Genomic DNA, 88,243 nt, shown 5'->3' with positions numbered 1-88,243 from the left:
CCAGACAGCCGCTTCCAACGACCACATACAGGCCGTGCCACGCCTCAAAGCCATCAAAAAATCCGCAGAAGACATCCCAGCAAAATCGATCACCCGACGATCGTAAACGCCGCCGACCCCAGCCACTGCTTCATTATCAGGGCTGGATGGGCTCTGGAACGAAAGGGGTGCCCCGACATCCGCCAGCCCCGGCGGACTCGGGGCCCTGTGCGCGCGAAACGGCGGTCGGCGGCCCTCGCCGCGAGCGACGAGGATTGGAACCCCGCGACGCTGGGGTGGGTGGACTGGCAGCGGCACTACGCCTACCTCACCCAGCTCCTGGACGAAGGCGGCCACCTGGCCGCGGTCGTGCCCCGGGTGACCCAGCACAGGGAGGACACCGGCCGCTGGCTGGCCACCCAGTACCGGGACTGGGCGCGTTGACAGACCGCGGTGAGGGGTCAGGTTGTCAGGCCGCCTGGGAGTGCCGCTTGCTAGGGCCGTCACGGCGTACTCCCATCGGCTCGGCGAGGAGCTTCTCCACGAACGCCTCTCCCCGCCTGATGGCAACCTGGGCCTCACGGTGGCGCAGGTCGGCCATACGGAGAAGGCCCAGGGGGCGGTCCGTGATGTCGGAGGTGTCTGAGGCGTGGCCCCGTGCCGACTGCGGATCGGTCGGTCCGCGCCAGGAGTCGGTGGGGTATGCCGTGACCCGGTAGTAGGTGTCGGCCAAGCGCCGCACCATGCCCGGGACGAGCCCGAGTGCGGTCAGGAACGCGACGCACTGCTGGGCGCTGGCGGGCAACGATCCGCGCGGCCGAGCTGACCGGCAGCAGGTGCACGCCACCCGCCCGTGCCTGAAGCTGGCGCAGCGGGGGCGCACCAGACTTCTCGTAGAAGTACTCCAGCGCTTCGCTGAGCTGCCCGGCCGTGGTGATCAGCTCGGGCGCAGGGGGGGGCGGCGCAGGTCCTTCAGTCGACCGCGTTCAGCGGCTCGGGCGGACCGCCACAGCCCCGCGAGCTCGCCGAACTCGCGCCTCAGCTGGCTCATCACCGCACCGTGCACGTTGCAGCATGCCTCGGTGAAGGCGGTGAACGTCTTCCAGGACGGCACGGTGCGGCCCGACGCCGCCCGCTTGAGTGTCGCCGCCGACACTCCGCTCCGGGAGGCGAGCTCGTCGCAGGTCAGCCCGGCCTCCACCCGCAGCTCAGGCGAGCCGCGGCCAGCTCGCCGCGCGCCCGGACGGTGTAGTCGACGGGCAGTTCACAACGTCCCATGACGCCCGGCTCGCCGATCCGCACCTACACCCTGTTCGGCGCTCGGCCCGCCGGTGCACCTGCTCTCCAGCCGCCCGGCCAGCGCCCGGATCGTCTGGCGCGGTGGGAAAGCGGGAGGAGTTCGAGCTGACCGACTCCGTCCTGACGGACGGCACGTACGCGGCGGAGCGTGTGGGTTGTACAGGGTTCACAGGGCGCGCTGCTTCCTTCTGTATGACTTTTTCAAGGGTGAGCTCCGTGGCCGTGCGGGGGTGTTCAGTTGCGGCATGCCCCCAGTTCGCGTCTGTGCTGAAAGCGATCGACTTCTTGAACCCTTTCGAGGCCCGTCTGCTGTCGAACCGCCGGCGAGTCCTGCGGACGGGCGGAGGGGACTTGTGCGCCTTGGTAGCTGCTCCTCTGGCCTCTCGGCCTCGGTCCGCGCGGGCGAACCGTAGGCCCCTCTGCGATCTGTAGGCCCCCATGTGTGCCTCCCCGGCGCCGCGCGGGCCAGGTTGACTCGCAGGCGTACGCGAGACACACAGCAGGCGCACAGCAGGGCCTCCCCCTTCCCGCCGCTTCCGGGCTTTGATGAACGGGCTAGCGGGCCTAACCCTCTGCTGTCGCACTGTGCCGCCCAGGACGAGACGCAAGCGCTGACGTCCCTTCATGCTCCGCCCACCATCACGACGTAGAAGAAGGACACCGACATGCTCACCACCTTGCTCACCGGCTGGACCGCCGAGACCCTGGGCGGCCTCACCGTGCTGGCGGCCGTCGCACTCGCAGGCTGGTTCCGCCGGCGCCTCACCGCCAGCAGTAGCGCCTCCTCCCCCGCCCCCGCCGTCACCTCGACGGTGCGCACCTACACCCTGCTCGGGGTCCGGGCCGCCGACGGCCAGCCGGTCCACCTGCCCTCCAGCCGGGCCGCCGGCTCCAGGGTGATCTGGAACGGCCCCGCCCGGGAGGAATTCGTCCTGACTGACGCGGTCCTGCCGGATGGCACGTACGCGGCGGAGCGGGTGGGGCTGTACCAGCCGTGACCGGCTCGGGCAGCTGCAGCCCGGATGCGGCGGCGGTGCGCGGCCCTGGCCCTGATGGCATGGCCGTGCACCGTGTGATCGCCTATCCGCCCGACGGCAATGGCACCCTGACCGGCCGGCCACCGAAGTGTTCGGCACGCCCAGTCGTCAGCCGCAGCAACTGCTGCGGTGGTCCGTGTAGGCGGTTCGAGCCGACTTCGCGGGGGCCGCCAGCCCGGCGAGTTCGTTGACGCCTAGGGTGGTGTCGGTGCAGCGGTCCCGGATGAGGGGAGGGGGCTGGTGCAGACGGTGCCGCGTGAGTCAATGACGGCGCAGGCGCGGCTGTCGTTGGGGCCGCCGGCCTCCACCATCTGGGTGTGAGCCGTGCGGCCGGTCTGCTGCCGGTATTCCTCCTGGTGCGGTGGGTTGCCTTCCTTGCCGAAGACCTGGACGCGGTCCCCGGGGGAGCTCCCAGTCAGCTTGCCCCAGGCGGCACGGCAGCCAGGGCTGTAGCGCAGTTCGATGTGGACTCCGAAGTCTCGCCCCTCGGCGGTGGTGACGGCGTCGTTCTGGCAGACGGTGGCCGTCGGCTCGGTGTGGACGCAGGTGCTGCCACTGCAGGATGCAGTCGGCGCAGCAGCCGGCCGGACCGACGCGGCGGAGGAAGCCGAGGACGTGGGCGTGCCCGTGCCGGAGCCCGAGAAGTAGAGGGTGGCGGCGACGGCGCCGCCGACGAGAACGACCGCAGCCGCTACTCCCAGGAGAAGCGTCTTCCTCGTCCTGCCGCGGTCTGGCCGCGCTTCGGGTGTATCGGGCCCAGCGGAGTCGACGGGCGGCTCGTCAGTGCTGCGGGCCCTGAGATCGAGGGCATGCGCGAGATCCTCATCGGTCCGCTGGTAGAACGCCGCGAGGGACCGGATCACCGGTTCGGGAACGTCCTGTTTGGCGTTCTCGTACCGCGACAGGGTGGCCTGGTTGAGGTTGACGTGCCTGGCGACGGTTTCCTGCGTGGGGGCTTTATCGGCCTCCTTGCGCCACTGCTGCAGTAAGCGGGCCAGCTCCACTTGGGCTGGCGACGCCCCGGGCTCGGGTTCTCCAGCTTGCCCGACGGGTCGGTTCTGCCGCATCCGTGCGTTTCCCCCTTCGTTTGACCTCTGCATATCCGCAGCTCACAGCCATGCATGCGCTGCGGATATGCCTGCATGAGCCGACGGCCCGCACAGCGTAGAAGCGCGGCGAGGTGTTGGGCAATCTGGAGATCAGCCGGTGCGGAATGACCCGGCGAAATCCAACAACCCACCCCCGTACGGGCGCTGTTCGCCATGCACGGACGAGGGATCACACCCGAAGGAGCCACACCATGAAGTTCTCTGTGCCCACCACCCGCACGGGCCGCGTGCTCGCCTCCGCCACCCTGGCCGGGCTCGTCCTGGCCGGCGCGGCCATCAGCGCCAACGCCGAGTCGGTTTCCCCCGGCCGCTACCTCACCCCCAGTCCCGAGTGGTCGCTCCCCCCGGTCGTCCCGCTCACTCTGCGTCCGGGCACGAGGGGTGAGGCCGTCAGCCAGCTCCAGGAGCGTCTGGCCCTGCTCGGCAGCCCGGTAAAGAAGACGGGTGTCTTCGACAGTGCCACCGTCACCGCGGTCAAGTACTTCCAGAAGGCCCATGGCCTGGACGCCGACGGCGCCGTCGGCCCGAAGACCCGGGCCTTCCTGGAAGGCGCGCCCGGGACTGCGGTCCGCGGCAACCGCACAGCGCTCGCTCAGCAGATCATGAACCGCCACGGCATCACCCCGCGCAACACACACCCCGACCCCGTGGGTGGCCCTCACCTCGACTCCAGCGCGCTCAGCAACATCCGTGACACGGCGGACGGAAAGAGTGCGCTGACGAGCTCGTACGGCGACGCCCGTGGCAAGCGGGTCGAGATGGACGAGCGCATGCTCCGCGGCGTCCTTCAGCTCAACGTCAACCACGGCTTCTCCATCAACATCACCGAGTTCGTCGGCGGCGATCACAGCGCGACCTCGTGGCACTACGAGGGCGTCGCCTTCGACACGAGCGTCATCAACGGAGTAGAGGTCGCCCCGAGGGGCAAGGGCCGCGAGCTCGCCGAACGCCTCGAAAGCGCCTGCTACTTCCTCGGCGCCACCCAGGTCTTCGGCCCCGGGTACCCCGAGCACGACGGGCACGTGCACTGCGCCTGGAACCCCAAGGGCTGATCCCCGTGGGTGGGGGCCGGCCCACAGGGGCCGGCCCCCACCCACCCCCACTGCTACTTCCCGTTTCAAGACCTGACCCCGTTCATACGACAGGAGCCCGAAATGAACCTCAGCCGCCTCGCAGGAGCCCTCACGGGCCTGAGCCTCAGCACCCTGTTCCTCCTCGGCGCCACCGCCGCGCCGGCATCCGCAGCGGCGCCGGGATGCACGGGGAATTCCTGCACCGGAAAGAACCCCCACACCCAGCGCTGTGACCGGGACGCCAAGACCATCGCCATCGCGCACAACCCTGAGGGCCCCTCCGCCTACCTGCGCTACTCGGCGGCATGCACCGCAGCCTGGGTGATCAGCGACAAGGGCGACGGCGCATGGCGGTTCAAGCTCGACATCAAGCGCGGCAAGCCTTATGTCGAGCAGGCCTCCCCGCACTACAACGCGTACACGGCCATGGTCAGCGCCCACAAGGCCTACCGAGCCTGCTACGAGGCTGCCACCGGCCGCTCGAACGACTGGGAATGCACCGGCTGGCACTGATCAACAGGCCAGCACAAGAGACGCGCGGGATGCACTTCACGCCGCGCGCCCTGTCTATCGGCCGCGACTCCGTTGCCGGCCGCCACCGCGCGGCCCTGAACCCGGCGATGGCCCCCTGCGGGCACCGTAGCCGGACCGAAGACGGGAAGCGGCCCTGCCACCCTGACATCAGGGTGTAGGGCCGCTGTCCATCTCCTTGAATCCAGCTCGCCGCACTGCGCCTCGTGGCACGCTCCTGGACATGATCGAAACCCCCAGCGGCGGCCCTACTGGCAGCCGCAGGTCATGAGCGAGGCCGCGGTCAAGCCCCGGCTCGACCGAACGCTGGAAGCCACCGGCCAGCGCGACCAGGCAGGGCAGCCGCTGACCTACGCGCCGCACGACTTCCGCCGGATGTTCGCCCCCGAGGCCGTCACCGGCGGGCTACCCGTTCACATCGCCGCCCGCTTCCTGGGACACAAGACGCTGACCACCACTCAGGCATACCTTGCGGTCTTCCAGGACGACCTCGCGCGCATCTACCGCGGCTTCCTCGACCGGCGCCGGCTGACCGACCGCAGGACGAGTACCGCGAGCCCACCGAACAAGAGTGGCACGACCTGCATCCGTTGTCCGGTCCTCCAGATGGATCCTCGCCAGCGGCCCCGCCTCCTGGAGATCATCCAGAACCTCCGCGAGCGCATCCGCGAGGCCCGCGCCAACGGCCGGCTCGGCGAGGTCGAAGGACTTCAAGTCAGCTTTGACGCCGCGATGGCCAAACTCCACAGTCTCAAACGGGCTCCGACCGATGGCCGGCCGCAGCTGGTCGTCGACCTTGGCATGCCGGTCTTCACCGACCACGCACAGCTGCTTCAGCCAGGATCGGGAGAGGCCGGGTATCGGCCCTGATCCTGTCACCGAGCGAGTTCGGCTTGGCGAAGACTGCGGAACACCTTCGCGGTCGACGCCCCGGCCGGATGTGGTCCGGGAGTGGCTGTGCGGTGGCTGCTGGTGCGGTGGCTGCTGGTGCGGGGGCGGGTGGGGTGGGGTGGGAGGTTTCGGGGTTCGGGGGGTGGGGGCGGGGGTGGGGGGAGTTGGCATACTTCGTGGGCGTGGAGCAGTTGATCGCAGCAGACCCGGTTCGCATTGGTCCGTATCGTCTGATCGCCCGGTTGGGTGAGGGGGGGATGGGGCTGGTCTATCTGGGGCGTTCCGAGGGCGGGCGGACCGTCGCGGTGAAGGTCGTGCAGGCCGAGCACGCCGGGCATCCCGAGTTCCGGCGGCGTTTCGCGCGCGAGGTGGCCGCCGCCCGGCGGGTGGGCGGGGACTGGACGGCGGCGGTGCTCGACGCCGATCCGGATGCCGCCGTGCCGTGGGTGGCGACGCAGTACATTCCGGGGCCGGATCTGCGCACCGTGGTCGCCGAGGACTTCGGGCCGCTGCCCGACTATTCGGTGCACACGCTCGCCAACCGGCTCGCGGTCGCCTTGCGGGCCGTGCACGAGGCGGGGTTGATCCACCGGGATCTGAAGCCGTCCAACGTGCTCGTGACCGTCGACGGGCCCCGTGTCATCGACTTCGGCATCGCGCGGGCGATGGACAGCCTCGCCGGGGACAGCCTGCACACCCGGACGGGGATGCTCATCGGCTCCCCCGGTTTCATGTCCCCGGAGCAGGTGCGGGGCCGGGAGCTCACTCCCGCCAGCGACGTCTTCTGTCTCGGTGCCGTCCTCGTGTACGCCGCCACCGGCCGGCTCCTGTTCGGCGCCGCCGACTCCGGGCTGAACGCCCATCTGTTCCGGGTCGCCGAGGAGGAAGCGGACCTGAGCGGTGTTCCGCAGTCGCTGGCCGGGCTCGTGCGGGCCTGCCTGGAGAAGGACCCGGCCGACCGGCCGACGCCCCAGGAGGTCGCCGAGCGGACGGCGGTCGAGCAGGCGGGTGAGTGGCTGCCGGGGGCGGTGCTGGCGCAACTGGGCCGTCGTGCCGCCCGGTTGCTGGACTGGGGGCCCGAGTCGCCGGCCGCGCTGCCGGATCCGCGTGTGCCGGCCGTGCCGCGCCAGCACCGGCCGGTGGATGCGCCGCCTCCTCCGCCTGCGTACGCGCCGGCCACGGCCCCGGTGGCGGAGGGGTTCGGGCCGCCGCCGGTGGTGTCGGACCCGAGGCGGTGGTGGGGGCTGGGGGTGATCGCGCTGACGCAGCTGCTGGTGCTGCTCGACGTGATGGGTTTCAGCACCGCCCTGCCGACCGTCCAGGCCGATCTCGGCTTCGCCGACGGCGGGTTGAACGCGGTCACCGCCTACGCGGTCGCCTTCGCCGGGCTGCTGCTGCCCGGCGGGTACGTCTGTGACCGGGTGGGGGCCAAGCGGGGCTTGATCATCGGCCTGGTCGGCTTCGCGCTGGGCTCCGCGCTCTGCGGCGCGGCCGGTGAGCCCGGGCTGCTGACCGGGGCGCGCGCCCTGCAGGGCGCGTTCGCCGCGTTGCTGACGCCGGCCGCGCTGTCCCTGGTGTCCACCGGTTTCACCGACCCGAGGGAGCGGGCCCGGGCCTTCGGGATCTACGGGGCGGTCGCGGCCGGCGGCGGGGCGCTGGGTCTGCTCGCGGGCGGCTGGCTCGCGGAGCTGGCGTCGTGGCGCGTGTCGCAGTTCGCCGCCGTCCCGCTCGCGGCGCTCGCGGTGACCGGCGCGGCCACCCTGCTGCCCGGCCGGCCGCCCGGCGACGGTGGCCGCTTCGACCCGCTCGGCGTGCTGTTCGGATCTGTGGGACTTCCTGCTTTGGTCTATGGCCTGGACGAAGGTGGGCGGCTCGGCTGGGGCACTCCCCTGGTGCTGGGTCTCGTCGCGGTGGGCGTCCTGCTGCTCGCGGCCTGCGTGTGGCGGCTGACCGCGGTGGCCGGGGGGCGTGAGCGACTCGGGTGCGCGTTGGTGATGGTGCTGACCGGTGCCGGGTTCCTGGCGCTGGTGCCGGCGCTGGGCGTCTCCATGGAGTACGTCTTCGGGTCCACACCGGGCATGACCGGGGTGATGGTGCTGCCGCTTGCCCTCGCGGCCGTCGTCGCCGCCACGCAGGTCTCGGCGCGGCTCCAGGACCGCGTCGCGCCCGGTGTGCTGATCGCGGTGGGTCTGGTCACCGCGGCCGCCGGGACGCTGGTCCTGGCCGGGGCCGACTCCGGCAGTGCGTACGGGTCCCATATGGTGCCCGGGATGCTCCTCGCCGGTTTCGGCGGAGGTCTGGCCTTCGGGCCGCTTTTCTCCGCCGCCACCTCCGGAGTCGACCCGCAGCGCTCCGGTGTGGTCTCGGCGGTCGTGGTGACGGCCCAGCAGGTGGGCGAGTCGATCGGGGCGGCCCTGCTCATGACCTTCATCAGCGCTCGCTTGGCCGATGCGGCGGAGGAGAGCCAGGCCGAGGAGCTGCTGCACGGCTACAGCGACAGTCTGTGGGGGGCGGGCGGCTGCCTGCTGCTGGGGGCGCTGGCCGCCGGTGTGCTGGTCAAGGGCCGGGCGCCCTGGGTGGCCGGCGACACCTCCGTGTGAGGGGGGCCTGGCCGAGGGTGTCCGGGCGTCGGCGCGTCGGCGGGGCGCCCGCGTACTGGGCGTACGTGGTGCTACCGCCGACGCGGCGAGGTGCGGGGTAGGTCAGCCGCGCTTGGCGTGGATGGCCCAGTTCTGGCCGTAGACCTTGGCGCTCGACCACTGCTGGGCCTTGGCGCCGTTCTGCTTGGAGGAGTTCTCGATCTCCAGCATCTTGCCGGAGGCGACATTGCGGAGCTTGGTGCCGTCTTCGAAGTCGGAGCGCAGCCACTGCCACTTCTGGTGGTCCAGGCTCAGGTTGCAGCTCCACTGCTGGACCTTGGCGCCGTTGTGGCCGTAGCCGTTCTCCACTTCGAGGCACTTGCCGCTGTTGGCGTTGACCACCGCGTAGGTGGATCCGCCGAGGCTGACGAAGGACCAGTACGAGCCGGCCTGGCCGTTGCAGGACCACTGCTGGACGCGGGCGCCGTTCGCCTTGCCGGAGTTCTCGACCTCCAGGCACTTGTTGGAGGAGTTGACGACCCAGGACTCGGTTCCCGAGGCGTAACTGGCCGTCGACGTGCCGAGCGTGACGGCCGCGGCGGTCGCCGCCACCGCTGCGAGCTTCGCGGTGTTCTTCATGGTGCGTGTCCCTGATGATCGGTCATGCCGCTCGATCGGCGGCAAAGGTGATCATATCGGGTTTTTGATCTTGGTCGGGTCCGGCGCGGGGCGGAGAGGGCAGGATTCGAACCTGCGTGGGTTTCGGAGAACCCGAACGACGCGTGGTCGGTCCCCGATCAGCCGCTCCGGGCACCTCTCCCTGTGATCCGGGCCGTTTCCCGCCCGGTCACAGGAACCAGAGTGCACGACGCGCGCTGACCGGGCGCTGACCGGTCGGCGCAGGGGGCTTCAGCGGTTGTCGTGGAGTTCCTGGTGCATCTGGGGCTGGTCGTCCTGGTCGTGGGTGAGGGCGAACTTCTGGATCTCGTGGAAGCCCTTGGAGGCGATGCCGACGATCTCCTTGTAGGGGTTGACGCCGGTGGCCTTCTGCGCGGTGCCGCCGAGGAGGCCGCCTCCGAGGCCGCTGACCAGGTCGTGGCCGGCGGCCAGGGGCTTCGCGGCGGTGTCCAGGACGTTCTTGGGGAGGCCGGCCATGTCGGCGTACTTGTCCGAGAGGGCGTGGCGGACCATCGCGAGGAACGCGTCGTGGGTGGGGCCGGGGTAGAACCTCTTGTAGAAGTCGGTGGCCTGCCGCGTCATGAAGACGCCGTCGTCCGTCCTGGACCATTCCTTGTCGCGTTCCTGGTTCCAGAGGACCTCGGCCAGGTCGGGGTCCTTGGGCAGGAGCCACTTCTCCGGGGTGCCGAGGTGGTGGGCGACGTAGTGCCAGGCGCACATGAAGCCGCGGGCGTCGTCCTTGGAGACGTCGAGGCCCAGGCGGTCCATGGCCTGGAGGATCTGGGTGGAGAAGACGAAGGCGGCGCCGGTGGTGTACTTCTGCGAGACGGGCTCGCCCCACCGGGCGTAGTCCCATGTGCCGCTCTTCTTGTGGAGCTGGCGGACCGAGGCGTGGACGAGGCGGACCTTGGTGACGTTGGCGGCCAGGGTGCCGTCGCGCAGCGCGTTCTTGTCGCCCATGTCGAGGAAGAGGCGGGAGGACTGCGACAGGCGGCGGCCCGGGCCCTCGACGCCGCCGAGGCGGCCGGTGGAGCGGAGGGTGTGGGCGCCGGTCGGGGAGAGGTAGGTGCCGATCAGGCCGACGGTGCCCTGGAGCATGGACACCTCGCCGTGGTGGTGCGCGAAGAAGGACTCGGCTGCCTTGGTGTCGGCTTCCGACCAGTCCGGCGGTGGGGCGGTCGCCTCCTTCAGGAACTCGGCCAGGCGGGGCGGGAGGGTGGAGAGGTCCCGGCCCGGGGTGAGGGTGCCGACGGTGCGGAACAGGGCGTTGACGCCGTCGATCTCCTGGTTGTCGATCAGGTCGGAGACGAGTGCGTCGGCTTTCGGGTCGCCGACCTTGTTCGCCGCTTCGAGTTCTGCGGCGATCGTCGCGGTCGTCAGGGCCACGGGGAACCAGCTTCCTTCCGGGGGCTTCGGTCGGCGCCATGCTCGCGGCGGCCGGGCCGGGTCCAGAAGTGGCTTCCGACGGCGGATCGTTTGTTCCTCACCCCTGTGGCGTATCCGCCCGTCAGTCCGCCTGGAGGGCCGCCAGGCGCTGGGCGAAGGGGATGAGGGTGGTGTGGGTGGTCGGGGGGAGGGAGGTGATGGCGCCGGTGGTGGAGCGGGGGGCGGATGACGGGGGTGGGGTGGCCGCGTCCTGGACGGGGTGGGCGGGGGTGAGGGTGCGGGCCAGTTCGGTGGCCGCTCGGGTGATGCGGTGGTCCAGGCCCTCCTGGCCCCAGTCCTCCGAGGCGGCGTAGACGGCCGTGGGCACGACGGGGGCGCGGAGGTAGGTGAACAGGGGGCGCAGGGCGTGTTCGGTGACGAGGGAGTGGCGGGTGGTGCCGCCGGTGGCGCCGAGGAGGACGGGGGTGCCGGTGAGGGCGTCCTTGTCGAGGAGGTCGAAGAAGGACTTGAACAGGCCGCTGTAGGAGCCGGCGAAGACGGGGGTGACGGCGATCAGGGCGTCCGCGGCCGCCACCGCGTCGAGGGCGGCGGCCAGGCGGGCGGGCGGGAAGCCGGTGGTGAGGTGCTGGGCGATGTCCGTGGCGAGGTCGCGCAGTTCGATGACCCGGGGGGTGGGAGGAGCGGCCTCCGGGTGGGCCGCGGCGACCGCGGTGAGGGTGGCGGTCGTGAGGCGGTCGGCGAGGAGGCGGGTGGAGGACGGGTTGCTCAGGCCCGCGGAGACGACGACGAGCTTCATGCCTGGGCTCCCTCGGGCCGGGCGGCCGCGGCGGTGCGGGACGCGTGGGTGGGGGCGTCGGGGACGCCGGCGGGGCGGAGGTTCGCGAACTCCTTGCGCAGGACGGGGACGACCTCTTCGCCGAGGAGGTCGAGCTGTTCCAGGACGGTTTTCAGGGGCAGGCCGGCGTGGTCGATGAGGAAGAGCTGGCGCTGGTAGTCGCCCGCGTAGTCGCGGAAGGACAGGGTGCGCTCGATGACCTGCTGCGGGGAGCCGACGGTGAGGGGCGTCTGGGTGGTGAACTCCTCCAGGGAGGGGCCGTGCCCGTAGACGGGGGCGTTGTCGAAGTACGGGCGGAACTCGCGGACGGCGTCCTGGGAGTTGCGGCGCATGAAGACCTGGCCGCCGAGGCCGACGATGGCCTGTTCGGGGGTGCCGTGCCCGTAGTGGGCGTAGCGCTCGCGGTAGAGCTCGACCATCTGCCGGGTGTGGGAGGCGGGCCAGAAGATGTTGTTGTGGAAGAAGCCGTCGCCGTAGTAGGCGGCCTGTTCGGCGATCTCGGGCGAGCGGATGGAGCCGTGCCAGACGAAGGGGGCGACGCCGTCGAGGGGGCGGGGGGTGGAGGTGAAGGACTGGAGCGGGGTGCGGAACTTGCCCTTCCAGGTGACGGTGTCCTCGTCCCACAGGCGGCGCAGCAGGGCGTAGTTCTCGATGGCGAGGTCGATGCCGTCGCGGATGTCCTTGCCGAACCAGGGGTAGACCGGGCCGGTGTTGCCGCGGCCCATCATGAGGTCGACGCGGCCGTCGGCGACGTGCTGGAGCATCGCGAAGTCCTCGGCGATCTTCACCGGGTCGTTGGTGGTGATGAGGGTGGTGGAGGTGGAGAGGATGAGGTTCTCGGTGCGGGCGGCGATGTAGCCGAGCATCGTCGTCGGGGAGGAGGGGACGAACGGCGGGTTGTGGTGCTCGCCGGTGGCGAAGACGTCGAGGCCGACCTCTTCGGCCTTCTGCGCGATGGTGAGCATGGCCTTGATGCGGTCGTGCTCGCCGGGCGCGCGTCCGGTCGTCGGGTCGGTGGTGATGTCGCCGACGGTGAAGATCCCGAACTGCATGGCTCCCCTTCCAGGGTTGTTGAGAATTCAACTATACCCGGGAACCGAGGGGGCGGGCGGGGTATTCCCGCCTGTCGGCGGCGCTCGCGCGGGGTGCGGGGAGTAGGGTGCGGGCCGTGTCCGGGTATGAGCGTGATCTCGTCGGGTACGGCGCCGAACCGCCCCGCGCGGGCTGGCCCGGTGGGGCGCGGGTCGCCGTGAGCCTCGTGCTGAACTACGAGGAGGGCGGCGAGCGCAGCGTCCTGGACGGGGACGACGGCGCCGAGGGGTACCTGCACGAGATCGTGGGGGCGCCGGCCGTCGAGGGCGGGCGGGACCTGAACGTCGAGTCGATGTTCGCCTACGGTGCGCGGGCCGGGTTCTGGCGGGTGCACCGGACGGTCCGGGCGCACGGGGCGCCGCTGACCGTGTTCGCGGTGGGGCAGGCCCTGGAGCGCAACCCCGACGCGGCGCGGGCGATGGGGGCCGCCGGGTGGGAGGTCGCGGGGCACGGGTGGCGGTGGATCGACTACCGCGACGTGCCCGAGGAGGTGGAACGGGCCGACATCGCGCGGACCGTCGAGACGATCGGGCGGCTCGTCGGACGGCGGCCGGTGGGGTGGTACACCGGGCGGACCAGTGTGCGGACGCGGCGGCTGGTGGCCGAGGAGGGCGGGTTCCTGTACGACTCCGACGACTACTCCGACGACCTGCCGTTCTACGTCGGGGAGGGTGGGCGGGAGCGGCTCGTGGTGCCGTACGGGCTGGACGCCAACGACTTCAAGTTCCTGATCGTGCACGGGTTCACCACCGCCGACGACATGCTCGCCTACCTCGTCGACACGTACGACACGCTGCACGCGGAGGGAGCCGACCGGCCGCGGATGATGAGCGTGGGGCTGCACGGCCGGATCATCGGGCGGCCCGGGCGGATCCGGGCGCTCGACGGGTTCCTGCGGCACGTCGCGCAGCTCGGCGGGGGGTGGGTGGCCACGCGCGAGCAGATCGCGCGGCACTGGCTCGCCGCGCATCCGCCGGGCGGGGCGCGGGGGTGAGGGGCCGCGGGGCGGGGGGTGAGGGGCGCGGGCGGGCGCAGGGGTGAGGGCCCCCTGCCGTCGGGGCGGCGGGGGGCCCTCGGTGTGCGGGGTGCGGATCAGCAGGCGGCGACCGCCCCTACCCAGTTCCAGTCCGCCTGGGGGTCGGAGCTGGGACCGCCGGGGGACGTCCAGCGGAGGACGCCGCTACGGTCGTAGAACTTCATCCGGTACTTGGACGGCTGGGCGTTCTTCCAGGAGCCGGTCCCCGTGTAGTTGTTCATGTGCCGGTCGCCGCACTCGTACACGAAGTCCTCGTCGCCCGTGAACCATGTGCCCGACCAGAGGCAGCCGTAGCCGTACGGGCATTCGCCCGCGAGGCTGCGGGGAGCGTCCAGGTCACGGGCGCGCTGCTCGCCCGGCAGCGTCAGCAGGCGGTAACTCCCCCGGCCGAAGGCGATCTTGTTGGCGCCGACCTGCCGGCCGCCGGTCGCCGCGAGGTTCGCGTCCACGGTGCGCTGGAGCTCATCGGCCTGCGCACTGCTCAGACCCGCCGACCTGGCCTGGGCGGAGAAGGCGGTCTGCGAGGGTGTGGCCGTGGTGTCGGTCGCCTGGGCCGGGCCCGTCACGGCGAGGGCGCCGAGCAGGGCGGCGCCGAGCGCCGCCAGGCGGATACGCGTCGATGACATGGTTCTCCCCTGGTCGTCCGGGCCCACCGGGTGGGCCGGATGGCGGGGTGCCCGGTCGGCGCCCCGTCCGCCGGAAGACTGACCGGAGCGCAGATTGGCCGGACGGTCCGGCTTGCGTCTGTGCAGGTCAGCGCTTATGGAAGGGGTGGACAACCCGGTTGTCCGGCGGACAACGCGGGGGGTCAGGGGTGCTTGCCGACCTCGTCCGAGACGGTGAAGGCGGTCGCGCAGGACGGGCAGGTGGCCCGGCCGAAGAGATGGGTCAGGCCGCGCGCGATGTCCTCGTGGCCGGCCCGCGTCGCCGTGCGGTGCAGGCGGGCGGGCAGCGGGGCGAGGGCGGCCGGTTCGGCGGGCAGGAGCGCCGCCCGGGCCGGGTCGGCCGTCACGGCGTTGCCGTCCGGGGCGAAGGCGTGGTGGCCGCCGAAGGCGACGAGGAGCGCCGAGGTGCAGGCGGGGCAGTCGAGCTCGTACTCCTGCTCGAACAGGCCCTCCAGGCGGCCGGCGCTCCACACCCGCTCGCCCTCGAAGGCCAGGACGCACTGGAGGAGGTAGACGAAGGCGGGGGCGTCGTCCGTCGCGGCGTCGAGGAGGGCGCGGGCGACGGGGAGGAGGGCGGCGGTCTCGCCCGCGTGGCGGGCGGTGCGTTCCTCGTCCGCCGCCGACACGATGAGGCCCGCCATCAGGACCGCGTCGAGGGGGGCGCCCGGGGCACGGCCGGTGGCGATCGCGGCCAGGTGCGGGAGGGCGGCGAAGCTGTCGTCGTAGACGGAGCCCTGATGGCACAGGTCGTCCCACAGCTCGCCCCAGACGCGGGCGTCCTCCTCACCGCCGAGGCGGGCGAAGGCGGCGGGGAGGTCGTCCGAGGGGCGCGCGATCATGGGAAGGCATTCTTCCGGATACGGCCGCGGGGCGGGACGGCGGCCCCGGAGCGGTGTGGCCGCGGGGGCGTCGGGGGCGTCGGGGGACGCTCGGGTGGCCGACTCCGGTCAGCTGGGCGGACGGGGCACTGCCGGGGCGGGTACGGAGACCGCGATCAGGTGGTCGGCGCGGTCGTGGAAGCGGATCCGGCCCGACCCGGGCGGGTGTCGAGCACGGGGGGGCGCCTGGGGAGTCCGGGCCCGCGAGGCGGGCAGGCGGGGGCTCGGCGGTGGTCGGGGGCCGCGGGGGCAGGCGGGGGGCTCGGCGGTGGTCGGGGGCCGCGGGGGCAGGCGGGGGGCTCGGGGGCAGGCAGGGGCTCGGGGGCGGTGCCGGCCGCGAGGGCCGGGGCCGCCGGGAGCAGCACGCCGAGGAGCGCCGTACCGCGGGCCTTCAGGGGTGTGCGGGGTGATGACACGGGGGCTCCATTCGCCGTCGGGGCGTGCCGCTCCGTGGCGGCGCGTCCCGGCGAAGCCTGGCCGGGGGACGGCTCGGCCGCCCGGGGGCGGTGGCCGTGCGGGGGCGGTGGCCGCCCGGGGGCGGTGGCCGTGCGGGGGCGGGGGTGAATGTGCGGGGGCGGGGGGGCAGTGCGGACCGGGGGGACGTGCGGGCCAGGGGGGCCGTGCGGGCCGGGAGACCGTGCGGGCCACGGGGACCCTGCCGGCCACGGGGACCGTGCGGGCCGGGGGGCGTCCCCGTTCGCGGTGGATGGTGGGGGCGGCGGTGGTTCAGTTGGGGGTGGTGATGGAGCTGGCGGAGGCGCCGAGGGTGGTCCACTCGGTTCCGCGGCCCGTCCAGCGGGAGACGGCCAGGTCCTGGCCGATGCGGTAGACGGAGTCGGCGCCCACGGCGAGGCCGACGCCGGCGGCGCCGATCGGGGTCCATGCGTCCGGCACGTTGTCGTACCTCAGGATCCGGCCGGTGGCGGTGTCGACGGCGAAGAGGCCGGCGCCGCCCGCGTACAGGGTGCGGGCCGGGCCGCCGATCCGGCGCCAGTTGCTGCCCTTGGCGTTGGCCTGCCAGACCTCCCGGCCGTCGGGGGAGATCCGGGCCACATAGTCGGGTCCGACGGCGAAGTCGGCCCCCGGGCCTCCCGCGTCGACCCAGGAGTCGCCGAAGCCCGTGTACCGGAACAGGGCTCCAGTGTCGGGGCTGGTCGCGAAGAGGCCCGCGCCGCCCGCGTACAGCCGGGCGGCGGCGGTGCCGATGCGGACCCATTCGGTGCCCTGGCCGGTCCAGCGCATGACGGCGTCACGGTGTTCGGTGATCCCGTAGAGGGCGTCCCCGGTGGTGGCGAACTGGTCGCCCGGGAAGCCGATCTGGGACCAGGAGCTGGAGGGCTCGTCGTACTTGAAGATGCGGCCGTCGCCGGTGTTGGTGGCGAACAGGCCGGCGGCCCCGGCGTAGACCTTCTCGGCCGCGGGGCCGATGACCTTCCAGGCACCGTCGCGGGCGGTCCACCGCAGGACGCTGCGGCGGTCCTGGGAGACGGCGTAGGCGGTGCCGGGAGGGGCTTGCGGGGCGGGCGGCGCGGGGGTGGGGGCGTCCGGGGCGGGCGGGGTGGGGGTGCCCGGGGCGGGGAGGGGACCGGGGAAGGAGGGCAGGGGGCCAGCGGTGGGCGAAGGGGAGGGCGTCGGGGTGGGCGAGGGGGCCGGGGGCGGGGCCGAGGGGCTTCCCCGGTGGGGCGGGACGGGCTGGGCGTGGGGGGCTGTTTCGGTGGTGAGGAACGTGTTCCGGTGGACCGCCAGGACCCCGGTGAGGGTGGCTCCCGCGAGGACCGCGAGGGCGAGGAGGACCCCCAGGACCGCCGGCGGGGTCCTGGCGGGCCCGGTGCGGCGGAGTGCGGGGACCGAGGGGGTGGCGGGGACCGCGGGAAGGGTGTCGAGGCGTTCGAGGACGACGCCCTCGATGACCTCGCGGGTGCCCCGGTCGGCCCGGGCCCGTTCCCACAGCCAGTGGGCGTCCTCGCGCTGCTGTTCCAGGCTGTGGCGCAGCCGGATCAGCTCCTTGGACAGGGGCTTGTCCGCCGCCGGCGGCGGGTCCTCCCCCGGGCCGGCTCCGGGGGCGTCGGTCGGTGGGGGCGCGAGGACGGGGAGCCGGCGGCGTGCGGCGGCCTCGCGCCGGGCCAGGACGTCGGCGACGGCCCGGCGTGCGGATTCCTCGGCGGCCCGGGCGGTGACCAGCTGGTCGAGCGCCTCGTCCAGCCGGTCCCGTAACCGCTCGGGTGGGGACGGGCGTGCCGTGGGCCCGGCGGTGGCGTCCGGCGCGGTGTCCGGCTCGGCGACTTTGGCTTGTTCGCGGAGCATCGTCATCAGGGACAGCAGGCCCTCCACCAGCCGGCCGGAGGTGGCGAGGTCCTCCTGGGCCCGGCGCAGCGCTTCCTCCAGGCCGGGTGCGGGGGTGGCCTCGGCCTCGGTCTCGGCGTCCGCGGTCAGGGCCCGGGCGTGCAGCGTCCGGGCCCTGGTCAGGAGCCGCTGGCGGCCGCGGGGGTCGCGGACGCACTCCCTGACGACGAGGCCGAGGCGGCCGAGCGGGATGATCCGGGCGCCCGAACGGTACTCGCTCCAGGCCGTCTTGCCTCCCCCGAACCGCTGGGCCAGCTCCCGTACGGTCAGGCCGGCGGTGACCTGCCGCAGCAGCTCGGCCAGCTCGTTGGCGGCCCGCGAGCGGCCCTTCGGAGCTCCTTGTGGTCGTCCTGCCCTGGCCATGGTGTTCCCCCCTGGTGTCCACGGTCCGTGGCGGGTGTCGGCCCGCCGGGCCTGGCAGTGCAACAGGCGGGGTCGGCCGCGTCCACAGTGGGGTGGGGCGGGTGTCCGAAAGGCGGGTCGTGGCCGTGAAGGGCGGTACCCGGGTGGGGTACCGCCCCTTCGGCGGAGGGGTCAGGCCGCGAGGCCGGGTTCGGTGGGGGCGGGGGCGGGCTTTCCGGCGCGCATGACGACGGCGGCCAGCAGGGCGGCGGCGAGGAGGCCGGCGGCGCTGAAGGTGAAGGTGGTGGTCATCGCGGAGGTGAAGGCCTCGCGGGCGGCGCGGACCGGGCCGGCTTCGCCGTGGGCGGCGGCCAGGGCCCCGGCGAGCGAGTGCCGGGCCTCGGCGGGGGCTTCGGCCGGCATCCTGCGCGCGTAGCCGCTGGTGAGCAGGGAGCCGAGGATGGCGACGCCGAGGGCGGTGCCGGCCTGCTGGATGGTGTCGTTGAGGGCCGAGCCGACGCCCGCCCGCTCCTCGGGGATGGTGGCCATGAGGGCGCCCACCGCGGCCGGCATGGCCAGGCCCGCGCCGAGGCCGAGGAGGCCGAGGGCGACGGCCGGGACGGTGAAGCCGGTGTCGGCGGAGACGGTGGTCAGGAGGGCGAACGAGGAGGCCATCACCAGCAGGCCGGCCACGACCAGGGGGCGGTGCCCGGTCCGCGCGGCCAGGCCGGCGCCGGCGGCGTTGCCGGCGAGGGCGGCGACGGCCAGCGGGACGAAGGCGAGGCCGGCCTTGAGGGGCGAGTAGCCGAGGACGAACTGCAGGTACTGGGTGAGGACCAGGAGCAGGCCGCCGTTGCCGATCTGGACGAGCGTCAGGGAGAGCGAACCGCCGCTGAAGTCGCGGTTCCTGAAGAGGGCGAGCGGGACCATCGGGGAGTCGGTGGTGTTCTCCCGGACGACGAAACCGACGAGGGCGGCGACGGCGACGGCCAGGGTGGTGAGGGAGCGGCCGCCGAAGGCGCCGTGCTGCGGGATCTCGATGATCCACCAGACGAGGGCGGTCATACCGGTGGCGGAGAGGACGGCGCCCAGCGGGTCGGGCTTCTGCCAGGGGCCCTTGGACTCCGGCATGAGGGTGAGGGCGGCGACGACGGCGAGGGCGACGACGGGGACGTTGATCAGGAAGATCGAGTGCCAGGAGAACCGGTCGATGAGGACGCCGCCGAGGACGGGGCTGCCGACCAGGCCGAGCATCGCGACGGAGCCCCAGGCGGCCATGGCCTTCGGCCGCTCCTCCTCGTCGAAGACGGTGACGAGGAGGGAGAGGGTGGAGGGCATGATCAGGGCGCCGCCTACGCCCATGGCGACGCGTACGGCGATGACTTGGGCGGGGTCGTCGGCGAAGGTCGCGGCGAGCGAGGCGGCGCCGAAGAGCAGCAGGCCGATCAGCATGATCCGGCGGCGGCCGAACCGGTCGCCGAGGCTGCCGGAGGTGAGCAGGAGGCCGGCGAAGACCAGGATGTAGGAGTCGAGGATCCACTGGGTGTCCTCGGCGCTCGCGCCGAGGTCGGCGGTCATGGACGGGACCGCGACGGTCAGCGCCATGGAGTCGACGACGAGGACCAGGGAGCTCAGGCACAGCACGATCAGGATCCACCAGCGGCGTGGGTTGCGGCGGGTTTCCATGGGTGGGTCCCTCTCTCTGCTGCACGGGCGTGCCGGCGCTCGGATTGCGTACGGCGTTGCTTGATGCGAACACCGTACGCGCAACGGAACGTTGTACGCAAGGAGGGGAGCGGGGGTCGGCGTTCAGAGGGTCGCGAGGAAGGCGCGGACCTCGGCGGCGAAGCCCTCGGGGTCGGCCTGCTGGACGAAGTGGTCGGTGTCCAGGGCCCGGTAGACCGTGCGGGGCCGGCCGGCGGCCATGGCGAGGGCCTGGTCGGCGGGGAGGACCTGGCTGCGCAGTCCGTGGATCAGCAAGGCGGGGCAGTCGGTGGCGAGCCACCGCTCCCAGTGGTCGCCTTGGACGAGGGTCTCGGAGTCGACGGTGTCCTGCGGGTGGAACGGCAGCCGCCAGCCGGAGCCGTCGGCCAGCGGGCGCAGCGCCGGGCGCAGGACGGCGCCGAAGGGGCCGCAGGCGGCGGCGAGCTTCTCGGGGGTGGGCGCCGTGTACGGGAAGTTCAGCACGAAGGCGAGGGGGCTGACGCCGCGGTCGGGCAGGTCGGCGGCGGTGTCGACGTCGATCAGCGCCTCGACCAGCTCCGGGCGTTCGGCGGCCAGGTGGACGGCGTTGATCGCGCCGAGGGAGTGGCCGAGGAACACCGCGCGGTCGATGCCGAGGTGGTCGAGGAGGGCGAGGAGGTCGGAGAGGTAGCCGGCGCGGCCGTACTCGGGGGCGCGGTCGGAGTCGCCGTGGCCGCGCTGGTCGGGGGCGATCACCCGCCACTCGGGGCCGAGGGCGGCGGCCAGGGCGGTGAAGGACGCGCCCTCGGAGAGGTGGCCGTGGAGGGCGACCAGGGGGCGGCCGGTGCCGCCGGAGTCGAGGTAGGACAGGGCGCGGCCGTCGACGGTCAGGGTGGCGCGGGCGGGCCGGGCGGTGGTGGTCGGGGTGGTGGCGGTCATGGCGGAACTCCTCGGTTCGGGTGGCGGGCTTGCCGAGATCGACCATACGTACGTCTATGACAGTCGTTCAATACGGTTGTATGGATCGGTCGTTCGCGCCCTTCCCACCTCGGCGTTCGACCGGGGCCCCGAGGGGCCGCCGCCGCGCGTCGAGGGGTTCTCCAGGGGTTCTCGAGAGCGTCCCGAGCGGGGACCCCGATGCTTTCGGCCAAGGCCGACGGCATGGGGGGAACGGAATGGGTCATGGTCCGCAGGAAGTCCACGGCGGCGGTGACCCGCACCTCGGCCGGTACGCCGCGCGCACCGCGGGCATGACGGCCTCGGAGATCCGGGCGCTGTTCGCCGTCGCCAGCAGGCCCGAGGTGGTCTCGCTGGCCGGCGGAATGCCGAACCTGGCCGCGTTGCCGCTGCGGGACATCGCGGCGCAGACGGCCCGGATCATCGCCGAGGAGGGCCTGACGGCGTTGCAGTACGCGTCGGCGCAGGGCCTGCCGGAGCTGCGGGAGCAGATCTGCGAGGTGATGGCGCTGGAGGGCGTACGCGGCCACCCGGACGACGTCGTGGTGACGGTCGGCTCGCAGATGGGCCTCGACCTGGTGGCCCGGCTGTTCTGCGACCCGGGCGACGTGGTGCTGGCCGAAGGCCCGTCGTACGTCGGCGCGCTGGGCTCCTTCGCCACCTACCAGGCGCAGGTCGTGCACGTGGCGATGGACGAGCACGGCCTGGTGCCGGACCGGCTGCGGGCTGCGCTGCGGCAGGCGAGGAACGCCGGGCGGCGGGTGAAGATGCTCTACACGATCCCGAACTTCCACAACCCGTCCGGGGTGACGCTGGCGGTGGGGCGGCGGGCGGAGATCCTGGAGATCTGCCGGGCGTACGGCGTGCTGGTGGTCGAGGACAACCCGTACGGCCTGCTCGGCTTCGACGGCCGGACCCACCCGGCGCTGCAGTCCCTGGACCCGGAGAACGTGGTGTACCTGGGCTCGTTCTCCAAGACGTTCGCCCCGGGCCTGCGGGTCGGCTGGGTGCTGGCGCCCGGCGCGGTACGGGAGAAGCTGGTGCTGGCCGCGGAGTCGGCCACGCTGTGCCCGCCCACGCTGAACCAGATGGTCGTGTCGCGCCACCTGGCCACGCAGGACTGGCGCGGGCAGATCGAGACCTTCCGGGTGACCTACCGCGAGCGCCGTGACGCGATGCTGCGCGCGCTGGAGGACCACCTGCCGCCGGGGTGTACGTGGACCGAGCCGGACGGCGGTTTCTACGTGTGGGTGAGGGTGCCGGAGGGCGTGGACACCCGGGCGATGCTGCCGCGCGCGGTGGACGCCCGGGTGGCGTACGCCTCGGGCACCGGGTTCTACACGAACGGGCTCGGCGGCCGCCGGATGCGGCTGTCCTACTGCTACCCGCCGCCCGAGCGGATCCGCGAGGGCGTCCGCCGGCTGGCCGCGGTGCTGGAGGCCGAACCGGCCCTCGCGCCCGCCTTCGAAGCGGTCTGACGGGGGCGGGGCCCCGCGCGGCGCCGGTGCTGCCGGCGGGATCCGAAGGACGCAGGACGAAGGACGAAGGGACACGACGACGGTGAACAGCACCTGGTTCCGGCGCTACACCACGGCCCCGGCGAACGCCCCGCGGCTCGTGTGCTTCCCGCACGCCGGGGGCTCGGCGACGGCGTACAAGCCCCTGGCGCACGCGCTGGCCGCGTACTTCGACGTGGTGTCCGTGCAGTACCCGGGCCGCCAGGACCGGTTGGAGGAGGCGCCGTACACCTCCCTGGAGCCGCTCGTCGAGGCGGTGGCCGGGGAACTGGCCCGCGCGCTGGCGGCGGAGCCCGGGCGGCCGTACGCCCTGTTCGGGCACAGCATGGGCGCGCTCGTCGCGTACGAGACGGCCCGCCGGCTGGAACGGGCCGCGCTGCCCGCCCCCCGGCGGCTGTTCGTCTCCGGGCGGGGCGCTCCGCACACCCGGTCCGGGGCCCACTACCGCGACTACGGCGACGCGGACGTGCTGGCCGAGGTGCGCAGGCTCAGCGGCACCGACCAGAGCGTGCTGGACAACCCCGAGATCCTGGAGATGGTGCTGCCGGCGCTGCGGGCGGACTACCGGGCCGTCGGCACGTACACCTGGAGCGGGGGCGGGCCGCTCGCCGCTCCGGTGACCGCCCTGACCGGGGACCGGGACCCGATGGTGACGCTCGCGGAGGCCCGGGCGTGGCGGGAGCACACCACGGGCGGGTTCGGGCTGGAGGTGTTCCCCGGCGGCCACTTCTACCTCGACGAGCAGCGGGCCGGGGTCGCCTCGGCCGTCGTGGAGGGGCTGCTCGCCCGGGCCGGCGTCGTCTCCTGACGACGACGGCGGGGCGGACGTCACGGGCCGTGGGATCCGGTGGATCCCACGGCCCGTACGGCTTTCCGCACGTGCGGGCGGTCAGAGGACGGCGCCGTCCCTGGTCCTCCTGCGCAGGCTCGGCCTGCTGGACCGCGCGAGGTCCTTCCACATGTCGGACAGGCCGGTGACGGTGCGCGCCGCGAACAGCCGGCGGATGGTCACCTCCTGGTTCAGCTCCGCGCGGATCAGGCCCACCAGCCGGATGGCCCGCAGGGAGTTGCCGCCGAGGTCGAAGAAGTCCTCGTCGATGCCGACCCGGTCGAGTTCCAGCACCTCGGCGAACGCCCGGGCGAGGACCCGTTCGGTGTCGTTGCGCGGGGCCCGGTACGTCCCGCCGTCGGACGCGGGCTCCGGCAGCGCCGACCGGTCCAGCGCGCCGTCGGCGGTCACCGGCAGGCTTTCCAGCACGGTGAACACCGAGGGCACCAGGGACTCCGGCAGCCACCCGGCGGCGAAGCGGCGCAGTTCCTCGCCCGATACGGTGCGGCCCGGCGCCGGGACCACGTAGGCCACGAGCCGCTGCTGCCCGGAGCCGTCCTCCCGGACGGCCACCGCGCTCCGCGCGAGCCCGGTGTGCTCGGCGAGCACCTCCTCGATCTCGGCGAGTTCGACCCGGACACCCCGGACATCGGCCCGGGTGCCGGGTCCGCCCACGTACTCCAGGAGCCCGTCGGTGCCCCACCGCACCCGGTCCCCGGTCCGGTACATGAGCCCGCCGGCCGGGCCGAAGGGGCAGGCCACGAACCGCCCGGCGGTCAGGGCGGCCCGTCCGGGGTAGCCGCGGGCCACGCCGGGCCCGGCCACGTACAGTTCGCCCGCCACGCCGACGGGGACCGGGGCCAGGCCGGGGCCGAGGACGTAGAGGGCGGTGCCGTCCGCCGGGCGGCCGACGGCGCCCGCGTGGCGCAGGGGCGCGTCGGGGGCCAGGACGTGGCGGGCGGCGAAGGCGCCCGTCTCCGCGGGGCCGTGGCCGTGGACGACCGTCAGGTCGGGGCAGGCCTCCCGGACCCGGCGCAGCGCGGCCGCGGGCACGCGCTCGCCGCCGGTCCACACCTCGCGCAGTGCGGCGAGGCGTTCGGGGCGGTCCGCCGCGACCGCGGTGAACAGGCCGGCGGGCAGCCACAGCGCGGTGACCCCGTCGGTCTCCCGCGCCGCGTCGAGCGCGTCGAGGTCGAGGCCGGCGGGGGGTGCGAGGACCACCCGGCCCCCGTTCAGCAGGGGCGTCCAGAGGTCGAGGGCGAGCGTGTCGCAGGTGGGCGGGGCGTGCCACAGCACGGTGGTGGGGCCGTCCTGCCGCCGGCGGGCGTCCCGGACGAACCGTGCCGTGTTGGCGTGGGTGACGGCCACCGTGGCCCGGCCGGCCGGTGCGGAGCCGGGCGGCAGGGTCAGGACGGTGCCGGGGTGCGGTGCGGGCGGGGCCTGGGGGGCGGGGCCGGCCGGCTCCGCGAGGAGGTCCTCGAACCGGAGGACGGGGAGGCCGGGGAGGTCCGGGAGGTCCGTGGCCGCGCCGGTGAGCAGGAGGTGCGCCGAGGCTTCGGCGGCGAGTTCCGTGATCCGCCGCGCCGGGGCCGCCGGGTCGACGGGCAGGTGGGCGGCGCCGGCCTTGGCCAGGCCCAGCAGGGCGACGGCCAGCTCCGGTGAGCGGGGCAGGGCCACCGCGACGACGGTCTCGGGACCGGCCTGGCGGCGGCGCAGCGCCGCGGCCAGGCGGGTGGAGCGGGCGTCGAGTTCGCGGTAGGTGAGCACGAGGTCGCCGTGGACGAGGGCGGGGGCGTCGGGGGTGCGTTCCACCTGGCGCGCGAAGAGTTCCGGAACGGATGTTTCCGCGAGGGGGGTGTCCGTGGCGCCGGGGGTCCCCGGCACTCGGCCGCAAGCGGCGCCGTCCAGGACGTCGAGGGCGCCGACGGGCCGGCCGGGGTCGGCGACCAGGGCGCGGATGTGGGCGATCAGCTCCTCGCCGATGAAGCGGAGTTCGGCGCGGTGGTAGAGGCCGGCGGGGGCGTCGAGGCGGAGGTACAGGTCGCTGTCGGGGCTGCCGTCGGTGTAGACGCCGATGGACAGTTCCTCGAAGGTGCCCGTGGTGGCGCCGGAGTAGCGGGCGGGGCTGTCGCCGAAGTGGAGCTGCTCGGCGAACTCGACGACGTTGACGACGGCGCCGAAGCTGCCGCGGCCGCTCAGGACGGTTCCGGCGGCGCGCTGGATGTCCGAGTAGTGGCAGGCGGTGTGGTCGAAGATCTCGTACGTCTCGTCGCCGAGGGCGTCGGCGACCTCGGCGAAGGTCGCGCCGAGCGGGACGGCCGCCCGCACCGGGACGACGTTCACGGCCAGGCCGGGCGTCCTGGCGGCCACGCCGACGCGGTTGCCGACGGCCAGCGAGAACAGGAACTCGGGGCGGTCGCAGCGGTGGCGCAGGAAGACGGCGGCGGCCGCGGTCAGCAGCTGGGACTTCCACAGGCCCATGGACTGCGCGGCCGCGGTCCAGGCCTCCGCCTCGGCGCGCGGGACGGTCAGCGTCCGGCTGACCATGCCGATGGTCTCGGCCACTTCCGACCAGCGGTCGGCGCTGCCGAGGGGCTCGGAGAGGGCGGCGCGCTGCGCGTCGGAGAGGGCCACGCGGGGGATCTGCGCGGGGGCGGGGGCCTCCTTGAGGTAGTCGCGCCAGAAGGCGGTGTCCTCGGCGAAGCGCGGGGAGGCGAGGTACTCCACCGCCTCGGTGGCGAAGGAGGCGGCGTCCCACGGGTGTTCCGGGGCCGGTACCGGCTCGCCGCGCACGAGGGCGGTGTACACCTCGGCGAGGCGCCGCGAGAGCAGGCCGCCCGCGCCGTACCCGTCGGAGACGAGGTGGTGGTAGGCGATCACCAGGAGGGAGCGGGCCGGGCCGAGCCGGACCACGCCGAGCCGCAGCAGCAGGTCCCGTGCCAGGTCGAAGGGCTGGCGCACCAGGTCGGCCAGGGCTTCGCGGGCGGCCCGCTCGGGGTCGGCCTCGGCGGAGAGGTCGAGGAGGAAGGGCTGCCAGTCGCCCCGTTCACGGGGGACCAGCCGCAGCCCGGCGCCCTCGTCGACGAAGGTGACGCGCAGCACCTCCGCCTCGTCCATGACGTGCAGGAACGCGGACCGGATGGCCGTACCGTCCAGCTCTCCGTCCACGTCCCACATGGTCAGCGCGTGGTTGGGCGTGTCGGGCGCCATCTCCTGCGCCCGCCACATCCCTTCATGCGCGGACGACACACCGAACGAAGGCACACAGATCAACCCCTCAGCAGACAGGCCCGGGAACCGGCGGGACGCGCAGGTCACCCCCACCTTCGGGGAAGGCCACCGGTGGTTCAAGACACCCGGGTGCCGGGTGGGACGGGGCCTGCGGCCGGGGCGTGTCCCGCCGGCGGGACACGCCCCGGGGCCCGCCGGGCGGCGTGGGGTCAGTGGGTTCCGGACGCGGCCAGCAGGTCCGTGATGTGCCCGGCGATCCGGCGCGGCGAGGGCTGGCGCAGGACCAGGTTGGCCCGCAGCCTGAGCCCGGTCGAGGCCGTCAGGCGCTTGCTGAGCTCCGCCGAGAGCAGGGAGTCGAACCCGATCTCCTTGAACTCCTGGTCGGGGGAGATCGTGGCGCCGGAGGTGTGTCCGAGCACGAGGGCCACCTTCTCCAGGACGTGTGCGAGGACGAGTTCCCGCGCCTCCTCCCCGGAGAGGCCGGCGAGCCGGTCCGGCAGGGGGACGGCGCGGTCCTCGCCGTCGGGGCCGTCCGGGGCGGGGACCTCCGCCTCCACGGCCGTCCGGGTGGGGGCCAGCCAGTACCGCTGCCGCTGGAACGCGTACGTGGGCAGGTCGGTGCGGGGGCGCTCGCCGAAGAGCGCGGTCCAGTCCACGGGGCCGCCGTGGGCGTGGAGGCGGGCCAGCGAGCCGAGCACGGACTCCACCTCGTCGCGGTCGCGCCGGGACGAGGACAGCACCAGGGCGTCGTCGAGGTCCTCGGTGATCTCCTGGACCGGGACGGTCAGCACGGGGTGCGGGCTCATCTCGATGAACACCCGGAACCCGTCGTCGGCCAACCGCCGGACGGAGGATTCGAAAAGGACCTTTTCGCGCAGGTTGTCGTACCAGTATGCGGCGTTCAGCCGGGTGGTGTCGATGACCTCGCCGTACAGGGTGGAGCAGAAGGGCACCTGCGACGGCCCCGGCTCCACGCCGGCCAGCGGCCCGGTCACCCGGTCGCGGACCCGGGCCACCTGGTGGGAGTGGGAGGCGTAGTCGACCGATATCCGCCGGGCCTGGACGCCGTCGGCCCGCATCTTCTCGACGAACTCGTCGAGCGCGTCCGGTTCCCCGGACACCACGACCGAACGGGGTCCGTTGACGACGGCGACGTCCAGCCGGCCGCTCCACGGTGCGAGGCGCTCCGCCACGACGTCGGCGGACTCCGCGACCGAGGCCATCCCGCCGTGGCCGATCAGGTCCACCAGGGCCTTGCTGCGCAGCGCCACGATCCGGGCGGCGTCCCGCAGGGACAGCGCGCCGGCGACGCAGGCGGCGGCGATCTCGCCCTGGCTGTGGCCCACCACCGCGGCCGGCTCCACCCCCCAGGAACGCCACAGGCGGGCCAGGGAGACCATCATCGCGAACAGCGCGGGCTGGACCACGTCCACCCGGTCCGGGGACGGCGCCCCCGGCGCGCCGTGCACCACGTCGAGCAGCGACCAGTCGACCCATTCGGACAGGGCGGCCGCGCACGCGTCGAGCTCCCGGGCGAAGACCGGGAAGGTCGCGTACAGCTGCCGGCCCATGCCGGCCCACTGCGAGCCCTGGCCGGGGAAGACGAAGGCGACGCCCCCGGGCTTCGCGGCCACCGCGCGCACCACCGCGGGGGATTCGGCTCCCCGGGCGAGCGCGGCGAGGGCGTCCAGCAGGGCGTCGCGGCCGCGTCCCAGCACGACCGCGCGGTGCTCGAACCGCGACCGGGCCGACACCAGCGAGGCGCCGATGCCGGCGAGGTCGGCGTGCGGTGCGCCGGCGAGGAAGGCGGCCAGCCGGGCCGCCTGTCCTTCGAGGGCGGCCGCGCTCCTGCCCGACAGCACCCACGGCAGCAGCCCGCCGGCGACGTCCGGGCCCGGGGCGGGGTCCGCCTGCTCCTGGGGCGGGGCCTCCTCCAGGATGACGTGGGCGTTGGTGCCGCTGACGCCGAAAGAGGAGACCCCGGCCCGGCGCGGGCCGTCCGGCCGGGTCCACTCCCGTCCCTCCACCAGCAGTTCGATCCCGCCGGAGGACCAGTCGACGTGCCGTGAGGGCGCGTCGACGTGGAGGGTGCGGGGCAGGTGGGCGTGGCGCATGGCCATCACGGCCTTGATGACGCCGGCGACGCCGGCGGCGGCCTGGGCGTGGCCCATGTTCGACTTGAGGGAGCCCAGCCACAGCGGCCGGCCGCCGGGCCGGTCCTTGCCGTAGGCGGCGAGCAGGGCCTCGGCCTCGATGGGGTCGCCCAGCACGGTTCCGGTGCCGTGGGCCTCGACCAGGTCCACCTCGGCGGCGGTGACCCCGGCGTCGGCCAGGGCCCGGCGGATCACCTTCTCCTGGGCGCGGCCGTTGGGGGCGGTCAGGCCGTTGCTGGCGCCGTCCTGGTTGACGGCGGAGCCGCGGACGAGGGCGAGCACCGGGTGGCCGTGGCGGCGGGCGTCGGAGAGCCGCTCCAGCAGCAGGACGCCGACGCCCTCGGCCCAGCCGGTGCCGTCCGCGCCGTCCGCGAAGGCCTTGCAGCGGCCGTCGGGCGAGAGCGCGCCCTGCCGGGCGAACTCCACGAAGGCCGCGGGCGAGGACATCACCAGCGCCCCGCCCGCGAGCGCCATCGAGCACTCCCCCGCGCGCAGCGACCGCACCGCCATGTGCAGGGCCACCAGGGAGGAGGAGCACGCCGTGTCCAGGGACACCGCCGGGCCGGTCAGGCCGAGTTCGTAAGCGACCCGGCCGGAGGCGACGCTCAGCGAGCTGCCGTACAGCAGGTAGCCCTCCAGCTCGCTCTGGCCGGCCTCCAGGAAGCGCCACCCGTACTCGGTCGAGCTCACGCCGGTGAAGACGCCGACCTCGGTGCCGCGGACGTCGGCGGGGACGATGCCGGCCCGTTCGAAGGCCTCCCACGAGGTCTCCAGCAGCAGCCGCTGCTGGGGGTCGGTGGCGAGGGCCTCGCGGGGGCTGATGCCGAAGAACTCGGCGTCGAAGCCGGCCGGGTCGGCCAGGAACCCGCCCTGGCGCACGTGGGCTCTGCCGGGGGTGTCGGGGTCGGGGTGGTAGACGTCGCGCCAGCCGCGGTCCTCCGGGAAGGCGTCCACGACGTCGCGGCCCTCGCGGACGACCTCCCACAGGTCCTCGGGCGAGGCGACGCCCCCCGGGTAGCGGCAGGCCATGGAGACCACGGCGATCGGCTCGTCCCGGCCGGCCTTGAGGGCCTCGATCTCCTGGCGGAGGCGGTCGCGTTCCTCCAGGAGCGTGCGGAGCGCCCGCTGGACCCGGTCCGCGCCCTCGGCCGTCCCATCCGCGGAGTTGGTCATGTCACTACCTCTTCTCATCGAGGGCCAGGTCGAGCAGGGCGTCCAGGTCCATGCCCGCCAGTTCCTCCGCACCGGCGGCCCCGTCCGCCGCCTGCTGGGCGGCGCCGGTCCGGCCGGACGGGCCGGCGCAGGCGAGGACGGCGTCCAGGACGCCGGCCCGGCGCAGGGCGTCGATCGGGACGGTCCGCAGCACTTCCCTGATCTCCGCGTCCCGGGCCGGGTCCGCCTCCGGGGCCGGTTCGTTCGCCCCGGCCGCGGGACGGAGCAGGCCGAGGAGGTGCAGGCCCAGCTCGCGGGGGGTCGGGTAGTTGAAGACGAGGGTGGACGGCAGGCGCAGTCCGGTCGCGGCGGCCAGGCGGTTGCACAGTTCGACGGCGGTCAGCGAGTCGAATCCGAGCTGGGTGAACGGCTGGCCGGCGTCGACTGCCGTGCCGGCCGGGTGGCCGAGGACGACGGCGGCCTGGTCGCGGACCCAGTCCACGGCGGCGGCCTCCGCCTCCGCCGCGGGCAGGGACCGCAGCCGGGCGAGGGGGCTCGCCTCCCCGGCCGCGGCCGCCCGTGCGCGGCGGGGGCGTGCGCCTTCGGCGAGGCCGCGCAGGAGCGGCGGCAGCGCGTCGCCGCGGCCGCGCAGGGCCGCGAGGTCCACCCGGGCCGGCACGAGGACCGCCCGGTCGCTCGCGCACGCCGCGTCGAACAGGGCCAGGGCCTCGGGGGTCGGCATGGGGGCGATGCCCATCCGCCGGAGCCGGGCGAGGTCGGCCCGGCCCAGGTCCCCGGTCATCCCGCTGCTCTCTTCCCACCAGCCCCAGCACAGGGAGGTGCCGGGCAGCCCGGACGCCCGGCGGTGGGCCGCCAGGCCGTCGAGGAAGCCGTTGGCCGCCGCGTAGTCGGCCTGCCCGGCGGTGCCGAGCGTGCCGGCGAGGGCGGAGAAGTGGAGGAACGCCGACAGGGGGCGCCCGCGGGTCAGCTCGTCCAGGTGGACGGCGCCGGCCGCCTTGGCGCGCAGCACGCGGTGCAGGTCCTCGGGGGTCAGCGACTCGACGGTGGCGTCCGCCAGTACGCCCGCCGCGTGGACGACGGCGGTCAGCGGGTGGCGGGCGGGCAGGTCCGCCAGCAGTTCCGCCACGGCGGCCCGGTCGGCGATGTCGCAGGCCACGACGCGGACGGTGGCGCCGGCCGCCTCCAGCTCGGCGGCCAGCGCGGCGGCTCCGTCGGCGTCCGGGCCCCGGCGGCTCGCCAGGACCAGGCTGCGCACGCCGCGTTCGGTGACCAGGTGCCGGGCGACCAGCGAGCCGACGCCGCCGGTGCCGCCGGTGACCAGGACGGTGCCGCCGCCGAAGTCCTCGCCCAGTTCGAGGACCAGCTTGCCGGTGTGGCGGCCCTGGCTCATCTCGCGGAACGCGGCGCGGGCGTCGCGCACGTGGCGGACGGAGACCGGGCCGAGCCGCAGGTAACCGTCGGCGAACAGCTCCATGACCTCCCGGAACATCGCCCGGAGGGCGTCGGGGCCGGCCGAGCCGTAGAGGTCGAAGGCCCGGTAGTCGACCCCGGGGTGGTCGGCGGCCACCTGCCGGGCGTCGCGGATGTCCGTCTTGCCCATCTCGATGAAGTGGCCGCCGCCCGGGAGCAGTTCCAGGGAGGCGTCGACGAAGGCGTGCGCGAGGGAGTTGAGGACCACGTCCACCCCGCGGCCGTCCGTGGCGTCGAGGAACTTCCGCGCGAAGTCCAGGTCGCGCGAGGACGCCAGGTGGGCGTCGTCCAGGCCCTGGGCGCGCAGGGCGGGCCACTTGGCGGGGCTCGCGGTCGCGTACACCTCGGCGCCGGCGTACCGGGCGAGCTGGACGGCGGCCGTGCCGACGCCGCCGGCGGCGGCGTGGACGAGGATGCGCTGCCCCTTCTCCAGCCGCATCACGTGGAAGAGGGCGTAGTAGGCGGTGAGGAAGGTGCTGGGTACGGACGCCGCCTCGGCGTGGCTCCAGCCGTCGGGGACCGGGGTCAGCAGGCGGTGGTCGGCCACGGCCACCGGGGCGAAGGCGCCGGGGAAGATGCCGGTGACCCGGTCGCCGGGGCGGAAGGCGGTCACGTCGTCCGCCGTCTCCAGGACGACGCCGGAGCCCTCGCTGCCGAGTCCGGCGTCGAAGTCCGTCCGGTCGATGAGCCCGAGGGCGATCGTGACGTCGCGGAAGTTGAGGCCCGCGGCCCGGACGGCGATGCGGACCTGCCCGCTCCGCAGGGGCGCCTCCACCTCGGGGCAGGGCACCCAGGCGAGGTTCTCCAGGGTGCCCTGCCGCGGGATGCCCAGGCGGTGCGCGCCCGGCGCGGGCGGTTCGAGCCGCCGGTCGGCGGGCGGGGCCGGGGCCAGGCGGGGGACGAGGGCGGCGCCGTCGCGCAGGGCCAGCTGGTCCTCGCCGAGCCGCAGGGCGTCCGGGAGGGCCGCGCGGGAGGTGTCCGCGTCGTCGACGTCGACGAGCCGGAAGCGGCCGGGGTGTTCGGTCTGGGCGGAGCGGACCAGGCCCCATATCGAGGCCCCGGGGAGGCTTTCGACGTCCTCCCCCGCGCCGGTGGCCTGGGCGCGGCGGGTGAGCACCACGAGGGTGGTTCCGGTAAGCCGTTCGTCGGCGAGGAACCGCTGGAGCAGGCCGAGGACGCGCTCGGCCGTCCCGCCGACGGCGGTGAGCGCGTCGGCGCCGGCGGGGACGAGGTCGTCCACGGGGAGCACGAGGTGGCGGGGGGCGTCCGTGCCGGAGGGGACCTCGGCGAGGGAGGGGTGGAGGGGGGCGTCGCCGCCGACCGCCCCGGCGAGCCCGGCGGCCGGGCCGTCCACGGCGCCGAGCACGCCCCAGGGCGCGCGGGCGGTGTCCCGGGGCTCCTGCGGGGCCGGGCGCCAGTCGAGTGCGTACAGGGGCCGCTCGTGCCCGGCGCCCGCCGGGCGCACCTGGTCGGCGGTGGCGGGGCGGAAGGCCAGGGCGTCGACGCGGCCGATCGCGCGGCCGCTCTCGTCGGCGAGGTCCAGGGCGACGACGCCTTCGCCGGACGGGGTGAGCCGGACGCGGACGGTCGGGCCGCAGGTTCCGGTGAGGGCCGCGCCGGACCAGGAGAAGGGCATCCAGCCCCGCTCCTCGGTGACGGTGAGGACGCCGCCGACGACCACGGCGTGGAGCACGGTGTCGGTGAGCGCCGGGTGCAGGGCGAAGCCGTCGCCGGAGGACGCCGCGGCGTCCTCCGGGAGGGTGGCGAGGGCGAAGAGCTCCTCGCCGCGCCGCCAGACCTCGCGCAGTCCGCGGAAGGCCGGGCCGTAGTCGAAGCCGCGGTCGGCGAGGGTGTCGTAGAGGCCGTCGAAGGGGAGGCGTTCGGCGCCGGGCGGGGGCCAGGCGGCCAGCGGAGCCCCGGTGCCGTCGGGGGTCGGGGCGAAGGCGGCGACCGGGGGCGGGTTCGGGGTCAGGGTGCCCTGGGCGTGGCGGGTCCAGGAGCCGGTGTGCGGGCCGTCCTCGGCGGGGCGCGCGTACACGTCCAGGGAGCGGCGTCCGTCCTCGTCCGCCGCGCCGACGACGGCCCGGACCCGGACCCCTCCCTCGTCGGGCAGGACGAGGGGGATCTCCAGGGAGAGTTCCGCGACGGCCGGGCAGCCGACGCGGTCGCCCGCCGACAGGGCCAGGTCCAGGTGGGCGGTGGCCGGGACGACGGCCGAGCCGAACACGGCGTGGTCGGCGAGCCAGCCGTGGCTGCGCAGGGACCACAGGCCGGTGAAGACCGTCTCGTCGGTGCCGGGGTGGTCCACCGAGGCGCCGAGCAGCGGGTGGTGCGGGGAGGACAGGCCGGCGGAGGCCAGGTCGGCGGTGCCGGTGCCGGCGAGGAAGTCCAGCCAGTAGCGCCGGCGCTGGAAGGCGTACGTGGGGAGGTCCACGGGCGGATGCGTGCCGGTGAGGGCGGCCCAGTCCACGCGGGCGCCGCGGACGTGCAGTCCGGCGAGGGCTGCGGCCAGGCCCTCCGCCGCGTCCCGGCCGCGGCGCGAGGAGGCGATGACGTGGGCGTCGGTGCCTTCGGCGGCGAAGGCGTCCCGGGTGAGGCCGGCGAGGGTCGAGCCGGGTCCGACCTCGACGAAGACGCCGGCTCCGGCGGCCCGGGCGTGGGAGAGGGCCTCGTGGAAGCGTACGGGTGCGCGGACGTGGTCCACCCAGTGCGCGGCGGAGGCCAGTTCGCCGGGCGTGGCCTCACGGCCCAGGAGGGTCGAGACGACCGGGATCGCCGGCCCGTCGCCCGCGGCGAGGGCGGGGAGGGCCGCCGCGAACTCCTCCAGGACCGGGTCCATGAGCGGGGAGTGGAAGGCGTGGTCGAATGGGAGGAGCTTGGCGGAGCGGCCGTCGGCGACGAGCCGGTCGCGCAGGTCGTGGACCTCCTCGCGCAGGCCGGAGACCACCACCGAGTCGGGGCCGTTGACGGCGGCGATCCCGGTCCGGGCGTAGGGGGCGAGCAGGGCGCGGACCTCGGCGTCGGGGACGCGCACGGCCAGCATGGCGCCGCGTTCGGTGACGGTCTGCATGGTGCGGCCGCGTGCGGCCACGATCCGGGTGGCGGTGTCCAGGTCGAGGGCCCCGGACACGTGGGCTGCGGCGATCTCGCCGACGGAGTGGCCGATGAGGCGGTCCGGGCGCGGGCCGAACCGGGTCAGGGTCCGGTAGAGGGCGACCTGGAGGGCGAACAGCGCGGGCTGCATGACGTCCGTGCGGTCGGCGCCCTCCGGCTCGTCGGCCAGGAGCAGGGGCTTGAGGGGGAACGGGAGGTGCGCGTCGAAGCGGGCGCAGACCTCGTCGAGGGTCTGCGCGAAGACGGGGAAGGCGGCGCACAGGTCGCGGGCCAGGCCGGTCCAACGGGCGCCCTGGCCGGGGAACATGAAGACGGTGCCGCCCTCTTCGGCGGCCGTGCAGCGCACCACCGCGGGGCTCTCCGTGCCCCCGGCGAGGGAGGCGAGGGCGTCCAGCAGGCCCTCGCGGTCGCGGCCCAGGACGACCGCGCGGTGTTCGAACGTCGACCGGCGGGAGACCAGGGAGGCGGCGACGGCGGCGGGGTCGGCCTCCGGGTCGGCCTCGGCGAAGGCGCGCAGCCGCCCGGCCTGGGCCCGCAGGGCCGGCTCCGAGCGGGCGGACAGCACCCACGGGACGAGGCCGACGGCTCCGGCCGGGACCGGTGCGGCGGGCTCGGCCGCCGGCTCCTCCTCGGGGGCCTGTTCCAGGATGAGGTGGGCGTTGGTGCCGCTGGCGCCGAAGCTGGAGACGGCCGCCCGGCGGGGGCGTCCGGGTGCGGTGGTCCACTCGCGGGCCCCGGTGAGGAGTTCGACGGCGCCGGCGGACCAGTCCACGTGGGTGGAGGGGCGGTCCACGTGCAGGGTGGCGGGCATGATGCCGTGCCGCATCGCCATGATCGTCTTGATGATGCCGCCGACGCCCGCCGCGGCCTGGGTGTGGCCGATGTTCGACTTCAGCGAGCCCAGCCACAGGGGGTCGCCCGGCTCGCGGTCCTGCCCGTAGGTGGCGAGGAGGGCCTGCGCCTCGATGGGGTCGCCGAGGGTGGTGCCGGTGCCGTGGGCCTCCACGACGTCGACCTCGGACGGCTGGACGCGGGCGTTGGCGAGCGCGGCCCGGATGACCCGCTGCTGGGCGGGGCCGCTGGGGGCGGTGAGGCCGTTGGAGGCACCGTCCTGGTTGACGGCGGAGCCCCGGATGACGGCCCAGATCCGGCGGCCGTGGCGGCGTGCGTCGGAGAGCCGTTCGAGGACGAGCATGCCGACGCCCTCGGCGAAGCCGGTGCCGTCCGCGGCGTCCGCGAACGCCTTGCACCGGCCGTCCGGCGACAGGCCGCGCTGGCGCGCGAACTCGCGGAACACCTGCGGGGTCGCCATGACGGTGACCCCGCCGGCCAGCGCGAGGGAGCACTCGCCCTGCCGCAGGGACTGCACGGCCTGGTGCACGGTCACCAGTGAGGAGGAGCAGGCGGTGTCGGTGGAGACGGCCGGGCCCTCCAGGCCCAGCGCGTACGCCACCCGGCCCGAGGCCACGCTCAGCAGGGAGCCGGTCTGCGCGTAGCCCGCGATGACCTCGGGGGTGTGGTGGTGGTTGCCGTAGCCGAAGTACGCGAGGCCGGCGAAGACGCCGGTGTCGCTGCCGCGCAGGGTGTGCGGGTCGATGCCGGCCCGCTCCAGGGACTCCCACGAGGTCTCCAGGAGCAGCCGCTGCTGCGGGTCGGCGGCGAGCGCCTCGCGCGGGTTGATCTCGAAGAACTCGGCGTCGAAGTCGCCGGCGCCGTCCAGGAAGCCGCCGGAGCGGGTGGGGCGGGTGTCCGGGTGGTCCGGGTCGGGGGCGCAGAGGCCCTCCAGGTCCCAGTGGCGGTCCTGGGGGAAGTCCGACACCACGTCGGCGCCGGCCCGCACGAGGTCCCACAGCTCCTCCGGGGAGGCGACGCCGCCGGGGTAGCGGCAGGCGACGCCGACGACCGCGATGGGCTCGGCGGCGGCGTCCGTCAGCTCCTGGAGGCGTTTGCGGGTCTCGATCAGCTCGATCGACGTCCGCCGGAGGTAGTCGAGGACCTCGGCGCCGTTGTCGTTCGTCATCGCTCTCCCCTAGCCGAGCTCTTGGTCCAGCAGCCGGAGGAGTTCTCCCGCTGAGGCCGACGTGATCTGGTCGACGAGGGCGACCGGGGATCCGGCGCCCGCCATCGAGCGGACTCGGCCCTGGAGGTCGCCGAGCAGCGTGGAAATGGTGGTGCGGTCCTCTTCCGCGAGCCGGAGGAAGGCCTCCTCCAGGCGGGAGCCCAGCCGTTCGATCTCCTGGGCGAGGGCGTCGGCCGGGGACGGCGGGGCCGCGGAGTCGGAGGCGATGCCCGTGTACAGGAACGCGGCGAGGGCGTCCGGGTTCGGGTGGTCGAAGACGAGCGTGGCGGGCAGCTTCAGGCCGGTGACCGCGGACAGCCTGTTGCGCAGTTCGAGGGCCGTGAGCGAGTCGAGCCCCAGCTTCTTGAACGTGGCGGCCGGGCCGACCCTGCCGGTGTCGCGGTGGCCGAGGACCAGGGCGGTCTGGGTCCGCACCGCGTCGAGGAGCAGGGCCCGCGCCTCGTCCGGGGGCAGCGACCGCAGGCGCCGGGCCGTGCCGGGGTCGGTGGGCCCGTCGCCGGCCGGGGCGGAGGGCGTCCCGGCCGCAGGGGTCAGGAGCGGCGAGGCGGCGCCGGGGGCGGCGGGGTCCAGCCGGGCCGGGACGAGGACCGGTTCGTCCAGCGGGAGGGCCAGGTCGAAGAGGGCGAGCCCGTCCCGTGGGGCGAGGGGCAGGACGCCCTGGCGCCGCAGGCGTTCGACGTCGGTGCCGGCGAGGCCGGCGAGCATCTCGCTGTGCCCGGCCCACAGGCCCCAGCACAGCGAGGCGGCCGGCAGGCCGTCGGCGCGGCGGGCCTCAGCGAGGCCGTTGAGGAAGCCGTTGGCCGCCGCGTAGTTGGCCTGTCCGGCCGTTCCCAGCAGGCTGGCGACGGAGGAGAACAGCACGAACGCGGACAGGTCCAGGTGGCGGGTCAGCTCGTGCAGGTGCCAGGCGCCGCGGGCCTTGGCCGCGAGGACGGTGTCGACGCGGTCCTCGGTCAGCGCCTCGACGACCCCGTCGTCCAGCACGCCGGCGCAGTGGACCACCGCGGTCAGCGGGTGGGCGGGCGGGACGGCGTCGAGGAGCGCGGCGAGGGCGTCGCGGTCGGCGACGTCGCAGGCCACGACTTCGACGTGGGCGCCGGCGCCGGTCAGCTCGGCGCGCAGCGCGGCCGCCGAGGGGGCGTCGGGGCCCCGGCGGCCGGCCAGCACCAGCCGGCGCACGCCGTGCCGCCCGACGAGGTGGCGGGCCAGCAGGGCGCCCAGGCCGCCGGTGCCTCCCGTGATCAGGACGGTGCCGGAGCCCAGCGCCGGGACGGCCCGCGGGGCGCCCGCGGCCTGGGCGGGGGCCAGTGCCGGGGTGGAGGCCGCGCCGGCCCGGACCTTGACCTGGGCCGGCCCGGCGGCGGCCGCGGCGGGCACGGCGGCGAGGGAGGCGGGCGTGCCGTCGGTGTCCACGAGCGTGAGGCGGCCCGGGTTCTCGGTCTGGGCGCTGCGGACGAATCCCCAGACGGCGGCCGCCGCCGGGTCGGTGCGGGGCACGTGCGCGTCACGGACCGCGTCCCGCGTCACGAGCGCCAGGCGGGAGCCGGCGAACCGGTCGTCGGCGAGCCAGTCGCGGACCAGGCGCAGGACGCGGTGCAGGGCCCGCTCGGCGCGGGCGGGAGTGTCGGGGCCGTCGGTGTCGAAGGGGCCGGCGGCGGCGAGGACGACGGGGGGCACGGGGGCGCCGGAGGCGGCCAGGGCGCGCAGGTCGGCGCAGGCCGCGCCCTGGTGCGGGGCGGCGGGGACGGCGGGGGGCCGGCCGGGGGCGCCCACCACGGCGTACGGGGCGGGGGCGGAGGGGAGCGCGAGGGGGGTCCAGTCCACCCGGAAGAGGGAGTCGTGGTGGTCGAAGCCCAGGGCGGTCAGTTCCTCGGCGTCGGCGGGCCGCAGGGTCAGCTCCTCGACGCCGCCGACGGGGGTTCCGGCGGCGTCCGCGAAGGTCAGGGTCAGGGTGTCCGGTCCGGCGGGGGCCAGGCGGACGCGCAGGGGGCCGGGCTCGGCCCGGCCGGCGCGCAGGCCCGTGCAGCGCAGCGGCAGCGGGGCTCCGGGCCGGGGGTCGCCGGGGGTGCCGGTGAGGGCGGCCGGGAGCAGCGCGGCGTGCAGGAGCGCCGGGTGGACGCGGTAGCGGCCGCCCGCGCCGTCGGCGGGCGGCAGTTCGACCTCCGCGCAGAGGGCGTCGCCGTCGCGCCACAGCGTCCGCAGTCCGCGGAACAGGGGTCCGTGGGCGAACCCGAGGGCGGAGAGGCGGTCGTACGCGTCCTCGACGGGTACGGGGACCGCCCCGACGGGGGGCCAGTCGGCGGGGGGCCAGGCGGCGGGGACGCCCCCGGCCGGGCCGAGCCCGGACCCGGTGCGGGTGCCGGGGGCGGTGGCGGTGGCAGTGCCGGATCCGGTGGCGGTGGCCGTGCCCGGGGGGATGGTGCCGGTGGCGTGGCGGGTCCAGTGGGGGGCGGAGGCGGTGCGGGAGTGCACGGTGAGGGCGCCTTCGGGGGTGACGGTTGCGCGCAGTTCGCGCTCGCCCGTGCGGGGGAGGACCAGGGGGACTTCGAGGGTGAGTTCGGCGACGGTGTCGGCGCCCGACCGGTGTGCGGCCCACAGGGCCAGCTCCATCAGCGCAGCGGCCGGTACCAGGGCCGCGCCGTGGACGGTGTGGCCGGCGAGCCAGGGGTGGCGGGCGGCGGACAGGCGGCCGCCGGCGGCCAGGGCGCCCTCGGGCAGGTCGACGACGGCGTCGAGCAGCGGGTGGTCGGAGGTGCCCGCGCCGGCGCCCTCGGCGGGGGTGTCCAGCCAGTAGCGCTGCCGCTGGAAGGCGTAGGTGGGCAGTTCGGTGAACGGGCCCGCCCGGTCCGGGAAGGCGCTCTCCCAGGTCACCGGGGCGCCCGCCACGAAGGCCTCGGCCGCCGAGCGGTGGAAGCGGGCGAGGCCGCCCTCGCCGCGGCGCAGGGTGCCCACGGCGAGGGCGTCGGCGCCCGCGTCGTCGAGGGTCTGTTCCACACCGACCGTCAGGACCGGGTGGGCGGAGACCTCGACGAAGAAGCGGAAGCCCTCCGCCGCCAGGGCCCGGGTCGTCTCCTCGAAGCGGACGGTCCGGCGCAGGTTGGCGTACCAGTAGTCGGCGTCCAGGCCCGTGGTGTCCAGCCGGCCGGCGGTGACCGTGGAGAAGAAGGGGACCTGGGCCGGTTGCGGCCGCAGTCCCGCGAGCAGGCGGCCGAGTTCCCCGCGGATCGCCTCCACGTGCGCGGAGTGGGAGGCGTAGTCCACCGGGACGCGGCGGGCGCGGATCCCCTCGGCCTCGCAGGCGGCGAGCAGGGCGTCCAGCGCGGCCGCGTCCCCGGAGACCACGGCGGACGAGGGGCCGTTGACGGCGGCGACGGACAGGCCGTCCGTCAGCCGAGCGCGCAGGGCGTCGACGGGGAGCTCGACGGACACCATCCCGCCGAGCCCGGACAGGGCCAGGATCGCCTGGGACCGCAGCGCCACCACCTTGGCGGCGTCCTCGACGGAGAGGGCGCCCGCCACGCAGGCGGCGGCGATCTCCCCCTGCGAGTGGCCCACCACGGCCGCGGGCCGCAGCCCGTACGCGCGCCACACCTCGGCGAGGGAGACCATCACGGCCCACAGCGCGGGCTGGACGACGTCCACCCGCTCCAGCGCCTCGGCGTCGTCGAGCACCTCGCGGAGGGACCAGTCGACGTGGGGGGCGAGCGCGTCGGCGCACTCCTGCATCCGGCGTGCGAACACCGGGGAGGAGCGCCACAGTTCACGGCCCATCCCGGCCCACTGCGATCCCTGGCCGGGGAAGACGAACACCGTCCCGCCGGCGGCCCCGGCGGTGCCGGACACCACGCCGGCGCTCCCGTCGGCGCTCCCGTCGCCGGCGGCGGCCGTGAGGGCGGCGAGCAGGTCGTCCCGGCCGGCGCCGAGGAGGACCCGGCGGTGGTCGAACAGCGAGCGGGTGGCGACGAGCGCGTGTCCGACGCCGTCGAGCGGCAGGCCGGGGTGGGCGGCCATGTGGTCGCGCAGCCGCAGCGCCTGGTCCCGCAGTGCCTCCGGCGACCGGGCCGACAGTACCCACGGCGCCGGCGCCGGGGCGTCGGCCGCCTCGGGCGCGGGGAGCTCCCGCGGTGCGGGCTCCGCCCGGGGGGTGGGGGGTTCCTGCGGTGCGGGGGGCTTCTCGGGTGCCTGTTCGAGGATCAGGTGCGCGTTGGTGCCGCTGATGCCGAAGGCGGACACGCCGGCCCGCCGCGGGCGGCCGGGGGCGGCGGTCCACTCCCTGGCCCCGGTCAGCAGTTCCACCGCGCCGGACGACCAGTCCACGTGGGTCGAGGGGCGGTCCACGTGCAGGGTGGCGGGGAGCACCCCGTGCCGCATCGCCATGATCATCTTGATCATCCCGCCGACGCCCGCGGCGGCCTGGGTGTGGCCGATGTTCGACTTCAGCGAGCCCAGCCACAGCGGGCTGCCCGGCTCGCGGTCCCGCCCGTAGGCGGCCAGCAGCGCCTCCGCCTCCATCGGGTCGCCCAGCGTGGTGCCGGTGCCGTGCGCCTCGACCGCGTCCACGTCGCCGGCCGACAGTCCGGCGTCGGCCAGGGCCGCCCGGATGACCCGTTCCTGCGCCAGCGGGTTCGGCGCGGTCAGCCCGTTGGAGGCACCGTCCTGGTTGACCGCCGAGCCGCGGATCACCGCCAGCACCCTGCGCCCGGCCCGCAACGCGTCGGAGAGGCGTTCGAGGACGAGCACGCCGGCGCCCTCGGAGAAGCCGGTGCCGTCCGCCGCGTCGGCGAACGCCTTGCACCGCCCGTCGGCCGACAGGCCCCGCTGCCGACCCAGTTCCACGAGCACGCCCGGGGTGGGCATGGCCGAGACCCCGCCGGCCAGGGCCAGCGCGCACTCCCCCGACCGCAGGGACCGCACGGCCTGGTGGACGGCGACGAGCGAGGAGGAGCAGGCGGTGTCGGTCGACACCGCGGGCCCCTCCAGGCCCAGGACGTACGCCACGCGTCCCGAGGCCACGCTGGTGTACGTGCCGGGGAGCGCGTAGCCCTCCACCTCGCCGGCCGCCGCTCCGCCCATCCGGGGGCCGTAGTCGACGGCGTAGATCCCGGTGAACACCCCGGTCGCCGAACCGCGCAGCCCGGCCGGGTCGATGCCGGCGCGTTCCAGCGCCTCCCAGGAGATCTCCAGCATCAGCCGCTGCTGCGGGTCCATGGCGAGGGCCTCGCGCGGACTGATGCCGAAGAACGGCGCGTCGAACTCCGCGAGGCCGGGCAGGAATCCGCCGGCGCGCGCGTACGTCGTGCCCGGCGTCCCGGGGTCCTGCGCGTACAGCGCCTCCAGGTCCCAGCCGCGGTCCTGCGGGAAGGCGCCCATCGCGTCCACCCCGTCGGCCACGATCCGCCACAGCCCTTCGGGGGAGGCCACCCCGCCCGGGAAGCGGCATCCCGCGCCCACGACCGCGATGGGCTCGCGCGCGGACTCCTCCAGCTCGCGCACCCGCTCGCGCAGCTCCCGCGCGTCGCCCACGGCGCGTCGCAGGTAGGAGCGGAGCTTGTCGACGTCCTCCACCAGGGCCTCCCCCAACCGTTGCTCAGAAGTACGGGTGCGGTTACACGTATCCGCGGTCGATCAGCTCGTACAGGTCGTCCAGATCGCCGTCGCCGGGAGGTTCCGGGACGGCCTCCTCCGGTGGCGCGGTCCCCTCCGGCGGCACGGGCTCCTCGGGGGCCCCGGGCGCGAGGAGGGAGAAGAGGTGGCGGGCGAGCGCCCGGGGGGTGGGGTGGGTGAAGGCGACGGTGGCCGGGAGCCGTACTCCGGCCGCGGCCGCGAGCCGGTTGCGCAGCCCCACCGCGAGCGCGGAGTCGAACCCCAGGTCCTTGAAGGTCTCCGTCGCCCGTGCCGCGAGGGCGGCGCCCGTCGCCCCGGCGGCGCCCGTGGCGGCCAGCAGGGCCGCCGTCTCGGCGCACACGAGGGCGAGGACGGCGGTCTCGGAGCCCAGGTCCGCCGGGGGCGCGCCGCCCCCGCCCGGTCCGTCAGCGTCCGCGGCGGACGGGCCCGGACCGGCCGGGCCGGGGGCCGCCGTCAGCCAGTACGGCCGCCGCTGGAAGGGATAGGTCGGCAGGGCGACCCGGCGGGGCCGGTCCGCGGCGAACGCCTCCTCCCAGCGGGCCGGTACGCCGCGCACGTGCAGCTCGGCCAGGGACGCCAGGACCGCGCCCGTGCTCCCGTCGTGCTTGTTCAGGGTGCCCACCACCACCGGCGAGGCCCCCAGGGCGTCGGCCGTCTCCTCGATCGCCACCTGGAGGACCGGGTGGGGGCTGACCTCGACGAAGGTGCCGTAGCCCTGCTCGACGAGGTGCCTGGTGGCGGCTTCGAAGCGGACCGTGCGCCGCAGGTTGCGGAACCAGTAGCCGGTGCCCAGTTCCGCCGGGGCGACCGGGCCGCCGGTCACCGTCGAGAAGACGGCCGCCGTCGCAGGCCGGGGGGTGATCGGGCCCAGTCCGTCCGTCAGTTCGGTCTCGAACCGGTCCAACAGCGGCGAGTGGCCGGGGACGGTGGACCTGATCAGCCGGGCCCGGACCCCCTCGGCCTCGCAGGCCGCGACCAGTTCCCGCACCGCCGCGGTCTCGCCCGAGACGGTGGTGGAGTGGGGGCCGTTGACGGCGGCGATCCCGATGCGCGCGCCCCACCGCCCCAGCAGCTCCCGTACCCGGCGTTCGGGCAGCAGGATCCCGGCCATGGCGCCCTGTCCGGCGACGGTGGCCAGCAGCCGGGAACGCAGGGCGACGATCCTGGCCGCGTCCCGCAGGCCGAGGACGCCGGCGACGTGGGCCGCGGCGATCTCGCCCTGGGAGTGGCCCACGACCGCGTCGGGGGTGACGCCCAGCGAGCGCCACACCCGGGCCAGGGAGACCATCATGGCGAACAGGGCCGGCTGGACGACCTCGATCCGGTCGAGGGACGCGGCCGGCTCCACCCCGGTGAGGACGTCCACCGGCGACCAGTCGACGTACGGGGCCAGGGCCTGCGCGCACGCGTCGAGCGAGCGGGCGAAGACCTCCGACTCCGCGTACAGCCGCCGGCCCATGGCCGGCCACTGCGACCCCTGGCCGGGGAAGACGAAGACGACGGGACCCGCCGGGCCCGGGGCCGTCCCGCGGACCACCCGGGCCGCGTCACCGCCCTCCGCGAGCCGGCCCAGCGCCTCCAGGGCCTCGTCGCGGCCGGCGCCGAGCACCACCGCCCGGTGGTCGAACCGGGTCCGCGTCACGGCCAGCGAGTGGCCGACGTCGGCCGCGGACAGCGCGGGGTCCGCGGTCACGAGGTCCCGCAGCCGCGCCGCCTGGTCCCGCAGGGCCGGCGCCGAGCGTGCGGAGAGCACCCACGGCAGCACGCGCGGGGTCCGGTCCGCGCCGGCCGGACGGGGGTCCTCGGGCGGGCAGGGCTCCGCGGGCGGCCGGGGGGCCTGTTCCAGGACCACGTGCGCGTGGGTGCCGCCCATGCCGAACGCCGACACGCCGGCGCGGCGCGGCCGGCCGGGGGCGTCCGGCCAGGGGCGGGCGGCCCGCAGCACCTCGAAGTGCTCGTGGAAGTCCTCGATGGCGGGGTTCGGGGAGCGGAAGTTCAGGCTCGGCACCAGGTGGGCGCGGTCCAGGCAGAGCGCCGCCTTCACGAGGCCGACGATGCCGGCGGCCGGCTCCAGGTGTCCGACGTTCGTCTTCACCGAGCCGATCACCAGGGGGCGTTCCCGACCGGTCGCCCGGAACACCTCGCGCAGGCCCGCCGCCTCGGCGGGGTCGCCCATGCGGGTGCCGGTGCCGTGGGCCTCGACGTAGTCGACGCTGTCGAAGTCGACGTCCGCGCGGGCGAGGGCGGCCCGTACGGCGGCCGCCTGCCCGGCGGGGCTGGGGTCGGGCATCCGGGTGGAGGCCCCGCCGCTGCCGACGGCCCAGCCGCGCACCACCGCGTAGACGTGGTCGCCGTCGGCGAGGGCGAGGTCGAGCCGCTTGAGCAGGACGAACGCCCCGCCCTCCCCCCGGGCGAAGCCGTTGGCCCGCTCGTCGAAGGTGAAGCAGCGGCCGTCGGGCGACAGGGCGCCCAGGTTCGCCAGGCCCGCTCCCGCCGCCGGGTCGGCGATCAGGTGGACGCCGCCCGCCAGGGCCGTGTCGACGGCGCCGGCCCGGATGCGTTCGCAGGCCAGCGCCAGCGCGACCAGGGAGGAGGACTGGCCGGAGTCGGCGCAGAAGCTCATGCCGCGGACGTCGAACAGGGCGGAGATCCGGTTCGCGATCATCGCCCCGTTGGAGCCGAGCGCGGCGTAGTGGTCGTCCCGGTCGGTTCCGGAGAGCCTGCGCAGCAGGTCGTACCCGGACGGCGCGGTGCCGACCACCACGTCGACCTCGCGGCCGGCGAGCGCGTCCGCCGGGACGCGGGCGTCCTCGACGGCCTCCCAGGCGAGCTCCAGTCCGAGCCGCTGCACCGGGTCCATGGCGGCGGCCTCGTCCGGGCCGGTGCCGAAGAACCCCGCGTCGAAGCCGTCGATGGAGTCGAGGAAGGACCCCCGGTCCAGGACGGCCGCGTCGGGGTGGGGCCCGTGGTCCGGGCCGGCGGGCCGGGAGGCGGGGAACGTGCCGACGGTCGATCCCCCATCGAGCAGGAGGCGCCAGAACGCGCGCGGGCCGTTCACGCCGGGGAACCGGCAGGACATCCCGATGACGGCGATGTCGGCGGCTGCGCCACTCATAGACGTTCCTCCCGGTTCTTTCGGCATCACGGACGGACGGACGGTCGGGCGGGCAGGCGGACGGGCGGGCAGGCAGGCGGTCGGGTGGGCAGGCAGGCGGTCGGGTGGCCGGTCAGCGCCAGGAGGTCAGGGCGCCCAGCAGCTCCCCGGGGGCGTCCATGAAGGCGTAGTGGCCGCCGTCGACGACCCGGAAGTCGACCCGGTCCGCGTACCGGCGCCAGCCTTCGAGGTCCTCGGGGCTCACGTCGGTGTCGTCACGCCAGTGCAGGACGACCAGGGGGCAGTCCAGCCGGGCCGGCTCCGTCCGCCGGTAGGCACCCGCGGCGGCGTGGTCGCGCAGCAGCACGGACATCCCCAGGTCGATCATGTCCGGCCGGGGCTCGATCCCGCGGCCCCGGACGAACGCCTCCAGCTCGGCGCGCAGTTCGGGCTCGGTGAGGGTGAGCATCCGGTCGCGCGCGGCGTCGTGCGGGGCGGGCTGGCCGGACACGTAGAGGCAGCGCGGTCCGGGCAGGCCGCGCTCGGCGAGGCGGAGCACGGTCTCGTAGGCGGGGATGGCCCCCGCGCAGTGCGCGAAGACGGCGTACGGCCGGTCGAGCAGCGGGGTGAGTGCCTCGACGAGGCTGTCGGCCAGGTCCTCGTAGGTGCCGTAGTGCGGGTGCCCCAGCCGGTTCTCGCGGCCGGGGAACTGCACGGGGCAGACCTCCACGCCGTCGATGGCGGCCGGCCAGGCGCTGAAGGCCGAGGCGCCGGACCCGGAGAAAGGGAGGCAGAAGAGCCGGGCGGCGGAGGCGGCGGACGGCGGCCGGACGAACCACGGGGAGGTGGCGGTGGTGGTGCCGGTGGTCATGGGGTCCGCCGTTTCTCTCCGACGAGGGGCAGGTGGGTCAGGCCGGCGATGAAGTACGACCGCAGGTGCTGCGGTTCGCCGGCGGGTTCGAGGGACTCGAAGCGGGCGAGCAGCTCCTCGAAGAAGACGCGCAGCGTCATCCGGGCGAGGGGTGCGCCGATGCAGAAGTGCGGGCCGAACCCGAAGGCGCCGTGGCGCTTGGCCCCGGCCCGGGTGATGTCGAAGGCGTGCGGGTCGGGGAAGACGGAGGCGTCCCGGTTGCCCGCGCCGATCCACGCCACGACCGCGCCGCCGGCCGGGACGGTGCCGCCGGCGATGTCGGCGTCGTCCACCGCGTACCGCATGAAGTTGCAGGCGGCGGAGGTCCAGCGCAGGCCTTCCTCGACGAGGTTGGGCACCAGTGTGGGGTCGGCCGCCGCCTTGCGGTATTGCTCAGGGCGCTCCATGAGCGCCAGGACGGTGCCGGAGACGGTGTGCGGGGTGGTGACGTTGGCGCCCAGCAGGATGCTGTAGCCGTCGAGGGCGATCTCCTCGTCGGACAGCGGGGCGCCGCCGGGGCGGACGCTGGTGAGGTGGTGCAGGAGGCTCTCGTCCTCGGCGCCGGAGGCCCGGTGGGCCGTGGCCCAGTCCCGGACGTAGGTGAGCAGCTCGTGGTGGGCGATGGCCAAGGTCGCGGCCTCGCCGCCCAGGCGGAAGTGCGGGTCGCAGGGGGCGGTCACCATGGCGGTCAGCCGGACGAGCTCCTCCCAGTCCTTCTCCGGGATGCCGAGCAGCGGGCCGGTGACCAGCGCGGGCAGCAGCAGGGCCTGCTCGGCCAGGTCGAAGACCGCGCCGTCCAGGGCGGGTTCGAGGAAGCGCACGACGGTGGCCCGGATCCGGTCCTCCCAGCCCTGGACCGCGCGCGCGGTGAGCTTCGAGCCGAGCGGGCGGCGGACCTCGGTGTGCCGCGGCGGGTCGGTGGAGGTCATCAGTACGCCGGCGGCGGGGTCGTCCGTGCCGAGGTGGGTGGGGACGGTGCCGCGCTCGGAGGTGAACGCGCGGTGGTCGGACAGGACCCGGCGGACGTCCTCGTAGCGGGTCACCGACCAGAACTCCCGGCCGTCCGGCAGCACCTGGTGGTGCAGGGGGGCCCGCTCGCGCATCGCGTCCCAGACGGGGTGGGGGTCGCCGGAGGCGTAGAGGTCCAGGTCGAACAGGTCGACGCCGCCGAGGTCGACGTCGCGCCCGGGACCCGGCGTCAGCCTCACGCCCCGGTCCTGCCCTGCTCGATGAGCGCGGCGACCCGGGCCGGGGTCTGCGCCAGGTAGAAGTCGCGCACCGACAGCCGGACGCCGTACTCCTCCGACACCCGCTCGATGATCTTGATGCCGCTCAGCGAATTGCCGCCGATCGTGAAGAAGTCGTCCTCCACGCCGACCTCGCGGCCGCCCAGGTGCTCGCCCCAGAGCGCCGCGATGTCCTGCTCCAACGATCCCATTGCCCGTATGTCCTTCCTCCGCCGGCCGGGGTCGCCCCGGCCGTGCCGTCCCGCCGGCGGGACACCTTCCTCGGACGGCCGGACCGAGTCTCGCGCGGACGGCCGCCGCACCGCACCGCTCCGGCGGGTGGCGGGGCACCCGCGGCGGGTGGGGTTGAGAGTGCGCCGCCGGACCTGCTCCGCGCCGGCCGTCCCGCCGGCGGGACAGCGGAAGTCCGGCCGCGGGGTGCCCTGGCCGGCGCCGGCGTTCCTTGACCGGCCGATTCGCGTTCAGTGAACGTGAAGGCGGTTCAACGACGTTAGAGGCGCAGTCGAACGAGGGGGAACGACGTGGGGCATACGGGTACGGACGCGGACGTGGTCGTCGTGGGAGCCGGGCCGACGGGCCTGATGCTCGCCTGCGAGCTGCGGCTGGCCGGCGCCGAGGTGGTGGTGGTCGAGCGGCTCGCGCGGCGGACGGGCGAGTCCCGGGCCGGCGGGATCCACTCGCGGACCCTGGAGGTGCTGGACCAGCGCGGGATCCTGGACCGCTTCCTGGCGGAGGGGCAGCCGCAGCCGGTGGGTCATTTCTCCGGTCTCTATCTGGACTTCGACGAGTCCGAGTCCAGGCACCCCTACCCGCTGATGATCCTCCAGTCGGCCGTCGAGCGGCTGCTGGAGGAGTGGGCGGGCGAGCTGGGCGTACGGGTGCGCCGCTCCGCGGCGGTGAGCGCGGTCCGCCAGGACGGGGACGGGGTGACGGTGGGGCTGGACACGGCGGAGGGGGCCGCGGAGCTGCGCGCCCGCTACCTCGTGGGCTGCGACGGCGGCCGCAGCACGGTGCGCGGGCTGGCGGGCATCGGCTTCCCCGGGACCGACGCGACGATGACGGCGCTGATCGGGGACGTCGAGCTGCCGGACCTGCCGGAGGACTACGTGTGGGTGCGGCGCACCCCGGGCGGGGACTACTCGGCGATCGCCTTCGAGCCCGGCTGGTACCGGGTGATCACCTCCGAGTACGACCGGGTGGCCGACCGTGACGAGCCCGCGACGTTCGAGCGGCTGCGGGAGTCCCTGGTGCGGGTGGCGGGCACCGATTTCGGCATGCGCGCCCCTCGGTGGGTCTCCCGGTTCAACGACGCCGCGCGGCAGGCCGAGCAGTACCGGAAGGGGCGGGTGCTGCTGGCGGGCGACGCCGCGCACATCCATTTCCCGGCCGGCGGGCAGGGTCTGAACATGGGCGTGCAGGACGCGGTCAACCTCGGCTGGAAGCTGGGCTCGGTGGTCCGGGGCCGGGCGCCGGAGAGCCTGCTGGACAGCTACCACACCGAGCGCCACCCGGTCGGGGAGCGCGTGCTGCACAACACCCGGGCGCAGGCGGCCCTGGCCCGCCCGGGCGCGGCGACGGACGCGCTGCGCGAGGTGTTCGGCTCGCTCATGGTCTTCGACGACGTCAACCGGGTCCTGCGGCACATGCTGACGGCGCTGGACGTGCGCTACCCGGTCGGCGGCGACCACCCGATGGAGGGCCGCCGGGTCTTCGACGCCGACCTGAAGACGGACGAGGGCGTCATCGGCGTCTACCGGCTGCTGCACGCCGCCCGGCCCGTCCTGCTCGACCTGTGCGGCGGCGCGGAGCTCGCCGCGGCCGCCGCGGGCTGGGCCGGCCGCGTCGACCTGGTCACGGCGCGCGCCGAGGACGACCTGTGGCCCGTTCCGCCGGTCGGCGAGGTGCCCGCTCCGGCGGCGCTGCTCATCCGGCCCGACGGGCACGTGGCCTGGGCGGCGGACGCCGGCGGCGAGCCGGACACCGCCGCGCTCCGGGCGGCGCTGACCACGTGGTGCGGTCCGGCCCGGGCGGGGTGAGGCGGCGTTCCCCCGGAAACGCGTACGGCGGCCGCCGGGACCCTGGCCGGGTCCCGGCGGCCGCCGTGGTGGCGGCGCTCAGGCCGGGCTCACGCCCGCTTCTTGAACGTGGAGACCGCCCAGACGTATCCGAGGAGGGCGAGGCCCACGCACCAGGCGACGGCCGCGAGGGCGTCGCCGCCCGAGGGGTGGCCCGTCAGCAGCCCGCGCAGGGTCTCGATGATCGGGGTGAAGGGCTGGTACTCGGCGAACTGCCGGATGCCCGTGCCCATGGTCTCCGCAGGGACGAACGCGGTGCTCAGGAACGGCAGCATGATCAGCGGGACGGTGGCCAGGCCCGCGGACTCCACGGTCTTGGCGGCCAGGCCCGTGGCGACGGTGAGCCAGCCGGCCGCGAAGCTCAGCAGCACGATGACGCCGACGACGCCGAGCCAGTCGAGGGCACTGGCCGCCGGGTCGAAGCCCATGGCGAAGGCCACCCCGACGATGGCCGCGCAGGCCACCAGGCAGCGCACCGTGGTGATGACGACGTGTCCGGTGAGCATGGCTCCGCGGGAGACGTCCATGACCTTGAAGCGGTTGATGATGCCCTTGGTCATGTCGTCGTTCACGGCCGTGGCGGTGGCGCCCAGGCCGTAGCTGATGGCCATCACGAGCAGGCCGGGCGTGGCGTAGTCGACGTAGTCCTCGCCGACGCTGAAGGCGCCGCCGAACACCCCGACGAACATGAGCATGATGATGATGGGGAACAGGACCGCGTTGAAGACCGTGACGGGGTTGCGCACGGTGTGCTTCAGGTTGCGGCGCAGCATGATCGCCGAGTCGGCCAACGGCGTCGAGACCGTGCTCACTGTGCGATCGCCTCCTTGCTGGTGTTCTGGGCGCCCGCCGACTGGTCGGTGAGGGCGAGGAAGACGTCGTCGAGGTCCGGGCGCTGCACCGAGAACTCCTGTGCGTCGAGCCCGTGGGCGTCGAGCCGGTCGAGCAGGGTCCGCACGGAACGCGTCTCGCCGTCGCCGGGGACGCTCAGCGTCAGCTCCTCCTCGTCCCGGGTGGCCTCGGTCAGGACCCGGGCCGCGGCGTCGAGTTCGACGAGGTCGGCGAAGCGGAACCGGACGTGGGTGCCGGGGATCTGGCGCTTGAGCTCCTCGGGGGTGCCCTGGGCGACCAGCCGGCCCTGGTTGAGGACCGCGATCCGGTCGGCGAGCTGGTCGGCCTCCTCCAGGTACTGGGTGGTGAGGAAGATGGTGGTGCCCTCGGCGACCAGCTCGCGGACGATCCCCCACATGGTGCGCCGGCTGCGCGGGTCGAGGCCCGTCGTCGGCTCGTCGAGGAAGATCACCTGCGGGTTGCCGACCAGGGTCATCGCCAGGTCCAGCTTACGGCGCATACCGCCGGAGTAGGTGGACGCCCGCTTGTCCGCCGCCTCCACCAGGTCGAACCGCTCCAGCAGGCCCGTGACCACCCGGCCGCCGTCGCGCACGCGCTTCAGGTCCGCCATCAGCTGGAGGTTCTCCCGGCCCGACAGCAGTTCGTCGACCGCGGCGAACTGGCCGGTGACCCCGATGGCCCCGCGCACCTTCTTCGTCTCGGTCGCCACGTCGTGTCCGGCGACGCGGATGGTGCCGGCGTCGGCCTTCATCAGCGTGGTCAGGACGTTGACCGTCGTCGTCTTGCCGGCCCCGTTCGGGCCGAGCAGGGAGAAGACCGATCCCGCGGCGACGTCGAAGTCGATGCCGTCGAGCACGACCTTGTCGCCGTATGCCTTGCGCAGCCCTGAAACTGCGATCGCTGAACTTCTCATGCCTCCACTTTCCTCTCCGGTCCTGTCATCCACCTGTCACGCCGCTGACACGGCGCTGGAGCGCATCTCCGCTGTTCACACGGGCTGCGCCGCGATCACGTCCAGGACCTCCCGGGCGGCGTCGACCAGGTACATGTGGTCGCCGGGGAACTCCGCGTAGGTGCAGCCGGCCGTGGTCGCCGCCTCCCACTGGCGGGCCTCCCGCGCGGTGACCAGACCGTCGGCGGCGCCGCGCAGCGAGCAGATCGGCACCGCCAGCGGCACGTCGGTGCTCGGTACGTAGTTCTCGTGCATCTCGCAGTCGGCCTGGAGGACCGGCAGGATCAGCTCGCGCATCTCCGGGTGGTCCAGGGCCTCGTGCCGGAACCCGGCGAACTCCTCGACGCGGGCGAGGAACTCCTCGTCGGGCAGGCCCGCGGCGCGCCGCTCGCGCTGGGTCCACGGGCCGGGCGAGCCGCTGACGACCAGCCGTTCTACGTGGACGCCGCGCGCGACCAGCAGGTGCGCCAGTTCGTAGGCGAGGACCGCGCCCAGGCTGTGGCCGAACAGCACGGTCCGGGCCCCTTCGCCGAGGTCGGCCATCACGTCGTCGACGGAGCCCTTGGCCGCCTCGAAGACGTCGCGGTACGGCTCCTCCATGATCCTGCGCTCCCGGCCCGGCAGCTCCACCGAGGTCACCCGCCAGCGGCCGGCGGCCGGCTCCCGCCAGGGGTGGAAGAACGAGGGGCCCGCTCCGGCGAAGGGCACGCAGAGCAGGGTGGTTTCCGTCATCGCGACCAGCTCCGATCATCCGTGCGACGGTTGGTCATGCCAGGTCCGCCAGCTTCCGGTTGAGAACCTCGAAGACCTCGGACACGGGTCCGGGCAGGTTCATCTCGTGGTGGGTGGCGGCCACGTCGTGCTCCTCGACGGCGCCGAGGACGTAGGGGCGCCAGAGGTGGGCGTACCTCTCGTCCTTGAGCGTGGCGTGGAAGAAGACCACGTCGCCGCGGTAGACCGGGGATTCCCAATCCATCATCAGGTTCGTGTTGTTGGCCAGGACCTTCGCCATGTTGTCCAGGAAGTCCTGCTGGTTCCCGGTGCCGATGTACTGGCCGAAGAAGTCCTCCAGCTCGTCGCGGTAGTCCTCGACCGTCTTGTCGCGGTGGATGTCCGACCAGCCCTGGCCGCCCGGCTGGGAGTCCAGGATCGCGGTGAGGGCGATCTCGTGGCCGCGCCGGTCGAGGCCGGCCGCGACGGCCTGGACAAGGGTGCCGCCGTAGGACCAGCCGACGAGGTTGAAGGGCCCTTCCGGCTGGACGGCCAGCATCTCCTCGATGAAGTGGTCGACCATCTCGTCGATCGACTCCACCAGCGGGGCCCGGCCGTCGGCGCCGCGCGACTGGAGGGCGTAGGCCTGCCGGCCCTGCACGTGCGTCACGAAGCTGAAGTAGGCCCAGCCCAGGCCGCCTCCGCCGTGGAAGAACCACAGCGGCTTCTTCCCCGTGCCCGGGTCGCCGTTCAGGGGCAGGACGACGCCGAACGGGTCGGCGACCTCGTCGGGGACGGCGCCGGCGAGCAGCAGGGCGGCGAGCTGGGCCACCGTCGGGAACTTGATGATCGTCCGCAGCGGGAGTTCGACGTCGAAGTCCTTGCGGATGCGGACGCTGAGCCGGGTGGCGAGCAGGGAGTGGCCGCCGAGGGCGAAGAAGTCGTCGTCGACGCCGACGTGCTCCCGGTCGAGCAGCTCGCGGAAGACGGCGGCCAGCTTCTCCTCGTGGGAGTTGCGCGGCGCCCCGCCGGCCGCGGCGGGGGCCTGCCCGTCGGGCAGGGCCTGCCGGTCGAGCTTGCCGTTGGCGGTCAGCGGGATCTCGGCGAGGGGGACCAGCAGGGCGGGCACCATGTAGTCCGGGAGGCGTCCGCGCAGGTAGGCGGTCAGCTCGGGGAGCAGCTCGTCCGCCGCGGCGGCGTCCGCCGCGGGCACCACGTAGCCGGCGATGCTCCGGTCGCCCTGCCGGTTCTCGCGGACCACGACCGCGGCCCGCGCGACGGCGGGGTGGCCGGCCAGTACGTGCTCGATCTCGCCGAGTTCGATGCGGAAGCCGCGGACCTTGACCTGGTGGTCGGTGCGGGCGAGGTACTCCAGCCGGCCCGCCTTGTCCCACCGCACCAGGTCGCCGGTGCGGTACATGCGCGCGCCGGCGGGGCCGAAGGGGCAGGGCAGGAAGCGTTCGGCGGTCAGGTCCGGACGGTCCTGGTAGCCGCGCGCGAGTCCGTCTCCGGCGATGTACAGCTCGCCCTGCACCCCGCGTGGGACGGGGCGCAGCCGGGAGTCGAGCACGTACACCCGCGTGTTGCCGACCGGTGTGCCGATGGTCACCGCGGCGCCCGCCTTGAGGGGGGCGGTGGTGGACCAGGTGGTGGTCTCGGACGGGCCGTACCAGTTGCCGGCCTCGACGGCCTGCTCGGCGAGCGTCTCGGCGAGGCGGACGGGGACGGCCTCCGCGCCGGTGATGATCCGCAGGCCGCGGGCGGCGTCGGGCTCGTGCGCGAGCAGCATCTGCCAGAAGCCGGGGGTGGCCTGGACGACGGTGACGGAGTGGCGGCGCAGCAGGGCCGTCATGGCGGCCGGGTCGGTGACGGTCTCCTTCCTGGCCAGGACCATGGTGGCGCCGCAGACGAACGGGAGGTACAGCTCGGTGTTGGCCATGTCGAAGGACACGGTGGTGCTGAAGAGCATCCGGTCGGCGGGGGTCAGCGGGAAGCGGCGCCGGGTGGCGGCCAGGAAGTTGGCGAGCGCGCCGCGCGGGACGGTCACGCCCTTGGGGGTGCCGGTGGAGCCCGAGGTGTAGATGACGTACTGGGCGTTGTCCGGGCGGACCTCGACGGCGGGCGGCGTGTCGGGGTGGGCGGCCAGGTCGACGGCGGCCAGGGTCTCGGCGTCGAGGACGAGCGCCGGCCCGGCCTGTGCGAGGACGAAGTCGGTGCGGGAGCGCGGGTGGTCGGGGTCGACCGGCACGTAGGCGCCGCCGGCCTTGAGGACGGCGAGCAGGGCCACCGGCAGGTCGGCGGTCCGGGGCAGGCACACGGCGACCAGCGACTCGGCGCGCACGCCGCGCGAGACGAGCCAGTGCGCGAGGCGGTTGGAGCGGGCCTCCAGCTCGCGGTAGGTGAGCGTCTCCTCCTCGGCGATGACGGCGGGGTGGTCCGGGGCGGCTTCGGCGTGGCGGCGCAGCTCCTCGGCCAGGCCGCCGTCGAGGGTGGGTTCGGCGGTGTCGTTGACCTCGGTGAGCAGCAGCTCCCGCTCGCCGTCGAGGAGGACGTCGACGTCGGCGACGCGGGTGTGCGGGTCGGCGGCGAACTGTTCCAGGACGCGGGCGTAGCGGGCGGCCATGTCCTCGACGGTGTCCCGGTCGAAGAGGTGGGTGGCGTAGGAGATGTCCCCGCGCAGGGCGCCCGTCTCGTCGGTGGTCATGCTGAAGAACACGTCGACCTGGGTGGTCGCGAGGAGGGCCTGGCGGTACTCGACCGCGAGGCCGTCGAGCTCCAGGGACCACTTCTCGGTGTTCTGCCAGCCGCACATCACCTGGAAGAACGGCCGGTAGGCGGCGGAGCGGTCGGGGTTGAGCTGTTCGACCAGCACCTCGAAGGGCACGTCCTGGTGCTCGTAGGCGGTCAGCGCCTTGTCGCGGACCTGGGCGAGCAGGCCGGCGAGGGTCGGGTCGCCGGAGAGGTCCATGCGGATGACCAGGTTGTTGACGAAGCAGCCGATGAGGTCGTTCAGGGCCTCGTCGGTGCGGCCGGCGATGGGGGTGCCGACGGGGATGTCCTCGCCGCCGCCGAGCTTGCCGAGCAGGACGCCGAGCGCGGCCTGCATGACCATCGACAGGGTCAGCCCGCGCCCGTCGGCGAGCTTCTGCAGTCCGGCCATGACCTCGGCGGCCACGGGGATGGGGACGGCGTCGCCGTCCGTGCCGCCCTCCGCGGAGCGGGGGCGGTCCAGCGGGAGGTCGAGCGGCTGCGGCACGCCCTCCAGTTCGCGGCGCCAGTACGCGATCTGCCGTGCGCCGAGGCTGTCCGGGTCCGCCAGATCGCCGAGGACCTCGCGCTGCCACATCGTGAAGTCCTTGTACTGGACGGGCAGCGGCTCCCAGCCGGGGGCGCGGCCGGCCCGGCGCGCGTTGTAGGCGGCGGCCAGGTCCCGGGCCAGCGGGGCGCCCGAGCTGCCGTCGGAGGCGATGTGGTGGACGACCAGGACGAGGACGTGCTCCTCGGGGCCGGAGCGCAGCAGGCGGGCCCGCAGGGGGATCTCGGTCTCCAGGTCGAACCAGTGCGCGACGGTCTCGTCGACGGCGGCGGACACCTCCTCGGGCGCCACCTCGGCCACCGGCAGCCGTACCTGTTCCCGCGCCCGCTCCGGCGGGAGGATCACCTGGAACGGCTCCCCGTCCTCGTCCGTCCGGTAGGTGGTGCGCAGGATCTCGTGCCGGTCGACGAGGTCGCCGAGCGCGGCGAGGAGGGCGGTGTGGTCCAGTCGCCCGGTCAGCCGGAACGCCGAGGAGATGTTCCAGGTCTCCGCACCCTCCAGCTGGTGCAGGAACCAGGTGCGGCGTTGTACGAAGGACAGCGGGATCATTGCTTCACTCCTCATACGAACATCCGGCGCAGACCGGGGCGGCGCGGAACAGCCGATTCCGCCAGCCACGGTGCGAGCGCGGCCACGGTCGGCAGGTCGAAGATCTTGCGGATGGGTATCTCCAGCCCCAGCTCGGCGCGGGCCCGGCTGATCAGCCGGGTGGCGAGCAGGGAGTGCCCGCCGAGCTCGAAGAAGCCGTCGTCGATGCCGACCCGTTCCAGGCCGAGCACCTCGGCGAACAGCGCGGCCAGGGCCTCCTCGCGGGCGCTGCGGGGCGCACGGTAGGGGGCGCCGGTGAACTCCGGTTCGGGCAGCGCGGCCCGGTCGAGCTTGCCGTTGGGCATGAGCGGCAGCCGGTCCAGGAGGACGAAGGCCGAGGGCACCATGTACTCGGGCAGCCGCTCGGCGGTGAACCGGCGCAGCTCCTCGGCGTCCACGGCGGCCCCCGCGTCCGCGCCGTCCGCCGGCACCGCGTACGCGACGAGCCGGCTGCCGGAACCCGGCTCCGCCTGCCGGGCGGTGACGGCCGCCTGGGCGATGCCGGGGTGCGCGGTGAGCGCGGCCTCGACCTCGCCGGGTTCGACGCGGAAGCCGCGCACCTTGACCTGCGCGTCGCCGCGGCCCGCGTACTCCAGCTGCCCCTCGGCGTTCCAGCGGGCCAGGTCGCCGGTGCGGTACATGCGCGCGCCGGCCGGTCCGAACGGGTCGGCCACGAAGCGGTCGGCCGTCAGGCCGGCGCGGCCCTGGTAGCCGCGGCCCACGTTCCCGCCGACGTACAGCTCGCCGACGGCGCCCTGGGGCACCGGCGCCAGGTCGGGGCCGAGGAGGTAGGCCCGCATGTTGCCGAGCGGGGTGCCGACGGGTGCGCTCCCGGGCCGGCCCGCGCTGCCTTCGGGGACGGTGTGGGCGGTGGCGTAGAAGGACTCGCTCTGCCCGTAGGCGTTGACGACCCGGACGCCGGGGAAGGCCTCGCGCACCCGGTCGACGAGCGAGGAGGGCAGGGCCTCGCCGGCGAAGACGAGCGTCTCCACCCGGGTGCGGCCGGCGAGGGCGTCGACGAGTTCGGCGAAGGCGGAGGGCACGGTGGAGACGACGGCGCCGCTCCAGCCCTCCGCGCGCTCGCCCAGGACCAGGACGTCCCGGACCAGTTCGACGACCCCGCCGCGGGCCAGGGTCGTGAAGAGCTCGAACACCGAGACGTCGAAGTTGACGGAGGTGCCCGCGAGGAGCCGCTTGCCAGGCCCCATCCCCACGCGGGGGGCTAGCTCCAGGACCCCGTTGACGATGTTCGCGTGGGTGATGGCGACGCCCTTGGGCCGGCCCGAGGAGCCGGAGGTGTACATCACGTACGCCAGGCCGTCCGGGCGGACCGCCGGGAGGGGTGCGGCGTCGTCCGGGGAGGGGCCGTCGGCGGCGAGGGTGTCCAGGAGGAGGTCGGGGGCGTCGTGCTCCGGCAGGACGGGGAGCGTCGCGGAGTCGGTGAGCACCAGGTGGGGGCGGGCCTCGGCCAGGATGGCCGCCAGGCGCCGGCTGGGGTAGCGGGGGTCGGCCGGCAGGTAGGCGCCGCCCGCCTTGAGGATCGCGAGCAGGGCGACGACCAGGTCCGCCGAGCGCGGCAGGGCGAGGGCGACCGGGGACTCCCGTCCCACGCCGCGCCGGGCCAGTTCGCGCGCCAGGCCCTCGGCCCGGGCGTCCAGCTCGGCGTAGGTGAGGGACGCGTCCGGTGCGACCAGGGCCACCGCGTCGGGGGTCCGGGCGGCCTGCGCGGCGACGAGGCCGTGCACGGTGGTGTCCGGGGTGGGCACGGCCGTGGCGTTGAAGGCGGTGAGCAGCCGGTCGCGTTCGGCCGGGTCCAGGACGTCGAGCCGGGCGACCGTCAGCTCCGGGTCGGCGGCCAGCTGCCGCAGGACGCGGACGAGGCGGCCGGCGATCTCCTCCACGGCGTCCCGGCCGAAGACGCCGGGCGCGTACTGGAAGACGAGCTGGAGGTGCGGGTCGGCCGCCGCCATCAGGGCCAGCGGGTAGTTGGTGGCCGTGGCCGGGCGCAGGCCCGTGAAGGCGATCCCGCCGGCGGCGGCGCTCGCGGCGGACAGGCCCTCCCGGTCCACGGGGTAGGACTCGAAGACGAACAGGGTGTCGAAGAGGGACTGCCGGCCGACGGCCCGCTGGATCTCGGTGAGCCCGCGGTGGTGGTGTTCCAGCAGGCGGGCCTGCCGGTCCTGGAGCCGGGTGAGGACTTCGGCGAGGGTGTCGCCGGGCGCGTACGCGACGCGTACCGGGAGGGTGTTGATGAACATCCCGACCATGGCGTCGACGTCCGCCACGGCGGGCGGGCGTCCGGAGACGGTGGCGCCGAACACCACGTCCCGGCGGCCGGTGAGCCGGCCGAGCAGCAGCGCCCAGGCGCCCTGGACCAGGGTGTTGACGGTGACGCCCAGCTCGGCGGCGCGGGCCGCCAGGGCCCGCGCCTCCCCGGCCGGGAGGTCCACGTCGAGCTGGGCGACGCCCTCGTCGCCGATGCCCCGGGAGCCGGGGGCGAGCAGGGTCGGCTCGTCGGCCCCGTCGAGTTCGGCCGTCCACGCGCGGGCGGACTCCGCCTCGTCCTGCCGGGCGCGCCAGGCCAGGAAGTCGCCGAAGCCGGGGGCCGCGGGCAGGGCGGCCGGGTCGCCGCGGGAGCCGTAGAGCAGCAGCAGGTCGCGCATGAGCAGGGGGGTGGACCAGCCGTCGAACAGGACGTGGTGGGAGGTCATCACGAGGTCGGCGCGGCCGGGTTCCCCTGTGACGAGGGAGAGCCGCAGGAGCGGGGGCGACTCCACGTCGAAGTGGGCGGCCCGGTCCTCGGCGAGGAAGTCCTCGAAGGCGGCGGTCCGCGCGTCCTCGGCGGCCGCGGTCAGGTCGAGGTGCCGCCAGGGCAGGGTCACCCCCGCGGCCGGCACGACCTGGACGACGTCGCCGTCGGCCCGGTCGGCGTACGCGGCGCGCAGGACGGGGTGGCGGTCCAGCAGGGCCTGGCCGGCTCGGCACATGCGTTCCGGGTCGACGTCGCCGGACAGGTGGAAGACGAGCTGGTTGTGGTAGGGGTCGAAGGAGGTGCCGGCGAGCTGCGTGTGGAAGAGCATCCCGGCCTGCGTCGGGGTGGCCGGCCAGATCTCGGCCAGCCGGCCGTGGCGGGCCTCCCAGGTGTCGATCTCCTGCTGGGTGACCCCCACCAGCGGTGCGTCGGACGGGGTCAGACCGCCGGCTCCGGGGGCGTCGGCGTGCGCGGCCAGGGCGGTCAGCGCCCCGACCCACAGCCCGGCCAGTTCGGCCACCTCCTCGCGGGAGAGGAGCCGGGCGGGGAAGGCGAAGGAGGCGGTGAGTTCCTCGCCCCCGGGGCCGGGGACGGCCGCCGCGTCGATCTCCAGGGCCGGCCGGACCGGCGCGTCCGGGTCCGGGGCGGCGGTCAGGTCCGCGTACGCGGGGTCGGGTGCCCAGCCCAGGCCGCGGAGGTCCTCGGGCAGGACGGCGTCGGAGGTCCGGCCGCGGTAGGTGAAGGCGATCCGCGGTGCGGCGGGGCCGTCGTGCCCGGCCGCGGCCCGCACCTGCTCCTTGACGGCCTTCAGGGCCCGGCCGGCGGCCGGTCCGCCGGCGAACGCGTCGGCGAGGTCGATGCCGGCCAGGTCCAGCCGGGCGGGGAGGTCGGGGGTGCACCCTCCGACGGTGCGGGACAGGTCGGCGCCGGGCACCCGGTGCGCGTCCCGGTCCCGCCCCTCCAGCCGGACCGACACCGGGGCCCCCGGCAGGCCGCGGGTCTCGGCGCGGCGGGCCAGTGCCAGCGCGAGCGCGGTGACCAGGCCGTCCTCGGCGCCGGCGCGGAACAGCGCGGGCAGCCGGTCCAGCAGGGCCGCCGTCACCCCGGCCGGGACCCGGACCCGCACCGTGTCCGCGGCGGGGGCGGGGCCGCGGACCTCCCGCGCCCCGGGCAGGGGCTCCTCCTCGTACGGGACCGGCTGCGGGCGGGCGGGCGCGGCGCCGGCGTCGGCGTCGGCCAGGGCGTGGGCCCACCGGCGGTACGAGGTGCCCGTCCGGGGCAGCTGCGGGGTACGGCCCCCGCGCGCCTGCTCCCCGGCGCGGACCAGGTCGGCGAGCAGGACGGGCCACGACGCCCGGTCCACGACCAGGCGGTGCGCGACGATCAGCAGCCGGCCGGCGCCGGTACCGGAGGCGAGCCGGACGAACTGGGCCATGACGCCCGCGTCCGGGTCCAGGCGGTCCGCCGCGGCGTCGAGCTCGGCCCGGACGTCCTCGCCGCGGGCCTCCCGCAGCAGGGCGTCGGCGTCCACGCCGCCGGGCGGCTCGACGATGAGGGCCGGCCCGTCCCGGTCGAGCCGGGCGCGCAGGACGTCGTGCCGGTCCAGCAGGGCCCGTACCGCCGCGGCCAGTTCCGCCCGGCCGATGCCCTCGGGCAGGGTCAGCACCCCGGCGGTGCAGGGCCGGCCGGTGCCGCCGCCGGGCGCGAGGAGGCGTGCGGCCGCCGGGGGCAGCGGGGCCCGGCCGACGGCGCCGCCGGGCAGCTCGGGCAGGGCGGGGGGCTCCTCGTCGCGCTCGTCCGCCAGCTCCACGAGCCGGGCGACCGTGCGGTGTTCGAAGATCTCCCGGACGGTGATCGCCAGGCCCCGGGCCTTGGCGCGGGCGACGACCCGGATGGAGCGGATGCTGTCCCCGCCGAGGGCGAAGTAGTCGTCGTCGATGCCGACCCGTTCCAGGCCGAGCACTTCGGCGAAGAGGTCGCAGAGGGCCTCCTCGCGCGGGTTGCGCGGCGCCCGGCCGGTCGAGGCCTGGGCGTGGTCCGGTACCGGGAGGGCCCGCCGGTCGAGCTTGCCGTTCGGGGTCAGCGGGATCCGCGAGAGCGGGACGAGCGCGGTGGGCACCATGTAGTCCGGGAGGCGTCCGCGCAGGTATTCGGGGAGCCGGGCCAGCAGCGGGCCGACGGCCTTGGCGAGGGAGGGGTCGTTGGTGCGGATCCGCCCGGCGGCGCCGGCGGCGGCGGTGAAGGCGCCGGTGACGATCCGTGGCCCGGGCAGCGGGGCGGGCAGCAGGAGCAGGTCGAAGCGGCGCGGGTCCTCGCCGGACCAGGTGACGACCGCGTCCCCGCCGTGCGTGCGGGCCGCGCGGCGCAGTTCCTCCGGGTCGGCGGGGGCGCCGGCCGGGGCGGGGGCGGGGTCGAGGACGCCCGCCGTGACGGCGGCGGCCGACTCCTCGGCCAGCCGCGCGTTGGGGATCCCCGTCACGCGCAGCGGGCCCGTCCGGCCCGCCCGCAGGGCCAGTGCGGCGAGGTCGGCCTCCCGGCCCCGCCAGGGCACGGCCGGTACGCCGGCCAGGTCGAGCGCGTCGGCCGGGTCCTTGTGCAGGACCACCTCGTAGCGGTGCCGGGTCAGCTCGTTGTGCGCGTCCGCCGCCTTCAGCCGGATGTCGACGGCGACGGGGCGGCCGTGCGCCCACTCGGTGAACCACTCGGGGGCGACGACCAGTTCCCGTTCGGCGAACAGGGCCTTCTCGACCAGGCTGCGCAGTTCTCCGGGGGCCGCGTACGGGTGGGCCGCGCGCTGTGTCGCGGTGAGCAGCGTCCGCAGGGTCGCGGCGTTGCGGACGTCGCCGACGATCACCCGGCCGCCGGGCGCGAGCAGGTCCATGACCCCGGCCAGCACCCGGTCGAGGTAGCCGGCGCCGGGGAAGTACTGCACCACCGAGTTGAGGACGACGGTGTCGAACGTGCCGCGGGGCAGCCCGGAGACGTCGTCCGCGGCCTGGGCGCTCAGCCGGACCCGCCCGCCGTGGCCGGCCTGTTCGGCCTGCCGGCGGACGCGGTCGACGACGGTGGCGGAGATGTCGGTGCCCCAGTACTCCTCGACCTCGCCGACGATCTTCGCCAGCAGCAGTCCGGAGCCGACGCCGATCTCCAGCACCCGGCGGGGCGCGTACCGCAGCACCTGCGCCACGGCCGCGTCCTGCCACTCCCGCATCTGCTCGCGCGGGATGGGCTCGCCGTCGTAGGAGGAGGTCCACAGTTCGAAGTCCTCGCCGAGCGCCTCGTCGCCGGAGCCGGCGTACGTCTCGTCGTAGACCTGGCGCCATTCGTCGACCTGGTCGTCGGCGTCGGTGCCCTCGGCCGCGGCGTCCGGGTCGGGGACGACGTAGCCCACGAGGCGCTTGTCGTCCTCCCGGTCCTCGCGCACCACGACCACGGCCTGGGCCACGCCGGGGTGTGCGGCCAGGGCCTTCTCGATCTCGCCGAGTTCGATGCGGAAGCCGCGCACCTTCACCTGGAAGTCGGTGCGCCCGAGGTATTCCAGGCGGCCGTCGGCGGACCAGCGCACCAGGTCGCCGGTGCGGTACATGCGCGCGCCGGCGGGGCCGAACGGGCAGGCCGTGAACCGCTCGGAGGTCAGTTCCGGGCGGCCCTGGTAGCCGCGCGCCAGGCCGTCGCCGGCGATGTACAGCTCGCCCTGGACCCCGCGTGGGACGGGGTTCAGCCGTGCGTCGAGGACGTACACCCGCGTGTTGCCGATCGGTGTGCCGATCGCGACGCCGGTCCCGGCCCGGACGGGCGCCAGGGTGGACCAGACGGTGGTCTCGGTGGGGCCGTACACGTTGAACACCTCGGCGGCCCGGGCGGCGAGCGTCCCGGCCAGCCGGGCCGGGAGGGCCTCGCCGCCGGTGAGGACCCGAAGGCCCGTGGCGGCGTCCGGCTCGTGCTGGAGGAGCACCTGCCAGAACGCCGGGGTCGCCTGGACCACGGTGACCCGGTGGCGCCGCAGCACGGCCGCGACCTGTGAGGGGTCGGAGAGGGTGTCCTTGCCGGCGAGCACCACGGCGGCGCCGTGGACCAGCGGGAGGTACAGCTCCAGGGCCGCGATGTCGAAGGAGACCGTGGTCACGGCCAGCCACCGGTCGGCGGGGGTCAGCGGGACCGTGCGGCCCAGGGTGGCGAGGAAGTTGTCCAGCGCGCCGCGCGGGACGGCGACGCCCTTGGGGTTGCCGGTGGAGCCCGAGGTGTAGATGACGTACGCGGTGTGGTCCGGGTGGACGCGCGGGGCGGGCGCCGGGCCGGGCCGGCCGGCGCCGTCCCGGGCGGCGGCCATGGTCTCGGCGTCGAGGACGAGTGCCGGGCGGGAGTCGGCGAGGATGTACTCGATGCGCGCCCGCGGATGGTCCGGGTCGACGGGGACGTAGGCCGCGCCCGTCCTGAGGACCGCGAGCAGGGCGACGACGAGGTCCGCCGAGCGGGGCAGGCGGACGGCGACCAGGGATTCGGGGCCCACCCCGCGTCCGGTGAGCCAGTGCGCCAGCCGGCCGGCCCGCGCGTCGAGCTCGGCGTAGGTCAGCGTCTCGTCCTCGGCGATGACGGCGGGGGCGTCGGGGTTCTCGCGGGCCTGCCGGGCCACGGCCTCCACCAGGCCGGGCTCCAGGGTGGGTGCGGCCGTGTCGTTGGCCCCGTCGAGCAGCCACCGGCGCTCGTCGGCGTCGAGGACGTCGAGCTCGGCGACGCGCACGGCGGGGTCGGCGACGGCCTGTTCCAGGATCCGGACGAACCGGTCGACGACGGCGACGGCGGTGGGGTGGTCGAACAGTTCGGCCGCGTACTCCAGGCGGCCGTGCGCGCGCCCGGAGGCGTCCGGGACGATGTTGAAGAACAGGTCGAACTTGGCGGTGTCGGTGCCCAGGGCGACGGGGGTGACCCGCAGTCCGGGCATCCGGATCTCCGGCCAGACGAACTGCCAGGCCAGCATCACCTGGAACAGCGGCTGGTAGGAGGTGGAGCGGTCCAGGCCGATCAGTTCCACCAGCCGCTCGAAGGGGACGTCCTGGTGGTCGTACGCGGCGAGGGCCTTGTCGCGGGCCTGGTCCAGCAGCTCGCCGAAGGCGGGGTTCCCCGACAGGTCGGCGCGCAGCACCCAGGTGTTGACGAAGAACCCGACGAGGTCGGACAGCGCTTCCTCGGTGCGGCCCTCGATGGGGCTGCCGATGGTGACGTCCTCGCCGCCGCCCAGCTTGTGCAGCAGGACGGCGAGCGCGGCCTGGGCGACCATGGGGGCGGTGGCGCCGTGTTCGGCGGCCAGCTTCCCGAGGCGGGTGACGAGTTCCGGTTCCAGCTCGAAGGAGACGTGGCCGCCCCGGTGGCTCGCCACCGCCGGGCGGGGGCGGTCCAGCGGCAGGTTCACCGGCTGCGGCACGTCGGCCAGTTCCCGGCGCCAGTAGTCCAGCTGGCCCGCGGCGATGCTCTCGGGGTCCTCCTCGTCGCCCAGCAGCTGCTGCTGCCAGAGCGTGTAGTCCTTGTACTGGACGGGGAGCGGCTCCCAGTCCGGCCCGTGTCCGGCGTGGCGGGCGGCGTAGGCCTCCATGAGGTCGCGCAGGAACGGCCCCATCGAGGCGCCGTCGGCGGCGATGTGGTGGAAGACGAACGCCAGGACGTGCTCCTGCGGGGCGACGCGGAAGGCGGTCGCCCGCAGGGGCGGTTCGGTGTCCAGGTCGAACGGCTGGGCGACGGCCTCCCGCAGCGCGGCGTCGACCGCGCCGGCGGTCACGTCGGCCACCCGCAGCCGGATGTCCGCCTCCTGGGGCGGGAGGATCAGCTGCTCCGGCGTCCCGTCCGCGTCCTCCGTGACGAGGGTGCGCAGGCTCTCGTGCCGGGCGACGACGTCGCGCACGGCCGCGGCCAGGGCGTCCGTGTCCAGGGGCCCGTCCAGGCGCAGCACGAACGGGATGTTGTAGGTCGCGGAGGGGCCCTCCAGGCGGTGGAGGAACCACATCCGGCGTTGCGCGAAGGACAGGGGGATCATCGGGCCTGCTCCGATACGGTCGTCCGGCCCAGGCGGGGCCGCAGCTGGGGGCGGTTCGACGTCGACCCGGCCAGTTCCGCGATCTGCTCCGCCAGCTGGGCGACGGTCGGGTTGCGGAACACGGTCGTGACCTTCACGTCGACGTCGAGGGCGTTGCGGATGCGGCCGGTGAGCCGGGTGGCCAGCAGCGAGTGGCCGCCGTGGTCGAAGAAGTCGACGTCGATGCCGATCTCCTCGACGCCGAGGAGGTCGGCGAACAGCCCGCAGAGCGTCTCCTCGGTGGCGTTGCGCGGTCCCCGGACGGGCTCGGCGCTGGCGGGCAGGTCGGGTGCGGGCAGCGCCTTGCGGTCGAGCTTGCCGCTGGGGGTGGAGGGGAGGGCGGCGAGCGGGACGACCGCCGAGGGGACCATGTACGCGGGCAGGTGCGCGCGGGCCAGGTCCGCCAGGGCCTCCGGGTCCAGCCGCTCGGGGGTCCGGCCGGCCGCCGGGACCACGTACGCGACGAGGCGCTGGTCGCCGGGGCGGTCCTCGCGGACGAGGGCCACGGCGCTTTCGACGTCCGGGTGCGCGGCGACGACCTGCTCGATCTCCCCGAGCTCGATGCGGAAGCCGCGGAGCTTGACCTGGAAGTCGGAGCGGCCGATGTACTCGACCTCGCCGTCGGCGTTCCAGCGGACGACGTCGCCGGTGCGGTACATCCGGCTGCCGGGCCCGCCGAACGGGCAGGCGACGAAACGCTCCGAGGTGAGGCCGGTCTGCCCGAGGTAGCCGCGGGCGAGGCCGGCGCCGGCCAGGTACAGCTCGCCGGCGACGCCCGGGGCGACCGGGCGCAGCGCGGCGTCGAGGACGTACACCTGCGTGTTCCACACCGGTGCGCCGATGGGGACCCGGTCCGCGCCCGGTACGTGCCGGTGGGCGGTGACCTCGACGGAGGCCTCGGTGGGTCCGTAGAGGTTGTGGACGCCGAGGGCGGGGAGGAGGGCGGAGACCTTGTTGGCGAGGGCGGGCGGGAAGGCCTCGCCCGCCACCTCGATCCAGCGCAGGCTGTCGCAGTCCTTGGCGGAGGGTTCGGCCGCGAAGGCCTCCAGCAGGGAGGGGACGAAGTCCGCGCCGGTGACGCGCTCGCGCCGGATCAGGCCGGCGAGGTAGGCGGGGTCGCGGCGCCCGTCGGGGCGGGCGATGACGACGGCGGCGCCCCTCTGGAGGGGGGCGAAGATCTCGGGCACCGAGACGTCGAAGCTCGCGGTGGTGCTGAGCAGGACGCGGTCCTCGGGGGTGACGTCGAAGTGGGCGAGGCCCCACTCCAGCCGGTTCATGATGGCCCGGTGGGCGACCTGGACGCCCTTGGGGCGGCCGGTGGAGCCGGAGGTGAAGATGACGTACGCGGCGTGGTCCGGGGAGAGCGCGCGCACGGGGTCGGTGTCCGGGTAGCCGGAGACGTCCGGGAGGTCCGCGTCGAGGACGAGCAGCGGCTTCGCGCCGTCCAGCACGAGCCGTACGCGGTCCTCGGGGAGTTCGGTGTCGACGGGCACGTAGGCGGCGCCCGCCTTCACCACGGCGTGGATCGCGACCATCAGGTCGACGGAGCGGGGCACCTTGACGGCGACCAGCCGTTCGGGTCCCGCGCCCCGCTCGACGAGCCAGTGCGCGAGCCGGTTGGCGCGGCGGTTGAACTCGGCGTAGGTCAGGGTCTCCCCCTCGCCGATGAGCGCCGTCCGGTCGGGCGTGCGCCGCACCTGGGCCTCGAACGCGCCCGGCAGGGTGTCGTCCGTCACGGGGTGGGCCGTGTCGTTGACCCCCTCGACCAGCAGCCGCCGCTCGTCCGCCGACAGCACGTCGACGGAGCCGACGGGGGTCTTCGGGTCCTCCAGGATCCGGTCCAGGACCCGGACGAGCCGGGCGGCGATGCCCTCGGCCGCGTCCCGGTCGAAGAGGGTGGTCTGGTAGTCGAGGGAGAGGCGCAGGTAGGGGTCGGAGGAGTTGAGGGTGAGCGGGTAGTGCGAGCCGGCGAAGGGGCGGATGGCGTCGATGGTGAACCCGGCCGACTCGTTGGCCTCGACGATGCCCTCGCGGTCGATGGGGTAGTTCTCGAAGACGACGATGGTGTCGAACAGCGAGGGCAGTGCGACGCCGCGCTGGATGTCGGCCAGGCCGTAGTAGTGGTGGTCGAGCAGGGAGACCTGGCGGTCCTGGAGGTCGGTGACGACCTCGCCCAGGGTGTCGCCCGGCCGGCAGCGGACGCGGGTGGGCAGGGTGTTGATGAACAGGCCCACCATCTCGTCCGAGCCGGCCAGGTCGGCCGGGCGGCCGTTGACGGCGGCGCCGAAGACCACGTCGTCCCGGCCGGTCAGCTTGGCGAGCAGGACCGCCCAGGCGCCCTGGAGGAGGGTGTTGAGCGTGACGCCGAGTTCGGCGGCGCGGCGGGCGAGTTCGCGGCCCTTGTCGATGGAGAGCGGGACCTCGACGCGGCCGAGGGCCGTGGCCTCCCCCTCGGCGGTGCGCTCGGCGGCGATGAGGGTCGGCTGGTCGAAGCCGTCGAGCTCCTCCTTCCACCGGGCCGCGGAGGCGTCCCGGTCCTGGCGGGAGAGCCAGGCCAGGTAGTCGCCGTAGCCGCGGACCGGGGGGAGTTCCCCGTCGCCGGCGTAGAGCCGGACCAGGTCCTTGATGACCAGGGGCGAGGACCAGCCGTCGAAGAGGGTGTGGTGCGCCGTGACGACGAGCTTGGACCGGTCGGGCCCGCAGGTGAGCAGGGCCAGGCGGAAGAGCGGCGGCCGCGCGGGGTCGAGCTGGTCGGCCCGGTCGGCGGCGAGGGCCGCGTCGAGCGCCGCGTCCTGCTCGGCCGCGGTGCGGCCGGTCAGGTCGAGGTGGCGCCAGGGCACGTCGACGTGTTCGGCGACGACCTGGACGGGGTCCCCGCCGTCGGCGGCGAGGAACGCGGAGCGCAGGTTGGGGTAGCGGTCCAGGAGGGCCTGTCCGGCCGCCCGCATGCGCGCGGGGTCCACGTGGCCGGTCAGGTGCAGCACGAACTGCATGTGGTAGACGTCGAAGGCGCCGTCGGCGAGCGCCGCCTGGAATTGGATGCCGGACTGGCCGGGGGCCTGCGGCCACACCTGGACCAGCCGGCCGTAGCGCTTCTCCCACTCCTCGATCTCGCCCTGTCCGACGGTGACCAGCGGGGCGTCGGAGGGGGTGAGCCCGCCGATCCGCGGGCGGGCGGCGTACGCGGCCATGCCGTGCAGCACCTCGACCCACAGGGCGGCCAGCTCGGCGGCCCGCTCGCGGGAGAGGACGCCGGTGGGGAACATGAAGGCGGTCTGGAGCCGGGCCCCTTCGGCGGTGTCGGTGACGACCGAGTTGACCTCCAGCGCGGAGAGCGCGGGCAGGTCCGGGTCGGGCATCGGGATCAGCTCGGAGGACCAGTCGGACGGGCTCCAGCCGTGGCCGCGCAGGTGCTCGGGCACGTCGGCGCCGGAGATCCGGCCGAGGTAGTTGAAGCCGATCTGCGGATCGGCGTACTCCTCCAGCTGGACGGCGGTCTCCGGGTTGAGCCAGCGCAGCAGGCCGTAGCCGAGGCCCTTGCCGGGGACGGCGCGCAGCTGCTCCTTGACCAGCTTGACCGCCCGTCCGGCGGCGGGGCCGCCGGCCAGGACCTCGTCGAGGTCCACGCCCCGTACGTCGACCTTGGCGGGGTACATGGCGGTGAACCAGCCGACGGTCCGGGAGAGGTCGGCGCCGGGTACGGCGTCCTCCTCGCGGCCGTGTCCCTCCAGCCGGACCAGCGCCGAGCGGTCCGCCCCGCGCCAGCGGTTCACGGCGAGGGCGAGGGCGGCGAGCAGCACGTCGGTGCCGGTGCCCTTGAAGGCGGCGGGCAGCCTGGTCAGCACCGCCTCGGTGACCTCGGCGGGCAGCTGCACCCGTACGGTGTCGAGGGTGGCCATGGTGTCCACGGCGGGGTCGAACGCCCGCTCCCCGAGGGGCGGGTTGGCCGACTCCAGGACGTCGCGCCAGTGGTCGAGCTCCGCCTCCCGCTCCGGGGAGATCGCCTCGTCCTCCAGGGCGGCCGCCCAGCGGCGGGCGGAGGTTCCGGTGTCGGGGAGCCCGGGGGTGCGGCCGGAGCGGACGTCCTGCCAGGCCTCGGCGAGGTCGGACATGAGGATGCGCCAGGAGACGCCGTCCACGACGAGGTGGTGCAGGACCACGAGGAGCCGGCCCTCGCCGGAGTCCGCGGTGAACCAGACGAAGTCCGCCATGGTCCCGGCCTCGGGGTCGAGCCGGCCGGCCGAGGCCTCCAGCTCCTCCTCGGCCGTCCGCAGCGCTCCGGGGTCCGCCCAGCCGCCGGGGACGGGGACGCGGCGGATCAGGTCCGCCGCCCGTACGGCGCCGCGCGGGCGCACGTCGAGGGAGGGTTCGCCGGAGCCGCGCACGAGCCGGGCGCGCAGCAGGTCGTGCCGGTCGAGGACGGAGTCGAGGGTGGCGGCCAGCCCGGCCTCGTCGATGTCCCGGGGCAGTTCGAGCACCATCGACATGGCGAAACGGTTCAGCCCGCCGCCGTGGTCGAACACGTGCCGCGCCACCGGCGGGAGCGGCATCGGGCCGACGCCGCCGCCCGCGAGTTCCGCGAGCACGGGCGCCCGGTCGCCGCGGTCGGCGGCCGCCTCGGCCAGCCGGGCCGCCGTGCGGCACTCGAAGATCTCCCGCGTGGTGAGGTCCAGGCCCCGGGCCCGGGCGCGGGCCACGACCTGGATCGAGCGCAGGCTGTCGCCGCCGATGGCGAAGAAGTCGTCGTCGACGCCGACCCGGTCGACGCCGAGCACGTCCGCGCAGGCCGCGGTGATGATCTTCTCGGCCTCGGTGCGGGGCTCGCGGTAGGCCTCGCCCGCGTAGTCCGGCTCGGGCAGCGCCGAGCGGTCCAGCTTGCCGGTCGGGCCGAGCGGCAGCCGGCCGACGGCGACGAAGGCGGAGGGCACCATGTAGTCGGGCAGCCGGGCGGCGGTGAACCTGCGCAGTTCGGCGGCCGAGGCGCCGGCCTGGACATCCACGTCGCCGATGCCGCCGGCCCCGTCGTCGCCGACGGCCCCGTCACCGGTGTGGACCACGTAGGCGACGAGCCGCTTGCCTCCCGTGGGCGCCTCGCGGCCGATGACCACCGCCTCGCTGATGCCGGGGTGGGCGGTGAGCGCCGCCTCGACCTCGGCCGTCTCGATGCGGAAGCCGCGCACCTTCACCTGGCCGTCGCCCCGGCCGACGCATTCCAGCTGTCCCCGGGCGTTCCAGCGGGCGAGGTCGCCCGTGCGGTACATCCGTTCGCCCGGGGGGCCGAACGGGTTGGCGACGAACCGCTCGGCGGTCGGGCCCGGGCGGTCGTGGTAGCCGCGGCCCAGGCAGGTGCCGACCACGTACAGCTCGCCGATGACCCCCTGCGGAACCGGGGCGAGGCCCGGGCCCAGCACGTAGGCGCGCATGTTGCCCAGCGGCGTGCCGATGGGCGCGACCTCGCCCCGCCCCCACTCCTCGGTCGCCGCGAGGGGGAAGGCGGTGGCGTAGAAGCTCTCGCTCTGCCCGTAGGAGTTGACGATCTGCGCGCCGGGCAGGGCCTCGCGCACCTGGCGCACCAGCCGGGCCGGGAGCACGTCGCCGGCGAAGACGACGCTGCGCACGCCGGGCGCCTTGTGCAGGTGGCCCACGAGTTCCGCGAGCACCGAGGGGACGCCGCTGAGGACGTGGCCGTCCCAGGTGTCCCGCTCGGCGAGCGCCAAGGCGTTCTCCACGAGTTCGGCGGTGCCGCCGGTGGAAAGGGTGGTCAGCAGTTCGAAGACGGAGACGTCGAAGTTGATGGAGGTGCCGGAGAGCATCTTCCAGCCGGGCTCCACGTCGAGGACGCGTACGAGTTCCCGTACGCCGTTGACCACGCCGCGGTGGGTGATCGCGGCGCCCTTGGGCTTGCCCGTGGAGCCGGAGGTGTACATCACGTACGCCAGGTTGTCCGGCGCGGGCCGCACGGCCTCCTCCCGCGGCCCCTCGGGAGCCGGCCACGCGGCGCGGTCGTCGACGTCGACGACGGCGGCCCCGTGCTCCGGCAGCTCCCGGGCGGTCGCGGTGTCGGTCAGCACGAACCGCGGGCGGGCCTCGGTGAGCACGGTGTGCGCCCGGCCGGCGAGGTACCGCGGGTCCAGCGGCACGTAGCCGGCCCCGGACTTGAGGATGCCGAGCAGGCCGATGACGAGTTCCTCCGTGCGCGGCAGCGCCAGCACCACGAGGTCCTCGGGCCCGGCCCCGCGCCGGTTCAGCTCCCGCGCGAGGGCCTCGGCCCGGTCGTCGAGCTCGCGGTAGGTCAGCGTCCGGCCCTCGCGGACCAGGGCCGGGGCGTCCGGGGTCCGGGCCGCCTGCGCCTCGAACAGCTCCGGGACCGTCAGCCCGGCGGGCACCTCGGCGGCGGTGTCGTCGAACCGGTGGAGCAGCAGGTCGCGCTCGGCGTCGTCGAGCACGTCGACGCCGCCGACGGTGCGGTCCGAGTCGGAGGTGAGGGCGCCGAGCACGCGGACGAACCGGGCCGCGAGGGACTCGACGGTGTCCCGGTCGAACAGGTCGGTGGCGTACTCCAGGCGGACGTCCGCCCCGCCCGAGGTGTCCGGGATCATGTTGAAGAACAGGTCGAACTTGGCCGTTCCGGTGTCCAGCGTCTCGGACTCGGCGTCGAGGCCGGCGAACTCCAGCCGTCCCAGGGGCTCCTGCCAGGCGAGCATCACCTGGAAGAAGGGGTGGTAGGCGGTGGACCGGTCCGGGTTGAGGAGCTCCACCAGCCGCTCGAAGGGGATGTCCTGGTGGTCGTAGGCGGCCAGGGACCGGTCGCGGACCCGCCGCAGCAGCTCGCGGAAGGTCGGGTTGCCGGAGAGGTCGACGCGCAGCACCCAGGTGTTGACGAAGAAGCCGACGAGGTCGCGCAGTTCCTCGTCGGTGCGGCCCGCGATCGGCGCGCCGATGGGGATGTCGTCCCCGCAGCCGAGGTGGTGCAGGAGCACCGCGAGCGCCGAGTGCATGACCATGGAGACGGTGATGTCCTGTTCGGCGGCCAGCTTCTCCACGGCGGCGAGCAGCCCGGGCTCGACCGGGAAGCGGACCAGGCCGCCGTCGGGGCGGGTCCGCTGGGGGCGCGGGCGGTCCGTGGGCAGCGCCAGCGGCTGAGCCATCCCGGCCAGGGCCTCGCGCCAGTACGCCAGCTGCCCGGCGGCCAGGCTGCCGGGGTCGGACTCGTCGCCGAGCACGTCCCGCTGCCACAGCGTGTAGTCCGCGTACTGCACGGGGAGCGGCTCCCACACCGGGGCCGCCCCCTGCCTGCGGGCGGCGTACGCGTCGGCGAGGTCGCGCAGCAATGGTCCGAGGGACTCCCCGTCCAGGGCGATGTGGTGGACCACGAGCACGAGGGTGTGCTCGCGCGGGCCGGTCCGCAGGAGGGTGGCGCGGATCGGCACGTCGGCGGCCAGGTCGAAGGTCTCCTTGGCCGCCCGGTCGACGGCCGCCGCCCGCTCCTGCGGTGTGACCTCGACGGCCGGCAGGCCGACCGGCTGCTCCCCGGACGCCAGGACCCGCTGGTACGGGACGCCGTCGTCGCCCTCGACGATCACCGTGCGGAGGACCTCGTGCCGGTCGACGACGTCGCGGAGCGCCGCCTCCAGCGCGCCCGCGTCCAGCTCACCGGTCAGCCGCAGGGCGAACGCGCCGTTGTAGGTCGGCGAAGGGCCTTCGAACCGGTCCACGAACCACAGCCGGCGCTGCGCGAACGACAACGGGATCATTGTGTCTCCAAATTCGGCGAACCAGGGAGCGGGTGGGTCGTCGCTCAGCTCTGGTCGAGCAAGGTCAAGAGTTCTTCGTTGTAGAAGTCGTCGATGGAAATCGCGCCGGACAGCGTGGAGAAGTAGCGGTCGATGTGGTCCTGGTGGCCGACCAGCTTGCGCAGCATCTCGGTGCGCCCCTCGGGCTTGAGCTCGGCCACGTTGAGGGCGCCCTGGTACTGGCTGTGCGCCTCGTTGCCCAGTTCGTTCTCGTAGCGGCGCAGCGCGCGCCGGAGCGCGGCGTCCTCGTGGAGCCCGTCCCCGACGAGGTCGGTGAGCGACTGGGCCTGGACGAAGGCCTCGGTGATCCCGCGGGCGGTGATGGAGTCCTTGTGGTTGACGGCGTCGCCGACCAGCACCCAGCCGGGCCCGTAGGCCTTGCGGAAGAAGTTCTCCTGGTGCCCCGTGCCGTACATCTGCTCCACGCGGCTGCCCGCGCGCATCCGCTCGTACAGGTCGGGGGCCGTGGTGCGGACGGCTTCGAGGTAGGCGGGCTCGACGTCCCTGCGGACCTGGCCGTAGTCGGCCTGCGGGAAGTACGTCATGACCAGCTTGAGGTCGTCGTTGGTGGGGACGGCGGCGACCCAGCGCCCCGGCCGCTCGTACAGCTCGAAGCCGGCCGGGACCCCGGACCAGTAGCTGTAGTAGACGCAGGTGGCCCGCGGGTGCTCGATGACGTACGGGGCGCCGGCCTTGCGGGCCACGAGCGAGCGCATGCCGTCCGCGCCGACGACCAGGCGGGCCCGGGCGGTCGTCTCGGTCCCGCCGGGCGTGGTGTAGCGCACGCCGACGACGCGGTCGTCCTCGCGGAGCAGGTCACCGACGGCGCAGCCCTCGCGGAACTCCACGCCGGCCGCCACGGCGCCCTCGGCGAGGATCGGGTCGAGCACGTACCGCCTGGGCGCGTACGTGGCCGTCAGACCGTCCATCGGCAGGGAGAAGCCGTCGATGCGCACGCCGGGGCCCTCGTAGCGCTCGTGGGTGATGGGCGTGGCGCCGGTCTCGCGGATCCGCTCCAGCAGGCCCCAGCGGTTCAGCAGGGCCACGCCCTGCATGTGGATGTAGTGCGAGGACAGCGTGTCCTGCGGGAAGCGGGCCTTCTCCAGCAGCAGGACGCGGTAGCCGCGCCGCGCGAAGAGCATGGCCGTCGGGGAGCCCGCGCAGCGGGCACCGATGACGATGACGTCGTAGTCCTCCACGGCGTCCCCCCTCACCGGCTGGATTCGATGTAGGCGGAGATCGAGGCGACCGTCGGGTGGCGGAACATCTGGTCCATCGGGACCTCGACGCCCAGTTCCTCGATGTAGGCGCCCTGGATCCTGGTCATGATCAGGGACTGGCCGCCGAGGGCGAAGAAGTCGTCGTCGGGGGCTATGTCGTCGCGCTGGAGCTCCCGGCACCAGATGGCGCGCACACCGTCGGCAATCATCGGATTCCTCTCGCTATCGCGTCGGCGAGTGCCGCGCGGTCCACTTTTCCGTGCGGGCTGAGCGGGATCCGCGGGATGTTCCGGAACCTGGCCGGCACCATGTTCCGCGGCAGGTCCTCCAGGAGGCGGGCGCGCAGCTCGTCCTCGGCGAGGTCGGCGCCCGCCGGGACGACGAACGCGGACAGCTCCGCCTCGCCGGAGCCGGTGTACGTGACCGCGACGGCGGCCTCCCGGACTCCGGCCAGCCTGCCGAGCGCCCGCTCGACGTCGGCGGGGTCGATGCGCATGCCGCGCACCTTGACCTGCGCGTCGATCCGGCCGAGGACGACGAGGTCGCCGTCCTCGTTCACGTAGCCGCGGTCGCCCGTGCGGTACAGCCTGCGGGGTGCCCCGTCGACCTCGACCGTCGTGAACTTCGCGTTCTCGGGGCCGGCGGCGCCCAGGTAGCCGGCGCCGACGCCGGTCCCGGAGATGCAGATCTCGCCCTGCTCCCCCGCGGCGACGGGCCGCAGCTCCCCGTCGAGGAGGTGGATGTCGGTGTTGTACGCCGGCCGGCCGACCGGTGCGACCTCCTGCTCCCCGGGCCGGTGGCGGGCGAGGTCGTAGGAGGTCGCGACGTCCGTGCACTCGGCGACGCCGTACTGGTGCAGCAGGGTGCAGGTGTTGCCCTCGCGGCGCGCCCAGTGCGCGAGCCGTTCGGTCTTCAGGGGTTCTCCGCCGAACAGGACGTAGTCGAGCCCGGCCAGGGCGTCGCCGCCGCGCGCGGTCTCCCAGTCCACCAGCAGGTACAGCGTGCTGGAGGCGCAGTGCACCGTGCGGATGTCGTGCTCGCGCAGCATGCGGTGGGCCAGCATGGGGTCGAAGTTGCGGCTCTCCATCAGGTACTGGGTCGCGCCGCAGAACAGCGGTGTCATCAGGGCGCGCTGGGAGAGGTCGAACCCGAAGGCGCTGACGACGAGGTTGTGCGACCCGGCGTGCAGGCCGTACTCCAGCTTCAGCCAGTTCATCAGGTTGAACCAGCCCTCGTGGCGCACGGCGGTCAGCTTCGGCGTGCCGGTCGACCCGGACGTGAAGACGGCGTAGCACACGTCGTCCCCGGTGACCTCGACGCCGGGGGAGGTCGCCGGGAGGGCCGCCAGCGGCCCGGCCAATTCCTCGAAGCCGACGACGTCGACGGGCGCGGGCCCGATCAGGGGGGCCGTCGCCGGGGAGGCGACGATCAGGGCGAGACCGGGGACCCGGTCCAGCAGCAGCCGGAGCCGGGCCGGCGGGTAGGCCGGGTCGAAGGGGACGTAGGCGGCGCCCGCCTTCAGCGTGCCGAGGATGGCGACGAGCATGTCGGCCGAGTAGTCGAGGCACACGCCGACCGCGGCGCCCCGGCCGGCGCCGCGGGCGAGGAGGAGGTGCGCGAACCGGTTCGCCCGCGCGTCCAGTTCCGCGTACGTCACCCGGTGGCCGGACCGGAAGACGGCGACGGCGTCGGGGGTGGCCCGCGCGTGCGCCTCGAACTGTCCGTGGACGACGGGCGCCGGGGGCAGGGCGACCCGCTTTCCCTGAAGGATCATCAACTGGCTCCGGTGTGAGGGGTGTCCGGCCGACGGGCCGCCGGCGCACCACGGGGGACGGGGAGCGGCCCGCGGGTCGGGCGAGATCCGGAAGAGACCGCCTAGGCGGTCTTGCGGTCGGCGGACTCGATGAGCCGGGTCACCCACTTGTCGACGGGCAGGCCGTGCGCGGCGGCCGTCTTGGAGAGGTGTTCCAGCTGGTCCGCGGAGAGCTCGATGGTGAGCTTCGTGACCTGCCGGCCGCGTTCCGCGCCGGCCGCCGGACCGGCCAGCCGGGACACCCCGCGCTCCTCGCCGTCCCCGTCCCGGGGGAGGGCGGCCGTGTCGTTCTGCACGGCCAGACTGGCGCGGACCGCCCGGCGGAGTTCGTTGCGCGACCACTTCTGCTGTTCGGCCTTGCGCAGCCAGTAGTCCTGCTCGGGGGGCGCCAGGCGGGCCACCTCGGCATGGTGGGCGAAGCTGAGGCCGTCGCGCCTGCGGTGGTGGTCGAACCGCCGCGCCACCCAGGCGTAGTTGCGCAGGGTCTGGTAGTCGAGCCCGGTGCGCTCGATCGCCTCCTTGTAGCGCCGCCAGCCGTAGGCGGTCTCGCCGAAGCGGAGCCAGTCGGCGAGCCACCAGGCCGAGGAGTTGCCGAGCTCGCGCAGGTTGGTGCCGATCTGTTCCCAGGACCGTTCGGGCAGGTTCGCCGGAAGGATCATCCCCGATTTGCGCACCTCGGCCTGTGGCCCGACGAAGGACAGGACCACATCGCCCTGCGCGGTCCCCCCTCCGTGGCCCGTCGGCCGGGTCCGGTAGCCGCCCGCGGTTCTGGCAGCGCCGCTCACCATCTTCATCCCCCATTCAGAGTGTCTGCCTGGCGCCGGCCGGCCGCGTGCCGGGTCTCCCCGGCGGCGGCCGCCGTCGTTCCACCGCGCCCGGCCGCCCGCCCGTGTGCTGCGCGGGCTGCGGCGGGACGCGGGTGTGCGGGCCCGCGGGCGGGCGGCGGCGTCAGTCGGCCGCCATGGCCTCGCGCAGGCTCTTGGGGCGCAGGTCGGTCCAGTTCCGCTCGACGTACTCCAGGCACGCGGCCCGGTCCGCCTCGCCGAAGACCACCCGCCAGCCGGCGGGGACCTCGGCGAACACCGGCCACAGGGAGTGCTGGTCCTCGTCGTTGACCAGGACGTGGAAGCGGCCGTCCCCGTCGTCGAAGGGGTTCGTGCTCACGTGACACTTCCTTAACTGTCATGGGGTGACTCGGGAAGGGAAGAGCGCCGGGCCGGGGTACGGGGAGCGGGACGGGTTCGCCGATCGGCGTGGTGCGACAGGGTGTCCGGCGTCCGGTTCGAGCGGTGGTGCGGTGTCCCGGCCTTGCGGGGCCGGATCGCGGGTGTCGTCGGGGCTGGGCTGCCCGCGTTGCCGGTCCGGCTCGGCGCCACTGTATCCACGGCCCTTTTGAGACACGGTCGAGTCCCGCTCGCGGCCCGTCCCCGCGCGCCGGGGCCGGACCGCCTGAGGATCGTTGGAGAGCGGCCACACCCCCGGCACAGGCCACCTGATGCCCGCACCCCGCCGGCCGGGCGCCGCTCTATGGTGCGGGGGTGCGCGGCCCGATCCGAGGGAGAGAGATGGACAGCACACGTCCTGCCTTGCGCTTGTTCGTCCTGCACCACGCGGGCGGATCGCACCTGCCGTACCGCCACTGGCCGGCCGGGCTGCCGGACACCTGGGACGTGCGGCTGCTGGACGCCCCGGGCCACGGCTTCCTCCTCGACCTGCCGCCGATCACGGACGCGGGCCGCCTCGCCGAGTTCCTGCTGGACGGCATCGAGGCCGAACTCACGTGTCCGTATGCCCTTTTCGGCCACAGTATGGGCGCCCTCGTCGCCTATGAGATCACCCGGCGGGCCGCCGCCCGGGGCCTGCCGCCGCCGGTGTGGATCGGTGTGTCCGCGCGGACCGCGCCGCAGCCCGCGGGGCCGGCCGAGCCGTACCACGAGCTGCCCGACGCCGAGCTGCGCAGCCGGCTGAACCTGCTCGGCGGCACGCCCGACGGGATCTTCGACGACCCGGAGCTGTGGTCGGTGTTCGAGCCGGTCATACGGGCCGACCTGCGGCTGGTGGAGGAGTGGCGCCCGGCTCCCGGCGCGGGCCCGCTGCCGGTGGCGCTGTCCGCCTACGCGGGCGCCGGCGACGCGCACGCCTCGCCGGCGCGGATGGCCGGCTGGGCGGGGCACACCGAGCGCTTCCTGGGCCTGCGCGTGCTCGACGGCGGCCACTTCTACTTCCAGGACGATCCCGGGCCGCTGCTGCGGCAGATCGAACGGGACGCGACCGCGGCGCTCGACGCGGCGGGGGCGGCGCGCCCCTCCTGACCCAGCCCGCGTCTCCGGCCCGTGCGAGGAGAAGACATGCAGTTCCGCATCCTGGGTCTGGTGGAGGCCCGCGACGAACAGGCCGGCCTGCACCTCCTTCCCACCGGTGCCAAGCAGCGCGCGCTGCTGGGGGCCCTGGTGGTGAAGGCCGGGCACCACGTCTCGGTGCGGCAGCTCATCGACGAGCTGTGGGGGGAGCGGCCGCCCGCCAACGCGGCGAACGCGCTCCAGGTCCAGGTGGGCCGGCTGCGCCGGCTGTTGTCCGGGCCGGAGGGCGGCGGGGAGGAGCGGCGCCGGGAGCGGCAGCCGTGGATCACGACCACCTCGTGCGGCTACAGCCTGCGGCCCGCCCCCGCCGAAACGGACGCGGTCTGCTTCCAGCAGCTCACCGACGCGGCCCGCCGGGTCCTGCACGAGGACCCGGCGCGGGCCGGTGAGCTGCTGCGCCGGGCCCTGGCGCTGTGGCGCGGCCCGGCGCTGGAGGGGAGCGTGCTCGGCGACATCTGCGCGGGCCGGGCGGCGCAGCTGGAGGAGCAGCGCCTGACCGCGCTGGAGATGATGTACGAGGCGTACCTGCGCACCGGGCGGCACGGTGAGATCACCGGCGAGCTGATGGTGCTCACCACGGACAACCCGCTGCGGGAGCGGTTCCACGACCTGCTGATGGTCGCCTTCTACCGCTGCGGCCGGCAGGCGGAGGCGCTCGGCGTGTACGAGCGGGCCCGCAACCGGATGGTGCACGAACTCGGTGTCGAGCCGGGGCCCGCGCTGCGGGGGATGATGCAGGCGATCCTCCGGCACGACCCGGCGCTCGCCACGGCCGTCACCGCCTTCCCGGCCGGCGCCGGCCTCCCGGCCGTTCCGTCGCAGCCCGCCGTGCCGTCGCCCGCCGTGCCGTCGCCCGCCGTGCCGCCGCCTGCCGTCCCGTCGCCCGCCGGCGGGGCGGCGCTGCCCCTGTTCGAGGAGATCGCCCGCCTCCAGCACCACATCGAGCGGCTCCAGCAGGAGCAGAACCGGCTGCTGTGCCGGTTCAACGCGTTGACGGGCAGTACTCGGCGTTGACGAGGGGGAGGATGGTCTCGGCGCCCCAGTTGGCGTTGTAGTTGAACGTGAGCTGGTGGCGGGCGTCCTCGGTGAAGGCGGCCAGGGAGATCCACCCCACGGCGCCCCCGTCGTGGTACCAGAGGACGGTGCCGCACTCCAGGGTCAGCCGTTCGATGCCCAGTCCGTAGGAGGCGCCCGGCCAGTCGGGGTTGTCGACGGTCGTCTTCATCTCCGCGAGCTGCCGCGGCGGGAACAGCTTCCCGCGCATGAGGGCCTCGTAGAACCGGTTCAGGTCGCCCGTGCTGGAGATGATGTCGCCGTTGCCCCAGCTCTGCGAGCCGTTCGTCTCGGTGACGTCGTCGATCCGGTCGGGGCGGTCGGCGAAGAGCCTGGAGTAGCCGCGGCCGCTGGGCTGGGGCAGGCGGGTGCCGGTGCCCGGCAGGGAGGTGGCCCTGAGGTCCAGGGGCTCGATGACGCGCCGGCGCACCTCCTCCTCGTAGGGCCGGCCGGCGACCTGCTCCAGCACCATCGCGGCCAGGACGTCGTTGGTGTTGGAGTACCAGTGCCGGACGCCGGGACGGAACGGCGGCTCGTGGGAGAGGGCCACCTTCACGCGCTGCTCGGGCGTCAGGGTGTCGTAGCGGTGCCGCAGGAAGCCGTCGCCCGTCAGGTACGTGGCGGCGTACTGCGGGTCGGCGAGGAAGTCGAAGAGGCCGCTGGTGTGGTTGAGGAGCCGGCGGACCGTGATGGCGCTGCCGTCGTTGCCGTTGCCGGTCACCAGGCCGGGCAGGTGGCGGTCCACGGGGTCGTCGAGGTCGAGCCGGCCCTCCGCCTCCATCTGGAGGAGGACCGTCGCCACGAAGGTGTTGGTGATCCCGCCGATGCGGAACCGGTCGTTCTTGGTGCGTGCGGCGCCCGTCGTCCGGTCGGTGACGCCCGCCGCCGACTTCCACACCCCGTCGGCGTCCCGCGCCTCGGCGGCGACGCCGGGGACGCCCGCCGCGACCGCCGCGTCGATCGCGCGCTGCGTGGCCTGGTGGCCGGCCGCGGCGGGGCGCGGCTCCCGGGCCGTTCGCGCGGGGCCCGTGAAGGCGGTGGCCAGCAGCGCGACCGCCGCCAGTGCCACGACTCCGGCTCTCGGTCTTTTCCCCATCGTCATACCCCTCTCCGGACAATCACGTGGGCAAAAAAATACCTGCCTGATGGTTCTTTTCACCGTCCGGGCGGCCGTATACAGATCCCTGACGGTCCGGAATCCGACGGGAATGGGCCGGGAATTGCGCGGGGGTCCGTCCCGTCGACGGGACAGACCCCCGCGCCCGGCGGGGCGCTGCCGTTCGAACGCTGCTCCGGCAAAGCTCCAGCCCGCCCGGCAACAGTTCTCGCCGGTTGTGTACGCCCCTTCTCCTGGAGGCACGATGGCACGTCAGGCCGGTCACACCGCGGCGTCGCATGGCAGCCCGGCAACCGCTCTCCCGCAGCCCCCGTCCCGGCAGCCGCAGCCCGCGGGACCGGCACCGCGCCGGGACCGGGTACTGACGACCAGGGTGGGCCTGCAGATGCCGGCGGGCATGGCCTACGACGAGTGGGAGCGGGCCGGGCACCAGCTCGTCGGCGTCCTCGACTCCTCGTGCTGGTGGCTGGGCGACTGGCTCAAGTACGGCAAGGACCACTACACCGACCGCTACCAGCGCGGCATCCGCGCCGCCGGCCTCTCGTACCAGACGCTGCGCAACTACGCCTGGGTCTCCCGGCGTTTCGAGCTGGCCCGGCGCCGGCCCGCCCTGAGCTTCCAGCACCACGCGGAGCTGGCCTCCATGCCGGCCGGGGACCAGGAGCTGTGGCTCGACCGCGCCGAGCAGGGGCGCTGGACCACCAAGCAGCTGCGCGGGGCCCTGCGCGCCGCGCGCCAGGGCGGGCAGCCGGCCCGGCCGGCCATCGAGCCGAGCCGCCGCCTGGAGGTTCCCGGCAGCCGTGTCCAGTGGTGGCACAAGGCCGCGGAACAGCTGGGAGTCGACTTCGAGCAGTGGGTGATGACCACCCTGGACAGCGCCGCCGCGAGCGCCCTGGAGGAGCTCGCCGAGCGGGAGGGGCGCAAGGAGGCCGTCAGCGCCTGAGGGCGGCCGCGCGGCCGTCGACCGGCCCGTCGGGAAGCCGGTGCGTCAGGGCGGCCGGTGCGTCAGGGCAGCCGTTCCATCAGTCCGGCGGTCTCGCGCCGGTACGTGCACGCGCTCCGCCCGAACGACTCGCGCACCCGCTCGCGCACCTCGTCCGGCTGCTCCTGGCTGAGCTTGAACATGCCCTCGGCCCCCGTCACCGTCAACCGGAAGGCCCCCACGTCGGGCACGATCTCCCGGAAGTAGTCGAGCGATCCGGTCATGTCCCAGCCGGTGCCGAACTCCCCCTCGAAGGCGCTCACGGTGGACCGCACCACCTCCAGCGTCTCCTCGGTCGATTCGATCTTCTCGATCACGCCCCGGACGTGCACCGAGGTGAAGTTCCAGGTCGGAGCCGCCGGGGTCTTCCCGTAGACCGTCGGCGACACGTAGGAGTGCGGACCGGTGAACGTCAGCAGCAGGACGCCGCCCGTCTCCAGGGCCGTCCAGTGCGGATTGGCCCGGTTCATGTGGCCGAGCAGTGTGGCTCCGGTCAGCTCGCCGGCGCCGTCCACCGGGGCCGCGGGGTCGAAGATGACCGGCAGGTGCGTGGCGTACGGACCGTCCTCGGGGCTGCCGTTGGCCACCGCCAGCGCCATGGGATTTCCGCGGATCAGGTCCACCATCCACGAACTGTCCGGTTCACGGTAAAAGCTGGGCACGAACACCGGGATTCACCCTTTCGGCAATGTGGTTGTGAAATCCCGCCGACCGTACCGCCGTCCCGCCGACGGGACAACGATTTCCGGTCCAGGCCATCCGGATAAGTCCTCGAACGGTCTTCATGCAGTTTTCCAGTTGCTCTGGAGCCCGCTCCGGGCAACACTTCAGAACGGTCTCTCGGGCCACCGGCCGAGTTTTCCAGACGCAAGGGGGAGAATTTCCTATGGGCATAACGGGCAGGCGCGACCAAGAGATCTACGACGTCGTCGGCATCGGGTTCGGCCCCTCGAACATGTCGCTCGCGATCGCCTTGCAGGAGCACGGGGCGAGCGCCCCGCAGCATCCGGTCACGTCCCATTTCTTCGAGCGGCAGCCCACGTTCGGCTGGCACCGGAACATGCTGCTGCCGTCGACGACGATGCAGATCTCGTTCCTCAAGGACCTGGCCACCTTCAGGAACCCGATGTCCCGGTTCAGTTTCGTCTCGTACCTCCACGCCTCGAACCGGCTGGTGCAGTTCGTGAACAACCAGAGCTTCATCCCGACCCGGCAGGAATTCCACCAGTACCTGGAGTGGGCGGCCGCCGGTCTGCGCGACCAGGTCACCTACGGCGCCGAGGTCACCTCGATCCGCCCCGTCACGGGAGCCGGGGCCGCCGCGCCCGACCTGCTGGAGGTGGAGGTGCGCTCCGGCGGCGGCGCCGTCAGCGTGGTCACCGCCCGCAACGTGGTCGTCTCGACGGGACTGGTGCCGCGCATGCCGCAGGGCGTGGCGGCCGGCGAGCGGGTGTGGCACAGCTCGGAGTTCCTGAGCAGGTTCAACGCCCTGGACCCGAACGGCCTGCGGAGCGTGGCGGTGGTCGGGGCCGGCCAGAGCGCGGCCGAGGTCACCCGCTTCCTGTACGACTCGCTGCCGCACGCCGAGGTCTGCGCGGTCATCCCGTCCTACGGCTACTCGGTGGCCGACGACACCCCCTTCGCCAACCAGGTGTTCGACCCCGACACGGTCGACGAGTACTACTTCGCCGCCGAGGGCGCGCGGGACGCGTTCTGGCGCTACCACCGCAACACCAACTACTCGGTGGTCGACGCCGACGTCATCCGCTCCCTGTACCAGCGCTCGTACGACGAGCAGGTGCGCGGCACCGAGCGGCTGCGGTTCCGCAACCTCACCCGGGTCGACGCGGTCGAGAGCTCCGGGAGCGGGGCGCGGGTGGTGCTGCGCTCGCTGCTCGACGACACGACGGAGGAACTGGCCGTCGACGCGCTGGTGTTCGCCAGCGGGTACGACGGCCTGGACCCGGCCCGGCTGCTCGGCGACGACTTCGACCGGCACTTCCAGCGCGACGCCGCGGGCCGGCACCGGGTGGAACGCGACTACCGGCTCGTCTCCACCTCGGGGCTGACCTGCGGGGTCTACCTCCAGGGCGGCACCGAGCACAGCCACGGCCTGTCATCGGCCCTGCTGTCGAACATCGCGGTGCGCAGCGGGGAGATCGCCGACTCGATCGTGATGCGGCGCACCGAGCGGGAGCTGGGGCGCCACCCGGAGGAGGCGTCCAACGCCGCCTGAGGCGGCGCGGCCGCCGTCATCGCCGTCCGCCGACGGCGCGCAGCATCCGGTGGTCGGACACGGCCGGGTCGAGCGGGAGGACCTCGGCCTCGCGCCCGGTGAGGTCCGGCCCGCCGAAGAACACGTAGTCGATCTTCTTCTCGCCGAAGGTGGGGGTGTTCGCCCCGTCGGCCTCGGTGAAGCCGCCGGAGTAGAAGGGTTCCGTGGTCGCGGTGTGGGGCGAGTGGTTGAAGTCCCCTGCCAGCAGGACGGTCAGACCCTGGTCCCGCCAGGCCCCGGCCTGGTCGGCGAGCCTCCTCGCCTCGGGGGCGGCGCGGGTGCCGTCGTCCCAGTAGAGGTGGACGGAGCAGGCCCAGTGGGCGGCGCCGTACAGGACGCTGCGTACGCACGGCACCCGGATCGGCTCGGACTCGCCGCCGACGGTCAGGTCCAGGTCGGCCGTGGCGCTCACCGCTCCCCTGACCAGGACGGCGTTGCCGTAGGGGTGGCCGCCGCAGACCTTGGGCAGGCCGGAGAGGGTGGCGCCGTAGTGGCCCTGGAAGCCCAGCGGCGCCAGCCGGGCGAGGATCGCGTCGTACTGCGGCTCGCACACCTCCTGGAGGAACAGCTGGTCGGCGTTCCAGCCGGTGGGCGACGCCTGCGCGACGACGCTGTCGAGGCGCCGGGCGTCGTCGTAGGGGGCGGCGGCGCACATGTTGCCGCAGATGTTGTAGGTGACCACGCGCAGGGGCGGTCCCGCCGCGGCGGCGTGGGCGGGGGCCGCGGGGAGGGTCGGGGCCAGCAGGAGGAGGAGGGCGGCGCGCAGGGGGCGCGGGCGATGGCAGCGCATGGCGGGGCTCCCGGTCGGGCGGGCTGCGGTCGGGGCGGGGGCGGGGCGGGGCTGTCACCGGTCAGGTCCCCGCCGCCGGCGCGTTTACCCGCACCGGCTGGTGCGCGCCCCCGGCGCGGAGCGAACTGCCGTGCGCGGGGCGGGAGTCGGCGGGGGAGCGGCTGTCGCGGCCCAGGGGGCGTCGGGTAGCTTTCCGGGGAAGTGATCCCGAACCCATTGGGGCTGACGTGGTGGAGCTGGACGGGAGCGGGGCCGAGCCGCTGGAGGCGGACGATCCGCGCCGGATCGGGGAGATCGCGCTGGCCGGGCGGCTCGGGGCGGGCGGAATGGGCCGGGTGTACCTCGGGGTCTCCGAGGGCCGGTACGTCGCGGTCAAGCAACTGCTGGCCTCCGTCGTCGGGGAGGACGAGGACTTCGTACGGCGGTTCGGGCACGAGCTGGACAACCTCGCGCGGCTGCCCGCCGAGGCCACCGCGCCGCTGCTGGCCAGCGACCGCACCGCGCGGCCCCCGTGGTTCGCCACCGCCTACATACCCGGGCTCACCCTCCGCGAGGCCCTCGACGTGCACGGCGGTCCGCTGCCCGCGCCGTCGCTGTGGCGGCTGCTGCGGGACGCGGCGGCGAGCCTGGCGCCCGTGCACGCGCTGGACATGGTGCACCGCGACCTCAAGCCGTCCAACGTGATGCTGACCCTCGACGGGCTCACCCTCATCGACTTCGGGGTCGCCCGGGCGGCCGAGCAGAGCCGACTGACCCGCACCGGGATGGTCGTGGGCACGCCGGCGTACATGGCGCCCGAGCAGGCGTCGGGGACGCGGGGCCTGAGCGGGGCCACCGACGTGTTCGCGCTGGGCTCGGTCCTGGCGTACGCCGCCTGCGGCCGGCCGCCGTTCGGCGAGGAGTCCGGGCACGGGGTGCTGTACCGCATCGTGCACGAGGAGCCCGGTCTGGATCCGCTGCGGGAGCTGGACGAGGAGCTCGCCGAGCTGGTCGGGGCCTGCCTCGCCAAGGACCCCGCGGACCGGCCCGGCGCCGCCGAACTGCTCGAACGGGCTTCCGGGCACGTCCCGGACGGGGGCCCGCCGTGGCCGGAGGCCGTCACCGCGCGGCTGTCGGAGCGGGCGGCCTTCGCGGAGCGGGTGCAGGAGGTCGACGTTCCGACCCTCCCGCTCGGCGGGAAGGGCGGCCGGCGGGCGGAAGCGGAGGCGGGAGCGGAGGCGGAGCGGGAGGCCGGGGCCCCGGCCGGTGCGGGGCCGGCGGGGCCGGCCGGGCGGGGGCGGCGCGCCAGGGTGCTGCTGGCCGTCGTTCCCGTGGTCGTGGTCGCGAGCGGGACGACGCTCGCCATCCAGAACCTGCCGTTCGGCTCCTCGCCCGGGACCAAGGCGGAAGCGGGAGCGGAGGCGGGGGCCGCGTCCGGGGGAGCCGGGCCGGCCTCCACCCCGGCGCCGGGCGGCCCGTCGGCCCCGGTCCCCGCTTCGGCGGGGCCGTCGGCCGCGGGCGCCGCCCCGTCGGGTGCGCCGCAGCCGGGCGTGCCGTCCCCGGCAAGCGGCGCGGGCCCGGCCGGGCAGGGCGCGGGGCAGGGTGCGGCCGGCGCGGGGCAGGGTGCGGCGGGCGCGCCCCAGGGCGGCGGCAGCGGGAACGGTCCCGCCCCCGGGACGGGAACCGGACCCGGTACGGGCACCGGCCCGGCCCCCGGTACGGCGAACGGGGCGGGCGGGGCAGGAGGGGCGGGCGGGTCGCACCCCTCCGGCGGGGGCGGGTCCACGACGACGGCGCCGCAGCCGCCCTCCGGGGCCGGGCGGTACCGCAACGGCAACAACGGGGAGTGCATCACCCAGGTCTTCGGCGCCTCGGACTCCGGCGACTGCGGGGACGCCTCCGCCCGGTGGGCCGTGCGCGCCCGGCCGGACGGCAGCTTCAAGCTGGTCAACGAGCAGAGCGGCCAGTGCCTGTACTCCAACGGCCCCAACCAGGCCGTCTTCGTGGGCGACTGCGCCCAGGACATCGGCCGGCTGTGGCGGTCGGGGTCGGGCGAGACCCTGCGCGACTCCGCCGGCGCCTGCCTGGACCTGGCCTTCGGGGGCGGGCTGAACACGTCCTCGTGCGACGGTGACGCCTCGCAGCGCTGGAGCCGCCAGTCCTGAGCGGCACGCCGGAGGACCGGAGGGGCACACTGGCCGGAACAGGCCGTCATGGCCACGTGAGATGACGGTCGGCGCGGCCGCGTTTCCGGCCCCGGCCGTGTGTCCGCCGGGGCCGCGGGCGGTGGATGCACGGGCCACCGATCGGTTGTTCGAAGGCTTCTGATACCTATTCAAGCCATGAACATGATCACTCGCCGACAGGCGCTGGGGCTCGGCTCCGGCCTGGCCGCGGCCATCGGACTGGCCGCCTGCTCGTCCAAGTCGACCCCCGCCCCGGCGGCCGGCGCCTCCGGCGCGCCGGGGGCGGCGGGCCCGTCCGGAGCGCCCGTCTCCCTGCCCACCGGCACCATCGACGAGACCTACCAGGGCCACCGCATCCAGATCACCGTGGGCCCGGGCGGCCACCACGGCATGGCGATGCCCGTCGTCAAGATCGACGGCAACGACCTGCACATCATGCCCAACGCCGACGGCAGCTGGGTCACCGTCGTCAACCACTACGAGACCTTCCCGGACCCGATCTCGGCCGCGAAGGCCGCCGTCCGCGAGCTCCAGGGCGCCGACCTCGTCCCGTTCGTGGCCAAGGAGGCCAAGCTGTGACCGTCCGCAAGAACCAGGCCACCCTCACACCGGACGAGAAGCGCGCCTTCGTCAACGCGGTGCTCGAACTGAAGCGGACCGGCGTCTACGACCGGTACGTCAACGCCCACAACTGGTACCTGCTCAACGACTCGGACTTCGGCGACCGGGTGGGCCACCGCTCCCCGTCCTTCCTGCCCTGGCACCGCCGGTTCCTGCTGGACTTCGAGTCGGCGCTCCAGCGGATCGACCGGAACGTCTCGCTCCCCTACTGGGACTGGACGGCCGACCGTACGGCCGGCTCCTCGCTGTGGGCCTCGGACTTCATGGGCGGCACCCGCCGGGGCCGCGACGGCCAGGTGCTCGACGGGCCCTTCGCCTACCAGGGCGGCAAGTGGGCGCTGACGGTGGGCGTCGACCGGCGCACCTACCTGCGGCGCGGCCTGGGCTCCGGGACCCCGCAGCTGCCGACGCGGGCGGACGTGGACTCCGTGATCGCCCTGCCGGTGTACGACGCCGCGCCCTGGAACAGCGCCTCGAACGGGTTCCGCAACGCCCTGGAGGGCTGGCGGGGCGTCAACCTGCACAACCGGGTGCACATGTGGGTCGGCGGCCAGATGACCTCCGCCGCCTCCCCCAACGACCCGGTGTTCTGGCTGCACCACGCCTTCATCGACAAGCTGTGGGCCGAGTGGCAGGCGAAGAACCCGAAGTCGGGCTACCTGCCCGCCACCCGGACGGCGAACGTGGTCGACCTGCGGTCCGTCCTGAGCCCGTGGAACAACGTGACCCCGGCCGACCTGCTCGACCACCACCGCTTCTACACGTTCGACACGGAGAACGGCGGGCAGCGCTACTAGGCCGTCCAGGCCGTCCCCTTCGTCCAGTCGGCGAGTACCTCCACCGTGGTGCGGTGGGCGACGGCGGCGAGGACCGGGTTGGTCTCGCGGTAGTAGTGCTCGGCGGTGAGGCCGAAGCAGAGGGCCCAGCCGCGGCCGCGGGCCCAGGTGGCCCCGTCCGCCCCGGCCGCCTCGCGGAACGCGCCGCGGGTCTCGGCCGTCAGGAGGGTCCAGGCGGCCATCGTGTCGCACGCGGGGTCTCCGGCGCCCACCCCGCCGAAGTCGATGACGGCCCGCAGCCGTCCGTCACGCGCCAGCAGGTTGCCCGGCAGCAGGTCCCCGTGCAGCCAGACGGGGGCGCCCTGCCACTGCGGGAGCCGGAGGGCGGCCTCCCAGAGGGCGGTCGCGGTGTCCGCGTCGTGCGTCCCGTCCGCGCCGAGGTCGCGGATCGCGGCGCGGACGCCTTCGTCGCGGCCGGCGAGCGGGCCGCCGCGGAAGGACACCGGCGCGCCGGCGGCGTCGACGCCGCGCAGGGCCGCGACGAAGCGGCCGAGTCCGACGGCGGTCGCGTGCAGGTCGGTGACGGGTACGTCGAAGAGGTCCTCGCCCTCCAGCCAGCGGTACACCGACCACGGGTACGGGAAGCCCTCGCCGGGGACGCCCCGGCCCAGCGGCTCGGGGACCTCCAGGGGCAGGTGCGGCGCGAGGTGCGGCAGCCAGCGGTGCTCCTTGGCCACGTCAGCGGCCGCGCCCGGGATCCGGGGCAGGCGCACCGCCAGGCCGTCGCCGAGGCGGTACATGGCGTTGTCCGTGCCGGCGGAGGCCACCCTGGTGACGGGGAGGCCGGCCCACCGGGGGAACTGGGCGCGGATCAGCGCGCGGACGAGCGCCTCGTCGGTGCCGGTCTCGTCGGCGTGCATCTTCGCGCTGGTCGTCATACGGCTCCTCGTGACGGGGCGTCGGGGCTGAGGCGGTTCGGGCGGCCAGGAGCCTACGGCGGGCCGGCGGCCGACTGCCACGCCTTTTCACGGCGGCGGGGGGGGGGGGGGGGGGGGGGGGGGGGGGGGGGGGGGGGGGGGGGGGGGGGGGGGGGGGGGGGGGGGGGGGGGGGGGGGGGGGGGGGGGGGGG

The 88,243-nt window shown here is 74.7% G+C and carries 51 protein-coding genes, 1 tRNA gene and 1 pseudogene; 17 read left to right on the top strand and 36 right to left on the bottom strand.

What is annotated here, in order from left to right:
* Positions 1-207 precede the first annotated feature (207 nt).
* Positions 208-423 (top strand): hypothetical protein, encoded by a 216-nt coding sequence (locus tag ACZ5NJ_RS35005; protein WP_468770435.1) that lies wholly within the window; start codon positions 208-210, stop codon positions 421-423.
* A gap of 25 nt (positions 424-448) precedes the next feature.
* On the opposite strand, the gene ACZ5NJ_RS35000 is transcribed toward ACZ5NJ_RS35005, so the two are convergent.
* Both ACZ5NJ_RS35000 and ACZ5NJ_RS34995 read right to left on the bottom strand, forming a co-directional pair.
* On the bottom strand, positions 449-784 hold the full coding sequence (locus tag ACZ5NJ_RS35000; protein ID WP_468770433.1) for a hypothetical protein: 336 nt from the start codon (positions 782-784) through the stop codon (positions 449-451).
* Between the two features lie 132 nt (positions 785-916).
* Positions 917-1,180 (bottom strand): helix-turn-helix domain-containing protein, encoded by a 264-nt coding sequence (locus ACZ5NJ_RS34995; protein ID WP_468770431.1) that lies wholly within the window; start codon positions 1,178-1,180, stop codon positions 917-919.
* Positions 1,181-1,943: 763 nt separating this feature from the next.
* Here ACZ5NJ_RS34995 and ACZ5NJ_RS34990 point away from each other — a divergent pair.
* A complete protein-coding gene (locus ACZ5NJ_RS34990; RefSeq protein ID WP_468770429.1) occupies positions 1,944-2,276 on the top strand; it encodes a hypothetical protein in 333 nt (110 codons plus the stop codon).
* Between the two features lie 233 nt (positions 2,277-2,509).
* Here ACZ5NJ_RS34990 and ACZ5NJ_RS34985 read toward each other — a convergent pair whose 3' ends face one another.
* Positions 2,510-3,319, bottom strand: a complete 810-nt coding sequence (locus ACZ5NJ_RS34985) for a helix-turn-helix domain-containing protein (protein WP_468770427.1) — start codon at positions 3,317-3,319, stop codon at positions 2,510-2,512.
* A 296-nt stretch (positions 3,320-3,615) separates the two neighbouring features.
* On the opposite strand from ACZ5NJ_RS34985, the gene ACZ5NJ_RS34980 reads away from it, so the two are divergent.
* The 4 genes from ACZ5NJ_RS34980 to ACZ5NJ_RS34965 all read left to right on the top strand — a co-directional run bounded on the left by ACZ5NJ_RS34980 (position 3,616) and on the right by ACZ5NJ_RS34965 (position 8,519).
* Complete coding sequence (locus ACZ5NJ_RS34980; protein WP_468770426.1) at positions 3,616-4,476, top strand: peptidoglycan-binding domain-containing protein; 861 nt, start codon at positions 3,616-3,618, stop codon at positions 4,474-4,476.
* A 102-nt stretch (positions 4,477-4,578) separates the two neighbouring features.
* Positions 4,579-5,010 carry a DUF2690 domain-containing protein gene (locus ACZ5NJ_RS34975; protein ID WP_468770424.1) on the top strand — a complete coding sequence of 144 codons (432 nt, stop codon included), beginning with the start codon at positions 4,579-4,581 and terminating at the stop codon, positions 5,008-5,010.
* Between the two features lie 285 nt (positions 5,011-5,295).
* Complete coding sequence (locus ACZ5NJ_RS34970) at positions 5,296-5,898, top strand: tyrosine-type recombinase/integrase (protein ID WP_468770422.1); 603 nt, start codon at positions 5,296-5,298, stop codon at positions 5,896-5,898.
* Positions 5,899-6,101: 203 nt separating this feature from the next.
* A complete protein-coding gene (locus ACZ5NJ_RS34965; RefSeq protein ID WP_468770420.1) occupies positions 6,102-8,519 on the top strand; it encodes an MDR family MFS transporter in 2,418 nt (805 codons plus the stop codon).
* 102 nt (positions 8,520-8,621) lie between these two features.
* Here ACZ5NJ_RS34965 and ACZ5NJ_RS34960 read toward each other — a convergent pair whose 3' ends face one another.
* From ACZ5NJ_RS34960 to ACZ5NJ_RS34940, 5 genes are all read right to left on the bottom strand, one after another.
* Entirely contained in the window at positions 8,622-9,137 is a 516-nt protein-coding gene (locus ACZ5NJ_RS34960) for an RICIN domain-containing protein (RefSeq protein ID WP_468770419.1), read from the bottom strand.
* 91 nt (positions 9,138-9,228) lie between these two features.
* Positions 9,229-9,318: transfer RNA gene (locus tag ACZ5NJ_RS34955), tRNA-Arg, on the bottom strand.
* 89 nt (positions 9,319-9,407) lie between these two features.
* Positions 9,408-10,562: an oxygenase MpaB family protein gene (locus ACZ5NJ_RS34950; RefSeq protein WP_468770418.1), complete on the bottom strand. Its 1,155-nt coding sequence runs from the start codon at positions 10,560-10,562 to the stop codon at positions 9,408-9,410.
* 121 nt (positions 10,563-10,683) lie between these two features.
* Positions 10,684-11,358, bottom strand: coding sequence for a CE1759 family FMN reductase (locus ACZ5NJ_RS34945; RefSeq protein WP_468770417.1), 675 nt, complete (start codon positions 11,356-11,358; stop codon positions 10,684-10,686).
* Positions 11,355-12,449, bottom strand: coding sequence for an LLM class flavin-dependent oxidoreductase (locus tag ACZ5NJ_RS34940; protein WP_468770415.1), 1,095 nt, complete (start codon positions 12,447-12,449; stop codon positions 11,355-11,357). The genes ACZ5NJ_RS34945 and ACZ5NJ_RS34940 overlap by 4 nt, the downstream gene beginning before the upstream one ends.
* A 116-nt stretch (positions 12,450-12,565) precedes the next feature.
* Here ACZ5NJ_RS34940 and puuE point away from each other — a divergent pair, with 116 nt between their 5' ends.
* Entirely contained in the window at positions 12,566-13,483 is a 918-nt protein-coding gene (gene puuE / locus ACZ5NJ_RS34935) for an allantoinase PuuE (protein ID WP_468770414.1), read from the top strand.
* A gap of 98 nt (positions 13,484-13,581) precedes the next feature.
* Here puuE and ACZ5NJ_RS34930 read toward each other — a convergent pair whose 3' ends face one another.
* From ACZ5NJ_RS34930 to ACZ5NJ_RS34910, 5 genes are all read right to left on the bottom strand, one after another.
* Positions 13,582-14,151 (bottom strand): peptidase inhibitor family I36 protein, encoded by a 570-nt coding sequence (locus tag ACZ5NJ_RS34930; protein WP_468770413.1) that lies wholly within the window; start codon positions 14,149-14,151, stop codon positions 13,582-13,584.
* A gap of 182 nt (positions 14,152-14,333) precedes the next feature.
* A complete protein-coding gene (locus ACZ5NJ_RS34925) occupies positions 14,334-15,029 on the bottom strand; it encodes a hypothetical protein (RefSeq protein WP_468770412.1) in 696 nt (231 codons plus the stop codon).
* Positions 15,030-15,794: 765 nt separating this feature from the next.
* Positions 15,795-17,774, bottom strand: coding sequence for a hypothetical protein (locus ACZ5NJ_RS34920; RefSeq protein WP_468770410.1), 1,980 nt, complete (start codon positions 17,772-17,774; stop codon positions 15,795-15,797).
* Positions 17,775-17,945: 171 nt separating this feature from the next.
* On the bottom strand, positions 17,946-19,439 hold the full coding sequence (locus ACZ5NJ_RS34915) for an MFS transporter (RefSeq protein WP_468770408.1): 1,494 nt from the start codon (positions 19,437-19,439) through the stop codon (positions 17,946-17,948).
* A gap of 123 nt (positions 19,440-19,562) precedes the next feature.
* Complete coding sequence (locus tag ACZ5NJ_RS34910) at positions 19,563-20,375, bottom strand: alpha/beta fold hydrolase (protein ID WP_468770406.1); 813 nt, start codon at positions 20,373-20,375, stop codon at positions 19,563-19,565.
* Between the two features lie 236 nt (positions 20,376-20,611).
* Between ACZ5NJ_RS34910 and ACZ5NJ_RS34905 the strand changes: the two genes are divergently transcribed.
* Complete coding sequence (locus tag ACZ5NJ_RS34905) at positions 20,612-21,871, top strand: aminotransferase-like domain-containing protein (RefSeq protein WP_468770405.1); 1,260 nt, start codon at positions 20,612-20,614, stop codon at positions 21,869-21,871.
* Positions 21,872-21,953: 82 nt separating this feature from the next.
* Positions 21,954-22,718 (top strand): thioesterase II family protein, encoded by a 765-nt coding sequence (locus tag ACZ5NJ_RS34900; RefSeq protein WP_468770403.1) that lies wholly within the window; start codon positions 21,954-21,956, stop codon positions 22,716-22,718.
* 81 nt (positions 22,719-22,799) lie between these two features.
* On the opposite strand, the gene ACZ5NJ_RS34895 is transcribed toward ACZ5NJ_RS34900, so the two are convergent.
* The 8 genes and pseudogenes from ACZ5NJ_RS34895 to ACZ5NJ_RS34860 all read right to left on the bottom strand — a co-directional run bounded on the left by ACZ5NJ_RS34895 (position 22,800) and on the right by ACZ5NJ_RS34860 (position 47,027).
* Positions 22,800-25,988: a non-ribosomal peptide synthetase gene (locus ACZ5NJ_RS34895; protein WP_468770402.1), complete on the bottom strand. Its 3,189-nt coding sequence runs from the start codon at positions 25,986-25,988 to the stop codon at positions 22,800-22,802.
* Positions 25,989-26,179: 191 nt separating this feature from the next.
* On the bottom strand, positions 26,180-29,296 hold the full coding sequence (locus tag ACZ5NJ_RS34890; protein WP_468770401.1) for a type I polyketide synthase: 3,117 nt from the start codon (positions 29,294-29,296) through the stop codon (positions 26,180-26,182).
* Positions 29,297-29,300: 4 nt separating this feature from the next.
* Complete coding sequence (locus ACZ5NJ_RS34885) at positions 29,301-35,900, bottom strand: type I polyketide synthase (protein WP_468770400.1); 6,600 nt, start codon at positions 35,898-35,900, stop codon at positions 29,301-29,303.
* A gap of 9 nt (positions 35,901-35,909) precedes the next feature.
* Positions 35,910-41,495, bottom strand: a pseudogene (locus ACZ5NJ_RS34880) (type I polyketide synthase); the annotation flags it as partial.
* A 70-nt stretch (positions 41,496-41,565) separates the two neighbouring features.
* Positions 41,566-44,700, bottom strand: coding sequence for a type I polyketide synthase (locus tag ACZ5NJ_RS34875; protein WP_468770399.1), 3,135 nt, complete (start codon positions 44,698-44,700; stop codon positions 41,566-41,568).
* 112 nt (positions 44,701-44,812) lie between these two features.
* Positions 44,813-45,550, bottom strand: coding sequence for a thioesterase II family protein (locus ACZ5NJ_RS34870; RefSeq protein ID WP_468770397.1), 738 nt, complete (start codon positions 45,548-45,550; stop codon positions 44,813-44,815).
* Positions 45,547-46,797, bottom strand: coding sequence for a cytochrome P450 (locus tag ACZ5NJ_RS34865; RefSeq protein WP_468770395.1), 1,251 nt, complete (start codon positions 46,795-46,797; stop codon positions 45,547-45,549). The genes ACZ5NJ_RS34870 and ACZ5NJ_RS34865 overlap by 4 nt, the downstream gene beginning before the upstream one ends.
* Entirely contained in the window at positions 46,794-47,027 is a 234-nt protein-coding gene (locus ACZ5NJ_RS34860; RefSeq protein ID WP_468770394.1) for a phosphopantetheine-binding protein, read from the bottom strand. The genes ACZ5NJ_RS34865 and ACZ5NJ_RS34860 overlap by 4 nt, the downstream gene beginning before the upstream one ends.
* 330 nt (positions 47,028-47,357) lie before the next feature.
* Here ACZ5NJ_RS34860 and ACZ5NJ_RS34855 point away from each other — a divergent pair, with 330 nt between their 5' ends.
* A complete protein-coding gene (locus ACZ5NJ_RS34855; RefSeq protein WP_468770392.1) occupies positions 47,358-48,872 on the top strand; it encodes an FAD-dependent monooxygenase in 1,515 nt (504 codons plus the stop codon).
* An 89-nt stretch (positions 48,873-48,961) separates the two neighbouring features.
* Here the strand turns inward: ACZ5NJ_RS34855 and ACZ5NJ_RS34850 are convergent, their stop codons facing one another.
* The 11 genes from ACZ5NJ_RS34850 to ACZ5NJ_RS34800 all read right to left on the bottom strand — a co-directional run bounded on the left by ACZ5NJ_RS34850 (position 48,962) and on the right by ACZ5NJ_RS34800 (position 76,139).
* Positions 48,962-49,723 carry an ABC transporter permease gene (locus ACZ5NJ_RS34850; protein ID WP_468770390.1) on the bottom strand — a complete coding sequence of 254 codons (762 nt, stop codon included), beginning with the start codon at positions 49,721-49,723 and terminating at the stop codon, positions 48,962-48,964.
* Entirely contained in the window at positions 49,720-50,676 is a 957-nt protein-coding gene (locus ACZ5NJ_RS34845) for an ATP-binding cassette domain-containing protein (protein ID WP_468770388.1), read from the bottom strand. The genes ACZ5NJ_RS34850 and ACZ5NJ_RS34845 overlap by 4 nt, the downstream gene beginning before the upstream one ends.
* 75 nt (positions 50,677-50,751) lie before the next feature.
* Positions 50,752-51,447 (bottom strand): thioesterase II family protein, encoded by a 696-nt coding sequence (locus tag ACZ5NJ_RS34840; RefSeq protein WP_468770387.1) that lies wholly within the window; start codon positions 51,445-51,447, stop codon positions 50,752-50,754.
* Positions 51,448-51,481: 34 nt separating this feature from the next.
* Positions 51,482-55,291: a non-ribosomal peptide synthetase gene (locus tag ACZ5NJ_RS34835; RefSeq protein ID WP_468770385.1), complete on the bottom strand. Its 3,810-nt coding sequence runs from the start codon at positions 55,289-55,291 to the stop codon at positions 51,482-51,484.
* Positions 55,292-55,302: 11 nt separating this feature from the next.
* Positions 55,303-64,110, bottom strand: a complete 8,808-nt coding sequence (locus ACZ5NJ_RS34830; RefSeq protein ID WP_468770384.1) for a non-ribosomal peptide synthetase — start codon at positions 64,108-64,110, stop codon at positions 55,303-55,305.
* Positions 64,107-71,903 carry an amino acid adenylation domain-containing protein gene (locus ACZ5NJ_RS34825; protein WP_468770383.1) on the bottom strand — a complete coding sequence of 2,599 codons (7,797 nt, stop codon included), beginning with the start codon at positions 71,901-71,903 and terminating at the stop codon, positions 64,107-64,109. Before ACZ5NJ_RS34825 ends, ACZ5NJ_RS34830 begins: the two co-directional genes overlap by 4 nt.
* Before the next feature lie 44 nt (positions 71,904-71,947).
* Complete coding sequence (locus ACZ5NJ_RS34820) at positions 71,948-73,156, bottom strand: NAD(P)/FAD-dependent oxidoreductase (protein ID WP_468770381.1); 1,209 nt, start codon at positions 73,154-73,156, stop codon at positions 71,948-71,950.
* Entirely contained in the window at positions 73,153-73,371 is a 219-nt protein-coding gene (locus tag ACZ5NJ_RS34815) for an acyl carrier protein (RefSeq protein WP_468770379.1), read from the bottom strand. The genes ACZ5NJ_RS34820 and ACZ5NJ_RS34815 overlap by 4 nt, the downstream gene beginning before the upstream one ends.
* Positions 73,368-74,936 carry an amino acid adenylation domain-containing protein gene (locus tag ACZ5NJ_RS34810; RefSeq protein ID WP_468770377.1) on the bottom strand — a complete coding sequence of 523 codons (1,569 nt, stop codon included), beginning with the start codon at positions 74,934-74,936 and terminating at the stop codon, positions 73,368-73,370. The genes ACZ5NJ_RS34815 and ACZ5NJ_RS34810 overlap by 4 nt, the downstream gene beginning before the upstream one ends.
* 101 nt (positions 74,937-75,037) lie before the next feature.
* The gene (locus tag ACZ5NJ_RS34805; RefSeq protein WP_468770375.1) at positions 75,038-75,634 is read right to left on the bottom strand and encodes an LmbU family transcriptional regulator; all 597 of its coding nucleotides are present in this window, start codon (positions 75,632-75,634) and stop codon (positions 75,038-75,040) included.
* A 289-nt stretch (positions 75,635-75,923) separates the two neighbouring features.
* Entirely contained in the window at positions 75,924-76,139 is a 216-nt protein-coding gene (locus tag ACZ5NJ_RS34800; RefSeq protein ID WP_351882380.1) for an MbtH family protein, read from the bottom strand.
* 422 nt (positions 76,140-76,561) lie between these two features.
* Between ACZ5NJ_RS34800 and ACZ5NJ_RS34795 the strand changes: the two genes are divergently transcribed.
* On the top strand, positions 76,562-77,287 hold the full coding sequence (locus ACZ5NJ_RS34795; RefSeq protein WP_468770374.1) for a thioesterase II family protein: 726 nt from the start codon (positions 76,562-76,564) through the stop codon (positions 77,285-77,287).
* Between the two features lie 36 nt (positions 77,288-77,323).
* Complete coding sequence (locus ACZ5NJ_RS34790; RefSeq protein WP_468770373.1) at positions 77,324-78,349, top strand: AfsR/SARP family transcriptional regulator; 1,026 nt, start codon at positions 77,324-77,326, stop codon at positions 78,347-78,349.
* Here ACZ5NJ_RS34790 and ACZ5NJ_RS34785 read toward each other — a convergent pair.
* Positions 78,318-79,457, bottom strand: coding sequence for a serine hydrolase domain-containing protein (locus tag ACZ5NJ_RS34785; RefSeq protein WP_468770371.1), 1,140 nt, complete (start codon positions 79,455-79,457; stop codon positions 78,318-78,320). The genes ACZ5NJ_RS34790 and ACZ5NJ_RS34785 overlap by 32 nt on opposite strands.
* A 76-nt stretch (positions 79,458-79,533) precedes the next feature.
* On the opposite strand from ACZ5NJ_RS34785, the gene ACZ5NJ_RS34780 reads away from it, so the two are divergent.
* Positions 79,534-80,448, top strand: coding sequence for an LmbU family transcriptional regulator (locus tag ACZ5NJ_RS34780; RefSeq protein ID WP_468770370.1), 915 nt, complete (start codon positions 79,534-79,536; stop codon positions 80,446-80,448).
* 62 nt (positions 80,449-80,510) lie between these two features.
* Here ACZ5NJ_RS34780 and ACZ5NJ_RS34775 read toward each other — a convergent pair whose 3' ends face one another.
* Positions 80,511-81,149, bottom strand: coding sequence for an FMN-binding negative transcriptional regulator (locus ACZ5NJ_RS34775; protein WP_468770368.1), 639 nt, complete (start codon positions 81,147-81,149; stop codon positions 80,511-80,513).
* A 224-nt stretch (positions 81,150-81,373) separates the two neighbouring features.
* On the opposite strand from ACZ5NJ_RS34775, the gene ACZ5NJ_RS34770 reads away from it, so the two are divergent.
* Entirely contained in the window at positions 81,374-82,723 is a 1,350-nt protein-coding gene (locus ACZ5NJ_RS34770) for a lysine N(6)-hydroxylase/L-ornithine N(5)-oxygenase family protein (protein ID WP_468770367.1), read from the top strand.
* A 16-nt stretch (positions 82,724-82,739) separates the two neighbouring features.
* On the opposite strand, the gene ACZ5NJ_RS34765 is transcribed toward ACZ5NJ_RS34770, so the two are convergent.
* Positions 82,740-83,552, bottom strand: coding sequence for an endonuclease/exonuclease/phosphatase family protein (locus ACZ5NJ_RS34765; RefSeq protein WP_468770366.1), 813 nt, complete (start codon positions 83,550-83,552; stop codon positions 82,740-82,742).
* A gap of 227 nt (positions 83,553-83,779) precedes the next feature.
* Between ACZ5NJ_RS34765 and ACZ5NJ_RS34760 the strand changes: the two genes are divergently transcribed.
* The 3 genes from ACZ5NJ_RS34760 to melC2 all read left to right on the top strand — a co-directional run bounded on the left by ACZ5NJ_RS34760 (position 83,780) and on the right by melC2 (position 87,135).
* Positions 83,780-85,696, top strand: a complete 1,917-nt coding sequence (locus ACZ5NJ_RS34760; protein ID WP_468770365.1) for a serine/threonine-protein kinase — start codon at positions 83,780-83,782, stop codon at positions 85,694-85,696.
* A 177-nt stretch (positions 85,697-85,873) separates the two neighbouring features.
* On the top strand, positions 85,874-86,296 hold the full coding sequence (melC1, locus tag ACZ5NJ_RS34755; RefSeq protein ID WP_468770364.1) for an apotyrosinase chaperone MelC1: 423 nt from the start codon (positions 85,874-85,876) through the stop codon (positions 86,294-86,296).
* Positions 86,293-87,135, top strand: coding sequence for a tyrosinase MelC2 (melC2, locus tag ACZ5NJ_RS34750; protein ID WP_468770362.1), 843 nt, complete (start codon positions 86,293-86,295; stop codon positions 87,133-87,135). The genes melC1 and melC2 overlap by 4 nt, the downstream gene beginning before the upstream one ends.
* On the opposite strand, the gene ACZ5NJ_RS34745 is transcribed toward melC2, so the two are convergent.
* Positions 87,132-88,052 (bottom strand): aminoglycoside phosphotransferase family protein, encoded by a 921-nt coding sequence (locus ACZ5NJ_RS34745; protein WP_468770360.1) that lies wholly within the window; start codon positions 88,050-88,052, stop codon positions 87,132-87,134. The genes melC2 and ACZ5NJ_RS34745 overlap by 4 nt on opposite strands.
* Positions 88,053-88,243: the final 191 nt, after the last annotated feature.

This window comes from Streptomyces sp. NPDC032091 (assembly GCF_055580265.1).
The sequence above is the reverse complement of the archived record's forward strand: the minus strand, read 5'-3'. Positions and strand labels throughout refer to the sequence as shown.

Coding starts and splice junctions, on each gene's coding strand:
- melC1 (WP_468770364.1), top strand. CDS start 85,874: ATGAACATGATCACTCGCCGACAGGCGCTGGGGCTCGGCTCCGGCCTG.
- ACZ5NJ_RS34970 (WP_468770422.1), top strand. CDS start 5,296: ATGAGCGAGGCCGCGGTCAAGCCCCGGCTCGACCGAACGCTGGAAGCC.
- ACZ5NJ_RS34845 (WP_468770388.1), bottom strand. CDS start 50,676: ATGAGAAGTTCAGCGATCGCAGTTTCAGGGCTGCGCAAGGCATACGGC.
- ACZ5NJ_RS34810 (WP_468770377.1), bottom strand. CDS start 74,936: ATGATCCTTCAGGGAAAGCGGGTCGCCCTGCCCCCGGCGCCCGTCGTC.
- ACZ5NJ_RS34815 (WP_468770379.1), bottom strand. CDS start 73,371: ATGATTGCCGACGGTGTGCGCGCCATCTGGTGCCGGGAGCTCCAGCGC.
- ACZ5NJ_RS34770 (WP_468770367.1), top strand. CDS start 81,374: ATGGGCATAACGGGCAGGCGCGACCAAGAGATCTACGACGTCGTCGGC.
- ACZ5NJ_RS34960 (WP_468770419.1), bottom strand. CDS start 9,137: ATGAAGAACACCGCGAAGCTCGCAGCGGTGGCGGCGACCGCCGCGGCC.
- ACZ5NJ_RS34875 (WP_468770399.1), bottom strand. CDS start 44,700: ATGAGTGGCGCAGCCGCCGACATCGCCGTCATCGGGATGTCCTGCCGG.
- ACZ5NJ_RS34745 (WP_468770360.1), bottom strand. CDS start 88,052: ATGACGACCAGCGCGAAGATGCACGCCGACGAGACCGGCACCGACGAG.
- ACZ5NJ_RS34930 (WP_468770413.1), bottom strand. CDS start 14,151: ATGTCATCGACGCGTATCCGCCTGGCGGCGCTCGGCGCCGCCCTGCTC.
- ACZ5NJ_RS34780 (WP_468770370.1), top strand. CDS start 79,534: ATGGTTCTTTTCACCGTCCGGGCGGCCGTATACAGATCCCTGACGGTC.
- ACZ5NJ_RS34830 (WP_468770384.1), bottom strand. CDS start 64,110: ATGATCCCCCTGTCCTTCGCGCAACGCCGGATGTGGTTCCTCCACCGC.
- ACZ5NJ_RS34915 (WP_468770408.1), bottom strand. CDS start 19,439: ATGGAAACCCGCCGCAACCCACGCCGCTGGTGGATCCTGATCGTGCTG.
- ACZ5NJ_RS34990 (WP_468770429.1), top strand. CDS start 1,944: ATGCTCACCACCTTGCTCACCGGCTGGACCGCCGAGACCCTGGGCGGC.
- ACZ5NJ_RS34835 (WP_468770385.1), bottom strand. CDS start 55,291: ATGATCCCGCTGTCCTTCGTACAACGCCGCACCTGGTTCCTGCACCAG.
- ACZ5NJ_RS34860 (WP_468770394.1), bottom strand. CDS start 47,027: ATGGGATCGTTGGAGCAGGACATCGCGGCGCTCTGGGGCGAGCACCTG.
- ACZ5NJ_RS34975 (WP_468770424.1), top strand. CDS start 4,579: ATGAACCTCAGCCGCCTCGCAGGAGCCCTCACGGGCCTGAGCCTCAGC.
- ACZ5NJ_RS34920 (WP_468770410.1), bottom strand. CDS start 17,774: ATGGCCAGGGCAGGACGACCACAAGGAGCTCCGAAGGGCCGCTCGCGG.
- ACZ5NJ_RS34870 (WP_468770397.1), bottom strand. CDS start 45,550: ATGACCACCGGCACCACCACCGCCACCTCCCCGTGGTTCGTCCGGCCG.
- ACZ5NJ_RS34840 (WP_468770387.1), bottom strand. CDS start 51,447: ATGACGGAAACCACCCTGCTCTGCGTGCCCTTCGCCGGAGCGGGCCCC.
- ACZ5NJ_RS34890 (WP_468770401.1), bottom strand. CDS start 29,296: ATGACCAACTCCGCGGATGGGACGGCCGAGGGCGCGGACCGGGTCCAG.
- ACZ5NJ_RS34765 (WP_468770366.1), bottom strand. CDS start 83,552: ATGCGCTGCCATCGCCCGCGCCCCCTGCGCGCCGCCCTCCTCCTCCTG.
- ACZ5NJ_RS34925 (WP_468770412.1), bottom strand. CDS start 15,029: ATGATCGCGCGCCCCTCGGACGACCTCCCCGCCGCCTTCGCCCGCCTC.
- ACZ5NJ_RS34805 (WP_468770375.1), bottom strand. CDS start 75,634: ATGATCCTTCCGGCGAACCTGCCCGAACGGTCCTGGGAACAGATCGGC.
- ACZ5NJ_RS34905 (WP_468770405.1), top strand. CDS start 20,612: ATGGGTCATGGTCCGCAGGAAGTCCACGGCGGCGGTGACCCGCACCTC.
- ACZ5NJ_RS34980 (WP_468770426.1), top strand. CDS start 3,616: ATGAAGTTCTCTGTGCCCACCACCCGCACGGGCCGCGTGCTCGCCTCC.
- ACZ5NJ_RS34790 (WP_468770373.1), top strand. CDS start 77,324: ATGCAGTTCCGCATCCTGGGTCTGGTGGAGGCCCGCGACGAACAGGCC.
- ACZ5NJ_RS34910 (WP_468770406.1), bottom strand. CDS start 20,375: ATGACCGCCACCACCCCGACCACCACCGCCCGGCCCGCCCGCGCCACC.
- ACZ5NJ_RS34825 (WP_468770383.1), bottom strand. CDS start 71,903: ATGATCCCGTTGTCGTTCGCGCAGCGCCGGCTGTGGTTCGTGGACCGG.
- ACZ5NJ_RS34940 (WP_468770415.1), bottom strand. CDS start 12,449: ATGCAGTTCGGGATCTTCACCGTCGGCGACATCACCACCGACCCGACG.
- ACZ5NJ_RS34945 (WP_468770417.1), bottom strand. CDS start 11,358: ATGAAGCTCGTCGTCGTCTCCGCGGGCCTGAGCAACCCGTCCTCCACC.
- ACZ5NJ_RS34885 (WP_468770400.1), bottom strand. CDS start 35,900: ATGACGAACGACAACGGCGCCGAGGTCCTCGACTACCTCCGGCGGACG.